General features: G+C 44.7%; 96 protein-coding genes and 2 pseudogenes (1 of these 98 running past the window's edge). 82 read left to right on the forward strand and 16 right to left on the reverse strand.

Annotation, left to right across the window (positions count from 1 at the left end; translation table 11 throughout):
- Positions 1-259: 259 nt before the first annotated feature.
- From ASG89_RS09750 to ASG89_RS09780, 7 genes are all read left to right on the forward strand, one after another.
- Positions 260-760: a phosphatidylglycerophosphatase A gene (locus ASG89_RS09750; protein ID WP_057310398.1), complete on the forward strand. Its 501-nt coding sequence runs from the start codon at positions 260-262 to the stop codon at positions 758-760.
- A gap of 170 nt (positions 761-930) precedes the next feature.
- Positions 931-1,119, forward strand: a complete 189-nt coding sequence (locus tag ASG89_RS09755; protein WP_028554922.1) for a hypothetical protein — start codon at positions 931-933, stop codon at positions 1,117-1,119.
- A 66-nt stretch (positions 1,120-1,185) separates the two neighbouring features.
- Positions 1,186-2,052 carry an acetyl-CoA carboxylase, carboxyltransferase subunit beta gene (gene accD / locus ASG89_RS09760; RefSeq protein ID WP_057310399.1) on the forward strand — a complete coding sequence of 289 codons (867 nt, stop codon included), beginning with the start codon at positions 1,186-1,188 and terminating at the stop codon, positions 2,050-2,052.
- Complete coding sequence (locus ASG89_RS09765; protein WP_057310400.1) at positions 2,042-3,022, forward strand: acetyl-CoA carboxylase carboxyltransferase subunit alpha; 981 nt, start codon at positions 2,042-2,044, stop codon at positions 3,020-3,022. The genes accD and ASG89_RS09765 overlap by 11 nt, the downstream gene beginning before the upstream one ends.
- A complete protein-coding gene (pyk, locus tag ASG89_RS09770) occupies positions 3,015-4,769 on the forward strand; it encodes a pyruvate kinase (protein ID WP_057310401.1) in 1,755 nt (584 codons plus the stop codon). Before ASG89_RS09765 ends, pyk begins: the two co-directional genes overlap by 8 nt.
- A 346-nt stretch (positions 4,770-5,115) precedes the next feature.
- Positions 5,116-5,559 carry an acyl-CoA thioesterase gene (locus tag ASG89_RS09775; protein ID WP_057310402.1) on the forward strand — a complete coding sequence of 148 codons (444 nt, stop codon included), beginning with the start codon at positions 5,116-5,118 and terminating at the stop codon, positions 5,557-5,559.
- Between the two features lie 4 nt (positions 5,560-5,563).
- On the forward strand, positions 5,564-5,959 hold the full coding sequence (locus tag ASG89_RS09780) for an FxsA family protein (RefSeq protein WP_057310403.1): 396 nt from the start codon (positions 5,564-5,566) through the stop codon (positions 5,957-5,959).
- 33 nt (positions 5,960-5,992) lie between these two features.
- On the opposite strand, the gene ytvI is transcribed toward ASG89_RS09780, so the two are convergent.
- On the reverse strand, positions 5,993-7,078 hold the full coding sequence (gene ytvI / locus ASG89_RS09785; protein WP_235549687.1) for a sporulation integral membrane protein YtvI: 1,086 nt from the start codon (positions 7,076-7,078) through the stop codon (positions 5,993-5,995).
- Positions 7,079-7,315: 237 nt separating this feature from the next.
- On the opposite strand from ytvI, the gene ASG89_RS09790 reads away from it, so the two are divergent.
- Positions 7,316-9,448 carry an RNA degradosome polyphosphate kinase gene (locus tag ASG89_RS09790; protein ID WP_082592948.1) on the forward strand — a complete coding sequence of 711 codons (2,133 nt, stop codon included), beginning with the start codon at positions 7,316-7,318 and terminating at the stop codon, positions 9,446-9,448.
- Here ASG89_RS09790 and ASG89_RS09795 read toward each other — a convergent pair.
- The gene (locus tag ASG89_RS09795; protein WP_057310405.1) at positions 9,414-10,952 is read right to left on the reverse strand and encodes a Ppx/GppA phosphatase family protein; all 1,539 of its coding nucleotides are present in this window, start codon (positions 10,950-10,952) and stop codon (positions 9,414-9,416) included. The genes ASG89_RS09790 and ASG89_RS09795 overlap by 35 nt on opposite strands.
- Positions 10,953-11,250: 298 nt before the next feature.
- Between ASG89_RS09795 and citZ the strand changes: the two genes are divergently transcribed.
- The 4 genes from citZ to ASG89_RS09815 all read left to right on the forward strand — a co-directional run bounded on the left by citZ (position 11,251) and on the right by ASG89_RS09815 (position 15,518).
- Entirely contained in the window at positions 11,251-12,363 is a 1,113-nt protein-coding gene (gene citZ, locus ASG89_RS09800) for a citrate synthase (RefSeq protein WP_057310406.1), read from the forward strand.
- A 158-nt stretch (positions 12,364-12,521) separates the two neighbouring features.
- Entirely contained in the window at positions 12,522-13,820 is a 1,299-nt protein-coding gene (gene icd / locus ASG89_RS09805; protein ID WP_057310407.1) for an NADP-dependent isocitrate dehydrogenase, read from the forward strand.
- A gap of 51 nt (positions 13,821-13,871) precedes the next feature.
- Positions 13,872-14,813: a malate dehydrogenase gene (gene mdh, locus ASG89_RS09810; protein ID WP_057310408.1), complete on the forward strand. Its 942-nt coding sequence runs from the start codon at positions 13,872-13,874 to the stop codon at positions 14,811-14,813.
- 264 nt (positions 14,814-15,077) lie between these two features.
- Positions 15,078-15,518, forward strand: a complete 441-nt coding sequence (locus ASG89_RS09815; RefSeq protein ID WP_057310409.1) for a hypothetical protein — start codon at positions 15,078-15,080, stop codon at positions 15,516-15,518.
- A 444-nt stretch (positions 15,519-15,962) separates the two neighbouring features.
- Here the strand turns inward: ASG89_RS09815 and yfbR are convergent, their stop codons facing one another.
- Both yfbR and ASG89_RS09825 read right to left on the reverse strand, forming a co-directional pair.
- Entirely contained in the window at positions 15,963-16,559 is a 597-nt protein-coding gene (gene yfbR, locus ASG89_RS09820) for a 5'-deoxynucleotidase (RefSeq protein WP_057310410.1), read from the reverse strand.
- Between the two features lie 54 nt (positions 16,560-16,613).
- Positions 16,614-17,753 carry a polysaccharide deacetylase family protein gene (locus ASG89_RS09825; RefSeq protein WP_063867807.1) on the reverse strand — a complete coding sequence of 380 codons (1,140 nt, stop codon included), beginning with the start codon at positions 17,751-17,753 and terminating at the stop codon, positions 16,614-16,616.
- Positions 17,754-17,870: 117 nt separating this feature from the next.
- On the opposite strand from ASG89_RS09825, the gene ASG89_RS09830 reads away from it, so the two are divergent.
- The 4 genes from ASG89_RS09830 to ASG89_RS09845 all read left to right on the forward strand — a co-directional run bounded on the left by ASG89_RS09830 (position 17,871) and on the right by ASG89_RS09845 (position 23,588).
- Complete coding sequence (locus ASG89_RS09830) at positions 17,871-19,421, forward strand: fumarate hydratase (protein ID WP_057310411.1); 1,551 nt, start codon at positions 17,871-17,873, stop codon at positions 19,419-19,421.
- Positions 19,422-19,553: 132 nt separating this feature from the next.
- Positions 19,554-21,350 (forward strand): two-component system histidine kinase PnpS, encoded by a 1,797-nt coding sequence (gene pnpS / locus ASG89_RS09835; RefSeq protein ID WP_057310412.1) that lies wholly within the window; start codon positions 19,554-19,556, stop codon positions 21,348-21,350.
- Positions 21,351-21,469: 119 nt separating this feature from the next.
- Positions 21,470-22,186, forward strand: a complete 717-nt coding sequence (locus tag ASG89_RS09840) for a response regulator transcription factor (RefSeq protein WP_057310413.1) — start codon at positions 21,470-21,472, stop codon at positions 22,184-22,186.
- A gap of 319 nt (positions 22,187-22,505) precedes the next feature.
- Positions 22,506-23,588 carry a Gfo/Idh/MocA family protein gene (locus tag ASG89_RS09845; RefSeq protein WP_057310414.1) on the forward strand — a complete coding sequence of 361 codons (1,083 nt, stop codon included), beginning with the start codon at positions 22,506-22,508 and terminating at the stop codon, positions 23,586-23,588.
- Between the two features lie 70 nt (positions 23,589-23,658).
- On the opposite strand, the gene ASG89_RS09850 is transcribed toward ASG89_RS09845, so the two are convergent.
- Positions 23,659-24,537, reverse strand: coding sequence for a helix-turn-helix domain-containing protein (locus tag ASG89_RS09850; RefSeq protein ID WP_057310415.1), 879 nt, complete (start codon positions 24,535-24,537; stop codon positions 23,659-23,661).
- Between the two features lie 195 nt (positions 24,538-24,732).
- Here ASG89_RS09850 and ASG89_RS09855 point away from each other — a divergent pair, with 195 nt between their 5' ends.
- A complete protein-coding gene (locus tag ASG89_RS09855) occupies positions 24,733-25,575 on the forward strand; it encodes a phytanoyl-CoA dioxygenase family protein (RefSeq protein WP_057310416.1) in 843 nt (280 codons plus the stop codon).
- Positions 25,576-25,716: 141 nt separating this feature from the next.
- Here the strand turns inward: ASG89_RS09855 and ASG89_RS09860 are convergent, their stop codons facing one another.
- Positions 25,717-27,531 (reverse strand): family 43 glycosylhydrolase, encoded by a 1,815-nt coding sequence (locus tag ASG89_RS09860; protein ID WP_057310417.1) that lies wholly within the window; start codon positions 27,529-27,531, stop codon positions 25,717-25,719.
- Between the two features lie 158 nt (positions 27,532-27,689).
- On the reverse strand, positions 27,690-28,466 hold the full coding sequence (locus ASG89_RS09865; RefSeq protein WP_057310418.1) for a helix-turn-helix domain-containing protein: 777 nt from the start codon (positions 28,464-28,466) through the stop codon (positions 27,690-27,692).
- 194 nt (positions 28,467-28,660) lie between these two features.
- Here ASG89_RS09865 and ASG89_RS09870 point away from each other — a divergent pair, with 194 nt between their 5' ends.
- From ASG89_RS09870 to ASG89_RS09910, 9 genes are all read left to right on the forward strand, one after another.
- Positions 28,661-31,054, forward strand: a complete 2,394-nt coding sequence (locus ASG89_RS09870; protein ID WP_057310419.1) for an alpha-L-arabinofuranosidase C-terminal domain-containing protein — start codon at positions 28,661-28,663, stop codon at positions 31,052-31,054.
- A gap of 18 nt (positions 31,055-31,072) precedes the next feature.
- Entirely contained in the window at positions 31,073-32,035 is a 963-nt protein-coding gene (locus tag ASG89_RS09875) for a family 43 glycosylhydrolase (RefSeq protein ID WP_082592949.1), read from the forward strand.
- Positions 32,022-32,240, forward strand: a complete 219-nt coding sequence (locus tag ASG89_RS37580) for a hypothetical protein (RefSeq protein WP_057310420.1) — start codon at positions 32,022-32,024, stop codon at positions 32,238-32,240. The genes ASG89_RS09875 and ASG89_RS37580 overlap by 14 nt, the downstream gene beginning before the upstream one ends.
- A 100-nt stretch (positions 32,241-32,340) precedes the next feature.
- Positions 32,341-34,629 (forward strand): glycosyl hydrolase family 95 catalytic domain-containing protein, encoded by a 2,289-nt coding sequence (locus ASG89_RS09885; RefSeq protein WP_235549689.1) that lies wholly within the window; start codon positions 32,341-32,343, stop codon positions 34,627-34,629.
- A gap of 112 nt (positions 34,630-34,741) precedes the next feature.
- The gene (locus ASG89_RS09890; RefSeq protein WP_057310421.1) at positions 34,742-37,075 is read left to right on the forward strand and encodes a helix-turn-helix domain-containing protein; all 2,334 of its coding nucleotides are present in this window, start codon (positions 34,742-34,744) and stop codon (positions 37,073-37,075) included.
- A gap of 209 nt (positions 37,076-37,284) precedes the next feature.
- Complete coding sequence (locus ASG89_RS09895; protein ID WP_057310422.1) at positions 37,285-38,256, forward strand: ABC transporter permease; 972 nt, start codon at positions 37,285-37,287, stop codon at positions 38,254-38,256.
- A 15-nt stretch (positions 38,257-38,271) separates the two neighbouring features.
- Positions 38,272-39,153, forward strand: a complete 882-nt coding sequence (locus tag ASG89_RS09900; RefSeq protein ID WP_057310423.1) for a carbohydrate ABC transporter permease — start codon at positions 38,272-38,274, stop codon at positions 39,151-39,153.
- A gap of 73 nt (positions 39,154-39,226) precedes the next feature.
- Positions 39,227-40,813 carry an extracellular solute-binding protein gene (locus ASG89_RS09905; protein WP_057310424.1) on the forward strand — a complete coding sequence of 529 codons (1,587 nt, stop codon included), beginning with the start codon at positions 39,227-39,229 and terminating at the stop codon, positions 40,811-40,813.
- A gap of 87 nt (positions 40,814-40,900) precedes the next feature.
- Positions 40,901-42,490, forward strand: a complete 1,590-nt coding sequence (locus ASG89_RS09910; RefSeq protein ID WP_057310425.1) for a glycoside hydrolase 43 family protein — start codon at positions 40,901-40,903, stop codon at positions 42,488-42,490.
- Positions 42,491-42,589: 99 nt separating this feature from the next.
- Here ASG89_RS09910 and ASG89_RS09915 read toward each other — a convergent pair whose 3' ends face one another.
- Complete coding sequence (locus tag ASG89_RS09915) at positions 42,590-42,952, reverse strand: winged helix-turn-helix transcriptional regulator (protein WP_057310426.1); 363 nt, start codon at positions 42,950-42,952, stop codon at positions 42,590-42,592.
- Between the two features lie 121 nt (positions 42,953-43,073).
- On the opposite strand from ASG89_RS09915, the gene ASG89_RS09920 reads away from it, so the two are divergent.
- The 7 genes from ASG89_RS09920 (at position 43,074) to ASG89_RS09940 (ending at position 46,783) form a co-directional block, all read left to right on the forward strand.
- The gene (locus ASG89_RS09920) at positions 43,074-43,730 is read left to right on the forward strand and encodes an ABC transporter permease (RefSeq protein ID WP_057310427.1); all 657 of its coding nucleotides are present in this window, start codon (positions 43,074-43,076) and stop codon (positions 43,728-43,730) included.
- Positions 43,731-43,739: 9 nt separating this feature from the next.
- The gene (locus ASG89_RS09925) at positions 43,740-44,357 is read left to right on the forward strand and encodes a glycine betaine ABC transporter substrate-binding protein (protein ID WP_082592951.1); all 618 of its coding nucleotides are present in this window, start codon (positions 43,740-43,742) and stop codon (positions 44,355-44,357) included.
- Positions 44,338-44,571 (forward strand): hypothetical protein, encoded by a 234-nt coding sequence (locus ASG89_RS37120; protein WP_200963452.1) that lies wholly within the window; start codon positions 44,338-44,340, stop codon positions 44,569-44,571. The genes ASG89_RS09925 and ASG89_RS37120 overlap by 20 nt, the downstream gene beginning before the upstream one ends.
- Positions 44,546-44,953, forward strand: a complete 408-nt coding sequence (locus ASG89_RS09930; RefSeq protein ID WP_235549690.1) for an ABC transporter permease — start codon at positions 44,546-44,548, stop codon at positions 44,951-44,953. Before ASG89_RS37120 ends, ASG89_RS09930 begins: the two co-directional genes overlap by 26 nt.
- A 33-nt stretch (positions 44,954-44,986) precedes the next feature.
- Positions 44,987-45,346, forward strand: coding sequence for an alcohol dehydrogenase catalytic domain-containing protein (locus ASG89_RS37125; RefSeq protein ID WP_200963456.1), 360 nt, complete (start codon positions 44,987-44,989; stop codon positions 45,344-45,346).
- Positions 45,347-45,408: 62 nt separating this feature from the next.
- The gene (locus ASG89_RS37130) at positions 45,409-45,903 is read left to right on the forward strand and encodes a zinc-binding dehydrogenase (RefSeq protein ID WP_200963458.1); all 495 of its coding nucleotides are present in this window, start codon (positions 45,409-45,411) and stop codon (positions 45,901-45,903) included.
- Between the two features lie 37 nt (positions 45,904-45,940).
- Entirely contained in the window at positions 45,941-46,783 is an 843-nt protein-coding gene (locus tag ASG89_RS09940; protein ID WP_057310428.1) for an SPL family radical SAM protein, read from the forward strand.
- 67 nt (positions 46,784-46,850) lie between these two features.
- Here ASG89_RS09940 and ASG89_RS09945 read toward each other — a convergent pair whose 3' ends face one another.
- Positions 46,851-47,402 (reverse strand): helix-turn-helix domain-containing protein, encoded by a 552-nt coding sequence (locus ASG89_RS09945; protein WP_057310429.1) that lies wholly within the window; start codon positions 47,400-47,402, stop codon positions 46,851-46,853.
- A gap of 147 nt (positions 47,403-47,549) precedes the next feature.
- Here ASG89_RS09945 and ASG89_RS09950 point away from each other — a divergent pair, with 147 nt between their 5' ends.
- From ASG89_RS09950 to ASG89_RS09970, 5 genes are all read left to right on the forward strand, one after another.
- Positions 47,550-47,954 carry a DoxX family protein gene (locus tag ASG89_RS09950; protein ID WP_057310430.1) on the forward strand — a complete coding sequence of 135 codons (405 nt, stop codon included), beginning with the start codon at positions 47,550-47,552 and terminating at the stop codon, positions 47,952-47,954.
- Positions 47,955-47,976: 22 nt separating this feature from the next.
- Positions 47,977-48,636, forward strand: a complete 660-nt coding sequence (locus tag ASG89_RS09955) for an alpha/beta hydrolase (RefSeq protein WP_057310431.1) — start codon at positions 47,977-47,979, stop codon at positions 48,634-48,636.
- Between the two features lie 8 nt (positions 48,637-48,644).
- Positions 48,645-49,415 carry a DODA-type extradiol aromatic ring-opening family dioxygenase gene (locus ASG89_RS09960; RefSeq protein ID WP_057310432.1) on the forward strand — a complete coding sequence of 257 codons (771 nt, stop codon included), beginning with the start codon at positions 48,645-48,647 and terminating at the stop codon, positions 49,413-49,415.
- Between the two features lie 52 nt (positions 49,416-49,467).
- Positions 49,468-50,796, forward strand: a complete 1,329-nt coding sequence (locus tag ASG89_RS09965; protein ID WP_235549691.1) for a hypothetical protein — start codon at positions 49,468-49,470, stop codon at positions 50,794-50,796.
- 61 nt (positions 50,797-50,857) lie between these two features.
- Complete coding sequence (locus tag ASG89_RS09970) at positions 50,858-51,619, forward strand: GTP cyclohydrolase II (protein WP_057310434.1); 762 nt, start codon at positions 50,858-50,860, stop codon at positions 51,617-51,619.
- Between the two features lie 87 nt (positions 51,620-51,706).
- Here the strand turns inward: ASG89_RS09970 and ASG89_RS09975 are convergent, their stop codons facing one another.
- From ASG89_RS09975 to ASG89_RS09985, 3 genes are read right to left on the reverse strand one after another with little or no spacing between them, the layout of a single operon-like run.
- The gene (locus tag ASG89_RS09975) at positions 51,707-52,687 is read right to left on the reverse strand and encodes a sugar ABC transporter substrate-binding protein (RefSeq protein WP_057310435.1); all 981 of its coding nucleotides are present in this window, start codon (positions 52,685-52,687) and stop codon (positions 51,707-51,709) included.
- A complete protein-coding gene (locus ASG89_RS09980) occupies positions 52,674-54,320 on the reverse strand; it encodes a response regulator (protein ID WP_057310436.1) in 1,647 nt (548 codons plus the stop codon). The genes ASG89_RS09975 and ASG89_RS09980 overlap by 14 nt, the downstream gene beginning before the upstream one ends.
- 6 nt (positions 54,321-54,326) lie before the next feature.
- Positions 54,327-56,147 carry a sensor histidine kinase gene (locus ASG89_RS09985; protein ID WP_235549692.1) on the reverse strand — a complete coding sequence of 607 codons (1,821 nt, stop codon included), beginning with the start codon at positions 56,145-56,147 and terminating at the stop codon, positions 54,327-54,329.
- Between the two features lie 237 nt (positions 56,148-56,384).
- Here ASG89_RS09985 and ASG89_RS09990 point away from each other — a divergent pair, with 237 nt between their 5' ends.
- The 8 genes and pseudogenes from ASG89_RS09990 to ASG89_RS37590 all read left to right on the forward strand — a co-directional run.
- Positions 56,385-57,422: an ABC transporter substrate-binding protein gene (locus ASG89_RS09990; RefSeq protein WP_057310438.1), complete on the forward strand. Its 1,038-nt coding sequence runs from the start codon at positions 56,385-56,387 to the stop codon at positions 57,420-57,422.
- An 84-nt stretch (positions 57,423-57,506) separates the two neighbouring features.
- The gene (locus tag ASG89_RS09995; protein ID WP_057310439.1) at positions 57,507-59,015 is read left to right on the forward strand and encodes a sugar ABC transporter ATP-binding protein; all 1,509 of its coding nucleotides are present in this window, start codon (positions 57,507-57,509) and stop codon (positions 59,013-59,015) included.
- 5 nt (positions 59,016-59,020) lie between these two features.
- Positions 59,021-60,046 (forward strand): ABC transporter permease, encoded by a 1,026-nt coding sequence (locus ASG89_RS10000; RefSeq protein WP_057310440.1) that lies wholly within the window; start codon positions 59,021-59,023, stop codon positions 60,044-60,046.
- Positions 60,039-61,001: a galactofuranose ABC transporter, permease protein YjfF gene (gene yjfF / locus ASG89_RS10005; RefSeq protein ID WP_057310441.1), complete on the forward strand. Its 963-nt coding sequence runs from the start codon at positions 60,039-60,041 to the stop codon at positions 60,999-61,001. Before ASG89_RS10000 ends, yjfF begins: the two co-directional genes overlap by 8 nt.
- 257 nt (positions 61,002-61,258) lie before the next feature.
- Positions 61,259-62,674, forward strand: coding sequence for an RNA-guided endonuclease InsQ/TnpB family protein (locus ASG89_RS10010; protein WP_057310442.1), 1,416 nt, complete (start codon positions 61,259-61,261; stop codon positions 62,672-62,674).
- A gap of 51 nt (positions 62,675-62,725) precedes the next feature.
- The gene (locus ASG89_RS37585) at positions 62,726-62,911 is read left to right on the forward strand and encodes a hypothetical protein (protein ID WP_157276590.1); all 186 of its coding nucleotides are present in this window, start codon (positions 62,726-62,728) and stop codon (positions 62,909-62,911) included.
- Between the two features lie 21 nt (positions 62,912-62,932).
- Positions 62,933-63,961, forward strand: coding sequence for an ABC transporter substrate-binding protein (locus ASG89_RS10015; RefSeq protein WP_057310443.1), 1,029 nt, complete (start codon positions 62,933-62,935; stop codon positions 63,959-63,961).
- 21 nt (positions 63,962-63,982) lie between these two features.
- Positions 63,983-64,120 (forward strand): annotated as a pseudogene (locus ASG89_RS37590) (AbfB domain-containing protein); the annotation flags it as partial.
- A gap of 101 nt (positions 64,121-64,221) precedes the next feature.
- On the opposite strand, the gene ASG89_RS10020 reads toward ASG89_RS37590, so the two are convergent.
- Positions 64,222-65,316, reverse strand: coding sequence for a GntR family transcriptional regulator (locus ASG89_RS10020; RefSeq protein WP_057310444.1), 1,095 nt, complete (start codon positions 65,314-65,316; stop codon positions 64,222-64,224).
- A 387-nt stretch (positions 65,317-65,703) separates the two neighbouring features.
- Here ASG89_RS10020 and ASG89_RS10025 point away from each other — a divergent pair, with 387 nt between their 5' ends.
- From ASG89_RS10025 to ASG89_RS10090, 14 genes are all read left to right on the forward strand, one after another.
- The gene (locus ASG89_RS10025; RefSeq protein ID WP_057310445.1) at positions 65,704-67,320 is read left to right on the forward strand and encodes a xylulokinase; all 1,617 of its coding nucleotides are present in this window, start codon (positions 65,704-65,706) and stop codon (positions 67,318-67,320) included.
- 2 nt (positions 67,321-67,322) lie between these two features.
- Positions 67,323-68,018 carry an L-ribulose-5-phosphate 4-epimerase gene (locus ASG89_RS10030; protein ID WP_057310446.1) on the forward strand — a complete coding sequence of 232 codons (696 nt, stop codon included), beginning with the start codon at positions 67,323-67,325 and terminating at the stop codon, positions 68,016-68,018.
- A 49-nt stretch (positions 68,019-68,067) separates the two neighbouring features.
- Positions 68,068-69,492 (forward strand): L-arabinose isomerase, encoded by a 1,425-nt coding sequence (gene araA / locus ASG89_RS10035; RefSeq protein WP_057310447.1) that lies wholly within the window; start codon positions 68,068-68,070, stop codon positions 69,490-69,492.
- 325 nt (positions 69,493-69,817) lie between these two features.
- Positions 69,818-71,524, forward strand: coding sequence for a sensor histidine kinase (locus ASG89_RS10040; RefSeq protein WP_235549693.1), 1,707 nt, complete (start codon positions 69,818-69,820; stop codon positions 71,522-71,524).
- Positions 71,517-72,605, forward strand: coding sequence for a response regulator (locus tag ASG89_RS10045; RefSeq protein ID WP_057310449.1), 1,089 nt, complete (start codon positions 71,517-71,519; stop codon positions 72,603-72,605). Before ASG89_RS10040 ends, ASG89_RS10045 begins: the two co-directional genes overlap by 8 nt.
- A 122-nt stretch (positions 72,606-72,727) precedes the next feature.
- Positions 72,728-74,038 carry an ABC transporter substrate-binding protein gene (locus tag ASG89_RS10050; RefSeq protein WP_057310450.1) on the forward strand — a complete coding sequence of 437 codons (1,311 nt, stop codon included), beginning with the start codon at positions 72,728-72,730 and terminating at the stop codon, positions 74,036-74,038.
- 36 nt (positions 74,039-74,074) lie between these two features.
- The gene (locus ASG89_RS10055) at positions 74,075-74,959 is read left to right on the forward strand and encodes a carbohydrate ABC transporter permease (protein ID WP_057310722.1); all 885 of its coding nucleotides are present in this window, start codon (positions 74,075-74,077) and stop codon (positions 74,957-74,959) included.
- Positions 74,956-75,816, forward strand: coding sequence for a carbohydrate ABC transporter permease (locus tag ASG89_RS10060; protein ID WP_057310451.1), 861 nt, complete (start codon positions 74,956-74,958; stop codon positions 75,814-75,816). Before ASG89_RS10055 ends, ASG89_RS10060 begins: the two co-directional genes overlap by 4 nt.
- 35 nt (positions 75,817-75,851) lie before the next feature.
- A complete protein-coding gene (locus ASG89_RS10065; protein ID WP_057310452.1) occupies positions 75,852-77,528 on the forward strand; it encodes a cellulase family glycosylhydrolase in 1,677 nt (558 codons plus the stop codon).
- A 150-nt stretch (positions 77,529-77,678) separates the two neighbouring features.
- Complete coding sequence (glgB, locus tag ASG89_RS10070; RefSeq protein WP_057310453.1) at positions 77,679-79,583, forward strand: 1,4-alpha-glucan branching protein GlgB; 1,905 nt, start codon at positions 77,679-77,681, stop codon at positions 79,581-79,583.
- 7 nt (positions 79,584-79,590) lie between these two features.
- Positions 79,591-80,772 (forward strand): glucose-1-phosphate adenylyltransferase, encoded by a 1,182-nt coding sequence (locus ASG89_RS10075; protein WP_057310724.1) that lies wholly within the window; start codon positions 79,591-79,593, stop codon positions 80,770-80,772.
- Positions 80,773-80,787: 15 nt separating this feature from the next.
- Positions 80,788-81,915, forward strand: a complete 1,128-nt coding sequence (gene glgD / locus ASG89_RS10080) for a glucose-1-phosphate adenylyltransferase subunit GlgD (RefSeq protein ID WP_082592953.1) — start codon at positions 80,788-80,790, stop codon at positions 81,913-81,915.
- A 36-nt stretch (positions 81,916-81,951) separates the two neighbouring features.
- Positions 81,952-82,767, forward strand: coding sequence for a PPK2 family polyphosphate kinase (locus ASG89_RS10085; RefSeq protein WP_057310455.1), 816 nt, complete (start codon positions 81,952-81,954; stop codon positions 82,765-82,767).
- Between the two features lie 28 nt (positions 82,768-82,795).
- Positions 82,796-83,338: a DUF1003 domain-containing protein gene (locus ASG89_RS10090; protein WP_235549694.1), complete on the forward strand. Its 543-nt coding sequence runs from the start codon at positions 82,796-82,798 to the stop codon at positions 83,336-83,338.
- 72 nt (positions 83,339-83,410) lie between these two features.
- On the opposite strand, the gene ASG89_RS10095 is transcribed toward ASG89_RS10090, so the two are convergent.
- A complete protein-coding gene (locus ASG89_RS10095; protein ID WP_057310456.1) occupies positions 83,411-84,331 on the reverse strand; it encodes an HD-GYP domain-containing protein in 921 nt (306 codons plus the stop codon).
- A 359-nt stretch (positions 84,332-84,690) separates the two neighbouring features.
- Here ASG89_RS10095 and ASG89_RS10100 point away from each other — a divergent pair, with 359 nt between their 5' ends.
- The 14 genes and pseudogenes from ASG89_RS10100 to ASG89_RS10160 all read left to right on the forward strand — a co-directional run bounded on the left by ASG89_RS10100 (position 84,691) and on the right by ASG89_RS10160 (position 103,148).
- Positions 84,691-85,395 carry an extracellular solute-binding protein gene (locus tag ASG89_RS10100; protein WP_057310457.1) on the forward strand — a complete coding sequence of 235 codons (705 nt, stop codon included), beginning with the start codon at positions 84,691-84,693 and terminating at the stop codon, positions 85,393-85,395.
- A gap of 143 nt (positions 85,396-85,538) precedes the next feature.
- Positions 85,539-85,892, forward strand: a complete 354-nt coding sequence (locus ASG89_RS10105) for an extracellular solute-binding protein (RefSeq protein WP_414813256.1) — start codon at positions 85,539-85,541, stop codon at positions 85,890-85,892.
- A 96-nt stretch (positions 85,893-85,988) separates the two neighbouring features.
- Entirely contained in the window at positions 85,989-86,273 is a 285-nt protein-coding gene (locus tag ASG89_RS10110; protein ID WP_057310459.1) for a hypothetical protein, read from the forward strand.
- Positions 86,274-87,396: 1,123 nt separating this feature from the next.
- Positions 87,397-87,795 (forward strand): annotated as a pseudogene (locus ASG89_RS38615) (hypothetical protein); the annotation flags it as partial.
- A gap of 583 nt (positions 87,796-88,378) precedes the next feature.
- Entirely contained in the window at positions 88,379-88,534 is a 156-nt protein-coding gene (locus tag ASG89_RS38620; RefSeq protein WP_082592954.1) for a helix-turn-helix domain-containing protein, read from the forward strand.
- A gap of 54 nt (positions 88,535-88,588) precedes the next feature.
- A complete protein-coding gene (locus ASG89_RS10120; protein ID WP_235549695.1) occupies positions 88,589-89,677 on the forward strand; it encodes a zinc-dependent alcohol dehydrogenase in 1,089 nt (362 codons plus the stop codon).
- Positions 89,678-89,810: 133 nt separating this feature from the next.
- Positions 89,811-90,689, forward strand: a complete 879-nt coding sequence (locus ASG89_RS10125) for an AraC family transcriptional regulator (RefSeq protein ID WP_057310461.1) — start codon at positions 89,811-89,813, stop codon at positions 90,687-90,689.
- 150 nt (positions 90,690-90,839) lie between these two features.
- Positions 90,840-95,855, forward strand: coding sequence for a cohesin domain-containing protein (locus tag ASG89_RS10130; RefSeq protein ID WP_057310462.1), 5,016 nt, complete (start codon positions 90,840-90,842; stop codon positions 95,853-95,855).
- Between the two features lie 271 nt (positions 95,856-96,126).
- On the forward strand, positions 96,127-96,603 hold the full coding sequence (locus tag ASG89_RS10135; protein ID WP_057310463.1) for an S-layer homology domain-containing protein: 477 nt from the start codon (positions 96,127-96,129) through the stop codon (positions 96,601-96,603).
- A gap of 65 nt (positions 96,604-96,668) precedes the next feature.
- A complete protein-coding gene (locus ASG89_RS10140; RefSeq protein ID WP_057310464.1) occupies positions 96,669-97,763 on the forward strand; it encodes a response regulator in 1,095 nt (364 codons plus the stop codon).
- Positions 97,760-99,538, forward strand: coding sequence for a sensor histidine kinase (locus ASG89_RS10145; RefSeq protein ID WP_057310465.1), 1,779 nt, complete (start codon positions 97,760-97,762; stop codon positions 99,536-99,538). Before ASG89_RS10140 ends, ASG89_RS10145 begins: the two co-directional genes overlap by 4 nt.
- Before the next feature lie 99 nt (positions 99,539-99,637).
- Entirely contained in the window at positions 99,638-100,606 is a 969-nt protein-coding gene (locus ASG89_RS10150; protein WP_057310466.1) for an ABC transporter permease, read from the forward strand.
- Between the two features lie 42 nt (positions 100,607-100,648).
- Positions 100,649-101,509: a carbohydrate ABC transporter permease gene (locus tag ASG89_RS10155; protein ID WP_063867817.1), complete on the forward strand. Its 861-nt coding sequence runs from the start codon at positions 100,649-100,651 to the stop codon at positions 101,507-101,509.
- 25 nt (positions 101,510-101,534) lie between these two features.
- Positions 101,535-103,148 carry an extracellular solute-binding protein gene (locus ASG89_RS10160; protein WP_057310468.1) on the forward strand — a complete coding sequence of 538 codons (1,614 nt, stop codon included), beginning with the start codon at positions 101,535-101,537 and terminating at the stop codon, positions 103,146-103,148.
- Between the two features lie 225 nt (positions 103,149-103,373).
- Here the strand turns inward: ASG89_RS10160 and ASG89_RS10165 are convergent, their stop codons facing one another.
- The gene (locus tag ASG89_RS10165; protein WP_057310469.1) at positions 103,374-104,447 is read right to left on the reverse strand and encodes an amidohydrolase family protein; all 1,074 of its coding nucleotides are present in this window, start codon (positions 104,445-104,447) and stop codon (positions 103,374-103,376) included.
- A gap of 17 nt (positions 104,448-104,464) precedes the next feature.
- On the reverse strand, positions 104,465-104,818 hold the full coding sequence (locus tag ASG89_RS10170; RefSeq protein WP_057310470.1) for a Rieske (2Fe-2S) protein: 354 nt from the start codon (positions 104,816-104,818) through the stop codon (positions 104,465-104,467).
- A 121-nt stretch (positions 104,819-104,939) separates the two neighbouring features.
- On the opposite strand from ASG89_RS10170, the gene ASG89_RS10175 reads away from it, so the two are divergent.
- The 8 genes from ASG89_RS10175 to ASG89_RS10210 form a co-directional block, all read left to right on the forward strand.
- Positions 104,940-105,737 carry a helix-turn-helix domain-containing protein gene (locus ASG89_RS10175; RefSeq protein WP_057310471.1) on the forward strand — a complete coding sequence of 266 codons (798 nt, stop codon included), beginning with the start codon at positions 104,940-104,942 and terminating at the stop codon, positions 105,735-105,737.
- Positions 105,734-107,470 (forward strand): sensor histidine kinase, encoded by a 1,737-nt coding sequence (locus tag ASG89_RS10180; RefSeq protein ID WP_057310472.1) that lies wholly within the window; start codon positions 105,734-105,736, stop codon positions 107,468-107,470. The genes ASG89_RS10175 and ASG89_RS10180 overlap by 4 nt, the downstream gene beginning before the upstream one ends.
- The gene (locus ASG89_RS10185; RefSeq protein WP_057310473.1) at positions 107,467-109,068 is read left to right on the forward strand and encodes a response regulator; all 1,602 of its coding nucleotides are present in this window, start codon (positions 107,467-107,469) and stop codon (positions 109,066-109,068) included. The genes ASG89_RS10180 and ASG89_RS10185 overlap by 4 nt, the downstream gene beginning before the upstream one ends.
- Before the next feature lie 195 nt (positions 109,069-109,263).
- Entirely contained in the window at positions 109,264-110,214 is a 951-nt protein-coding gene (locus ASG89_RS10190) for an ABC transporter permease (RefSeq protein ID WP_082592955.1), read from the forward strand.
- 20 nt (positions 110,215-110,234) lie between these two features.
- Positions 110,235-111,101: a carbohydrate ABC transporter permease gene (locus tag ASG89_RS10195; protein ID WP_057310474.1), complete on the forward strand. Its 867-nt coding sequence runs from the start codon at positions 110,235-110,237 to the stop codon at positions 111,099-111,101.
- Between the two features lie 60 nt (positions 111,102-111,161).
- Complete coding sequence (locus ASG89_RS10200; RefSeq protein ID WP_057310475.1) at positions 111,162-112,667, forward strand: extracellular solute-binding protein; 1,506 nt, start codon at positions 111,162-111,164, stop codon at positions 112,665-112,667.
- A gap of 21 nt (positions 112,668-112,688) precedes the next feature.
- On the forward strand, positions 112,689-113,438 hold the full coding sequence (locus tag ASG89_RS10205; RefSeq protein WP_057310476.1) for a LamG domain-containing protein: 750 nt from the start codon (positions 112,689-112,691) through the stop codon (positions 113,436-113,438).
- A 184-nt stretch (positions 113,439-113,622) separates the two neighbouring features.
- Positions 113,623-115,343 carry the 5' portion of a sensor histidine kinase gene (locus ASG89_RS10210; protein WP_057310477.1) on the forward strand. 37 nt of this gene lie beyond the right edge of the window, so 1,721 of the gene's 1,758 nt are visible here — the first part of the coding sequence; it begins with the start codon at positions 113,623-113,625; the stop codon falls past the right edge of the window.

The following is a 115,343-nucleotide window of genomic DNA, read 5'->3' on the forward strand; positions in this document are numbered from 1 at the left end:
GAGCGCCGCTCCGGCGGGGCACTGCCCTATCGCACAATTTTTGTGCGCAAGCRAGCGCCGCTCCGGCGGGGCACTKCYCTAKCGCACAATTTTTGTGCGCAAGCGAGCGCCGCTCCGGCGGGGCACTGCCTAGCGCACAATTTAGGTAAATCCTTGCTTTACTCTTGTCGTTCTTGTGGTAAAAATAGCTTCCTCCGCATATGAATAGAAACCCGGCCTTTCTATTCATATAAGCATCCCATTGCTAGGAGGAGGATTTATGACTGAACAACACATGATCCAGCTGCTTCAGAAACGCGGTGTGTCCGTGGATCAGGTCTCAGAAATTGTATACAAGCTGCAGAAGCCGTATAATGATCAACTCACAATTGAAGAATGTGTAGACAGTGTTATGGCCGTACTTTCCAAACGAGAAGTGCAATATACCCTTTATACAGGGATTGCACTGGATGAATTAGCTGAGAAGAAAATGCTGCCAGAACCGCTGCAATCGATTCTTGAAGTGGATGAACCTCTCTACGGGGTAGACGAAACGTTAGCTCTTGGGATTGTTCATGTTTATGGGATGATTGGATTAACCAGCTTCGGCTATTTGGATAAGGAAAAAATAGGAATCATTCGCGCTTTGAACGATGATCGCAGCGCTGTACATGTTTTTCTAGATGACTTGGTTTGTGGATTAGCGGCAGCGGCCTCAGCCAGAATCGCTCACCAAAATGAGCATGCGCCTGATTATAGCTCTAAACAACGTCTGGACTAATACCAAATAGTTCAGGCTTTACTTTTTTCAAGAATGTGCTCTGTTGCGGGCAAAAGTGAAATTATGCTATCATTATTGCATTGTGTGTTCCTATGGGTATAAAGGATGTTATTATCGTCATAGCTTAGTTGCCTTAGTGGTTGTAGTTGCACGTCATAGGAGGTTTATTCATGTGGACGGTGATCTATATAGCTCCTACTGCGAAAATTGCAGAGCGGATTAAACAGAGGCTGACGGAAGAAGGCTTTCTGGTTCAAGTACGAGGCATCTCTTTATCCAAAAATCAGTTTGAAATTGTTGTTCCCGAAGGGGAGCTGGAAGAAGTACAAGAAGTGCTCAATTCTATTTTACATAGATAGTTAAAGTAGAACTAAGAATCGTGGCTTGTCAGGGAATATAGATCATAGCCAAGTAGAGGTGGAAATGTGCTAAAGGATTTATTTCAAAAGCGAAAATATGCAACGATTCCTTCCGAGAGAACGAAAAGGGAGATTCCTGAGGGTTTAATGAATAAATGTCCGAAGTGTGGCACGATTCAAACAAGCAAAGAGCTTGAGAAGAATCTAAAAGTGTGTACGTCTTGCGGTTATCATTATCGTTTAAGCGCATCCGAACGAATCCAACTAACGCTCGATGAAGGTCAATTTGTAGAATTTGATGCGGATATGATCTCCGAAGATCCATTGCAGTTTCCTGATTATGTCGAGAAATTGGACAAAGCCAAGAACACAACGAAGCTTCAGGATGCGATTATGACGGGTCAAGGAACAATTGGCGGATATCCGGTTGTCGTTGCTGCGATGAGCTTTGATTTTATGGGAGGCTCGCTAGGTTCCGTTGTTGGTGAGAAAATGACGAGAGCCGTCGAAATTGCGATTGAGAAAAAGCTTCCGATTCTCATTTATTCCACATCTGGTGGCGCTCGTATGCAAGAAAGTATTCTTAGCCTTATGCAAATGGCCAAAACAAGTGCAGCATTGTCCAAGCTTAGCGAGGATGGCGGATTATTCATATCTATTATTACCGATCCGACGTTCGGCGGGGTTTCGGCGAGCTTTGCGATGTTAGGTGATATTATTATAGCAGAGCCGGCAGCTTCATTTGGTTTTACGGGCCGCCGTGTTATCGAGCAAACGATTAAGCAGAAGCTTCCGGATAATTTCCAAACATCTGAATTCAATCTCGAGCATGGTCAGCTCGACAAGGTCGTCTGCCGCAAGGATATGAGACCGACGTTAATTAAGCTGCTCGACATGCACGGTACGAAGGAGGAGGCGACTTATGGCGGGTGAAATGCCGTTTGAACAGCCACTGGCGGAATTGAAAAGCAAAATTGCCGAGCTGCGTAAATTTGGGGCAGAGAAGCAGATCGACTTTTCAGAAGAAATTCGCCGTTTGGAAGAAAGATATGCACAATTAGAGGAAGAACTGTATACAACGATGACGTCTGCGGAGAAAATGCAATTAGCACGTCATCCGCAAAGACCGACGACGATCGATTATATTAACACGATTTTTACGGATTTCATCGAGTTTCATGGTGACCGATTATATGGTGATGATCTTGCCATCGTTGGTGGACTGGCCAAACTAAACGGGGTACCCGTGACGGTTGTTGGTCACCAAAAAGGGAAAGATACGAAGGACAATATCGCACGCAATTTCGGATGTCCTCACCCAGAAGGGTTCCGTAAAGCGCTGCGTTTGATGCGTCAAGCTAACAAGTTTAAGCGTCCCATTGTGACATTTATTGATACCAAAGGGGCATTCCCTGGGAATGCTGCGGAAGAACGCGGTCAAGGAGAAGCGATTGCCAGAAACTTGCTGGAAATGGCCTCTTTTCGTGTGCCGATCATCTGTATCGTTATCGGAGAGGGCGGCAGTGGCGGCGCTCTTGCATTAGGTTTAGGCAATAAGGTGTTAATGTTGGAGAACGCGATCTATTCAGTTATTAGTCCCGAAGGCGCGGCTTCGATTCTTTATAAAGATGCTTCTAAAGCATTACACGCGGCAGAAGCTATGAAAATAACGGCAGATCACATCCTTGAACTCGGTGTCATCGATGGGATCATACCGGAACCCAAGGGCGGCGCTCACCGGGATTTAGCAACACAAGCCGAACATATTAAATCAGCGATCTGGGAACAGCTTCAGCAACTGCTAAGTTTAAACGAACAGGAGCTGCTCGAGGACCGTTACCGCAAATTTAGAGATATCGGTCGCTTCACATTCACTCAGGAGGGTAACAGTAACCATGCGTAAAACGAAAATTGTCTGTACGATTGGACCAGCAAGCGAATCACAAGAAAATCTTAAGAAACTTCTAGAAGCGGGCATGAACGTAGCTCGTCTTAACTTCTCCCACGGAGATTTTGAAGAGCACGGTGCACGTATCCGCAACCTTCGCGCTGCATCCGCCGAGACAGGTAAAATAGCAGCTATTTTGCTAGATACCAAAGGACCGGAAATTCGTACAGGTAAGCTAAAAGAAGAGCCAATCGAGCTTGTTCAGGACAAGCATATTATTTTGACAACCGAAGAAATTCTTGGGGATACAGACCGCATCTCCGTTACGTACGCAGATCTGCCGCGTGACGTTAAAGTCGGATCGACAATTCTAATCGATGATGGCTTGATCGGTCTTACGGTTGTTGATATTCGTGGAACAGAGATCGAGTGCCGAATCGTCAATGGCGGAACGATCAAAAGTAAAAAAGGTGTTAACGTACCAGGCGTGAAAATCAGTCTGCCAGGTATCACAGAAAAAGATGCGAATGATATTGTGTTCGGTATCGAACAAGGTGTAGATTTCATCGCAGCTTCTTTCGTGCGTAAAGCAAGTGATGTTATGGAAATTCGTGAATTGTTGGAGCGTCACAACGCTTCGCATATCCAAATCATCTCCAAAATCGAAAACCAAGAAGGTGTTGACAACCTTGACGAAATTCTTGAAGTTTCCGATGGTTTGATGGTTGCTCGTGGAGATCTTGGAGTTGAGATTCCAGCTGAGGACGTGCCCGTTGTTCAAAAGCAAATGATCAAAAAGTGTAACATCGTTGGTAAACCGGTTATTACGGCTACAATGATGCTCGATTCCATGCAACGTAACCCGCGTCCTACACGTGCAGAAGCAAGTGACGTAGCGAATGCGGTATTCGACGGAACGGATGCTGTGATGTTGTCCGGTGAAACAGCTGCTGGGAAATACCCAGTTGAATCCGTTGAAACGATGGCTCGTATTGCTGAGCGTGCAGAAGCGGCTTTGGAATATAAAGAAATTTTCCTTCGTCAAGCGCAAGCACAACAAGTAACGGTAACTGAAGCGATCTCGCAAGCGGTAGCGAACTCGGCACTAGAGCTAGGTGCGAAAGCGATTCTGACGGCAACAGAAAGTGGTTACACAGCGCGTATGGTATCCAAATACCGTCCGAAATCACCAATTATCGCTGTTACACCAAGTGAGCAAGTGATTCGTCGTTTATCCCTGGTTTGGGGTGTAATTCCAGTAATGGGCGTAGAAGCGAAAACAACGGACGAGCTATTCAACCTTGCAGTTGACAGCTCCATCAAAACAGGACTTGTTTCCCTCGGCGATATCGTTGTCATCACTGCAGGCGTACCAGTTGGCCGCTCTGGAACAACGAACCTGATCAAGGTTCATCACGTTGGCGAGATGATTGCCAAAGGAACAGGGATCGGGATGCAAACAGCGACAGGTACTGTCGTAACGGCACGCACGCCTGAAGAAGCTCTTGCGAAAATGGTAGACGGAGCTGTGCTTGTAACAGTTTCCACAGATAAAGAGTACATGCCGGCTGTTCAGAGAGCATCTGCATTGATTACCGAAGTGGGCGGCATCACGTCTCACGCGGCAGTCGTTGCACTTAGCCTTGGGATTCCAGTCATCGTAGGTGTGGAGAACGCAGTTGAACTAATTAAAGACGGTACAGAAGTTTCCATTTACCCAGAAGTAGGCGTCATCTACTCGGGTCAAGCGAGCGTTCTGTAAGAGATAACAGAGAGTGAAGCGAGAGAGATCTTGCTTCACTCTTTTTTGCGTTGTTCTGCTTCATCTCCATGCCGATCCCTCGTCACTATACGCCTAAAATTTGCTCAACAAACAACTATGTAAAATCCATTTAATGTGTTATTGGCGGCGGAGAAAGGTTTGGGTGCGGCAGCAGAGGTGGAGGTAGAGACATAAGTTGAGCTTGAGCTTTAGGTTTAGGTTGAAAAGTAGCAGAAGTAGCAGCACTAGCAGCAGTCGTGTGGGGCTTGGCTTGACCACAGCATGAAGGATATACACCTTACCTATGGTATAATGGACTCACCAAGTTATAGCGGGAGGAAACACCATGACTCAGGAACGGTGGCATCAACAACAGCTGCGCGTGCGTTATCAGGAGACGGATCAAATGGGGGTCGTGTACCATGCCAATTATTTGACTTGGTTCGAAATCGGTCGTACAGAGCTTATACGATCCTTAGGTTACCCCTATCGTAAAATAGAGGAAATGGGACTCTTGCTTCCCGTTACAGAAGCGGATCTCAAGTTCAAAAAACCAGCACGATACGACGACGTAATTGGCATTTACACACGGGTGTTACAAGCAGGTGGCGTTCGATTGCAATTTGCCTATGAAATACGCAGAATAAACGACGATCTCACCGAAGAATTACTGGTAACTGGAACATCCCATCATGTTTGGGTGAATCCTTCTTGGAGGCCAGTACGTATAGAGAAGGAAGCGCCAGAATTATGGCAGCTGATTACGAAGTATACTGATGAAGGGGGCTAAACATATGTTCCGTCTAATAATCGCTATTTTGATTCTTGTACCAGCCATAGAAATAACCATGTTGATCATGCTCGGACATCTAGTCGGAGGTTGGATGACCTTCCTGTTAATTATAGCGAGCGGATTCTTGGGGGCGTACTTTACGAAGCGCGAGGGGCGCAAGGTGATGGAGTATGCGAAGTTCGAGTGGTCGCAAGGTCAGCTGCCAGCGCAGCAAATCCTCGATGGGATTTGTATTTTCCTTGGAGGGATTTTGCTCATTACACCCGGATTCATTACGGATATTCTTGGATTCCTACTCGTCTTTCCTTACACAAGACCGATTTTCAAAGTCTTCCTACTAGCGATCATTCGCAGACAAATCGGCAAAGGCAACATGCACATTATCAATCGCAGATAAGCAAATAGTTAAACTAAAGGCTCGGTCATCCTCCTACTCAGGAGGTGCCGAGCCTTTGTGTATGTAAGCTGCAATATCATGAAAGATTCTCGCCCTGTAGAAGGCGGTGATGAGAATAAGGGAGACAGGACCAACGATAAGTCCCAATAGCCCGAATAGTTTTAACCCTACGAACATCGCAATAAGTGTAGCAAGTGGATCTAAGCCGACAGAGGAGGCTAATACTTTTGGCTCCATAATTTGCCGCGCGATCACAATTACCCCATACAGGACACTGAGCCCAATACCGAGCACGATATTACCTTGAGCGAAGAAAACATAGAGGATCCATGGCACCATCACTGCGCCTGTTCCTAAATACGGCATCAGGTCAGCTAAACCAGTTAATAAGCCAATAGTGATCGCATAATCAACTCGGAGAACGAGCAAGCCGATGATCACCACAAGTGCTGTAAGTGAAACGAGAATCAATTGAGCTCTTAAATAGCCGAACAAGGCTTTCTGCAAATCTGTTCGGATCAATTTGGTCGTTTTAACAATCATGTCGGAGAAGATGCCTTTATAACGTTTGATAAGCCCATACCAGTCCTTGCTGATGAAGAAGGTGGCCAGCATAACAATGATCGTGATCGTTGCGATATTAGGCAGAGAGGTCAGGAAAGCTTTGAGTGCGGCAAAAATATAGGTGATGACCAATTTACTAACGTCCGCAATAGAACCTGCTGTAGAGGAGAGATTAGTGTTAACCGTCTCCTGATATTTCGGATTATTTTCAAAAAAATCATTTACACGTTCAATCCATTGCTGGAAGGTGACCGAATTAATGAACACATTAAATTCCTCGACCCAACGGTTGATCTGAAGTTGAATCGTATCCGCAAGGGAGCCAAGTTCCACAACAATATTAGCTACAAGCAAGGTGATAATCGTAACCATCGCACCTAAGAATAAAAGCATGGATAACGAGACAGACAACCACCTGGGTAGCTTTAATTTGAATTGAAAGAAATTAACAAGCGGATTGAGCATTAGAGCGATAATCCAACCAAAAATAAAAGGATATATGAGCGGGATAATATAGTAAAAGGCAATGGCAACTACGCATATAATTATGGCCACCCATATGCCCCTGAAAATCTGGTGAACCAGTCGCGGATTTAGGATACCCATGGTAGGAATCACTCCTTGTTTCAAGTCTTTTATATTGTAACATGAACATGGATAAATACGGAAATATCATGATCTTTACAAAATCTTAATATATTGAAATAGGGCAGATTGGATTGTCGCCCCCCTAAGACGCATAGTACAATGGAGATATTAGATTACTAAAAATGGTAAAATACTGGAGGATTTATGAGTATTGCGCGCGAACCAGAACTGAAGGATGTTAAAGAACTCAAAGAAGTTAAAGAGATTTCAACCAAGTACTTAAATCGTGATTTGAGCTGGATCGAGTTCAATTGGCGTGTGCTTGAAGAAGCGCAAGATGCGAGTACACCACTGCTAGAGCGTGTGAAATTTCTGTCGATCGTATCGAGCAACCTCGATGAATTCATGAGCGTTCGTGTCGCAGGACTCAAGGATCAGATTAAAGCTGGCTATACCAAAAAGGATTTCACCGGTTACACACCGGCAGGACTCATCAAACGTATAATGAAGCGCACGGCGAAAATGGTGAATGAGCAGTACAAGACGTATCGAGAAGTGACTCGGCACTTGGTAAAGGAAGGCATCGTTTTCACGGAATATGAAGATCTGAATACGTCTCAGAAGAAAGCCATGGATGCGTATTACCATGATATTATTTTTCCCGTGCTCACACCAATGGCTGTCGATCAGAGCCGCCCGTTCCCACTAGTACATAACCAATCCTTGTATTTGGCTGTGTTGCTTGTGCGTGAGGGAGAGGATCTGGATGAGGAACCTTTCTTCGCCATTGTTCAAATTCCTAGTAACTTATCTCGCTGTATTCCTGTTCCTACCCGTTCCAATAGCAAGAAGACCGAGTTTATTCTACTTGAAGAGTTAATTGAGCATCATATTCAGTCCCTTTTCAGTGGTTACATACCTATTTCTGTGCATGGCTTCCGAGTGACGCGAAATGCGGATCTAACGCTCAATGAAGAAGGAGCGGAGGATTTACTGGAAGAGATCGAAAAGGAGCTTAGGCGCAGACGTTGGGGCTCTCCTGTGAGGCTCGAGGTCCAAGAGGGGATCCATCCCTACGCGCTAGCGCAATTACAGGATGAATTTGAGATAGAGGAACAAATATTTGAAATTGATGGCCCCTTGGACATCACCTATTTTATGAAACTGGCCAATACATTGAATGGGTTCGATAATCTTCGATATCCACGCATTGTTGCCAAATATCCCGTTGAGTTTGAAGACACAGCTGATTCGGAAGACTTTTTCAATATTCTTAAGATGAAAGATGTTCTCGTTCATCATCCGTATGAGACATTTGACGCGGTCACGGACTTTATTGTCCATGCCGCTTATGATCCGAACGTATTGGCCATCAAGATGACCTTATATAGGGCGAGTGGCAAATCACCGATTATTCAGGCTTTGGCTAGGGCGGCAGAGTCTGGCAAACAAGTAACAGTGGTTGTCGAGTTGAAGGCGAGGTTCGATGAAGAGCGGAATATTGCTTGGGCGAGAATGCTTGAGAAATCAGGTTGTCACGTGGTATACGGGCTTGTCGGACTCAAAACACATGCCAAGATCACACTTGTCGTTCGTCAGGAAGAGCATACGCTTCGACGTTATGTTCATGTCGGAACAGGCAACTACAATGATAGCACAGCGCGGCTGTATACGGATGTTGGTTTGTTCACGTCGAACAGTGTGATTGGCGAAGATGCTTCAGCGCTTTTTAACGAAATTACAGGCTATTCGGCACCTCATGATTGGCAATCCTTTGCTGTTGCGCCAACAGACTTGAAAGATAAGTTGTTCGAGCTCATCGCACGTGAATCAGCGCATGCTAGAGCAGGTCGGCCAGCTCGGATTATTGCGAAAATGAATTCCTTATCGAATCAAGAAATGGTGGATGCGTTATACGCGGCGTCCCAAGCTGGTGTGAAGATCGAACTCATCATTCGAGGCGTATGCTGTTTAAGGCCCGGTGTGCCTGGTCTAAGTGAGAATATTACTGTTCGGAGTATTGTAGATCGATTCCTAGAACATTCGCGAATTTACTATTTCGAAAATGGGGGGCATGTCGATGTCTATCTGTCTTCGGCAGATTGGATGACACGCAATTTAACTCGGAGAATTGAGTTGATGTGCCCAGTCTTGGACCGAGAAATGAAGAAGATGATGATCCAAATTCTTAACGTGACACTTCATGATAACGTCAAAGCGAGAGAGCTCATGTCCAATGGCATGTATACGCGCATAAAAAATGAACTGACCCCATATCGGAGCCAATTCGAGGCGATGCGAATTACTTCATGGAAAAAACTTCGGCTTGATTCGTAAGCTTGAGGCCCCAGATTTTATCGAAATCTTTGGTGAATGTGTTAATCTCCTTAAGTTCTATAAAAGGGGTGTGACTACAAAGCAGGTTGAGACTCATCGCGTTCCCTTTGCACTGAATGTGTAAGGTTTGAATTGGCTGTGTCTCGCTAACATCCATGGAGATGGCCAGCTTAAGGATCGCGCCTAGCCTGATAATTAAGGTTACATCGGATTCCAGTAACAGGTCCTTGTAGACATGAGCCTGCTGTTGGGTCCGATTTTTTGTTTTGAATGTGGCAATGAGAGAAGCGATAACAATTTCTCGGTGGCTAAGGCCGTCAATATGTGCTTCTTGTATCATATATTCCGTGTGTTTCAGGTACTGATAGTAATGGACGCTCACACCAATTCGGTGCAGTAGAGCAGCAGTGTGCAGCAACAGCCTGCCGCGTGCTTCTATATCTGTCGATGGCGCTAGCACATCGTACAATTGCATCGCAAAGGCATCGATATGCCGGACATGTGTGAGGGCTGCATTCGGGTGCAGCGTCAATATATTCTGAATGCTTGCCTCCAACACGTTAGCTTTCACGGGTTGCTTCGGATTATAAGTTTCAAAGAATAGGCCATCGCGCAAGCCAGATCCGCTGATGACACAAGATGAGGATTTCGCAGCTTCGAAGATCGTCTCTAGAATAAGGAGGCCAGGCAGCATAATATCGGCTCGTTCTTTGGCAAGGCCATCAATCTTCTTCCTTTTCTCAATAGGCAATGCAGATAAAAGCATCGAGAATTCCTGAAGCTCACCTGGCTTCATGACGTAATTATGGGCGAGCTGGAGCGGGTATTTATTTCGCTTTCGGCTCATTTTTCCAAGTGTCCGGATTGTTCCGCCTAGTCCGACCATTGGAAGATAGGGTGAATTCATTATCCATGGCTGAGAAGCTATGGCCTCTTGTACCATTTTGCGAATATCAGCCATCTCTTGATCAGTTAGATTAGTGCCCTTCATGAATTGACGTGTGGTATTCACAGCTCCGAAAGGAAAAGAGACACTTTGGACTAACTCCCGATCCTTTACTAAAGAAACTTCCGTGCTTCCGCCACCAATATCAATAATCATGCCATCGCGGAAATCCATGGAGTTTATGACGCCTAAATAACCGTACCTAGCCTCCTCAAAGCCGCTAAGAACCTCAATTTTGAGTCCCGTATGTTCTTCTAGCACACATACGATTTCTGTCGTGTTAACAGCGTTCCGAACAGCGGCGGTTGCAACTGCTCGAATATTTGTAACAAATTGAGACTGGCATAACCTGGCATAGTGGGTTAAGATAGGAACGATTGAAATAATATCTGTGTTATGTAACTTGCCATCAGCACCCATGCGTTCGCTCAGTCTTGCGGAATCTTTATGCTCGCTCACGACGCGATAAGCTCCATGGGCATTTATTTCATAAATGACAAGACGGATGGAGTTGGATCCGATATCGATGATGCCAATCCTAGTTGCATGGTTACTCATTGTGTCGCTCCTTTTAGCTCAATTCACGGATTCATTCCTTACATTGTAGCAATCTCACACGAGGTCTACAAATTTTTCCGCGCGCACTGCATAATTCGAGGAAATTAACAAAAACTTGTATCGTGTGTTTGGAACCAGTGAAGCAAAATGGTGTGAAAAACTCCGCCAAAAAGAAATCTTATGATAGTGATAATGAACTTCTATGACCTCTTTTGTTCACTTACCAAGTAAAATACTTTATTATTAAGAGTAGAAAACAGCAATATTATGCTAATAGAGTAGCTAAGGAGAGATTCCCATGTCTGCAACCAAAGGTTTAGAAGGAATTGTAGCCACAACCTCGTCGATCAGCTCCATTGTAGATGGTGTGCTTACGTATCGCGGGATTGATATTGATGACCTCGCAGAAAATGCGACTTTTGAAGAAGTTATTTATTTACTTTGGTTCGGTAAATTGCCTACTCAAGCTGAGCTTGAGAAATTGCAAAGCGACCTGAACGCATACAGCCAAGTACCGGACGCGATTATTGATCTTATTCGTGCATTCCCGAAAGATGTGAATTCCATGGCTGCGCTTCGTACAGCAGTTTCTGCACTTGCTCTGTATGATGCCGAAGCAAATGATTCAAGTTCAGAATCCAATGTGCGTAAAGCAATCAAATTGCAAGCGCAAATTCCGGCTATTATCGCGGCTTTCGCACGTATTCGTGAAGGCAAAGAGCCAGTAGCATCCCCAGGATATTCTTCTGTAGCTGCTAACTTCTTGTTCCAACTGACGGGTAACGAGCCAGATAAAGTTGCCATCGAAGCGTTGGACAAAGCATTAGTACTGCATGCTGACCACGAGTTGAATGCATCGACATTCGCTGCGCGTGTAACTGTTGCAACACTGACAGATATCTACTCCGGCATTACTTCCGCAATCGGCACACTCAAAGGACCTCTTCACGGTGGTGCTAACGAAGCGGTAATGGTTATGCTTGAAGAGATCGGTACTGTTGAGAACGTTGTTCCTTACATTAACGGTAAATTAGAGCGCAAGGACAAAATCATGGGCTTTGGTCACCGCGTATACAAAAACGGCGATCCTCGTGCAAAGCACTTGCAAAAAATGTCTTATGAGCTTGGCAAATTGACGGGCAACCTGAAATGGTATGAAATGTCCATTAAAGCAGACGAGTTGGTAACAGGTCTTAAAGGTTTGAAGCCTAACGTAGACTTCTACTCGGCATCTGTATACACGACGCTAGAAATCCCGCGTGACTTGTTTACGCCAATCTTCGCGATCAGCCGTACTTCCGGTTGGGCAGCTCATATTCTTGAGCAATACGAGAACAACCGCTTGATCCGTCCTCGCGCAGAGTACACAGGTCCAGTTAACCAAAAATATGTCCCAATTGGCCAACGCTAATTGTTATTTCATTAAGCTCAAGGTGCGGGCGTTCGGTACTGTGCCCCAGGTATCTGGGGGAGTGCTGTAATACCCGTCACTTTTTGTGTGCCTTGCTATGCACAGCATATAATAGATAAGAAATCATTTTCATACAAATTTGAGGAGGAACTATTCACATGCCACAATTCGAAACTTACGAGCTACCAACAGAAGGACAAAAAATCACAATCGAAAACGGTGTACTTCAAGTCCCTAACAACCCAATTATCCCTTTCATCGAGGGTGACGGTACAGGTCCTGACATCTGGGCAGCTTCCGTACGCGTGCTAGATGCAGCAGTTGAGAAAGCATACAAAGGCGAGAAGAAAATCGCTTGGTACGAAGTATTCGCTGGTGAGAAAGCATTCAACAAATTCAACAGCTGGTTGCCGAACGATACATTGACAGCTATGCGCGAATACATCGTGTCCATCAAAGGACCTCTTACTACACCGATCGGTGGCGGTATCCGTTCCCTGAACGTGGCACTTCGCCAAGAACTTGATCTTTACGTATGTTCCCGTCCAGTTCGTTACTTCAATGGCGTTCCATCCCCAGTTAAACGTCCTGAGTTGGTTGACATGGTTATTTTCCGTGAAAACACAGAAGATATTTACGCTGGTATTGAGTGGGAAGCTGGTTCCGAAGCGGTTAAGAAAGTGATCTCCTTCTTGCAAAATGAAATGGGCGTTAACAAAATCCGTTTCCCTGAAACTTCAGGTATCGGTGTTAAGCCAGTATCTTCCGAAGGTACAGAGCGTTTGGTTCGCGCAGCTATCGAGTACGCAATCAAACATGGCCGCAAAACGTTAACATTGGTTCACAAAGGTAACATCATGAAGTTCACAGAAGGCGCGTTCAAAAACTGGGGTTATGAATTGGCTGAGCGTGAATATGCTGATAAAACATTTACATGGGCACAATACGATCGTATCAAAGAAGCAGAAGGTGCTGAAGCTGCAAACAAAGCACAAAAAGATGCTGAAGCTGCTGGCAAAATCATCGTAAAAGATGCGATTGCTGACATCGCGCTTCAACAAGTATTGACGCGTCCTACTGATTTCGACGTTATCGCTACTTTGAACTTGAACGGTGACTACCTATCTGATGCACTAGCTGCACAAGTTGGCGGTATTGGTATCGCTCCAGGAGCTAACATCAACTACTTGACTGGTCACGCAATCTTCGAAGCAACTCACGGTACAGCTCCTAAATACGCTGGTCTTGATGTTGTTAACCCAGGTTCCGTAATCCTTTCCGGCGTTATGTTGCTTGAGCACCTTGGTTGGTTGGAAGCAGCTCAATTGATTTACAAAGGTTTGGAAACATCCATCAACAACAAAACAGTTACTTATGACTTCGCACGTTTGATGGAAGGCGCGAAAGAAATTAAGTGCTCCGAGTTCGCGAACGAAATCATCAAAAACATGGCTTAATTCGTACCTATAGTTGAGTTAGACAAAAGATTATGAGGAGGTATATTTTAAATGGCTATTCGTCGTAATAAAATTACCGTTGTTGGCGCGGGTTTCACAGGTGCTACTACTGCTCTTATGCTAGCTCAAAAAGAACTTGGTGACGTTGTTCTACTCGATATTCCGCAATTAGAAAACCCTACAAAGGGCAAGGCGCTTGACATGCTTGAGGCAGGTCCTGTGCAAGGCTATGACGCTCAAATCACAGGTACATCCAGTTATGCGGATGCAGCTGGTTCTGACATTGTCATCATCACGGCAGGGATTGCTCGAAAACCGGGAATGAGCCGCGACGATCTTGTTAACACAAATGCGGGTATCGTGAAATCCGTGTGTGAGAACGTGAAGGAAGTTGCTCCTGATTCCATCGTGATCATTTTGAGTAACCCTGTTGATGCGATGACTTACGTCGCTTACCAGGCGCTTGGTTTCCCGAAAAATCGCGTTATCGGTCAATCCGGTGTACTTGATACAGCCCGTTATCTAACGTTTATCTCGCAAGAGTTGAACGTATCCGTTGAGGATGTGAAGGGGGTTGTTATCGGTGGACACGGTGATGACATGGTACCACTCGTACGCTACACCTACGCTGGCGGCGTTCCTATTGAGAAGCTGATATCAGCTGATCGCATCGAAGCCATCGTTCAACGTACGCGTACTGGCGGAGGCGAAATCGTTAACCTGCTTGGTAACGGTAGTGCATATTACGCACCAGCGGCTTCTCTTGTGCAGATGACGGAAGCTATCCTGAAAGATAAGAAGCGAATCATTCCTACTATTGCGCTGCTTGAAGGCGAGTACGGATATAATAACCTGTTCATGGGTGTTCTGACGGTTCTGGGTGCTAACGGCATCGAGAAAATTATGGATATTGAATTGACAGAAGCTGAGAAATCGGCTTTGGACAAAACAGCTGAATCCGTACGTAATGTCATTAAAGTTGTAGCGGGATAATTGATAAGGGCCAGTCTCCTAGGATAGGGGGCTGGCCTTATTTGTAGTTATGCCCATAAATGTAATAGTGTCGCAAGATCCCTCTATGTCAATGATCAATGGCATTTCAAGAGAAATGAAGGGTTGTTTTCTGCTTATTTAGTCACAGTTTTATGGAGATATGGTGAATTTGTATGAATTTTGACATCGCTTTCTTGTTACCCACATTCCGATTCTGTATACTAAAAGAGAACGATTCTAATTAAAATTGCGGAGGTCGACTTAATGCCAGAATCAGTGCAACATGTTATGCTTTTTTTACACGTAATTAGTGCTTTATTGCTTGGATCTTATGTTGTTTTCCCTTTCATTGTAGGACGAGCTGCTAGCTTATCCGGCGCAGGACAAGAAAGCTTCATGGGACTATTGTCTACGATCAACCGTATTGGTCAGTTTGCTTTGATCGTTACCTTCATCTCTGGAGGAGCGATGGTCAGCGAAGGTAATTTCTCTGGCTTGTGGATGGCGCTTGCTATCATTTTACTCGTAATTGTTGGGGCAGTTACAGGAATGATCGGTGGCCGCATCAAGAAATTGAGAGCGAACAGTGCAGCAGGTATCAATACAGCAGCGGATGCTGCGAAAATTAAAACATTCAGCTGGATCGCTTCCATAGCGGTTATTCTAGCTATTGTGATTATGACAAATCCTCAAATTTTGGCATAGTCGATAGGCTAAAAGATACACAAAGAACCTCTGATTTCGCATGGATCTTGCGAAATCAGAGGTTCTTTGTTGAATGTGTAGAGTAGGGGGGGTATAGCTACTTGGTCGAAGAATGCAGGGATTCTTCGTCAATGAACACTCCACTCTTGGCCAAGTAGATGGATTTTATACAGTTAATTTCCGGGGAAACGATGGAATTTGTGAAATAGATGGATTTTGTACATCTATTCTTAGGCTTATCGGCTAAATGGACGCTTATCGACAAAATTAACTAGATGAAATCCATCTAAATCAGATATTTAGGTATAAATCGAGATATTAGCTGGAGATTTTCCAGTTATTTTGTTTGGTTAGGTTAGTTTAGGTTTGGTTATCTTGGGCTATCTTGGGTTAACTTTGGTAAGGTTAGGTAAAGTAAAGTTAAGTAAGGTAAGGTGAACTCACTTAGCTCGGATCTGCGATATCTAAAGTGATTTCGTCGAGTGTTTTCTCGAACGAGGCACTCATGTGCTCCAAGAAGTAATCGACTTCTGGCATATTCATCTTCTTCAAGCTTTCGAGGACTTGCTGTTTCGCCACGACGAACTCTCGGTTTCCGGTGGAAAGCTCAGTTAGACATTTGATATAAGCCTCGATCAAATCAGCAGCCTTCACCCAGCGATAAAGCTCAGGGTCAGGATCTTGAATGAGGCCGCGATAGATATTGCTAATCGCAGGTGGGATCGTGCCGATCAGCCGTTCGACGGCAACGTCTTCGATCTCGCGGAAATTCCGCAGAATTTGCTCGTTGTTGTGTTTCACGGGTTGCGGGATGTCACCCGTCAGCACTTCGGAGGCATCGTGGAACAAAGCGATGGAGACAACGCGGTCGGTGGGTACATTCCCACCATAGACTTCGTTGGAGATCGTGCACAGCATATGCGCAATCGAAGCTACGTAGAAGGAATGCTCAGCTACGTTCTCGCGGCGCATGTTCCACATGAGGCTCCAGCGGTCGATATATTTGAGACGATATAAGTAAGCAAAAAAGTGATGATTCATGGGTTGAACTCCTCTTCATGTTCGGATGTGCGGGAGGCTAGCTCCCGCCAAGGGCTACTTCACGCTCGGCGCCACCCGCACAGCCACCTTACCGGTGGCCGGGGTGTAAACGAGTGGCTGCCCGATCAGCGCTTGCAGATCGTCAAGCGCGATCGTGATCAGCCCGTGCTCGCGCAGCACGGGCTGCCGCAGCCGGACGCGCGTGCCGTCGCCACGCGTCGCGGTCTTGGCATTCACCCCTAGGGTGAATGCCCCATCACCGAGGCGGAGGCGAAGCTCTCCGCCATCCACCCCAGCGCTGCCGCCGAGCTGTGCGGCAGCAGCTGCCGCGTCTACGCGCAGTGGAGCGCTGCCCGGCTGCGCCGTAACCCGGCGCTGGATCGAGCGGTGCAGCAGCTCCGGCGTGATGTTCGGGCTGCCCGCGTTGATCCGGGGGATCAACATGTGATCGGCGCGTCGCGTCGCCATCTCAGGCGAGATCGTGAAGGCGTAGCGGATGCCCGCCTTCTTCATTTGTTCCGTCGCCGCAGGAGATGTGATGCCGAACGGGTAGGCCATCGTGTCGAGCGGCTTTTCTGTTAGCGGAGCAAGCTTGCCGATGCAGACTTGCGCATCTGAGAACACACGCTGCTGGTAAGCATCTGCACTCTCACCATCTAGCCTCCCAACAAGCGCTGCTTCCCCGCTTGGAAGCTTATTGTGGAGACTATCCGTGTGGCAGCCGATGTCGATGAAATTTGTCGCATGCGTCATATCACTGACCTGCTCATTGGACATCGACGGTATGTAAGAGGCCAAGGGGGTAGCCAAATCCTTCGTGATGACGAAGTTGACAGCGGGTATGCGCAAGCTTTTCAGAATGGGATAAGCCCCTGTGTAGAAGCTTTGATACCCATCATCAAAAGTGACCAGCACTGCGTTGGAGGGAACCGTTGCGCCTGCCATGTACATCTTAAACTCATCTAATGAAATAAAATGATAGCCTTTGCTAAGCAGGGATGTTAACTGATTTTGAAATAGGGCACTCGTGATGGTACTTGAGCTCGTATCTGTGTCATGGATGTGATGATACATCAGGACGGCAACCTGATCTTGGTAGTAAATGGTCTCGGATCGTTCAGCCTGCAAGGGGGTTAGCAAAAGCGTAAGCCCAAGTAGACTAACGAGAACAGAAATCGCAATCCTTTTATACATGTCAGCGAATCTCCTTGTTTTGCTCACAAGAACCATCGAACTGTTCCTATGAGGTATGGTATAATGGTTTATATTCTTTACGATTATGCGGGTAATTGAGAGGAGCTAGAAAGTGTTATGCAACATTTTTATCAAAGCGTTTATGATTTAATTGTAGAAACATCCACGAATCTTCCTGGTGATGTTCGTCGTGCGGTACAAGCTGCACAAATAAAAGAGGACAACGGCACGCGTTCTGCATTGTCGCTATCTCGAATTGCCGATAACATTCATATGGCTGAAACGAATGTATCCCCGATTTGTCAGGATACAGGAATGCCAACGTTTATTATACACTGTCCAGTTGGGGCAAACCAAATTGTTATGAAGAAACATATTCTTGAAGCGGTTGCGAATGCGACGAAAGCTTCCAAACTTCGGACGAATTCCGTAGATTCACTTACGGGTGCTAATAGCGGGGATAACCTCGGACCTGGAACACCAGTCATCCACTTCGAGCAATGGGAACGTAATGATGTGGAAGTGAAGCTCATTCTCAAAGGCGGCGGCTGCGAGAACAAAAATATTCAATACAGCCTGCCAGCTGAATTGGAAGGTGTAGGTAAAGCAGGTCGTGACCTCGACGGGATTCGCAAGTGCGTGATGCACGCGGTGTATCAAGCGCAAGGCCAAGGTTGCAGCGCAGGTTTTATCGGTGTTGGCATCGGCGGCGATCGGACAAGCGGCTACGAGCTGGCGAAGCATCAATTGTTCCGCCATGTAGATGATGTAAACCCACATCCGGACCTTCGTAAAGTTGAAGAGTACGTGATGGAGCATGCGAACACGCTAGGGATTGGTACGATGGGCTTTGGCGGGCAAGTCACTTTGCTTGGTTGTAAAGTAGGTGTGATGAACCGTTTGCCAGCAAGCTTCTTCGTTTCTGTGGCATATAACTGTTGGGCGTTCCGTCGCCAAGGTGTGATTCTGAATGCGGAGACGGGCGAAATCAACGGCTGGTCGTATCCAAGAGGTGTTGAAGTGTCCTTCCAGGAGGCTTTTGAAGCGAGTGCGGAAGAAGCTAGAAACACGCCACAAGAAGAGCGTCGTGAGATCGTATTGACGACTCCGATTTCGGAAGAACAAATTCGCAGCTTGAAGGTCGGTGATGTCGTCGTTATTAATGGAACGATGCACACTGGACGTGATGCTTTGCACAAATATTTGATGGATCACGATGCTCCAATCGATCTGAATGGCGCAGCGATCTATCATTGCGGCCCAGTTATGGCCAAAGATGATGCTGGTGAGTGGCATGTGAAGGCGGCTGGACCGACAACGAGTATTCGTGAGGAGCCTTACCAAGGCGATATTATTAAAAAGTTCGGAATTCGCGCTGTCATTGGTAAAGGCGGTATGGGGCCGAAAACGTTAGCTGCATTGAAAGATCACGGCGGTGTGTACTTGAATGCTATCGGTGGTGCTGCACAGTACTATGCACAATGCTTCAAAAAGGTTGAGGGTGTGGATTATCTGGAATTCGGTATTCCAGAAGCGATGTGGCATTTGGAAACAGAAGGCTTCGCGGCGATTGTGACGATGGATTCACATGGCAACAGTCTACATGCAGATGTAGAGAAGAATTCATTAGAAAAACTAGCAGCTCTGAAAGAGCCCGTATTCAAATAATCTGCTCGTGATCACCTTTACAAAAAAAATACTGGAATAGCAATAGAAATTAGGGTTACTATTTAGAGTAGCCCTTTTTCTATATGTTATAGACGACATCGGCACACAACCCTGTTGGAGGTTCATGCATCCATGACGAAATTTCGTGCAAAGTTAACCCTGATTTTAATCTTATTAATTGGATGCTCGATGTTGGTTGCCGGTATTTTCATGGCAAAGGTTCTCGAGAGTTCGCATGTGAATTCATTACAAGAAAATATGGAGCGAGAGCTTCACGTGATTGCTTCGAGTGGTGTATGGGATTATCAAGGGACGGAAGCTGAATTATATAAGTACTATACGGCCCAAGCCCACCGGCTCAAAGACGCGACTACGGAGAGATTGACGTATATACGTGGGGATGGCAAGGTACTCGGTGACTCTGATCAATTGCCTGAGCAGATGGATAACCATCTAACAAGACCAGAAATCACGGCAGCAGCGAAGGATGGCATCGGTTATACGACACGGTATAGTGACACGCTGAAGGAGAACATGCTATATGCGGCTATTCCGGTTAAAAATGAAGCGAAGCATACAATTGGATATTTACGTATTTCATTGAGCTTAGCCCAAGTTGATGACTCCATTCGTAGTCTCTGGTATTTCCTTATTTCAGGACTTGCGATCCTCTTTGTTATTGCAGGTATTGTCAGCTATCGCATTGCCAAAGGGATAACACGCCCGATTGAGCGAATGACCAAGGTCGCACAGCAAATCACGAATTTGAATTATGAATCTCGAGTCCCCGCTTACCGTAATGATGAGGTGGGGCAGCTTGGGCAAGCGATTAATCGGATGTCCGAAAGCTTGCAAGGGCAAATGGCGCGCATCCAAGAAAATGAACGCAGACTGCAAGGCGTCATGGAAAATATGATGAGCGGCATCATGATGATTGACCGTGAAGAGCGGATTATGCTGCTCAACCCTTCGGCTGAAGCTATTCTGGGCTTTTCATCCCAAGAGTTATTAGGGAAGAAATATAATGAAGCGAAGCAACAATATGATTTCACGAAGATGATTCAAGAATGCATTGAGCTTCAGGAACCGATTTCGGATGAGATGATGTTCTATTACCCGGCTGAACGTATTCTAGATATTCACTTAAGTCCTATCGCTCATGAGGATGAGGAATGGTCAGGCGTGCTTATTGTCCTACACGATATCACGGCGGTTCGCAGATTAGAACGAATGCGCAGTGAGTTCGTGGCGAATGTGTCCCATGAGCTGAAAACACCGATTGCGGCAGTGAAAGGCTTTGCGGAGACGTTGCTGGCAGGCGCGTTGAATGATAAGGAGACGGCAGTGTCGTTTCTGCAAATTATTTTTGATGAGAGTGAACGGTTGAACCGATTAATTGGGGATATTCTGGAGCTTTCGAAGATTGAATCGAAGCGGATTCCGATGAATTTCTCTCCTGTTTATTTGCCTGAATTCGTAGAAAGATCACTTAGTGTATTGCGGAAAGAAGCCGAGAAGAAGCATATCGAGCTCAGCATGACGGTTGAGGATGACATGTATATTGAAGCGGATGAGGATCGATTGCGACAAATCATCATTAATTTGCTGTCCAATGGAATTGCCTATACACAAGATGGCGGAAAAGTCAGGCTTCGTGTAGAACCCTTGGATATCAATGTTGACGGAGATTATGAGCGACTGCGAATCATTGTTTCGGATACGGGGATGGGGATACCGAAAAAGGATTTGCCGCGTATTTTTGAACGGTTCTACCGCGTAGATAAAGCGCGATCCCGAAGCTCAGGCGGAACAGGGCTGGGGTTATCCATCGTTAAGCATCTAGTGGAAATGCATAAAGGGACGATTCGCGTTGAAAGTGAAGTTGGGGTTGGCACGAAGTTTATTATTGAACTACCTGTGATTCATTAAAAATTGGAAAATATATTTGCGGATTTACACCGTGATGACGAAGGCTTTACAATGCCTTTACATTTGTGTGATACACTGGGGTTGTGCAATGTTAATAAACTGTAAATGCGGGGGATCCCATGGCACAAAAGATACTTGTAATTGAAGATGAGCCGACATTGGCTCGATTGTTATCTTATAATCTTTCGCAGGAAGCCTATGAGACGAAAGTGATTGATCATGGTGGAGATGGTCTGCAGGAGGCATTACAGCAGTCGTATGATTTGATTATCTTGGATATTATGCTGCCGGGGCTAAGTGGCTTTGAGGTGTTGGCTAAGCTTAGGCAGAAAGGAAATCGAACGCCTGTCATTATCCTGACGGCTCGTAATGCAGAAGATGAAGTCGTACAAGGCTTGAAGCATGGGGCCGATGATTATATTACGAAGCCATTTGGAGTGGCCGAACTGCTTGCGCGTGTGGCGGCTGTCTTGCGACGTACGCAATCGGATGAAGCCGCTGCGGATATGGCCAAATCGAATGAGAAAGTCATTCAGGCTGGTGAGCTTTACATTTATCCTGAGAAATATGAAGTTGTGCTAGGTGGCGAGTCGATTCCGTTGCGGCCTAAGGAGTTTGAGGTTCTGCTGTATCTGGTTCAGCGACCAGGTGTCGTTGTTACGCGAGATGATCTCATGAATATCGTGTGGGGCTTCGACTATATTGGGGGCCAGCGTACGGTTGATGTGCATGTGAGTTCATTGCGCAAGAAGCTGGAAATGAATCAGCAATCGGTTCAGATTGATTCGATACGCGGCGTTGGGTACAAGCTCGTGGCCACGATGATTAAAAAGTAAGTCGCATGGATGCTGATTAGTCAGTAGCCGTGCTTTTTTTTATTTAGGGGGCTAGCTGTATTTTTTCCAGTTAAGTACTGTGGCAGGGATTGTTTGACATAGTTACTTTGCAACTCCAACAATTTCAGCAACCTTCTCAGCAACCTTCCCCATCAATTGGAGCAAACATTCGAGCGTTTAATTATTGAGATAACACAATTGCATACAATCACCGCAAAATCGGGAATTTTATTAACGGTGGTATTGGGTATAATTAGTCTGTACATACGAGTACTGTCACTTAGAAGAATTTGCAAGATCATTATAGAGGAGGAACATCATGTCAACGACGTATCGGATCGCGATTATTGGGTGTGGAGGGATTGCTAATGGCAAACACATGCCTAGTCTAAGCAAATTGGACAATGTAGAAATGGTAGCATTCTGCGATATCATTTCGGAGAAAGCGCAGGAAGCTGCTGCGAAGTACGGTAAGGGAGAAGCTCGCGTTTATGAAGATTATCGTGAGGTATTGAAAGATAGCTCTATCGATATCGTACATGTGTGTACGCCGAATGATTCCCACGCGGAAATTACGATTGCTGCTTTGGAAGCTGGTAAGCATGTGATGTCTGAGAAGCCGATGGCGAAAACAGCAGAGGATGCGAGACGTATGGTTGAAGCAGCGAAACGTACTGGCAAAAAGCTAACTGTCGGCTACAATAACCGCTTCCGTGGTGATAGCCAACATTTACATAAGCTTTGCTCTGAAGGTGAGCTTGGCGAAATTTACTTCGCGAAGGCACATGCGATTCGCCGCCGCGCAGTACCTACTTGGGGTGTGTTCCTCGATGAAGAGAAACAAGGCGGAGGCCCGTTGATCGATATCGGTACGCATGCATTGGATTTGACAATGTGGATGATGAATAACTACGAGCCAGCGGTTGTATTGGGAACTTCTTATCACAAGCTTTCTGGGCGCGAAAACGCAGCGAATGCTTGGGGTCCTTGGGATCCGGCCAAGTTCACGGTGGAAGATTCCGCATTTGGCATGATTACGATGAAAAATGGTGCAACGATTATTCTTGAATCAAGCTGGGCATTGAACACGCTTGAAGTTGATGAAGCAAAATGTTCGCTTTCCGGAACGGAAGGTGGCGCTGATATGAAAAACGGCCTTCGCATTAACGGCGAGAAGCACAGTCGATTGTTCACGACAGAAGTGGAATTGAAGGCGGGCGGCGTTGCTTTTTACGATGGAAAGGCAGAAGTTGCCTCAGATCTAGAAATGAGATTATGGATTGAGGCGATAGAGAACGATACAGATCCAGTTGTAACGCCAGAGCAAGCTTGCGTGGTATCTGAGATTTTGGAAGCCATTTATGAGTCTGCGAAAACAGGTAAAGCTGTTTACTTCGACTAGTCTACTAGCACCCTATTCTATTTCCTGGGAAATAGTTAATGACATGAAAAATCCCTTCTTCCGATAGCGATTATCGGTTGGAGGGATTTTTTGTTGTTTTGCGATGCTCGCCGGGCGTTGTGCCAGTGCGTTGTTTGAATATTTTAGAAAAATGATGCAAATCAGCAAAGCCACAATAGTCGGAGATGGATTCCAGACTGAGCTCTGTATTGGTAAGTAATTCCTTGGCATGATGAATGCGCATCTGTAGTAAGTATTGGTGCGGAGAAGTGCCGTAACGTTGCTTGAAGAGGAAGCTGAACCTAGAAACAGATAGATTAGCACGATTCGCCATGTCCTGAACTGAAAGGGGATCACTTAAATGATTCGAAATATAGGAGGTGATCCAGTTTAAGGATGGAGCTAGTGAAGGGACATCGCGTTGATACGGTTCCAAAATAGAAAGGGAAATGTCTATCATGAGCTGTTGTGTTCTCAATTGGGTAAGTGGATTAGGCACATGGACAAGCTCAATAGTCTGTAAGAGTTTTTGTTTTAAAAGGGTAGGATTCTGCGGCTGAAGCTGTACGGGAACTTTGATGCCGAATAGCTCATGCATCGTAGGCTGCATAAAATGGCTGTACGCGGATAAATCGATTTGCCCTGGTCGTGTGGGAAAGCTGTCTTCTCGATCAGGATTATAGGCGATATCAAAATGTACATAAGGTGTGATCGTGCTCGTCAGACCCTCCAAGGTAAGCAGGCTGCCTGGTTGGACGAGACAGAATTGACCTGGGTAAAACAAATACTTCTGATGATCGACCCAGAAACAGCAGGTGCCTTCTTGGATGTATACCAATAAATAATCAAGAAGTCTTCGCTCTGGGTAATTCCAAGGCTTTCGGACAGCAAAGTCTGACTCCCTGATATAGGGGACAATAGGCTGTGATTTCAACAATTCTTGTAGCATGGATGATCCTCTCTTTCTGTTGCTGATCAGGATGCCTTGCTGACATCGATTCAGGCATCCACCTCTTATTGTAGTGCAAGATGACATATCTAATCCAGTTGTTTTTGACAAATCAATAACCTGGTTTGACAAAGAATATATGGATATTGGGTCGTATAATAAAGCTATAAATAGACAAATTGAGGTGCATAGCGCATGAGTAATCAAGAAGCGAATCGAATCCATGAACTACCTACAATTGACGACAGCTATGAGTTATCACAAGAGCAAACAGCGTGCTACCAGCGGGATGGTCATATCGTTCTTCGAGAGGTGGCAAGTGACGCTGAGATTAATGCTTATGAGCCAATCATTACGAACTGGGTGAAATCTTTAAATAACCAAGATAAACCACTGGATCAGCGAGATACGTACGGAAAGGCGTTTATTCAGATTTCAAATTTGTGGGAGCATAGTGAAGAAATCCGCCGTTTTGTGTTTGCAAAGCGCTTTGCCAAAATTGCCGCTGATTTAATGGGCGTTGACGGCGTGCGCATGTATCATGATCAAGCCTTGTATAAGGAGCCGCATGGTGGTCATACGCCTTGGCATCAAGATCAAATTTACTGGCCGCTGGATACAGACAAAACGATTACGATGTGGATGCCGCTTGTCCCGATCTCTGAGGCGGTAGGTTCGATGACGTTTGCATCCGAATCTCAACATATGGGCTACATTAATAAGATGGTCATCTCCGATGAATCTCATCGTACGTTGGCAGGTTATATCGAGGGGAAAGGCTTTGAGACGAAGTCTCACGGCGCGATGGCCGCGGGAGATGCTACGTTCCATGCTGGATGGACGCTGCACAGCGCACCTGGGAATCCGACGGACACGATGCGTAAAGTCATGACGGTCATTTATTATGCCGATGGATTGCGTATTGCGGAGCCGGATAGTAAAGCGCGTGAGAGTGATTTAAAAAGATGGTTTCCGGGCAAACAACCGGGGGATCTCGCAGCTTCTGACTTAAATCCGTTATTGTATAGCCGAAAATAAAGAGAAGATCGCCGTCCCACTGTACGCAGTGAGAACGGCGATCTTTTTAGTGTACATATACAGCAAGGAGAGAAGCGGTAGCGCTGTGCTGGCTGACTGGCTGATTTGTTTACCGTTCATCCTTATTAATTCGTATTGGTTCTACAGCTGTACCGGCTGCATAAGACCGTCTTCGCCGAATGTTAGCGGGTCTATACACACTTCGCGGTGGAAGCCTTTGCCTTGTGTGAATCGGGATAGCGGTGTAACAAACCGATGGTAGGCAATCCAGTACTGATCGGTGCCAGGCTCTTGGAGAATCGAATGATGTGCGGTGCCGAGCATATCTTTTTCTTTATTTTTGACTAGAACCGGGTATCGATAAGTGACGGGGCCGTACAAGTGCTCCGCGGTGCCATAATTCACGTGGTAATCTTCACTGCCAGTATCATCACATGACCAGGTGAAGTGATATAGCCCTCCACGCTTGAGAACAGTCACGGCTTCTCGGAAGTCGTGCAGACCAGCCACACTTCTCATCGTGTCCTCGGCGACACTGACCATATCATCACCGAGTCGAACGATGGTAGGATTTCCGTTTCCGAACAACAAGTAAGCGGTGCCGTCGTCCTCTATATAAATGGAGGGGTCAATGGTCAGGGACATGGGGATCCCCAAACGCTTCATTTGTTCCATCGAAATAAGAGACTCAGGCTGTGCGCGAAACGGGCCCACTGGCGTCTCGGCAACTGCAACACCAATAGAGTGGCTTCCGCTTTCTGTTTTTCCGCAGAAGTAATAATAATAGTTGCCGTCCCTGAAGGCGATGGCAGGTGCCCAAGCGGAACCGACGCTCCACGGGACATCCTCTGTCGCAAGATCCAAAATCACACCTTCATCCTGCCAATTCTTCAGGTCTGCCGAGGAAAACGCACGAAATTGCGTGCCTGACCAACCATCGAAGCCATCTGTTGTAGGATATAGGTAATATCGGTCGCCAAACTTCACAAGATCCGGGTCCGCGAATTGTCCGGGCAATACCTGATGACCGTCTCCGAATGCCGCAAGAAGACGGCTGCACTCTTCAAAAGTAATCGGCATGACTCCGCCATGACGTTTTTTGGATGTACCGAGGTTGAACTCCCCGTCCTGCAGAACCCGGAATTCACCGCTATCCAAATCGGAGGTCAGAAGGGGAAGATAACCTTTACCTTCCGCAAAGCGGTCCACAATGAGGCACCATTCATCCCGGTCGTTAAACTTAAATATTTGAGGCCCCTCTACGCCTAGCATTTCTTCTAAAGCAGGAGCATTCAGACCCGTAAAAGATTCCTTATCTAGCGAGCTGCCTTTTTCAACCCGGATATTCTTCGTCGTTTCATCCTTAGAATATCGGTAATAGCACCCGTTATAGGCAATGATTGTCGTATCGATGATGTGGTTTTCACGTTCGATGTACTTTTCGGTCGCCGTGAAACTGCGGAAATCCTTGGTGCGCGCACTGAAGATTTTTTGTTTCCTATCTTCCTCCTGCAGTTCCTGCGTTGCGGAGGCCCAGAATACAAGAAAATCGCCGGAGGCTTCGTCATAAATGGCTTCCGGTGCCCAAACACAGCCAGCTCCAGGCACTCCAACTGTAACGGACCAAGGGGATGTCCAACGCACAAGGTCGGTGGATTCCCAGACAATGATATCGCGACTTCCATCATTGACGGCAGAACTCCATCCTTTCCCATTTGCAATACGGAGATCCGTGGCGATCAGGTAAAATTTGTTCTCCTTGGGTGACCGTACGATAAAGGGGTCCCGCACGCCTTTCTCCCCCAACTCGGAACACAGTACTGGCTGACCCGCGTTCAGGTCCTTCCAGTGCAAACCGTCATCGCTATAGGAAAAATAGACTTGTTCACCGTTCGGCTGTTCTCCGATAAAATGAACCAAAAGATAGCCTGCATATCGATTATTATGTACTGACAATTGGAACACTCCTTAATGCGATTTTTCCTGAGATCGGAAGGGTTATAGTACAGTATAGGTGACTTCAATGAGCGGAGCAATAAACTATCGTGGTAGTTAACTGACTTATCGTCTAAAAAAAGAAGGTAGACTGGATAGTCTACCTTCTGAGAAACCTATTATTTGCGTTTATATTGACTGGGTGTAACACCGACAAATTTCTTAAACTGTCGCATAAAATGGGTGTCGTTCTCGTACCCGCACATTCTCGAAATCAGATTTATAGATGTGTTGCTATTCGTAAGAAGGTATTTGGCATATTCCAGCCTAGCGTTAATGAGATCCATGATGATGGAGCAACCGAACAATTCTTTATAAATATGTTGAAAATAAGATTTACTTAAATTTACGCTGGAAGCGAGCTTATCTACGGTATAGATAGAATTAGGTGAGCTATATAATTGGTTGCGCAGTTTGGTGAACGGAAGCAGATACTGGCTCTTATTTTCATGGACGGCAGACTGGTTTCGCAAGTTGACGAGCTTCATAAAGAATGATTGAAGTTCGCAGTCTAAGATCCTCTCTTTCAAAGGAGAATTCTGTCTAACAAGATTACTCATATCCATAATACATTTGGAGATTAACAGCGTATCATCAGCCTGTACTGGCGTGTCCAACGGAAAGTCAATTTCGGTAAGGAACGACTCCATCCCATGACCGGAACAATGAAACCAATCATTAATAAACGGCTTTTCTAAATGTCCGTAGAGGTGCGGAGTATGAGGTTTCATTAAAATATAGGTGTTCTTCTGGGTCGTATGTAATTTGCCATGAATAACAATCTCTGTGCTGCTCTTAAACAACACAAATGCGTAATCACCGGATCCATTCGGCCTATCAATAACGATGCCATTTTCATGAATGAAGCTATAACCACAAGTAATTAGTTGTATCATCGTTTATCACCACAAGATCATTGATCAGCTTTTATTTGTATTTGTTCTTAAAATATAAGTATGTTTAAGGATTTCAAAAATAATTATAGCACAATAAATCAGTTTTTGGTTGTGATAGTTTATTGTTCTGACCTATACGGCAGGCTATAGTATTACTTACAGTAGGTTTCTTATTGAAAGGATGATTACTAGTTATGTCAGAAGTCCAAGGCACATTACGAGTTCACACCCAAAGGAAAGGCGCGCTTACAGGAGATTTGTTCGGCATATTTTTTGAGGATCTGAATCATGCTGCTGACGGAGGGCTCTACGCTGAGCTAGTTCATAATAGATCATTCGAATTTGACCCCATCGATCGGAAAGATTATCATGCTTTGACAGCATGGGAGAAGGTGGAGCGAGGTGGCGGCAGTGCTGATCTGAAGGTAGAAGATACCTATCCTCTTCATCCAAGAAACAAGCATTATGCTTCGATTGAGGTCTTGTCCGAGGGGGCAGGAGTTGGCCTCATGAACCTGGGCTTCAATAGCGGGGTTTCGGTTCGGCAAGGGGAAAGCTACGTGTTTTCGATGTATGCGAGGAGAGACATCGACTCCGATGTACCGGTTTCCATCTCGATTGAAGATAATGATGGCACTATGTATGCAGAAACGCTCATTGCAGTGAATGCAACCGAATGGACCAAATACGAGGCAAGGCTGACTGCGCGAGCAACAAGTCACAACGGTCGGTTGGTCATTCTCACGAAAGGTAAAGGAAAGCTCTACCTGGATATGGTCTCTTTATTCCCGGAGAAAACATTCAATCATCGTTCCAACGGTCTGCGTGCGGATATCGCTGCCTTGCTGGCGGATATGAAGCCCAAATTCATGCGGTTTCCAGGAGGATGTCTCGTGCATGACGGTTCCTTGAATCCAGAGGATAGGAACTCCATGTACCGCTGGAAGAATACAATTGGCGACCTTGTTCAAAGGCCAGCAAGAAGGAACAACTGGCAATACAATCAAACCTTGGGGTTAGGTTATTATGAATATTTTCTGTTTTGCGAAGATATTGGAGCGAAGCCTATTCCAGTGCTGCCTGGCGGGTATGACCCACACCATCATCGGATTGTTCCGATTGAGGAACTAGGTCCGTGGATTGACGATGCACTTGATTTAATTGAGTTTGCCTGCGGTGATGTTTCCTCAGTTTGGGGTGCCATTCGAGCAGAGTTAGGTCATCCAGAACCCTTTGGTCTGGCATACATCGCGATAGGCAACGAAGAGGTAGGTGAGCCTTTCTTTGAACGATATGCTTATTTCCATCGTGCAATTAAGGAAAAGTACCCCGAGATGAAGATTATTAATTCGAGTGGGCCATTTGCCGCTGGCGGTGAATATGAACGAGGATGGGAATCAGCCAGAGAACATGGCTCCGACCTCGTTGACGAGCATTATTATCAGTCGCCTGAATGGTTCCTAGCCAACTACCATCGCTATGATGATTTTAAATCGGATGATCCTAAGGTGTTCCTGGGGGAATATGCTTCGATTGGCAATACCTACTACAACGCGTTGGTGGAAGCGGCTTTTATGACAGGTCTGGAGAAGAATGCGCATGCGGTAGGCTTGGCCTGCTATGCTCCAACACTTTGTAACGTAGACTATGTAAACTGGAAGCCGGATATGATCTGGTTTAACAATCATGAAGTGTTCGGAACGCCTAATTATTATGTACAGAAGTTATTTATGATTCATCAAGGGGATCAATTGCTTCAGACAGAGGCAATCGGTCTTCCATTACCTGAAGGGATAACAGATAAACCGATTGAGGGAAACATCACCTTTAAAGCCAATCGTTCTTCCTTTCTTATTACAGAAATGAAGTTGCTTAACAAACTGACGGGGGAAATGAAAATGCTCCATGATCTAAACAATGAGATTGCAGATCCGGCATTCCATGCGGAGTTGCCGTCAGAGTTGGACTTGGGGCTAACGCAGTGGAGTAACTTCACATTAACTTGCAAAGCTGTTCGAACTGGTGGAGACAGAGGGTTGATCATCAATTTTGGTAAAATAGATGATCATACTCACTTATCGTGGGAAATTGGAGGGTGGCAGAATCAGGATTCCTTAATCGGCTCAAAAGTAGCGGGCAGGAACTCAATTTTAACCCAAAGCATGTTTGCGGTTGAGTCGAACAAAGAATACACTCTGACATTGGAAGTAGTGGGCAGGAAGATACGAGCATTTATCGATGGTGATCTGATTAACAAAACGGAAGATAAGTTACCGCTGATTGAACCACTTTATTATTCGTCTACAGTTGAGTTAGCAACGGGAGATATTATTTTGAAAGTAGTGAATGTAAGAGACCAGAGCACGAATGTAGAAGTCGTGTTGGATGAATTTCCTAGTAACTCCGTCGCGGGGGAAATATTTGAAATGGCCGGCTATTTGCTTTCCGATGAGAATAGCTTTGAAGAGCCATTGAAGGTCTCGCCGAAGCATACAACTTTCGATGGCTGGGGCAGCAGCTTTCAATATGAGTTTCCGAAGCAATCGATTACGGTATTCCGTTTCAAAACAAATGATGATCGGGGTTAATGTAGGAGGGATGTTGAAATGAAAATGGATAAAAGCAATCACTTAGAACAGAGTAGTTATCCTAGTCCGTTCATTCTATATCGTGCAGACCCTTATATATGGAAGCACACGGACGGCTACTATTATTTTACAGGATCTGTTCCTGAATATGATAGGATCGTATTGAGAAGAGCTGAAAGGATCGTCGATCTCCCCACTGCAGAAGAGACTGTCATTTGGTATAAGCATGAGACTGGAGAAATGGGCAATCATATATGGGCACCAGAGCTTCACTTCATTGATGGCGCTTGGTATATATACTTCGCCGCTGGAGCGGCGGAAGATAAGTGGGCCATTCGGCAGTATGTGCTGGAATGCAAAGAGGCGAACCCCATAACGGGTGTTTGGTTGGAAAAAGGGAAAATTGAGATGAATTTTGAAAGTTTTACACTTGATGCGACAACTTTTGAGCACCAAGGTAAAAGATATTTGGTTTGGGCGCAGTATGCAGCGGAGAATTCCAACTTGTATATAGCGGAAATGAGCAATCCTTGGACAATTTCCGGGCAGCAAGTGCTGCTGTCATCGCCAACTTATGAGTGGGAAAGGCAATTATACAATGTGAATGAAGGACCTTCTATTCTTAAAAGGCATGGCAGAATCTTTCTATATTATTCCGCCAGCGCAACGGATGAGCGCTATTGTATGGGCCTGCTTACGGCTGAGGACACAAGCAATTTGCTAGATCCATATTCTTGGGAAAAGTGTGCAGAGCCTGTTTTTGTCAGCAATGAAGCTGCAAGCGAATATGGGCCGGGCCACAATAGCTTTACGGTTACGGAAGATGGTATGGATGACATTCTCGTCTATCATTCACGACCTTACAAAGGGTTACAAGGCAGTGCACTCACAGATCCGAATCGGCATACACGAGTTCAGAAATTGTTCTGGAATGAGGATGGAACTCCTAATTTGATGGTGCCGGGTTATGCCCAGACATAAGGGATATTGGAGAAATAAAGGAACACGAACCCAATTTGCTGCAGCGAAAGCTTGGAACGTCGCCGAATTGTCGATTGGAGGATGTGATTTCATAAGAAAGACAAGCTCTTTACCCAACAGGGAGGGCTTGTTTTTGTTTATTTCTTATGCGGAGCAAGACGCCACATTAAACTTGTTTCAACTCGAACTTGTCATGGTTTTCTAAATAAAGAACGATGAATCGTAATAATCAACGATTGAGGATTGCAGCTGATGCTGCTTATACTAAGGGAATCAGTAATCAATCATTTATTATGGAGATGAACATGGATAATCTTATATGGTTTAAGCAGCCTGCCAAAAATTGGAATGAAGCTATTCCTATTGGTAATGGTCGAATTGGGGCAATGATTTTCGGAGATCCTTTGAAAGAAAGAATTCAAATAAACGAAGATTCTATTTGGTACGGGGGACCCCAAGACCGGAATAATCCGGATGCGTTAAAACATCTGTCAGTCATTCGAGGCTTGCTCTTTGAAGGTAAACTGAAGGAAGCGCATCAATTGGCCGAAACCGCATTTTCTGGTACGCCAAGCAGCCAAAGGCATTATATGCCAGCAGGTGATTTGCTGATAACTGCGGACGCGGAAGGTGAAGTGACGCAATATACCAGACATTTGGATATGGAGCGTGGGGTTGCAGTTACGTCATATATGCAGCATGGTTATCATTATAAACGTGAAGCATTTGCCAGTTACTCAGACGGCCTCCTTGTTATTCGGTTGGAAACGGAGTGCCCAGAGGGAATGTCGCTGCATGTTCGCTTCGATAGGAAAAAGGGGAAATATGTAGATTATACGGGCAAACGAGGAAATAACAGTCTTGTAATGCTAAATAGCTGTTATGGCACGGGTGGCAGTGACTATGCTGTTATGGTACAAGCACATGCGGATAAAGGAGCGTTGAAAACCATCGGCGAGCATTTGGTTGTAGAAGGCGCTGGAAGCGTGGAATTCAGAGTTACTGTGGCTACAACGTTTCGTTATACAAATACAGAGCAAGCTTGTCAGCAGATGTTGGATCTCGTTTCGTCTCTATCCTACATGGAATTGTTGGCTCGCCATACTGCCGATCATAGTCAGTTGTTCCAACGAGTTGCTCTACACTTACAGTATGAGGATATGGATATGGAATCCGCACTTTCTACACCTGAACGATTGGAGCGAATGAAGCAAGGCCATGATGACTTGGGACTAATCGGTTTGTATTTTCAGTTTGGCAGATATTTGCTGATTGCCAGCAGCAGGCAAGGCAGCCTGCCTGCGAACCTTCAAGGAATTTGGAATGACGAAATGCTTCCCCCCTGGGACAGCAAGTTTACCATTAACATCAATACTCAAATGAATTATTGGCACGCAGAAATATGCAATCTGTCAGAATGCCATGTTCCTTTGTTCGACCTGATTGAGCGAATGAGAGAACCGGGCAGAAAGACCGCTTCGGTCATGTATGGTTGTCGTGGCTTTGTGGCTCATCACAATACGGACATTTGGGCTGATACCGCCCCACAGGATATTTATCCCCCATCAACGTATTGGACGCTGGGTGCGGCCTGGTTATGTCTGCATTTATGGGATCACTATTTGTTTACACAGGACAGATCCTTCTTAGCTCAGGCTTATGAAACAATGAAAGAGGCAGCGCTATTTTTTGTCGATTTTCTCACGAAATCGCCGGAAGGTGTGTTGGTGACGGCTCCTTCCGTATCGCCAGAAAATCGGTATATACTGCCAGGAGGGGAAACGGGAACACTGTGCTATGGACCTGCAATGGATGCTCAAATTTTGACGGAGCTGTTCGAAGGTTGTATCGCTGCAGCCCAAGTACTTAGCGTGGACGAATCATTTCGTCATGAGCTCAAGATCATCATGAATCGGATGCCCGAAACCCGCATTGGCAGATTCGGTCAAATTCAAGAGTGGCTCGAAGATTATGAGGAAGATGAACCAGGTCATCGGCATATTTCCCATCTATTCGCCTTACATCCCGGGACGAAAATAAGTCCGAACACAACACCTGAGCTTGCCGCCGCTGCCAAAGTAACGTTAGAGCGAAGACTTCATAATGGCGGGGGACACACAGGCTGGAGTCGTGCCTGGATTATAAATTTCTGGGCAAGGCTTCTGGATGGAGACGAAGCCTATCATCATATCGAGGAGCTGTTGCGGCACTCAACCCTGCCTAACCTGTTTGATAATCACCCTCCTTTTCAAATCGACGGCAATTTTGGGGGGACAGCCGGTATCGCTGAGATGCTGTTGCAAAGCCATCGTGGCGAACTGCATCTGCTGCCTGCGCTTCCTTCCCGCTGGAAGCAAGGTTTCGTTCGTGGCTTACGGGCTAGAGGCGGGTATGAGGTCGATATCGAATGGAAGGAAGGGAAGCTTAAGAAAGCATCAATTACAGCGGATATTGAAGGAAGCTGCCCTATACGCCTCAACTCGGTTAAACAGTTGAATATTACGGATTCAAAAGGAAACTTAGTTGCCTACCAACTTGATGGGAATATCATTGTCGTTCACATGCAGCCAAAGCAAACGATCTTTATCGATTGAATAACCTATGCGCCTTCACGGGAGAGTGAGAAATCCACTCTCCTTTCTTTTCCTTTAGGTATCGGTTGCAGTCCGCTGTATAATGGAATCTAAGAGAGAAGAGGTTCTGCCGATGTTACCTAAAAGTTTAGCTTTTTTTCGCCAACACAGTATTTTCGTTAAATGGCTGCTCATATTGAATGTTGTTATTTTGATTTCGATTGTTACAGTGGGCGGCATTTCTTATTTGACTTCATCATCGCTGCTTATCGAAGTATCTGAACACTCGAGCAGTGTTTATTTGGAGCAGGCTAGGGATAACACAGATAAAGAAATCTTAGTGCTGGAAAGCATGATGCAGCAAATTGCCTTGCAACCGAATACACGTCGGGCGATATATCAATCCTCCACTGGAGAAACCAATAATGAACCGCTTTATGCGGAATTGGTAAAATATCTTAGCAGTGTGAAACTTTCGAATCCGTTAGTTGCTAACCTTTGGCTAGATCCTACGAGAGAGCCCTTCACGATTAGCAACGATGCTAAATATGAGAAGAATTTTTTTTACAACAGCATAGTCCCCTTTCAACCTAATAGCAATGAGTTTAAACAAAACCGCAGTCAGTTTGGCGTCTCCTATTTAGGGACGGTGACGGTTAACGATAAGCCGCAACTGCTGTTCGGTAGGCCGGCTCCCATTGAAGAGACGGTTTTTCGAGGTGTCATTTATACAAGTGTGGATGTTTCTGCGTTTTTAAACGGAATCAATAGCTCTAAGCTTGGAGACGATACAGGTGTTTTTGTAACGGATTCTTTGGGGAATATTGTGCTAAAGAACAATCGGTTCAAGGAAACCAATGATGAGAAACTAGGGGAAATACTGAAAACAACAATAAACACAATGAATGACAAACAGCAAAATCCTGGCGCCCTTCATATTCATATTGCTAATGGGATGGAGTATCTTGTCGTATACACTTCGTCTAATGTGAATGACTGGCGCTATATAAGTATGGTACCGATTACGACCATTACCGAGAAATCCCGTCGAATTCAAAGTATTACGCTTGTTGCTGTTCTAATTTGTCTAGCCTGCGGCCTTATCGTATCCTACATGCTGACGAGGAGAATTTACGAACCGATCAACCGCATTATTCAATATATCAATGTGGTCGGCGTTGGTGGCAGAATAAGTCCGAATCGTAACAACAAGCAGAATGAATTAGTTTTCATCAATCAATTGATCGATACGGTACATCACCGTTATGAAAGTCTTAAGAATACCTTTGAAAAACAGGTGCCGGCACTCCGCCAAAAATTCTTGAACGACCTGATTGAAGGCAGAGCCCACTCGGCGAATTGGGAGGAAACGACGACTTCCATTCAGCTAGAATTGCCATTCCCAGCCTTTCAACTCATCGTTTTTGAGACCACGGATTTCTCTCTTGACCAAATTGTTAGCAGCGGCGAGACGATCATGGAAGCTTTTGATGAGGCTTTCATAAGATTTGCAGCAATCGGTTTATCGATTCATTATGTACCCAAACATAACAATATGATTGTGGTTATCGTGAATATGGACATGGAGACGAGCGATCCCGAGAAAATATTTGAGTTTGCTCATCACGTGAATGCTACTTTTGAAAGGCTGTATAACAAAAAGTTCACAGTAGGCATCGGAAGAGCATACGACACCTATCCCAATATTCCGCATTCCTACTTGGAAGCTTTGCGTGCGCTGCGTTATAAAATTGTAAAAGGTCAAGGTGAAATCATATTTGTAGACGAGGTGCCTGTCAATCCACAAACCATCTTGAACTATTCCTTGGACATGGAGAAACAGTTGATTAATCAACTGAAAACGTCTGACATTACTGAGTCTCGTAAATCACTTGATCGCATTCTATCGAGTAATCTCAGTACGGAGTCATCCTCGCCCGAGCTCATTCAACAATTGTTTAGAGCACTGGCCGGGACTGCTGTACGTACGATTTACGAGATCGGAGCAACCATGGAGCAGGTGCTTGGTTCAGACTCCAGATTATATTCCGATATCGATAACAGCGATACGGTGGATGCGAAACGGCAAGTATTAATTCAAGCATTTGAAGCTATTCAACACTATATTCAAGATCGTACAGAGAATCAATATGAGAAGTTGTTAGCCAATATTCGCGAATATGTCGAGCAACATTATCATGAGGAATTATCGCTTCCCCAGCTAGGGAACGAGCTTAAGATGTCACCGACTTATCTCAGCAGTAAGTTTAAAGAAATAACAGGAGTGAAGTTTGTGGATTTCGTGAATATTCGCAGAATCGAACAGGCGAAAATGGTTTTGAAAAGTACGGAAGAGCCCGTACATGAAATTGCGGAAAAAGTTGGCTTCGTTAATGCAAACACATTCATTAAAGTATTTAAGAAACATGAAGGAGTAACGCCAGGTCAATATCGTTCTTTACCTTAATCGTACCACGGATATTACCGGTTCCTGCCATAGCAGGGGCCGGTTTTTTCGTATAAACGCAAAATCTAAGGATTGATCCTAAAAAAAGACGATCCTTCCTGATTTTAGAACGATGCTGTGAAAGAATGATCGATTTACGGAAGAGGAGGGCAGAGGACATAATAGGGGCATGAGCTGGAACATTGAATTCGGCTAGAAAGGGGATGCCTATGAACATCGAGAATGCCGCAGTTGATGTCGCGAAATCAAGACCTAAAGTAAGCGGAATAAGCAGAAAGAAATTAAAGAAACGTCTGCTGAACGAGTATCACCTCTATTTGATGTTTATACCTGTCCTTGTGTATTATGCTCTCTTCAAATATGTGCCGATGCTGGGAGCCATTGTATTATCTTTTCTTGATTACGATATTTTTAAAGGGTTCGCGAACAGCCACTTCGTGGGGGTAAAGCATTTCGTCGCGTTTTTTGAATCTGTTTATTTTCTTAGGTTGTTGAAAAACACGTTATTGCTTAACCTAATGAATTTATTATTTGTGTTCCCTGCGCCTATTGTGTTCGCGCTTCTCATTAACGAGGTCCGCAGCCGTGTAGTGAAAAGAACTGTGCAAACGGTTAGCTACCTGCCCCATTTTGTCTCTACGGTTATCGTGGCCAGCATGGCCGTTACGTTCTTATCGCCTAGTGTGGGGATGTTTAACAATATGATCGCATCGTTTGGAATGGAGCGAATTCATTTCTTAATGAAGCCGGAATACTTCAAATGGATCTACACAAGCATAGATAGCTGGCAAACAATTGGTTGGTCCGCCATTTTATATTTTGCAGCATTGACTGGCATCAACAGCGAATTGTACGAAGCTGCGATGGTCGATGGAGCAAGCCGGTGGAAGCAGACGATTCATATTACGATTCCTGGCATTGCTTCGACGATCATCATCTTGCTGCTCCTTAAGATAGGCCATATGCTCGAGGTCGGATATGAGCTGATTCTACTTCTGTATAATCCGACTACGTACGCTACAGCAGATGTAATTAATACTTATGTATACCGTAAAGGAATCATCGATTCCAGTTACAGCTTTGCTAGTGCCATCGGACTATTCCAATCGATTATTGGGCTGATCTTGATCGTTTCGGCAAATCGTCTCGCCAGGAAGTACTCTGAAACTAGCATGTGGTAAGGGAGGATACAGTTCATGCCAAATCAACGCTTAACCGTGGGGAGAGTAAGTTTCAATATCATAAATGCAGGCATCATGATCGCTGTCGTCGTATTGACGCTGTACCCTTTTCTAAATATTTTAGCATCCTCTTTAAGTGAGCCCATCTATATCCAGCAGGGGAAAATTACGATATTCCCAAAAGGTTTTAACTGGAAGGCTTATCAACTTGTATTTGAATTTCCGATGCTGGGAAGATCCTATCTCAATACGGTCGTGTACACGATTACGGGAACACTGGTTAGCATCACTTTGACAGTGTTAGCCGCTTACCCATTATCAAGGAGAAATATGTGGGGTAGAAAAGCATTTACAACCGTTATTCTTCTGCCAATGTTATTCTCAGGCGGCATTATTCCAGCGTTCCTTGTCGTCAATGCTCTCGGCATGAGGGATTCCATATGGGCCATTATTATTCCAGGTGCCGTAACTTCCTTTTATGTTTTCATCATGCGCACTTTTTTCGAAGCGATTCCACAAGAACTGGAGGAAGCGGCAAGAATTGATGGATGCTCGCATATCCAAATTTTGCTGAGAATTGTACTTCCCCTTTCATTGCCTTCTTTGGCGACAATTGCACTCTTTTATGCGGTTGCGCAGTGGAACAGCTTCTTTCCAGCTATGCTTTATCTAAGCTCCAAATCGATGCAGCCTATTCAGTTGCTCCTGCGCGACATTGTCATTATGAATGATACGGATTCAGTACTGGGAGGAACGGATGCTACGGAGCGGGCGCTAAGGGGAGAAACCGTGAAATATGCAACGATTATGGCTGCAACTCTGCCTATTTTGGTGGTATATCCTTTCGTTCAGAAATATTTCGTACAAGGTGCAATGGTAGGATCGGTTAAAGGGTAACACATTCTCATTGTGGTCACAGGCATTGGCCTTTGATAGATAAATGATATACATTTAATAAGGAGGGTTTTCAATGTCAATTAGAACGAAGAAAAGAACATGGATGGTACCTGCCGCACTTTCCATGACAGCCTTAATAGGAATACTCGCAGGCTGCTCGGGTGAAAAAGAAGCCGCAGGAAGTAGTTCAACGCAGCCGAGCGAGAGTTCGGCGGTCACACCGAATAAACCGGTCACGGTCCGATTTATGGTGCAAAACGATCCCGGAGCTCCGATGAACAATGATATGCCGTGGGTAAAGGAATTTACGAAGCATACAGGTGTGCAGTTTGACTGGATAGCTGGACCTGAAAATGCTGATCAATACAAAGAGAAATTTAATCTCACCATCGCTTCAGGGGATGTTCCCGACCTTATGGAAAGTCCAGGAGATATGCTGAACAAAGGTGGTGAGGCAGGGACTTTTTTATCGATTGATAAATATTTGGATAAAATGCCTAATCTCAAGAAGCTACTGGATAGCAATCCTGCTTATGCCCGTGCTCTAAAGACAGACGGTGGTAAAATTTATTATCTTCCGCACTTCTTGGCCGTTAAAACCAATAACACCTTCTTGCTACGTCAAGATTGGCTCGATAAGCTAAGCTTGAAGCAGCCTCAAACGATGGATGAGATGTATAACGTTTTGAAAGCGTTTAAGGAACAAGATCCCAATGGAAACGGTAAAGCAGATGAGATTCCTTTCACTACAAGAAATAAAAAGGCAGGCTTGAATGGATTTATCGAACCTTTCGGTGTTTCGTTGGATGAAGATTTTATTGTTGAAAACGGCAAGGTAGGTTTCACATATACGAATCCAAAGTTAAAAAGTGCCCTTGCCTATTTAAACAAGCTGTATAAAGAGAAACTGATTGATAACGAGTATGGCACTAATGATACAAAAATTTGGGATCAGCGGCTGTCCACGCAAGTATCAGGAATGACTTGGGATGTTTTTGCTCGTCAGGATTATTTCAATAAATCTATTCAACAAGTTAATAAAGACGTAAATATGTCGATCATCAATCCGCTCAAAAGTGCCGACGGTAAGCAATATACAAAGAATCAGCAGCTTCCTATTGCAACAACAGGGATTGCTATCAGTGCAAAATCGAAGAATATCGATCAGCTCATTAAATGGGCAGATTGGTTCTACAGCCAGGAAGGACAGCTCTCATATAACTTCGGAATTGAAGGAGATACGTATACGATGGTGAATGGACAGCCTCAGTATACAGATAAGGTTGTCAAAGATCCGAAGCTGGCCGCTGGAAGTGTGATCAAAGCGTTAGGTCGCTTGCACTTCGTATCCAAATTGGATATTCGGTACGAGAACGCTTCACAATCCGCGGATGTTGTTAAGAAAAGGGATGATGCTGCCAAATTCGTAACAGATCGATTCCCAAAAGAGTACCTGTCCTACACGCCGGAAGAACGGGAAATCATCAACGCCAAATATACCGAAATCAGTACGTTTAAGGATGAAATGTTCGACAAGTTCATTTATGGCAACGAGCCTATCGATAAATTCGACGATTTTGTCGCCAAAATTAATAAAATGGGACTGGATGACGTTACGAAAGTGCAGCAAGCGGCTTATGACCGTTATTTGAAACGCTAAGCAAGGCTGGTTAGTGAAGTGAGCTCAACGCGACTTGGGTTCACCTCACTTTCTTTTAGAAGTTCGATGCTGAAAGGGGATAAACGAATGAATAATACGGATAACAGCACATTGAAGCTGGAGCCATGGGTATCCGATCAGGGGGACGGAACCTTCTTTAATCCCGTTCTTTACGCAGACTATTCCGATCCCGATGTGATTTGCGTTGGTCAGGATTTCTATATGACGGCTTCAAGTTTCGGCCATATCCCTGGGTTACCGATTCTTCACTCCAAAGATCTTATTAATTGGCGGCTTATTAACCATGTGATTAAACGTATGGACCTTCCTGATTACGAATTGCCTCAGCACGGGAAGGGGGTCTGGGCACCGAGTATTAGATATCACGACGGTAAATATTGGGTATTTTACGGAGACCCTGATGTTGGTATTTTCATGAGTACAACGGATGACCCGGCAGGAGAATGGTCGACACCTCATTTGGTTCAAGCCGGTAAAGGGCTGATCGACACGTGTCCATTCTGGGACGATGACGGCCAAGCATACTTGGTGCATGCCTTTGCGGGCAGCCGCGCCGGGATTAAGCATAAGCTCAGAATATGCAGGATGTCTCCCGACGGTAAGCGGCTTTTAGATGAAGGAACGATTGTGTACGATAACCCTGATAAGCACCCCACATTGGAAGGGCCAAAAATGTATAAGAGAAACGGTACTTATTATATTTTTGCGCCTGCGGGTGGTGTTGAAACGGGTTGGCAAACTGTGTTTAGGTCAAAGAACGTGTTCGGTCCATATGAAGAGCGTGTTGTACTTCATCAAGGGAACACTTCCGTTAATGGGCCGCATCAAGGTGGTTGGGTGGAATTGGAATCTGGTGAATCTTGGTTTATGCATTTCCAAGATCGCGATGCCTACGGTCGAATCATGCACCTACAGCCGGTGGAGTGGGTTGAAGATTGGCCATTGATGGGGAAGGATATCAATAAGGATGGTATTGGAGAGCCAGGGCTTCAATGGAACAAGCCGGATGTTGGGAAACAGTTTCCGATTGAGGTGCCAGTTAGCTCGGATGAGTTTGATAAAAGCCAATTAGGACTGCAATGGCAATGGCAGGCTAATCCGTTGCAACGATGGTATTCACTGGAAGAAAGGCCAGGCTCATTGAGATTGTTTGCCGAAGCTTTGCCTGCCGGTACTCCTAGTTTGTACCATGCGCCACATTTGCTGCTGCAGAAATTTCCGGCTCCTGCGTTTGTAGCTACTGTTAAGCTGGATGCCAGTGGACTGAAGAGTGGGGAACGCGCAGGGCTAATTGTCTTTGGGTATCAATATATGTATATCGGGATTCATCGAACAGTGTACTCAGACTCTGCGGGTGATTGGTTTGAGCTTGTGGCAATGACTGGCGATGCCAATGGGGAACGTCAACTATGGACGAAACAAATAAATACGTATTCATTGTATCTGCAAGTTCTGGTTGAAGATGGCGGATACTGTTCCTTCAAGTATAGCGATGATGGAGATGAATTCCAACTGATGGACACCCCGCGTGTTCAAGCATCAAAAGGACATTGGGTTGGCGCAAAATGTGGTCTGTTCGCCGCTAGATTGGATAATGGTAAAAGTAAAGGATATATTGATGCAGAATGGTTTAGAGTCTCCTCATATCCAGAATAAAGTTCCAGTTCGAATCATTGTTTAAAAAAGAAGAACGTCCCCAACTTGACCCATCCTTCTCAGGACGGTCGAGTCGGGGACGTTTTATTTGCGATCCAATTAAACAAGGTCCACCTCTTTCGTTAGCTCGGTTTCTTCTTTTATGACTTTTTGATAATTTAACCCCCAGACTTCCATAACACCAATTATGGGTCGTAATGAATTTCCCAAATCACTTAACTGATACTCCACTCTCGGTGGTACTTCAGCAAAAACCTCCCGGATGATCACTCCGTCTTCTTCCATTGAACGCAAATTTTGCGTTAATACCTTTTGACTAAGCTCAGGCAGCCCTTTGCGCAATTCACCAAATCGCTTAGCTCCTGTCAGCAAGTCTCTTAGAATGAGTAATTTCCATTTGTTTCCGATTAACCCGACCGTTGTAGCCACGGGGCAATGTGGAAGTTCTTTTTTTGAAATCATTATGTATACCCTCCATTAGTTACTTAAAGGTTCCTATATGATAAAAAGGTGCCTACTTTCCAAATGACTCTATAGAATTTATTATAAATCCATCGCAATCATATGGAAAGGGGGGAACCATTTGAGCAGTAACTTATGGATTAAATTTATGGACTATTTTACAAATAACACAAATGATTATCTGATTTCTTTTAAAGAGCATATAGAGATTAGTTTAATCGCCTTATTGTTCTCTACATTAATTGGGATTTATAGCGGATATGTTTGTGCCCAACATAAAAAATACGAAAGGTGGATCGTATCGGTATTTCAGATCCTTCGCATTGTTCCAAGTTTGGCTATTCTTTTGCTATTGATCCCAATCATGGGAACAGGCATTAAACCAGCTTTGATAGCGCTCATATTACTCGCGATTCCGCCTATTCTTATGACTACAGTTACGGGTTTGGAAGGCGTTTCTCCATTCTTACTTGAAGCTGCTTATGGAGTTGGTATGTCGGAGAGGCAAATTTTGTGGAAAGTTAAGTTCCCTTTAGCCGCGCCAACCATAGTGACTGGAATCAAAACAGCAATGATTGAAATCATAGCAAGTGCAACTTTGGCTGCCAAGATCGGTGCAGGTGGACTTGGAGGTATTATATTTACGGGCCTGGGACTTAATCGAATGGATTTACTATTGATTGGTGGGATTTCGGTTGCAGTTCTCTCTATTGCAGCTGGCCTATTTATCGGGCTGGCAGAAAGATCTATGTTCAAATATAAATGTATTAGAAAGTAGGAGAAAGTAATGAAAATCGGGATAAAAACATTTGCTGCAGCCGCAGCAGTACTGGTACTCACAATGACGCTGATTGCATGTGGCAATAAGAGCGCTGATTCAAATACAAGTAATAGCACAACGATTCGTGTCGGGACAAAAGATTTTACTGAGAATTTGATTGTTGGAGAATTGTACGCATTAGCTTTGGAAGATGTCGGATATCAGGTTAAACGAGTTCCTAATATTGCTGGTTCCGTCATTCATACATCGCTAGTAAACAATGAAATTGATTTGTATCCCGAATATACGGGAACGGGGCTAACTATTTTAAAGATGAGTTTGATGACTAATCCTGATGAAGGTTATACAACAGTGAAGGCTGAGTATGAAAAACAATTTCAAGTTACTTGGCTGAATTACTCACAAGCTAATGATGGGGCAGGACTTGTTATCCGGACAGATGTTTCGAAAAAGCTTGGCATTACCACGATTTCGGACCTACAAAAACATGCAAGTGAACTTAGATTCGCATCACAAGGTGAAGTTGACCAACGAGAAGATGGAATCCCTGCTTTAGAAAAAGTGTACGAGAAAGAAAGCAAGAGCGTTTCTGGGAGGGGTTCGTTTGATCGATTATGCAGTTAATCATTTTGATAAATTAGGCATCGCTTTACTGGAGCATTTGGAGATGTTAGTTGTAACGATACTCATTTCAATCGTTCTTTCTTCAATTTTCACGATTGCTGCCATGTCCTCGAAAATCTTATCGTACGTGCTAATTCCAATTATTCTCGGTGATTTATTCGATCCCGAGTCTGGCGCTTTTAGCTTTATTGATTCCAGTTACAGGCTTAGGTAAAGTAACAGCTATCACGGCTTTAGTCATGTACAACCAATATATATTGCTTCGCAATTTTATCGCAGGACTTAATGAAGTTGAACCCTCGATCATAGAAGCGGCAATCGGCATCGGGATGACGAAGTGGCAAGTTCTTTATCAAGTGAGACTGCCGCTGTCTAAGCGAGCACTCTTTACCGGCTTACGACTTGCTGTTGTATCTACAATTGGTATAGCAACGATCGCAGCATTCATCAACGCAGGCGGGCTAGGCAATATTTTATATGATGGACTTCGAACGATGAATATATACAAGATACTTTGGGGGAGTTTGTTGTCCGCGGGGTTAGCGGTCGGTGCTAATGTGTTATTAATTCGTATTGAAAAATGGTTTGATATTTAGATGGATGGGTTGTTTGTGAGGAGAGATTGCGGTATGAAAGCAGTTGTGTTGGAAAAACCAGGTGCACCTGAGGATTTAGTGGTCCGAGAAGTGCCAATTCCTGAAGTGAAGCCAGGTTGGGTTCTGGTTAAAATTAAAGCATTTGGTATTAACCGATCAGAGATGTATACGAGACAAGGACATTCCCCATCCGTAAAACTTCCTCGAATTATTGGGATTGAGTGTGTGGGTGAAATTGAAGCTCCCTCTGATAGCCATTATCAAAAGGGGCAGCGTGTTGTCTCGCTAATGGGTGGGCTGGGGCGTGAATTTGATGGCAGTTATGCGGAGTATGCGCTTATACCTTCCAATCAAGTCTATCCCATAGAGAATGATATGGAAATGCTTCTTTAAAGTTAATTAAAGGTGAAACGCTACTAATCTGTGGCGGCACTAGTTCCGTAGGGCTGGCGGCATTGCAACTGGCCAAAAGTGTTGGGGCAACTGTCATATCGACGACCAGAAACAAAGGCAAAGCAGAATATCTTCGGCAGATGGGCTCGGATTACGTGCTGCTGGATGACCAACATATAAGCGAACAGCTATTTGCCATAGCTCCGAGCGGAGTAAATAAAGTATTAGAGCTAGTAGGTACGGTTACACTGAAACAATCTTTGACTTTTGTTTCGGAAGACGGCATTCTATGTATGTCGGGAATATTAGGGAACGAGTGGGAAATGGATAACTTTGAACCGCTGGTTGATATTCCAGCAGGGGTTTATTTTACGACCTTTACGAGTGAAACCATTAAAGAAGATTTGCTTATGGAGCTGTTTAATCACATCGAGAAGCATGATATACAAGTTCCTATTGCCCAAGTATTCACCCTAAATCAAATTCATGAGGCCCATCTTCTAATGGAGAGAAATGACGCTAACGGAAAGATTGTTGTTACGAATCTCCATGTATGACAGATCTGATCTTAATAAGAGGCGGTTGTAGCCCCGAATGCCAATTGATATAGAAGAGATTCTATCGAAGAAAGTCCTTAGCGAAGCGAAAGGCTATTTAGATATAGGGTTTACCCATTCCTTGAATCCCTATAGCGGTTGTGTATTTTCATGTAAGTACTGTTACGTGAGAGAAATGCCGATCCAAAAGTTCAAAGAGATTCCCTGGGGAGAATGGGTAGACATTAAAACAAATGCGGCTGAAAATTACCGAAATGAAATGACGAAGCTTCGTCGAAAAAACAAAACGGTCAATATTTTTATGTCTTCGGCAACCGATCCTTACCAACCGATTGAACGAAAGGCTGCTGTTACACGACGAGTACTAGAAGAAATGATTGAAAACCCGCCAGATTTACTCCAAATTCAGACAAGAAGCCCACTCATTACAAGGGATCTTGATTTACTAGTCATTTTGAAAGAAAAATGTCATGTACTTGTATCGATGACGATTGAAACGGATCGAGAAGATATGAAACGAATTTTTGCTCCCTATGCGCCAGGAATCAAATTGCGATTAAAAGCGCTAAGAGAACTACATGATGCCGGTATTTCAAGCCAAGCTTCTATTTCTCCTGTTTTACCGTTTACGCCTGATTTCCCTAAAATTTTGGAGGGGATTGCTGATCGAATATGGATCGATACACTGCATATCGGGGATGGTTCGATGGGGAAACGTTCAGAACGATTAGGAATGCCTCGCTTATTCGAAGAACACGAACTATCCAAATGGTATCAAAAAGATATCCATATCAAGGTTGAAAAGTACTTCAAGAAATTTTTCCCTAGTGAAATGATACGTGTTTCTAAAAACGAAGCTTTTCCAATTAGCAAGATGTGATTGTAAAAAAAGACATCCTCAACTTGGCCGCATGGCTCAGTTGAAGTTGTCTTTTTAGTTTACACTTTTAGATAAGGTCTAGTCCGCTGTCACTTTCTGTATAGATCGATATCAGCACGATTGCCGTATCTTCCCCTATATTTTTTACCACATGGGGGGTGCATGCGTTCCAACTGAACGAATCACCCTCTCCGAATTCAGCCCCATCCTCTCCCTGCTCTGCGTATATGCTTCCTTTAACGACCACATGAACCTCCTCACCTTCATGAGCGTGAGGTACGTCTCCTGTTGAGGCTCCTGGCGGGAACTCTACCAGCATCATTCTAACGTTCTTCGTAGAGCTAAGATGTTCCACCTTCAGTTTCTCGGAACCGCTTGTTGTGGTTCTTCGGTCATTCTTTCGAACAATATTCATTCTATCTTCTTTCTTAAGGAGCAAATAAGCTAATGGCACCTTCAAAGCCTGTGCTATATGTTCCAACGTTGCTATAGAGGGGGACGTTTTATTCGTTTCAACCTGACTCATGAAGCCTTGGGACAAGCCGGTTTCTTCGCAAATTTGAGCGATGGTAATATTTTTTCTCTTCCGAATCGCTCGTATCGTGGAGCCGATATCCATCCTTATGCACCCCTTAAATATTAGTAATAGGAATTATAATTTCATATTAACAATTTATATATTGACAAGTCAATGCGTTTTGATTTAAATTAGTTATATAAAATTTATTTCATTATTACTAATATTTCGTGGGGAGAGGGAATAGGAATGACAAAAACAGCAGTTATTTCAATTATTATGCGTGTGGTGATGGGAATCATATTTATGATGCATGGAATCAATAAGTTTCAAATGGGACTCAGCAATGTTGAGGCGTGGTTCAGTTCTATCGGTGTACCGGGATTTTTGGCTTATTTCGTAGCAATACTTGAACTAGTCGGCGGTATTATGCTGATTGTGGGACTGTTTACTCGATATGTATCAGGATTGATAGTAATTATGTTATTCGGTGCAATTGTAACAACGAAGCTTTCGGCAGGACTTATGGGAGATGGGCAAATAGCTGGTTATGAGTTGGATCTTGGATTTATGTTGGTTTTGTTGTATCTAGTTGTTGCTGAGCAGTCGACTCTCTCAGTCGACCGTCTTATTATGAACAAACGCAGAGCATAACTTACGAGTAAGGGGGATTATGATGAATCCGTTTTATCAATATGATGTTCATTTACCGGTCAATATGGATCCTGACAAGAAATATCCAGTCGTCTTTACTCTGCATGGCAAAGGGTCCAATGAAAATAATATGTTCAGTTTGGTCGCTCCGTTGGCAGATGATTTCATTATAATAGGTATCCGCGGCAATCTACTTCTTGGCTCGGGTTATCAGTATTATGATTTGAAAAGCCTAGGCAATCCCATCCGTGAGATGTTTGATGAAGCCGCTAAACAACTCGAAGCTTTCATTTATTATGCGACGGAAAAGTATCCAATCGATCCAAGCAAACGGTATTTGCTGGGCTTTAGCCAAGGCGCAATCCTCTCGATGACACTAGCACTTATCATGGGTGATGGGCTGAAGGGAATTGTTTCGCTGAACGGGTACGTTCCTGAATTCGTGAAGACGGAGTATCCGCTCCGAAGTGTGAAGGACGTATCCGTATTTATTTCACATGGCGAATATGATTCCATATTCCCTGTTCGGATCGGTCACGAGTCGGCGGCGTATTTCAAGGATAAGACACAGCGTTTAACATTTAAATTATACCCAACTGACCACGGAGTATCTGAAGAGAACCAGTTTGATTTTCTGAGCTGGCTTAAGCAGGATGCTGGTTTGATTATAATAAAGGAGTGAGAAGCGATATGATGCCTTCCTATTTTTTCGCGCATGGCGCCCCGTCGATCGTACTTGAGGATAACGAATACACACAACTGTTGAAGAGTTTTAAGGACAATACACCTAGACCGAAAGCAATCGTACTCTTTAGCGCTCACTGGGAAGAAACTGTACAGACGGTCAGCGCTGCTGAAACGTATGATACCATCTATGATTTTGGCGGGTTTCAAGATGAACTTTATACGATGACCTACCCGGCCAAGAGTGATCGAGCACTAAGTGAGCATGTTCGAGCGCTATTTGAAAAGCAAGGCATTCAGAGTGTTCTGAATGAGAGTAGAGGACTTGACCACGGAGCTTGGGCGGTTTTGAAGCTGCTGTATCCGGAGGCCGATATCCCGGTAGTCGCACTATCCGTGAATCGTCACCTGAGCAACGAGCAGCAGTACCGGATCGGCAAAGCGTTGGGGGAGCTTAGGGAACAAGATGTTCTCATTATCGGAAGCGGAGGAACCGTTCATAATTTAAGAAGATTGAATTGGCAGTCCCAAGGAAACGACGATTGGGCTGAGAAGTTCGACAACTGGCTTCAGAATAAGATTGAGTCATGGGATACAGAGGCGCTATTTCAATATTATGATCTGGCTCCAAATGCTCGAGAGGCTGTGCCAACGAATGAACACTTTATTCCGCTGTTTCTTGCAATGGGATCCGGAGACTCCAATCGTCAAGCGAAGCTGCTTCACCGCTGCTACCAATACGGCAACCTAAGCTTAAGCTGCTGGCAGTTTAACTAATGAAAAGAGGGCGGATCGGATGAAATCCGCAAGTAAAGCGGCAATAGAGAGGATGCTTATATTCTCTATTGCCGCGGTTTATATTGTACAGCAGCTGACGCAATTGGAGATGCTAACTCCTGTGCTAGGAGGCCTTGTCTTCTTGGCAATCGCCATATTGTTGCCGAATCTGAAGGGAGTAACCTTCTGGCTTACAGTATCCTTTATGGTTGCCGGGACAGTTCTCATGTTGCTTCAAAAAGTGGAGGCTTCCGTATGGTTCGTGTCAGCGGGAATCAATGTGACGATCGTAACGCTATTTCTATTCGCGCCATTGTTCGGACTTCCGGTCCGGATTCCCGAATATGTCGAAGCTCTGAAGCATTTCTACGAAGAAAACTTTCGCAGCAAAGCAGCTTTATTCATAGGAACGCAGTTTTTTACACAAATTATGGGTGTGTTTATTAACGTCGGTTCGATCCCTGTCGTCTATCAAATGATTTTTGTAAAGCCGCAACCCGGTATGTCCCGAATGCTTGCCAATGCGTTAAACAGGGGATTTGCGGGGGCGATTCTATGGTCGCCGTATTTCGCTGCGATGACGCTCGTGACAACGGCGCTTGAATTGCCTTGGTCGTCCGTTCTTCCTTATATGCTCGGATTAGCTTTCCTAAGTCTTGTGGTGAGCTTGGCGGTCGATTTCCGGGAACTGCGGAGGGCTGAAACTGTCCAAACACAACAGGAGTCGACTCCGAGGCTAGGGAGTTTGGTTTTTCCGATAGGGCTTGGTATATACTTAATATCCGCAATAATCACTATATTGATTTTGGAACGGTTAGTCGAATTGCCGATGGTTATATTAATTTGTATGGCTGCGGTATTATTTCCGCTAATTTGGTGCATGGCTAAAGGGGCGATGACCGTATACAGGCAAGGTTTGAAGAATCATGTTACCGTCACGCTACCCGCCTTGCAGAAGGAAATTACACTATTTTTGGCTGCCGGTTTTTTTAGCGGTTCAATTGGTGCAACCAAGTTTGGAGCCTCGGTTCCGGCAATGCTCGAGCATATACCACTGTCGGTAACTATAACATTCTCGCTATTCACAGTGCTACTCATAGGGGGATCATCGTTAATTGGTCTTCACCCGATCGTGCCGGTAACCATTCTTGCAGGCGGCATTGATCCGGCAAGCGTACAGATCAGTCCTTTGTATTTCGCAGTGTTATTGTTGGGAAGTTGGAGCTTATCCAACCCCATATCACCAGCCTCGGCTGTGAATAATTTGCTAGCTGGTCTATTTAAGAAGCCGGTGTTTGAAGTGGTCGTGCCCAATTACAAATTTGCTTGCTGTATGGCAATCGTGCTAATCATTTATGTGATGGTTGTATTAGCGGATTAAGAAAGACAGATGATAGGATGTGTCGGAAATCCCATACGCAGTTTGAAAAGGAGAAGTATTCATGCCTGATGTACAAAGTTTTGATCCTAAAGTGATTTCGCTTTTACAAGAGAAAATAAAACTGATCAAAACCGACGAAGGGGCGGTATATCTTGTTGGACCTATTAAGCTGCCAGTTAACTTATTTGGGGAGATTATCCAGTTTAATTGGTACTGCTGGCTCAATTGCAATGAAGTAACGGAAGACTTTGAGCGTATTGTCGCCAAATTATCTTCTGCTAATTTAGCGGAATATCAACAATCGAGTGTTCTTGTCCATGGGGATTTTGAACAGGCAGATCATGCCTTGATTCGGTTTCACTCCATTTGTCATACCGGAGATATATTTGGCAGCAAGCGATGTGACTGCGGATATCAGCTCCATCAGTCGTTGAAACATATTGCCGATCATGGAAGCGGCGCGTTATTTTATCTGGCGAATCATGAAGGACGAGGAATTGGGCTCTTCAGCAAAGCGCTTGCCTATATTCTGCAAGAAAATGGATATGATACGGTGGATGCGAATCTTCAACTTGGTTTTGTGGATGATTCACGAGATTATAGCGACGCGATCAAGGTATTAAAAGCACTTCGAACAAAGCCAGTCACACTGATGACAAACAATCCTAAGAAATTAGACGCCCTGAGTAAGGCAGGTCTAGATGTAGAGGATCGAGTGCAGCTTTGGGGAGATGTCTCCGAGTATAACGAGAAATATTTGAAAACGAAAATCGAGCGATCCGGGCATTTTAACGAAAATGAAGGCTGTTGCAATAATGACTAACGACGAAATTAGAGCCACCCGAAATCATCCGGGTGGCTCCTTTGTAATTATTTCAGTATTGTGAATTATTCTGATTAGGGAGATCTACTAATATTCATTAGCCACATCACTTTGCTTTATTTCTTCAAACCCCGTATCTACCCAATTCGATGAAGAAACATTTCTAGAAGCAGCAAGTAATTGTTCGATAATCCGATCCCCCCAATGCTGCTCATTCTCAGAGATGGCCGCGTTGATTTGACCATTGATTAAGGCTTCTTTGACATCAGGTGTCATGCCAAAAGTTAAGGCATATCGTTTCAAGCCTTGGGCTTTCCAAACGAGGATAGCATTTGAACTGGAAATTATATCCAGAGGAACGAGCGCGTCAAAGTGAGGATGTGCATCGATCATAGATTCCAGATCAATAATGGCTTTTTCATTATCTCCAAGATGATATTTAATATCGAGAATTTGTATTTCGGTATGTTCATCCAAATATTGCATGATCCCCTCGAGGCGACGTTTCAGCTGAGGAGACTGTGATAAACTCCCCTCAATGATAATCATTCCTTTTCCTTTCAGATAGCGATCAATGATCTGCCCCATAAGAATTCCCTCTTTAAGGGCATCTGTACCAATAAAGGAATACCTTCTACTGTTGGGTACATCGGATTCGAAACAAATAACGGGAATACCAGCTTGTGCAGCCTTATCTATGTAGGGGGCTAACGAGATAGGATCGATTGGATCTATGGCAATGCCATTTACCTTTTGCGCAATCATGGTCTCCATCATTCTGATTTGCTGTTCCAGATTAATTTCGTCAGGTGCTTTGAAGATGAGTTGAAGGGCATGAGGTTTGCTTGCATTTTCAATTGAATCTGTCATCATTTCATAGAAGGGATGGGCCATTGGGTAAATGATTCCAAACGTAAGTTGGCTAGCACGTCTATCGTTCGTAATCGTTGGCTCAGGCTTGTTGGTATGAGTAAAAGAATCTTGTGGAACTGAAGGCGTAGACCCCATGCATCCCGTTAAAAGAAGTGACAGCATACATGTGAGTGCCAGCCATTTAATCAGCCGCATGAGGCGTGTCTCCCTTCAGTATGTCGAGTGCTTCCTCAGCTGTTCCATTTTTCCTAAATTCTTTGGGGGTCATACCGGTCAATCGTTTAAACAGATTAGAAAAATAATGTGGATCATTATACCCCACTAAGAACGCAATTTCATAGGATTTGGCAGAAGTGCTTTTAAGCAGTTCCATCGCTTTTCGAATCCGTATTTGTGTTAGAAATTCAATGAACGTTTGCCCTGTTTCTTGGCTAAATACGCGGCTCAAGTAGTTCGTACTTAAGTTTACATATTCAGCAGCATCTTGTAAGGAAAAGTTATCTTTATCGAAATTCGCTTGCATGAATTCTTTGACTTTTACAATCATATCACCATATTTGTCAAATATACGAGCTCGCCAAGTCCAAAATTGTTCAATCAATTTAACGAGATAGGTGCAAGCTTCTTCCCAATTGCGAATCGCTCCTATCATCTGTTGGAAGTGTTGGAGAGACTTATCTGGCTCGGGTAGATGGCGGTACATATCTTTATTTGAACGGAAAGCTTCAATCGTCACATCATTTAACATATAAAAACCAATAGACGATGTTTGCCAATCAATGTCGACAATGGCTGCGGCATATGCTGAGACAAAGGCTTCTAGTTTGCTGTGAGACCCTATTTTTAAGAAATCCATGAATGCCCCTCGATCAAGAAAGAGAGTCGGATCTAACGTTTCTGACTTCAATTCACTGAGTACATTTCGATTTTGACGAGATAATCTGCGCCAATGCGCATCTTCCATCGCATCAAGAAAGGAGAGATGTACATTCTGGAGACGATCCTGCACACTGCCTATTCCGATAGAGATCGGGGTTGAAAGAGCTTCTTCAGAAATTGCTTTTTGCAAGTCATGGAATTGTTGGAGTTCTTGCTTCAAACACGCTAAGGTATCGCCTTTAATGATCCAAACGCTTTCAGAGCGGCTGCGCTGGAACATGAGTTGCGTATAGTTTTCCTTCAGATGCAGGCACTTTTGCAATAGCAAGCGCTCATGTTCTTGCAAGGCCATCATGTCTTCATGTTTGTAAGACTCTGTATCTCGTAGATCTAGTACGGTCACGACATAATAAGATGAAATAATCGTCAACTGAATGGAGGCACTGTGATGCATCACTTCGGAAGTTGTCATAAATCCGCTGCACAAATCATTTAATAACTTGTCTTGTGTTACTGTACTCTCCGCATTTTCTTTTTCTTTCAACAGGAGAAGTTGGGCTTTGATTTCCCGTTCTTTATCAATTTCATCACTGACTTTGCGGATAACCTTAACGAGCTCAGTGGGACTAATCGGTTTCAAACAGTATTCTTGCACGCCAATCTGCATAGCAGTTCGAGCGTATTCAAACTCGGCATGTCCGCTGATGATGATGATTTTCATATCAGGAAATTGTTTGCGCATAATGCTGCTAAGCTCAAGCCCATTCATAAAAGGCATGAGAATATCCGTAATTAATATGTCTGGCTGAACGCGTTCTATGATAGGTAGAGCTACTTCACCATCGGAAGCATCCCCACTGAAAATAAACCCTTCTTTCTCCCATTCAATACAGTCCCGAATCGTCTCTCTAATTAATATTTCGTCATCAACAAGGACTATTTTTTTCATCTACGATCAACCCCACTCACATGGTATTCGAATGGTAACTTTAGTGCCTTCGCCTTCCGTGCTTTCTACCTGAACACCTGATGATTCTCCGTAATATAACCGAATTCGTCGGTGAACATTGTGTAATCCGAATCCACCTGATACTTCATTTCCCGTTTCTTGCGGGGTGTGAGGATTCATTAAATCGTTTCGCAACTGGTTAAGCCGATCTTCTGTAATTCCCTTTCCATTATCTTCAACCACAATAATGAATGTATTCTCATCATCAATTCTAGCAGTTACTCGAATCAGCCCTCTACCACGTTTGTTTTTGAGTCCATGATAGAGCGCATTTTCAACAATGGGCTGTAAAGTCATTTTAAGAATAAGTAGCGAATGTAGACTTGCATCAATTTCGATTTGATATTCCAAAATATCACGATACCGCATCTGTTGGATCGTTAAATAACTTTGAAGATGCTCAATTTCCTTATCAAATGTGATCCAATCCTTTCCTTTGCTTAAACTAATTCGGAATAGTTTGGATAAGGCCATAACCATCTGGACAACTTGATCCTTTTTCTCCGATTGTGCCAGCCAAAGAATGGAATCTAACGTATTATATAAAAAATGCGGATTAATCTGCGCCTGCAAAGCTCGGAGTTCTGATTTCTTGATTTCCTGTTGTTCTTTAATACTCTGGTCAAGCAACATGCGAATTTTTCCGATCATCACGTTAAAACTGTTCCCTAAATCAGCAATTTCATCGGTACCGGTAAGAACAACCTTCGCTTCAAGAAAACCGGAGGCAGCGAGCTGCATTTTATTCTTTAAGATGCGAACGGGTCTTGTCAGACGATTAGAGACGAATAGATGCAAGGAAATAGCAAATATGATGCTGAGCAACACGCTTATGATGATGAGTTGCCTTATGGAGTTCGCTTCTTCTACAATTTCCTGCAGCGGTACGACCCCTACGATATGCCATCCTGTGGATGATGACGGAGAAGTTACGATAAATTGTGGCTTTCCATCCGTATTATCAACATATTCTTTGTTATTGCTTTCAATAATAGATGAAATGTTTTTGAACTGCGGCCACTTTGTGGAGTAAGTCGCTTTCGATGGGATGAAAATCGCATTACCTTTGCTATCAGCAACATAGAAAAAACCGCTTTTCCCAATACTCACATTATCGCAAAATTGTTTCACAATACTGTCGTCAACATCAATTATGATGAAGCCAATGACTTCATGGGTGACACGCTGTTTGACAGTGGACACGATAGATATAATACGATGATTTTGGTATTGGAAACCATCCAGCGGTTCTAAGGAAGATGGGTCATCTGGGGGGATGTTCAGGATCGCCTCCGGATGTTGAATTAGATACTCGAAATGCGGATTCCGCAATGAATCTCGGTTTAGTTGAAACACACCTTTCCTCTCACTAATTCCTCGGCCATATAAATTAATCATCGTTATATTAAGAACGCTGTCATATTGATAGGTTTGTCTATAGGAAGACATCGTTTGTAAGATCTCTCGCGCATCAACATTTAAATCTGTTTGTGAAAATAAAAAGCGCAGCACATTCGGATTTTTCTCTAATTCCAGAAGCTTTTTCGTATCGGTAAAAACATTATCAATGTTTGTTGCTAATTGGGAGGCAAGCATCATTGTTGCAGATTTACTGTTCGTAAATACGGTATTGTACGATTTATTATAGGAAACTAATCCTACGATGATTAAAGGAAGACAGGTTAGGATGACGAACATCGTTAGCAACTTGGCACGAAGGCTGGATGTTATTTTCCGATAGATGCCCATAATATAATAGCCTTTCATTGATTCTGATTTGTGGAATCTTATCCAAATTATGAATCAATCAATATGAAAACGCAATCATCAGACATAAAACTACACTTTCTAAATAAAAAAGTGAAGGTTTTGATAGTTTCCATCCAAAAGTGAATAAGAATTTATAAGAATAGTCAATGAAACTCCGTATACCCTAGCATGGCGCGTATCCTATACTTTGGTTACACCGAAGCAAACAGGTGAACAAAAGGGAGGAAACAACAAATGAAATCTAAAAAGACACTAGGGGTAGTTTTGTTAGCTACAGCAATGATGATGATTACAGCAGGTTGTGGCAGTTCCACGAAGACAGCAGCAAGCCCAGGAGCAGCGGCGACAGCAACTCCAGCTGCATCAGCAGCGGCGGCTACGCCTAAAGCTAATAAAACGATTACGCTAGGTTTTGCTCAAGTAGGTGCGGAAAGCGGCTGGCGTTCAGCGAATACGAAATCTATCCAAGATTCTGCCAAAGCAGCAGGAATTGAATTGAAATTCTCCGATGCACAACAAAAGCAAGAAAATCAAATTAAAGCTATTCGTACCTATATCCAACAGAAAGTAGATGTCATCTCCTTCTCGCCAGTTGTAGAATCCGGATGGGATACGGTATTGAAAGAAGCGAAGGATGCTGGCATTCCCGTTATCTTAACGGATCGTTCAGTAGATTCGAAGGATACTTCCCTATACAGAACTTTCATTGGTTCCGATTTCGTTGAAGAAGGTCGCAGTGCAGGTAAATGGCTAGTAGATAAATATAAAGACGCGAAAGATGTTGTTAATATCGTAGAACTACAAGGTACAACAGGTTCTGCACCTGCGAATGACCGTAAAGCTGGCTTTGGCGAAATTATTAAATCGAACCCTAACCTGAAAATTATTGCTTCCCAAACGGGTGATTTCACACGTGCCAAAGGGAAAGAAGTTATGCAATCTTTCTTGAAAGCGAATAAGAACATCAACGTTCTGTATGCACATAACGACGATATGGCGCTCGGAGCAATCCAAGCAATTGAAGAAGCGGGACTTAAACCAGGTAAAGATATCATCATTATTTCTGTTGATGGTGTGAAAGACGGCTTTGTTGCAGCAAGCGAAGGCAAAATTAATTTCATCGTAGAATGTAATCCATTGCTTGGCGGCCAATTGATGCAAGCTGTCAATGATGTTCTAGCTGGTAAAGAAATTCCGAAACGTATTGTTACCAAAGAAGGCGTATTCACATCGGAAGATGCCAAACGTGAATTGCCAAATCGTCAGTACTAGTATCACCCTATAAAAATAGAGCAAAGCTGCTCCATCTACCTCGTGTGGGGCAGCTTTAGCTTTGTAAAGGAGAGGAGTGGCCGTATGAATCAACATGGGCCGGTGTTGCAGATGACCGGAATTCATAAGCAGTTTCCGGGTGTAAAAGCATTAACCAACGTAAATTTCAGGTTGTTCCCTGGAGAAGTTCACGCATTGATGGGTGAAAATGGAGCTGGCAAATCTACTTTGATTAAAGTTCTTACAGGTGTCCATTCAATCGATCAAGGGCGTGTTGAGTTAGACAATCTAGCAATTAAAATCCATAGCCCGCTTGACGCGCAGAATTCAGGCATTAGTACGGTATATCAAGAGGTTAATTTATGCGCGAATCTGTCGGTCGCTGAGAATATTTATATTGGACGTGAACCTCGTCGCTTCGGACGAATTTTATGGAAAGAAATGAATCAGAATGCCAGAGAGTTGCTTAAGAAAAGAATGAATCTTGAAATCGATGTGACACAACCGTTGCAAGCATTTTCAGTGGCCGTTCAACAACTAGTAGCGATTGCAAGAGCTTTGAGTATATCTGCAAAAGTGTTAATACTTGACGAGCCGACCTCTAGTTTGGATAGGGGAGAGGTTGTGCAGTTATTTTCTGTCATGACGAGATTGAAAAATGAAGGACTTGCCATTCTCTTCGTCACTCATTTCTTAGATCAAGTTTATGATATTTCGGATCGAATAACCATACTCCGGAATGGAGAGTTTATAGGGGAATATCTGGCTAAAGAACTTCCTCGTATAGAACTAGTTTCAAAGATGATTGGGAAAGATCTGGATGTACTTGAAGAACTGCCGAAAGGTGAAGCCGAACATCATAAGAAGAAAGAGGTCTTGATTGAGGCCACTCAGATTGGAAAAAAAGGATCTATCGAACCTGTGGATCTTATCATTCATAAAGGGGAAATTGTCGGTTTGGCTGGATTGCTGGGCTCAGGTAGAACCGAATTGGCCAGGTTATTCTTTGCAGCGGATAAGGCTGATTCTGGTGATGTGACAATCGCCGCTTCCTCCGAAGCGATTAATTCTCCAAGGCAGGCGATTGATCAAGGTATCGCTTTTTGTTCGGAGAATCGTAAATTAGAAGGTATTATTGATGATCTAACGGTGCGTGAGAATATTATATTGGCGCTTCAAGCGTCTCAAGGTTGGTTTAAAACGATCTCGAGAAAGCGTCAAGATGACATGGCGAATGATTATATACGCGCGCTAAATATTAATCCATCGAATCCTGAACATCTGATTAAAAATTTAAGCGGCGGCAACCAACAAAAGGTTCTGCTTGCTCGTTGTTTGCTAACGGATCCAAATTTATTAATTCTGGATGAACCGACTAGAGGAATTGATATTGGAGCTAAGGCTGAGATTCAGAGACTAGTTCTATCATTAGCTCAAAAAGGGATGTCGGTCCTCTTTATTTCATCTGAATTAGAAGAAGTCTTACGCGTAAGTCATCGTATTGTCGTCTTACGTGATCGGCACAAGGTCCAAGAAATGGTCGGCAATGAAATTACACAGAAAAATGTCATGAAGGCAATTGCGGGGGGTTGATGAACATGGTAAAGCATCATTTGTTTTGGCCATTAACTTTTTTGTGTGCATTACTTGTATTTAACTTACTGTATTCTCCCGATTTCTTTTCCATAAAAATACGGGAAGGACACTTATATGGCAGCGTAATTGATATTTTGAACTTTGGTTCTCCTTTAATTATTGTTTCTATCGGCATGACACTGGTCATTGCGGCAACCAAAGGGGTTGATCTCTCCGTTGGTTCTGTTGTCGCAATTTCAGGAGCCATCGCATGTATGAATATTAGCAATGGGGATGGCAGCTTACTAAATGTCATCGTTTCGGTGGGGATCGCGTTAATTATCTCTGTAGTTTTGGGGATTTGGAATGGATTCTTAGTCGCCAATATCGGGATGCAGCCAATTATCGCTACATTGATCTTAATGGTATCGGGGCGCGGCGTGTCTCAATTAATTACGAGTGGGCAAATTATTACCATTTCCAATTCCAACTATAAGTTTATTGGCGCAGGATCTCTAGCCACATTGCCGTTTTCTATTTTTATCGTGGCGATCGTATTTCTAATTGCTTATCTATTAACTAGAAAAACAGCTCTCGGATTATTCATTGAATCCGTTGGTTGCAAGCCTACGGCTAGTAAGCTTGCAGGTGTGAAATCGAAGACGATCATGTTCTTCGTCTACATGTTCTGTGGTTTATGTGCGGGAGTCGCAGGACTGATATTAAGTTCCAATGTCTCCAGTGCGGATGGAAATAATGCGGGCTTGTGGTATGAACTTGATGCGATCTTAGCTGTCGTCATTGGAGGTACTTCGCTAACAGGCGGACGGTTTTACTTAGCAGGAACACTTGTGGGCGCGCTGATCATTCAGACGCTGACAACGACGATTTACATGATTGGCGTACCGCCGGAAGTGACTTTGGTCGTCAAAGCATTCGTCGTATTGATCGTTTGCTTAATTCAATCGGAATCCTTCCGTAAATCCATTGCATTCAGATGGAAAACCCGTCATTATCCAGCAGAGAGGGAGGTTAAGCAACATGTTTAAGAAACAGCATATCCCCATCATGGTGACGATTGGCTTATTTATGCTCATGTTTGCGATCGGTTCATTCCGATACACGGGATTCTTTTCCTTACAAGTTTTGATGAATCTTCTGATTGATAATGCCTTTCTACTGATCGTGGCTGTCGGTATGACATTCGTAATCATTTCAGGGGGAATCGACTTATCGGTTGGGTCCGTGATTGCATTTACAACGATGGTTTCGGCTAGTTTAGTTCATGCGGGTTGGCCGCCTGGCTTAGTCATTCCACTGGTATTGGTAATTGGATCGTTGTTTGGTTGGGGAATGGGAGCTATTATTCATTATTTCAAAATCGAACCGTTCATTGTAACGTTGTCTGGGATGTTCCTTGCTAGGGGATTGTGTTACCTCATAAGTATTAACACGATCACCATTGATAATTCTTTCTATACCAGTGTAGCTCAAACGAAGATTCGTTTGCCTGGTGGCAATTTTGTATCCATTAGCGTCATTATCGCCTTACTTGTTGTATTCTTAGGCTTCTACATTGCACATTACACACGCTTTGGAAGAACGACGTATGCTTTAGGTGGAAGTGAGCAATCTTCCCTATTGATGGGGCTGCCTGTCGGACGTACCAAAATGTTAATCTATGCGTTTAGCGGATTCTGTTCAGCTCTTGCTGGTGTAGTTTTTACCTTCTATATGCTTTCTGGCTATGGCTTGCATGCGATGGGGATGGAATTAGATGCGATTGCAGCTGTCGTCATCGGTGGTACGCTGCTTACGGGCGGCGTAGGCTATATCGTTGGAACCTTCTTTGGCGTTATGATTCAAGGTGTGATCCAAACCATTATTAGTTTTGAAGGCACACTAAGCTCGTGGTGGACGAAGATCATAATTGGCATTCTATTGTTTATGTTTATCATTTTGCAGCGGTTGCTTAGCCAGCGAAGATGGATGCAACGTAGGTAGTTGAAAGTAAGGGCATTAGTTGACACACTTTGTCGAGTAGTGCCCTTTTTTTAGTTATAGGAGATCGGCTAGTTGTACAAAGGTACACGGACAGTCTATCAATTCCGCCGAGAGGACTCCCACTTCTACAAGTGGCGAGGTGAATCCGCGACTTCCTGAGTGCCCCCCTAAATGTTCTTCCTTTTCCAATTCATATGCGGTAAAATGATATTACAGAACATTTGTTCTAATTATCTATTTGGACTGGAAGTGAAGTCATGTCAGAGCCAAAGTCAGTTTACAGAACTCACCAAGTATGGATCAAACCCGGGCATCGGTTGTATCCGTACCTGGAGCAGGTGTATCAAGATGCCAAGAACCTCTACAATACGACTAACTTTTATATACGACAAGTGTTCACCGCTTTTAGGCAGAATCAACCACTACAGCCATTACAGCAACAAGTGATGGACCTACTTCAGACGAACATTGGCGCCATGAATGAACGACTGAGTGAGAAGAACCGTTCCTTTCCGTTTCAATTACCATCGCAAGAGAGTCCTTTTGTCAATTACCGCTTTCTGGACGCCTTATTCAAAGTGATGGCACAAGTCGACTATCGAACGCTCCCTATGCAGAGCAGTCAAGGGGTCATGCAGGTTGTATTTCAGAACTGGAAGTCCTTCTTCGCGAGTATAAAGGACTATCGTAACCATCCAGAGAAGTATAGCGGAAAGCCACGTATTCCGGGCTACGTTCGCAGTCAAGCAAAAGAAGTGGTTTTCACGAATCAAGATTGTGTGATCAAGGAACGGAAATATCTTAAACTTCCGAAAACGCGGATGCAGCTTAACATCGGGAAGCTGGGTTATACCGATGGACAGTTGAAGCAAGTGCGTGTTGTTCCAAGATATGGACAATACGTGGTGGAAATGGTCTTTGCACGTCGGATTGAGGAGAGAGAAGCAGAGAAAGAACATGTACTAGCGATCGACCTTGGCGTTGACAATCTTGCAACCATCGTCACCACGACCGGTTCCAAACCGGTTTTGTTGAAGGGCAAGGTAGTTAAAGCCATCAATCAGTATTACAACAAGATGAAGGCTCGTTATACAAGTATTCTTCGGCAAGGTAAGGAGCCGCATGAAGGCGTACGTACTTCCCACCGTTTAGAACGATTGCATCTGAAGCGCCATCGCAAGCTCAAAGACTTGTTCCACAAGGCGAGTTATCATATCATCAAGCTGGCTGCAGAGCAAAACATCGGCACAATCGTCATCGGGCATAACGACGGGTGGAAGCAATCGTCTGATATCGGGCGGCGAAACAATCAGTCTTACTGTCATATCCCTCATCAGATGCTCGTTTCGATGATTCAATATAAAGCCGCTGAACAGGGAATAGCCGTCATCTTGACAGAAGAAGCCTACACCTCGAAAGCCAGTTTCTTGGAACATGATCCATTGCCGCGATACAATCAAGAGGGTACTTGGACCTTCTCAGGCAAACGGATTCATCGTGGACTGTATAAGAGTGCGAAGGGTTTAATCCATGCCGATGTCAATGGCGCAGCCAACATTATGCGAAAAGTATTCCCAAAAGCATCTGTCAAGGAAGCTAATGGGATAGAGGGGTTGGATGGTACAAAAACTATCAATGTGTCAACTCCACTGGTGTTAAGCATCCTGAAATAAGTAAGGTTGATACACTAGAAACCCCCACTTCAACCTTATAGTTAAAGGTAAGTGGCGGGCGTATTCATATTTGAAGTATCTGCTGTATCGCAAGAATCATCTGCTTCGACGGAACAAGTAGCCTCACTCTGTTCAACGCAGTTAACGATCGGAGAGCAGCTTTTGGAGCTTTCTGCGAAGCTGAACCAACTATCTGGACAATTGGAGAGACAGATGTCACATTTTCAAACGGAATGAATCAGAAGGGTGTCGAACGGTATGAAAACAAAATTACTGTTAACCAAACTAGTGATAACTGTGTGCGTTTGTGTACTTTTCTCAGGCTGTGAAAGTACTCCTGAACCCAAGCCGACTAACAATGGGAAAGCAGAACGTCAAGAGATGTCGGGAACAGTTGTGGAGCGTAAGGAACCAGTTCTTGGCTTTTCACAATTAGGTTCAGAAAGTGAATGGCGTATTGCGAATACCTCGTCGATCACGGAATCCGCCAATCAATCCGATATTCAATTAATCCTTCAAAATGCGGACCAATCGCAAGAAAAGCAAATTGAGGCCATTCGTGAATTTGTTAGACAGAAGGTGGATGTCATTGCGATTGCACCTGTTGTGGAAACGGGATGGGAGCCCATTCTAAGGGATGTTAAGCAGGCTGGGATTCCCGTTATCATTGTAGATCGCTTCGTAGCTATCTCGGATCCGTCTCTCTATGTGACTCATATTGGATCTGATTTCTATGAAGAGGGGCGTAAAGCTGGCAAATATTTATTAGACAAATTCGGCAAAACAGATAAGCCCATCGGCATGGTGGAATTAAAAGGGACAGAGGGTTCAACGCCATCCATTGCGCGTGGTAAAGGGTTTCGTGATGTTATTTCAGATCGAGCGCCTTTTCAATTCCTCGATAGTGCTTATGCCGATTTTACGTTAACCAAAGGTAAAGAAGTGATGAAAAGGTTCCTGAAAGAGAGAGGAAGGGATATTCGGGTTTTATATTCACATAATGATGACATGACATTAGGGGCGTTAGAAGCAATTGAAGAGTATGGCCTAATTCCAGGTCAAGATATTGTTGTCATCACCGTAGATGGCACGCGAAAAGCACTGGAGAAGCTGAATGAGGGCAAGATCAATTTGGTGGTCGAATGCAACCCGCTGCTGGGTCCTAATCTCATTCAAGCGGCCAAAGAAATTTCGAAAGGAAGCTCGCTGCCGAAACGGATCGTGACGCCTGAGAATGTGTTTACACAGGTAACTGCAGCAAGTGAGCTTGCGACGAGAAGTTATTAGGCGAATAGCAACAGCGGTCTAAAGGATGCAACTTGGAGCTCATTCCAATCTAACAACTTTCCAACCCGATATATCAGACATTTCAACTATGAGTTGAAGCTTGATCCGATTAGCACGGACATGGAAAAGCAGGATGCGACATTTAAAATTGTGAATTAACAAACTGGATGGAAATATGTCTAGCAGGCTCCTTCGGGAGCCTTTTTCTCATAAGCAATAACTTAATATATGCCACGTTCAACTTATCGCAACATGGAATCTCAGCTAGGTTTAACTTGGATCTCTTTTACAGTCTCACCCTCAATTAATACAGGTTGGTAATAGGTTGAGGTGGGCAAGTCTTTTTTGCCTTGCAAATTTTTAATAACCCAGTCCGCTGCGTCGCGTCCCATTTGTTCTTGGGGGTGTGTCAGCGTCGTTAGTTTGATATTTGCGTTTTTGGCGATATATGAATTGTCCTGTCCAATGACGGATAGCTCATCTGGAATGGAGATCTCCAGCCTTCTGCAGACATGTACAACTTCCAACCCGACCTCGTCGTTGTAACACACAAGCGCAGTCAGTCCATCCCGATTGTCATTCAGAAACCCCTCCAAGTTGGCGGACAGAAGTGATTTCGTCGCCGTATCGAAAGAAAGCACATGCTCGGAGTGGAACCTTAATTTGGCTTCCCCAAGTGCCTTGATATATCCCTTCATTCTGTACTTCCCTTGTAAATCATCCATTTTCGCGATAATGCCAATCTGCGTATGTCCTTTGGCAATCAGTTCCTTGGTTGCGAGGTAGCTAGACTGCACATCATCCAGGCAGAAAAAAGGAACTTCTAACTCTTCATAATAGGCATTGATCATGGCGAACGGAACCTCTTGCTCCCTAAATGCCAAGTAGTAAGCGATATTGGGGTTGTATTCATTGCTTCTGGTAGGCTCAATAATTAGTCCATCCACGCCGTAGGAAAGCATCATTTCCAATGCCTTTTTTTCCTGAGCGATATCATTATTTGTGCTGGCTAAGAGCAATGAATAGTTATCTTCATTTAATCGGCTTTCAATGCCGCGGATGATGGAGGGGAAGATGTAATCCGAAATATAGGTCGTGATGACGCCGATCGTTTTTTTCGTTTCTCTCCCTGATCGAGATCGGTACTGGCTGCTAACGTATGTGCCTGATCCCCTCTCGCTTCTCAGGAACCCCTCGTTCGATAACTCCAGAATAGCTTTTCGAACCGTCTGCCGGCTAACGTTGTAGCTGTCCTGCAAAGCGGATTCCGAAGGAATTTGCTCACTAGCTTTGTATGTTCCCGATAAGATATTACTTTTTATATCATCAATGATTACTTGATACTTTGGCTTCACGCAATCCACTTCTTTCCTTGTTGTAAGTAAAGTTGTACGTACACATTTTAGCATGAATTGTTTGGAATGCAAATGCAGACGATGCAAAAGATGATTGCAGCGCCTTTCTTTATTTTTATAGCGTAAAATCAATGGTACAAGTTGCATGCGTGTTCTATTTAGAAAGGCATTAGATGTGCTGACTGGAGAATGTATGGTAACTAATGTAGGTATAACTATTTGATTATATTGACAAATGTACGTACAGAAAATATACTGAGGTTGATAGTACAGGATTTTCCGGTTGTCTCATCTCGTCGATGACCGGTTCGATTGGAAGCAGCTTTTATACGAGAATCGAAGTCGTTTGGGTGTATCACCGCGAATAGAGAGGGGATTTATGTGATTATGAATCATGTAGACTTGAAAGAAGCGATAACCAAGGGAGAAACTTCGCTGGGTATCGAATTAGGATCTACGCGGATCAAAGCGGTGCTGATCGATCGTCAATTCGAGACCATCGCATCGGGAAGTTATGAGTGGGAAAATCTGTTGAAAGACGGATATTGGACATACAACCAGGAGGATATTATTACAGGTCTCCAAACCGCGTATCGCGAAATGAAGCAGCAAGTGGAACAGAATTACGGAGTCACCCTCCAGACTGTGGGTTCGATCGGATTTTCCGCTATGATGCACGGATATATGGCATTCGACAGCAAGGGTGAGCTGCTGGTGCCGTTTCGGACTTGGCGCAACGCAACTACCGGCGCTGCTGCAAGGGAACTAACGGACTTATTCCAATTCAATATTCCTGAGCGTTGGAGCATCGCCCATTTGTACCAAGCGATATTAAACCAAGAGGAGCATGTGCCTCGCATTGATTTCGTGACGACGCTGGCTGGTTACATTCACTGGCTGCTGACTGGCAATAAAGTCATTGGAATCGGAGATGCCTCCGGCATTTTCCCCATTGATGAAGCAACCCATAACTACCATCCATCCATGGTTAAGCAATTCGATGAACGAAACGCAGCCAAAGGCTTTCCGTGGAAGCTTGAGGATCTTCTTCCTAAAGTATGTCTATCCGGCGAGCAAGCCGGTGAACTAACAGAGGCGGGAGCCAAGCTTCTTGACCCAGCCCGTGATCTGCAGCCAGGCATTCCACTATGTCCTCCGGAAGGCGATGCCGGGACAGGTATGGTGGCGACGAATAGCGTGAAGAAGCGTACGGGCAACATCTCCGTAGGAACTTCCGTGTTTGCGATGATTGTACTAGAGAGGGAACTAGCCAAGGTTTACCCGGAAATCGACATGGTGACGACGCCGGATGGCAGCCCGGTCGGCATGGTGCATGCCAACAACTGCTCCAGCGATCTCAACGCCTGGGTAGGAATGTTCCGTGAGTTCTCCGAAGCCATGGGATTCAATGTGGATTCCGGGAAATTGTTCAGCGTGCTGCTCAACAAGGCGCTCGAAGCCGACCCGGATGGCGGCGGTTTGCTTAGCTACGGCTATCTCTCGGGCGAAAATATTACGGGCATCGATAAAGGCAGGCCGTTGTTCGTTCGTTCGCCGGAAAGCAACTTCAATTTGGCGAATTTCATGCGTACACATCTATTCGCGGCTTTCGGAGCCCTCAAGCTCGGAATGGATATTTTGACGGAAAACGAACAAGTAGCCATCGACAGTATTTTGGCTCATGGCGGCCTCTTCAAGACCCCTTTCGTCGGACAAAAAGTCTTAGCTGCTGCGCTGAATGTACCGATCTCGGTTATGTCCACGGCTGGTGAAGGCGGGGCATGGGGCATGGCGCTTCTGGCCTCTTACCTGATTAACAAGGATCAGGATGAAAGCTTGGAGAGCTTCCTCGAAGAGAAAGTATTCAAAGATGTCGAAGGACAGGAAATTACTCCGGATGCGAAGGATGTTAGCGGGTTCGAAGCATTCATCCAACGCTACCGGGCAGGGCTGGCCATCGAACAGGCCGCTGTAGACCATCTGGTAGAGAACGGGAGGAACTAACGTTGTTAGAACAGCTGAAAGAAGAAGTATATCAAGCGAATCTGGACTTGCCGAAGCACGGACTCGTGAAATTCACTTGGGGTAATGCGAGCGCCGTCGATCGGGAAAGCGGTCTGTTCGTCATTAAACCCAGCGGAGTCAGCTACGATAAGATGAAGCCGAGCGACATGGTCGTTGTGGATCTCGACGGCCGTGTGGTCGAAGGAGAGCTTAGACCTTCCTCGGATACCGCGACTCACGCCGTCTTGTACAAACATTATCCGCAAATCGGCGGCATCGTCCATACCCACTCTACTTGGGCAACGATCTGGGCACAAGCAGGACTGGATGTACCGGTCATGGGTACGACGCATGCGGACACCTTCTACGGCACCGTCCCTTGTGCGCGCTTTTTGACCCAAGAAGAGGTTGACCGTGGTTATGAAGCCGAGACGGGTCACGTCATCATCGAGACATTCGAGAAGCTCGGACTGGATGTTATGGCAATTCCGGCCGTCCTGCTCCAAGGACATGCGCCGTTCACTTGGGGGAAAGATGTGAAGTCAGCAGTTGTGAACAGCGTCGTGCTGGAGGAAGTGTGCAAAATGAATTTGTACGCGCGACAACTAAATAACTTTGCCAAAGAACTGCCGCAAGGCATTCTGGATAAGCACTATCTCCGGAAACATGGGAAAGATGCCTACTACGGGCAGAAGTAATGGTATTAGGCATTATTCATTATAAAATTGAGAAAAGAGGATGATCAGGATGTCAGCAACAGCTCCTAAACAGTTTTGGTTTGTCGTAGGTTCGCAGCATTTGTACGGGGAAGAAGCTCTGGCTGAAGTTAAAGCTCATGCACAGACGATGACGGATGCATTGAATAATAGCGGTGTGCTACCTTATCCGCTTGTCTTGCAGGACCTGGCTATCAGTGCGGATAAAATTACAAACATCATGAAAGAGGTCAACTATCGCGACGAAGTGGCGGGTGTCATTACGTGGATGCATACATTCTCACCTGCGAAAATGTGGATTCGCGGTACGAAATTGCTGCAGAAGCCGCTACTTCATTTGGCAACCCAGTTTAATGAAAGCATTCCTTGGGCCACGATCGACATGGACTTCATGAACCTGAACCAGGCCGCGCATGGCGACCGCGAATACGGCTTCATCAATGCCCGTCTGAAGAAACAAAATAAAATCATAGTAGGCTACTGGGAACGTGCGGAAGTGAAGCAGCAGATTGCGGATTGGATGGACGTAGCGGTTGCCTATAACGAAAGTTTCAACATCAAAGTCGCCCGTTTTGGCGACAACATGCGCAACGTTGGTGTAACGGACGGGGATAAGGTTGAAGCTCAGATTCAGTTCGGATGGACCGTGGACTACTACGGCATCGGCGACCTCGTGCAATACGTGAATGCCGTGACCGAGCAGGAAATTGACGATCTAATGGGCGAATATGCGGAACTCTACGAATTCGATTATGGGACGAACAGCAAAGAGTCTTGGGAAGCCAGCGTCAGAGTTCAAGCGAGCTATGAAATCGCTATGAAACGTTTCTTCGATGAGAGAGGTTACAATGCTTTCACCACGAACTTCGAGGATCTGCATGGGATGAAGCAGTTACCAGGGCTTGCCGTTCAACGTCTGATGGCGCAAGGATACGGTTTTGCCGGCGAGGGCGACTGGAAGACGGCCGCAATCGATCGCTTGTTGAAGGTGATGAGCCGTAACCAAAACACGGGCTTTATGGAGGATTACACGTATGAGATGGCGATCGGTCAGGAATCCATTCTTCAATCCCATATGCTCGAGGTAGATCCAACTTTGGCAAGCAACCAACCGAAAATCATCGTTTCCCCACTCGGGATCGGTGGTAAAGAAGATCCGGCGCGTCTGGTATTCGACGGTAAAGCTGGCGAAGGTGTCGTCGTATCTATGGCTGATTTCGGTACACATTATAAACTGTTAATCAACGAGATTTCTGCATTCGAGCCGACCGTTCCAGCTCCTAATCTTCCCGTGGCTCGAGTTCTATGGAACGTGAAGCCGAACTTCCAGGATGGGGTAAAAGCTTGGATCGAGAATGGTGGAGGCCACCATACTGTCGTTTCCTTGAACCTGACGACAGACCAAATCGTGACCTACGCGAAGCTGGTTAACTTAGAATACGTCGTCATTAAGTAATTCATAATTAAGGCAAGAAGTAGGCACACCTGATGGCGTATCCCGTACGAAAAGGAATAGCTGGTCAGGGGCACGTTGCAAACTTCCTTGTGCAAAATATAAAAACCGTTTCTTAGGTAAATGGCTGATTCCATTTACCAAGAAATGGTTTTTTGGTTTTCAACGACGTTAGAGGATTAACGGTATCTCACACGAATTGTTTCTTATATGATGAGTTAGCGGCTTTTGGAATAGGAAGTGAAATGAGGGGATACTTCTGAAAAGAAAAATAGGAATCCGTTTTAGATTGATGGTTTTGATGATTTGTTTAACTACATTACCTGTTGTGACTGTAACCTGGCTAGCTAGCAACAATACACGGCATTCCGTGGAACAGGAAATGATTAGTGCCAATAACTCACGTATGGAATGGGCTAATCAATATCTGAATGAGCTTATTGAGCAGATGAACATATTATTTTATACCGTTCAGATCAATTCCGAATTAATGGGGAATCTTCAACAAGTAGCGAATCCAATTTTAAATGTACAATATCTAACGCAAAAATATGTGGGTGATACCCTAACCTCATTATTACATTCCAATTCCCGTAAAATTGATGATTTTACGCTTTATATTCATGAAAACAAACAGGCCTTATCCGTAAGTTATGTCGGCCGTTTAATTTCGTTTATGGATATCCGAACTGGACCATGGAGCCGAATGCTGGAGACACCGACTAATATTTATTTTAAGCAGGAACCAAATGGGGTTTATGCGTTTCACAGTATGAATCGGTTTGAAGACCGTAAGCTGTTGGGTGGTCTCTCCGTTAAGATCAACCGCAAGGTTTGGGATGAGGTCGGCAGTATTCTTGGATCTGAGCCGGACAGCTCCATTCTCTTAAGTAACGATGAAGGGGAATTATTATCAGGGTCTAAGAATGAACAGGCGCTAGGAGATATTCCTAGTCTATTAAAAAGTCTTGCGGTTCCTGATAGTGGTCTTGGTATTCACAAAACGAATAAGTATTATTTCTTTATGCAGAAAGTTAGCAATGGTAAATTAACACTGATAAAAGCCATTCCGCTCGAAACGATAAATCGCAGCGCCCAAGCAACGATTAATGCTGGTATTGTTACTGGAAGCTTATTTGTCGCTGCCTCGATCATTCTCTCTATCCTGTTTTCACTTCGAATTAGTAAGCCGATTATTAGTCTAGCACGAACCATGAGAAGAGCGGAAATACAAAGCTTTGAATTGAAATCTGTCAAAAACAGTGATGAACTTGGCCTGTTAGAGCATGGCTACAACTCCATGATGCAACGCATCAAAGAGTTAATTGAAGTAGAATACCAAGGGAAAATAGACATTAAGACTGCGCAACTGAGGACGCTACAAGCTCAAATCAATCCGCATTTTCTCAACAACACCCTTCATCTAATCGGGGGGATGGCGTTAGAGAAGGATGCGCCTGAGATATATCGAGTTACACGGGTGATCGGAGATTTATTAAGATATTCAATCAGTACGGGTAGTGATTTGGTTACGTTTAGAGATGAGCTCAAGCATATGCAGAACTATATTTTTATTCAGGAGCAGCGGTTTACTGGGCGATGTCAAGTAGTGGTTGAGAAAGATGATTTGCCTTCGGAGAGCCGGCTTCCCAAATTTACACTTCAGCCTATCGTCGAAAATGCATTTGAACATGGACTGCATAAAAAAGAAGGCAGCTGGCTCGTTGAGGTAAGAATTAAACGAATCCGTAATCAAATTCTAATTGCTGTTCAAGATGATGGCGTAGGTTTAGATGAAGAGAAGCTTGGACTAATCCGAATTGGATTACGTTCTGGCAATGAAAATAATTCAAAATTCTCTGAAGATGAGCAAAACGGAATAAGAAAAGGTATTGGTTTGAAAAATGTCGATGCTCGGTTGAAGCTGCATTTTGGCGAACGATATGGTATACGTATTTTTAGCAAGTTTGGGAAGGGAACGATCGTATTATTCGTACTGCCGGTACTGGAAAAGGAGGAGCATGAAGATGTATAAAGTAATGATTGTGGACGATGAGCCTTGGTCAAGAAAAGTTATCAAGCAGCTTGGAGAATGGGACAAACTCCAATTAACGATAATAGGCGAGGCAGAGGACGGAACACAAGGATTGCGGATGGTTGCCGAACTAGCTCCTGATATCGTGGTAACAGATATGAGAATGCCGGGTATTGATGGCGTTGAACTCTTAAAGGCGCTGAATGATAAACATCCTTTGCTTAAGATCATTGTGATGAGTGGATATGATGATTTTGTTTATTTAAAACAAGCTATTCGATCCCAAGCGAAGGAGTACTTATTAAAACCGGTGGATCCAGAAGAGCTGAATGCTGCCCTTGCTCAATGTGTTCGTGAACTGCAGCAAGCCAAGCAAATTTCAGAAGTATCTTGGAAAACACCGCTCGTATTTGCCGATGCGGCTTCACTCGAGAAGTATTTGGAATATCGTCAACTGATCTACGGTTATTTGTTGGATTTAAACGCATCTGGGGTCATTCAAACGTTGAAATCATTAGAGGCATTTATAGAGCCGATGCAGGCTGAACAATTCGATGGCAGTGTGCTGAATAAAATCGGTCATGACTTTACCTTAATGCTCGAAGAGTTTGTTTCGACAAGTGAGCTGGCATGGAACCATATCATAGCCCAATTGGAACAACAGCCGTCCGATCAAATGGGTTGGAATTCTGTGATAGAGACCATTGGACAGATTGAACGCATGTATAATCAGGTGATTGCTTTACTCTTAGAGGCACGGAAAAATAGGAATAAGCTGGATTTGCGAGAAGTGACCGCGTACATCAATAGACATTATAACGAATCGATTACTTTGGAGTCACTCGCCGCTTATTTTTATATAAGCAAAGAGCACTTAAGTCGGTCATTCAAAACATTCACCGGAGAAACGATTACCGATTATATTCATCTCAAACGCATGGAAAAAGCCAAAGAACTCATTGTCGATCATAAGTTATCTATTAAGCATACTGCTGAAATGACAGGGTATCCTGACCTTGCCTATTTCTACAGAGTGTTTAAAAAGCATTATGGCTTTGCCCCAGGAGAATTGCGTAAATAATTGGATTGTTAATTGGAGTCACATCAATATTGTGCAATAAAAGATGTTAATATCCTGAAATGAATATAGAAAACGCTTCCACTATACTGAAGGAGTAGTTAAATCAGAGGGGGGAACGATCCATGAAGAGAACACTTAATATGAGTATTATCCTAAGCTTGATATTAGCTGCAGGATGCAGTACTAGCACAAATAAAACAAATACAGACGCTAGTAGTGCAGCACCTGCAAGCGCACCAGTCAGTACAAAGGCGACTGCAACTCCGAAAAAAGTAGAACTCAATGTATTTATGAGCTATCCCCAGTATAAAGAACAATTTGAAAAATACTTCGAGCAATTTAAAGCAAAAGAATTGGCGGAGAAAAATGTAGATGTCACGATTAAAACGGAAATGCCTAATTCGGATCAAGCCAAGCAGATCTTACAAACTCGTCTAGCATCGAATGACGCGCCTGATTTATTTACCATTCATGCAAATGATATTCCGGCTTATTACAAAGCAGGTTACCTAAGCGATTTATCTAATCAAGCAGCCATTAAAAGCTTGTATGAACCCGTAAAGAAAACCGTTACGATCGATGGTAAAATCGTCGTGCTGCCTTTTGAAAGCACAACATGGGGATACCTGTACAATAAAAAAATATTCAAGGACTTGGGCATTACACCTCCAAACACATTGGATGAAATGAAAGCTGTTATCGCAAAAATAACTGCAGCGAATATTGCACCATTTGAACTGGCTTTTCAAGAGTCATGGGTTCCACAACTTATGACTGCGCAATCGCTTGGTGGTATTGTTTCCTCGAAGCATCCGGATTGGATTGAAAAGATGAGTACGGGTCAGGCTTCATATAATGACGTAGCAGCTATTTTTGATATTATCGATCTCATTAATGCTAACGGCACGAAAAAGCCTTTCGAGGTTGGTAATGAAGCTGGTGCTGCTGAGTTTGCCAATGGAAAATCCGCTATGTGGGTGCAAGGCCCTTGGAATGCGGATGCCATTCTGAAAGTTAATCCAAGCTTTGAAATGGGCGTTGCAGCACTACCTGTAAGCAATGATTCCAAAGATACCATGATTAATCTTTCAACCTCTACTTCCTTAGCTGTATCGCCTACAACTAAAAACAAAGAAGTAGCACTTGATTTACTGAACTATATGCTGGATGAGAAAGATTCTTCCGCGCTATTTAAACAATTGAAGTTCAATCCCATCTCAACCGTTCATAAATTTGAAGTGAATCCGTGGGTTAAGGAATCCTCCGCATATGTAGAAAATGGGAAAGCGTATCAGGATTTGAAGCTGCCAAACGGTGTTACAGACGAGCAAGCTAAATTATTGCAAAGCTATTATGCAAAAAATATTACTAAAGAGCAATTTATTAAAACAATGGATAAAACATGGGCAGCAGCAGTTAAAGCTGCTAAGTAAAGCTGAGTAACGGTTAACTAGGAGTGATACAAAATGATGATTACAAGGAATAGTAAACAAAATATCATCCTGTTAGCCTTCGTCTTCCCCGCAATACTATTCTATTCCGTTTTTGTACTCGCCCCCTCTTTTGGGGGGATCTGGTACAGCTTGACGGATTGGAATGGGCTCAATCCCACCTATAATATGGTGGGATTGAACAACTATATCGAAGCGCTCACAGATGATCCATACTTTCTGGATGCCATTTGGTTTACACTCAAATACGTTATTTTCATGGTTGTATTATCCAATTTTTTGGCTATCCTGTTGGCAGTATTAATCGAATCACAACAACGAAGTAAGGTTTGGTTTCGGACGATCTTCTTTATGCCGAATATGATTAGCTTAATTATCGGCGGGTTTATGTGGATGTTTATTTTCACTAAGGTTTTACCCTATATAGCTGAACATACGTTCTTTCACTTTTTAGACCAATCGTGGATTGGGGATCCTCGATTCTCATTTTATACACTCTTGATTCTTTCCCTCTGGAGTGGAGTAGGATATTTAATGGTTATATATATTGCAGCACTTCAAGGAGTGCCGCAACAGCTGAAAGAAGCCGCTGCTATAGATGGGGCGAATGCGATGCAAACATTTCGAAATGTTACGCTACCCATGATATATCCGGCTTTGACCATTGGTCTTTTCGTGACTTTAAACGGTTCTTTTAAAGTATTTGATGCGGTTTTTGCTTTGACTGGCGGTGGCCCGGGGCGGGCTACACAGGTTATCGCGCTTAATATTTATGAGGAAGCATTTAGTCTGAGTAGTCGATATGGTTATGCCAGCGCTAAGGCAATGATTCTGTTCTTGATTGTCTTTATCATCACGCTCATTCAATTGTGGATCATGAAAAGAAAAGAGGTGGAGGCATGAGTAGTCAAGATGCACGTGTTGGACTTAGCCTAATAAGTCGTCGTGTTGGCTCATCTCTTATTTTTCTCTTCCTGCTCATCGGAACGGTTGTGATGTTATTTCCAATCTATATGGGGTTATTAAATTCTGTGAAGACGCAAAGCGAGATGCTGACGAATATTCTTTCCTTTCCTGCAGATTTTCAATTTTCCAATTATGCGAGCGCCTTTGAAAAAATACATTTTGTAAGAAGCTTATCGAATACGATCCAAATTGCTGTTGTTGGTTTATTTGGGATTATTGGTTGTGCATCGTTGGCTGGATATAAGCTGTCCCGAACGAAAGGGAAATTGAGTGCTTTTTTGTTTGGTCTTTTTATTCTTTCGATGTTAATCCCTTTTCACTCGGTCATGATCACCCTCGTGAAAATATCTAGAGAACTACACATCCAAGGTTCTATTTATGGACTTGGCATCATCTATATCGGGTTAGGTGTGTCCATGGCTATTTTTCTATATCATGGTTTTGTGAAATCCATCCCTCGAGATTTGGATGAAGCTGCCGTTATCGACGGCTGTGGAGAGTATAAATTGTTCTTTACTGTGATTTTTCCGCTACTTCTACCCGTCACAGCTACCATTGCGATCTTAAATTTACTATGGATATGGAATGATTTTCTGTTGCCATTGTTAATATTGACCGATTCGGATCGATATACGCTGCTCTTATCAACGAATATGTTATTTGGTGAATACAGCAATGACTGGTCCAATATTTTAGCTGCCTTATTGCTGGCTATGCTGCCTGTCATTATCTTTTATCTATTTCTGCAGAAATATATTCTTAATGGGATTGCTGAAGGAGCGATCAAAGGATAAGGCCATCAATTGGATTGGAGAGGGGGAAACTTATTGTGACAACAAGTGTGCATGAAGTAACTGGGTTTATAAAGGCCAAAGGCAAAAAGCTGATAAACGGTGAAGGACAGGAGATTCTACTTCGCGGCGTTGGATTTGGCAGCTGGATGCTTCCGGAAGGGTACATGTGGCTATTTCCTGATCAAGGGGATCGACCAAGACGAATCGAACAGATGATTAAGGATTTGATTGGCGACGAGAAGGCTGAGCAATTCTGGGAAATTTATTATCATCGATATACCTCCGAGTCGGATATTAGGCAAATCGCTGCAGATGGTTACAATTCTGTACGTGTACCAATCCTTGCCAGGTTTTTGATAGAGGATAGTGATGGCGAGGTTGTTCGCTATAATCAAGCTCATTTGAAGATCATGGACAACGTCATCGATTGGTGTCGTGAGCATAGACTTTATGTGATTCTTGATCTGCACGGTGCTACAGGAGGACAGACAGGAACGAATATCGATGATTCCGAGTCCGATAAACCTGAGTTGTTTATGAACGAACGGAATCAAGAGATCACAGTCGCGTTATGGCGAATGCTGGCTGAGCGTTATAAAGATGAGTGGATTGTAGCAGGTTATGATCTTTTGAACGAGCCGTTGCCAGAATGGTTTTCAGCCTATAATGATCAAGTAATGCCACTTTATAAGAAAATTACGAAAGCTATTCGTGAAGTCGATGATCGTCATATGATCATTTTGGAAGGTGTGCACTGGGCCACAGATTGGTCGATTTTTAATGAAAAGTTTGACGATAATCTTATGCTTCAATTTCATAAATACTGGAACAACCCGGATACAGAGAGTATTCAGATTTATCTGGATAAGCGTGAAGAATGGAACGTGCCGATCTTTATGGGCGAAGGCGGCGAGAACAATAAGGAATGGTATGCAGGTGCATTTCGATTATTTGAGGATCATGACATCTCGTGGAATTTTTGGACTTGGAAAAAAATGAATAAAAACAATTCGCCATGTTCTGTGATCCAGCCAGCGGGCTGGCAGCAGTTGATTGACTACTTAGAGGGCGGAGTTAAACCAGATGAAGCATCGGCCGAGCACATTTTATGGGAATACCTGCACAACATTTCTTTTGAGCAATGTTTGTATCAAAAAGCTGTAACGGATTCGCTATTCCGCAGACCTTCGACGCGTATTCCCGCTATTTTCTATGGGTACAGGGGAGAAGGGATTAGCTTCGGGACCAAGAATCGTAGGGATGCAAACATTGGATTTCGGATGAATGACAGAACAGATATCCGCTTTATAGAAGGATCTAAAACAACACCTAACTTTCAACATGGCAAAGGGGAACTTTGGCAAGCGGATGAACGATTATGTGTGCAGTTAATTGCAGAAGATTGGTTTGCTTATGAATTCACTGTTGGTCATGATTCTAAAGCCCCGCATTATACCGTTGATTTGCGTGCTTTAGCACCTATGGAGAGAGCGCAGATAGCTGTTAAAGTCGATGATAAAGTAATTGAAATGGTAGATGTTGTTGGGAAAACATGGCGTACGCTGCGTTTGAAAGACGAATTCCAGCTAAGTCCTGGATTACATCGCATTGTACTTACATCCATGGCAAACATAGTACGTATTGAATGGCTCGAAGTTATACCGGTAAATGAGGTGAATCTGGTGAATTTCAGGCAGGAAACGTCCAGTTAACGTCTAGACGCGTCAAAAGAAGACATTCCAAAAACACGAGCCAAATTGGCATCGTGTTTTTTGTGCGGGCAAGAATTTATACGTTTGCTGTTTCAATCGACCTGGATGTGTGTAATTAGAATTAAATTCAACACGCGGGGAGGAAATGGCATGACAACGATCGCCTCGAAATCAAACACGGACGCTTTCTATTTGCTGCATGAGGGCACACAGTATCAAAGCTATCAATTTCTAGGAGCGCATTTGGAAGAGCGCGATGGCTGTAAAGGAGTTAATTTCGCTGTGTGGGCGCCGAATGCCAAGCAGGTGAACGTTTCCGGCAGCTTTAACGGTTGGGATGGCACCCATCATGCAATGACCATGCAGGAAGGCATCTGGACACTGTTCATACCCGAGCTTGAAGAAGGCACTTTATACAAGTATGAAATCGTGACGATGGACGGGGATCGTTATCTGAAGGCGGATCCATATGCGTTTCAGTCAGAGGTTCGACCAGAGACTGCTTCCATTATTGCTTCGCTTGAAAATTATGAATGGCAGGATGAAGACTGGTTGCAGAATAACACGTCGCAACAATGTTTGCAGCAGCCGCTTCTCATCTATGAGGTGCATTTAGGCAGTTGGAAGCGCAAGGAGGACGGCGGCTTTTACAGTTATGTGGAATTAGCAGATGAACTCATTGATTATGTTTACGAGCGGGGTTATACCCATATTGAGTTAATGCCCTTGGCAGAACATCCGCTTGACTCATCGTGGGGATATCAGGTAACCGGTTACTTTTCCGTGACAAGCCGTTATGGATCACCGAAGGACTTTATGTACTTTGTTGATTGTTGTCATCAAAAGGGAATAGGCGTGATTATGGACTGGGTTCCTGCTCATTTTTGCAGGGATGCGCAAGGCTTAGCTCGATTCGATGGGTTACCCCTCTATGAGAATGCGGATAGTCGCAGAGGTGAGAATCCGACTTGGGGAACGTATATTTTTGATTATGGTAAGCCGGAAGTTGTTAGTTTTTTAATTTCGAATGCGCTGTTCTGGATGGATATGTATCATGTGGATGGACTAAGAGTCGATGCCGTCTATAGTCTGTTATCGTTGAATTTTAATCGAGCAGAAGATGAATGCATTCGGAACGAACAGGGTGGAGAGGAAAATCTGGAAGGAATTGCGTTCCTGCAGAAATTAAATGCAGTCGTATTCTCCAGGTATCCGAGTGCGCTCATGATTGCAGAAGACTCCAGCTCGTATTCGGGTATAACTACACCGGTTGAGTACGGTGGACTAGGGTTTAATTACAAATGGAATTTAACCTATACCTGGGATACGCTGGAATATATGAAGAAAAATCAGAGCGAACGCAGCGGACAGGAAGATCGATTAACTCGGTCGCTGCTGGGAGTTAGGAACGAGAATTATGTCTTGCCTTTTTCTCATGATGAAATGGTCTATCCGACCAAATCCCTGCTAGGTAAAATGTCAGGTGAAGACAATTGGCAGCGTTTTGCTAATCTGCGCGTGCTTTATACTTATACAATGGGACATCCAGGTAAAAAGCTGATTTTTATGGGCAATGAATTCGGTCAAATGGACGACTGGGATGCAGCGGGCTCCTTGGCATGGGGGTTGTTGCGGAGTGAGGAGCATCAGAAATTTGCGGAATTTGTGAAACAGATGAATCATTTTTACATAAAAGAAAAAGCATTGTGGGAACTAGATTTCGAGACAAACAGTTTCACCTCCATGGTTGCGGATGATAAAGAGGATGGTTTGGTGACGCTCTTTCGAAAATCGAAGACGAACAATGAACAGCTTATTATCATTAGCAATTTTAAGCCTGAAATGCATGAGGGATATCGCCTTGGGGTCATGGAGCCTGGGCGTTATCAGGAGGTTTTCAACAGCGATAAGTTGGAATTCGGCGGATCAGGAATAACCAATGAGAACATGTTGGAAACCGAGGAATGGCCTTGTCAGGATTATCCTCAAAGTATTGCGGTTAACATACCGCCACTTGCTGCGATTATCATCAAATATACCACTACGGAAGGATGAGATGAGTGTGAAGAAACAGGAGTGCGTAGCTATGCTGTTAGCAGGCGGTGAAGGGAGTAGACTTCATCCGTTGACGAAAAATATCGCAAAGCCTGCTGTCCATTTTGGTGGGAAATATCGAATAATTGACTTTTCATTGAGCAATTGCCGCCATTCAGGCATTGAAACGGTAGGCGTGTTGACGCAGTACAAACCGGCTGTTCTTCATGCTCATATCGGAAGTGGGGAAGCGTGGGGGATGAAGAATGAGAGAGGAGGGATCTCTCTATTAGAAAGACAAGTGGGTGCACCTAATGCGTACTCAGGGACAGCGGATGCCATTTATCAGAATTTGGCTTTTCTCCGGGAACAGAATCCAAGCTATGTCTTAATTATTTCGAGCGACCATATCTACAGCATGGATTACCGAGCGATGCTTGAACATCATAAGGCTTCAGGCGCGGATGTTACCATATCTGTTACGCCTGTGAAATGGGAGGAAGCGAGTCGTTTTGGCATTATGAGCACGGATGAAGAACACCGAGTCACAGCTTTTGTAGAGAAACCGCTGAAGCCGGATAGTAATCTCGCTTCCATGGGTGTGTATTTGTTCAACTGGGATATTCTTAGGTCATCTTTGGAAAAAGATGCAGAACATCAGGCTTCAAGCCATGATTTTGGAGGAAATATTATTCCAGGGTTGCTGGCTGAAGGTGCCCACGTATCGGCTTATCCGTTTCAAGGATATTGGAAGGATGTCGGTACGATTCAAAGCCTGTGGGAATCCCATATGGATCTACTGGGATATACGCCTAAGTTACAATTGGAACAGGAAACTTGGCCTATACTGACCCGAACAAGGGAACTCCCGCAAGCTCACGTTTCCTTGACGGCTAGAGTAAATAATGCGGTAATCGGGGACGGATCGACGATATATGGGAATATCAGTCATTCCGTGATATTCGATAACGTACGTGTTGGGGAAAATAGCAGAGTACTCAATAGTGTCATCATGCCAGGTGTGCAAATTGGAAGGAATGCGCTCATAAGTAATGCCATTATCGGAGAAGGCGCTATTATTAAAGATGGTGCTGTTGTTGGCCAGCTAGATGGCTTTGAGATTACAACAATTGCGGAGAGAACAACGGTGAGACGCCATTATCCAGCTGTTATTCCGGCCAAGCTAACTAATCAGGTGTATTTCGGGTAATCGAAGGAGGAGTGTATGATGATGAAGGACGTTCTTGGGATGATCAATTTGATGAATGAACAAGATGACTTATCTACGCTTACACGCAATCGATGTGTGGGTGCCGTGCCTTTTGCCGGTCGGTATCGGATGGTCGACTTTGCGCTCTCCAATATGAGCAATTCGGGTATTCAGAAGGTAATGCTTTTGTCGACGGACAAGGCGGACTCCCTGCTCGAACATGTAGGTGACGGGCATCATTGGGGCTTAGATACGACTGCGGAAGGCGGAGTAACGGTTCTCCCTCATTGCCAATTCGCCAAGGATTTGCGAGGGGATTTATTTCATCTATACAGTCATATTGATTTTCTGAAAAATTGTCCCGAAACGTATATGCTGCTTGCGCCTAGCAGTGTGATCTACCATATGAATTTTGCAAAAATGGTCGATTACCATCTCAGCAACGATGCTGATATTACAATTCTCTATAAGCATTTAACAGAGATGGATCGACATGCACATATTGGACATGCCTATAGCTTAGAAATGAACGATCAGGGCAGAGTCATTCGTGTCACGCCAACCTACCATGCGTTACCAAGCTTAAACCCGCAAAGTATTGATTTGGATACAATGGTAATCAAACGGAGTTTGCTCATTGAGTTGATCGAAAAGAGTATGAGGGATGGCAGAGATACGTACTTGAAAGAAGTCATCTGGCGTCACTTAGCGGATATTTATGTCCAAGGATATGCCAGTCATGGGTATGTGGCTATTATGGACTCGATCGATAGTTACTACGCGCACAGTATGCATCTCCTGCAACCACAGGGATGGCATGAATTTATGGTTAACCATGAATCCGTTTATACAAGGCAAGAAGAAGAGCTGGAAACGGCTTGTCATGATCAAGCATTAATTCGTAACTCATTCATCGCTCATGGTTGCAACATTGAAGGCTATGTGGAAAATAGCATTTTGTTTCCTGGTGTGAAGGTGAATCGAGGCGTTAGTATCAAAAATAGTATCGTGATGCATCAGTGCGCCATCGAAGCGAATGCCTATTTGGATCACGTTATTCTAGACAAACAAGTTGTTGTGGAACAAGGTGCTATATTACGCGGCCAGTTCGCTCACCCCATAGTGGCAGAAAAAATGGTGTGATTTCAGCCCATGGCAACCATGTAGAGGAGGTCAAGTATGCTTAGCAGCCATTTCCGATGGGAACACGGTAAAAAAGTACAATTAGCGAGCATCGATCCGAATGATACCAATGCTCATCAGGACAGAGAAGAAATCGAGCCGAATATGGCGTGTTTGAAGGAACGATTGGAAGTTCTTCAAAATATGCTTTATGCAGCAAAGCAGCAGTCTGTTCTATTCGTCATTCAAGGCATGGATTGCAGCGGCAAAGATGGTGTTGTGAAGCATGCGCTTGGATGTCTGCATCCGCAAGGGTTTCAAGTAACGAGTTTCCGAACTCCTACAGAAGAAGAGGCATCCCATGATTTTTTGTGGCGTGCACACAAGGCAACGCCTGCCAAAGGCATGATTGGAGCTTTCATTCGGTCCTACTATGAAGATGTGCTGATCACCCGCGTGCATCGATTAATTGACGATTCGGAAGCGAAACAACGGTTCAAGCATATCAATCGTTTTGAGAAACTGCTGGAGAGCAGCGGTGTGAAAATAGTTAAGATTTTCTTGCATATCTCGCAAGATTTCCAGCTTGCCAAGCTTAGGAATCGACTCAAGGATCCAACAAAGCGTTGGAAATTCGATAAGAATGACCTGGTTGAACGTGAATCTTGGGAGGAATATCAAGCGGCATATGAGGATTTAATTAAACAGTGCAGTTCGGATTCAGCACCTTGGTATATTGTCCCTGCCAACCATCGATGGTATCGGGATTGGGCAGTTCTGCAAATCGCCGTGTCTGCGTTAGAAAGTATGGAATTAACGTATCCGGAATCGGTTCAGGAGTTGGATGACATGCTCCTTACCACCTTGGAGTAAGATTGGCTTAAGGAAGAAGGGACAAGGAATGGAAAAAGAGATAGGAAAAGAAATGGAAGGAACTCAAGCGGCAGGTGATTTCACATCGGAGAAGTTGTTTCATGAATTAGATAATGACCCTAGCTTTAAACTGGACAATGACCAATTAGAACGCATAGCTTCCATCGTAAATGCGTATAAAGGGAACATTAAATCCCATTTAATTGAGCAGCAGGAGAAGAAGGCTTCCTGGGCTGATCGGCTTGCTGATGACATTGCCAGGTTCGGCGGAAGTTGGGCGTTTATCTTGCTATTCAGTTTGTTCTTAGTCGTTTGGATGTCGATTAATTTCTTGAGCTTCGCCTTCGATAAACCCCCGTTCATCCTGCTTAATCTTATTCTCTCTTGTATTTCAGCCTTTCAAGCGCCAGTCATTCTCATGAGTCAGAATCGACAAGCTTCCAAAGATAAACAGGAGGCGATCCTTGACTTTGCTATCAATTACCGTGCAGAGCAAGAAAATATGGAGCTTAAGGTCCTGCTGGATAGGTTGGATCAAAGGCTGGAAAGAATCGAGCAACAGGGGCGGTAGGTAATGTTACTTTGCCCTAGTAACTGAAAACTTTATTTCGACCGCTTTAAGCTTGATAAAGAGCTTGGTCAGTTAAGTTGCTTGTTCTTTTTTGAGAATAACTAAAAAAGCATCTACGACTGTTGGATCGAATTGGGTTCCTTTGTTTTTGATAAATTCCTGATAAACATATTCGATTTCCATATGATCGCGATAGGCCCGTTTGGAAGTCATGGCATCGTAAGAATCTGCAACAGATAAAATACGAGCAGCTAACGGTATTTCTTGAGCGCTTAAGCCTTCAGGATAACCTTTTCCATCGTATCTCTCGTGATGATAAAGCACCATGTCCAGAACGCCTTGAGTTCCCTGGAACGAAGAGATATGTTTAATAGTTTCATAGCCGATAACAGGGTGACGTTTAATTGTCGTATACTCCTCATCGGTTAAGCATCCCGACTTTGTTAAAACGTTTTCCGGTATACCGATTTTCCCAATGTCGTGAAGCAATCCACCAATATAAATGTTATCGCATTGTTTGCTAGAAAGCTTCATTTCTTTAGCAATCAACGTCGCATATTTAGCTACATTTTCAGAATGTGTTGCCGTATATTTATCCCGGGAATCCAACGATTTCGATAAGGCTACGATGATGTCCAATGATGCCTTTTTCTTTTTTTGATATAAATTCTCCATATTGTAGGAGATATAAGTCATGAGGGCATAGACGATCCAAAGCGATATTAGAATTGCCGAGGGGAACATTTTATACTGTATAAATAATCGTAATAAGACAACGAGCGTAGAAATCGCCAATACAATGATAAATGGTCGATTCGAAAATCCAATACCTAAGAAAATGACAGCAAGAAGATAGAGGGAATAGATATCAACGCCAGGTAAAATAAATAGATTAATAATTGGCATAATCAAAAGCATGCCGAAGAATGCATAGCGAAAAATAGCTGTGTTACTTAGCCAATAAGCTAATTTCTCCTGAAACTTTTTTACCATTAGCTCACACCTCTAGTTAGTTTACATCTTCAGTCGTCCCTACGACTGAATTACCCGTTTTTACCGATTCATGTAATATTTCATATATCCTTTAGGTTTTAATTAGAAATGTGTTAAGAATTTGTTTAATCTCACAAAAATGAGAGAAGATTGCCAATCACCTAGCCAGAAACAAAAAAGCACATTGTCATCTATAAATGTAATCGCTTTCGTGAAAAAATGAGGTTACATAACCAATCGAACAAATCGTTGCCTGATGCGTTGCGAATCGTAGTGCAGGTTTTGTGAAAAGGAAGTCTGCGATCGTAGGCGGTTATGGCTTATAATAAAAAACAAGACAAAGGGGGAGATGGCCATTAATGAAAACCAACTCAACTAAGCGAGCTACCGCTTTGCTATGTATGGTTTCGTTGGCAGTAGCTCTCGCAACGGCCTGCAGCAGCACAGGAACCAAAAATCCTTCAACTCGCAGTGATCAGGGTAGTCAGGTATCTGATGCGCCAGTGACTCTTTCGCTCATACAGCCTGATGGAGGCCGAGTTTGGCGAGATGACAACCCAGTTACCAAAGAAATTGAGAAAAAGACTCGCGTGAAGCTGAACGTGAATATGCTGCCCAATAACGATTTCAATAGCAAGTACAACGCGCTTGCCGCATCAGGTGAGATTCCGGATATGAGCAGGTTGGGCTCATTCGACTACCAGAAGTTTGTGGATCAAGGCTTGTTCCTGGACGTGACTCCTTACTTAGAACAATACGCTCCTAACCTGAAGAAGAATCTGAAGACAGAGCTGTGGGAGTTGACGAAGCACAAAGGTAAACAGTACGTTATTCCTTATGAGAATGCGGCAGGCAAAGAGGTTCCGGTAGTCCGTAAGGATTGGCTGGAGGTATTGAATATGACAATGCCCACCAATTTAGATGAATTCGAGCAAATGGTGAAAGCGTTTACCTTCAACGATCCTGACAAGAGCGGTAAGAATGATACGTTCGGCATTGGCAACGCTAACACTTACGCGGAAAGCTTTATGCCGATTTTCGGGGCATTTGGCATCTCGCCGTGAATGTTTGCCAACAGTGTGCCCATGAATAGTTATTTAAAGGAAAACAAGATTTACCCAGTTGCTATTTCTCCAGAATATAAGACTGCGTTAAGCTATATCAAAAACCTGTGGGACGCCAGGGTAATCGATCCTGAGATGTTACGATCAAGTCGGATCAGGCGATGCAAAAGGTGGCTCAAGGGAAAATTGGCTATTTTAGTGCCTGGTGGTCCATCGCCCCGCAAACGTTAGGGCAACAGCTCAAAATGAAGGAAATTGTACCGAATGCGTACTGGGAGCCGGTCTTTCCTGGCATTAAGGGGCCAGAAGGAAAAAGTGGCATGCTGTCTTTTGGCAATTTAGGCGGAGTGATCGCCATTTCATCCAAAACCAAAAATCCGGAAGCCGTCCTAAGTTTTCTCGATTATATGTCCACGGACGAGGGCTGGGAGCTTAGTCACTATGGGATCAAGGGTGATCACTACCGGGAAATTACCGAGGCGCGAACGCAGTCGTGACAGAAGGCGTTCGACGAGAGATGGCTGGACCCGCTGGGCCAGATTATTTCTAGACAAGAACTAGTAGAACAAGTAAGCAACTCATCTAAAGATCCAGTGCAAATTGAAAATAACCGCTTCATAGAGTCGGCAGCGAAATACACCTTGTACCAGGATATTTTCTATGGGATCCCGCTGACTGATGAACAGAACTCGTACGGCTCAGATGTAGCCAAATACGAAGAGGAGATGTTTATCAAGTTTGTTACTGGTAAGGAGCCGTTGTCCAAATGGGACGAATATGTGGCTACATGGAAGAAGAAGGGCGGCAAAGCCTTGCTTGACTCCAAAATAAAAACATATAACGAACTGAGATCGGGCAATGTGAGCCCAGGTATCTAATGTGGGAGCAGCGATTTCTGGGGGAGCGCTGTATTATTCGTCCTCGTCTCTACTTTGGAGGGATGCCATCCAGAACAGCAGCAACACGCTGCAACTGCTCAAGAATGGGCAGGAAATCGTGCTGGCTGAAGTCGACAAGGCCATGGAAACGGTATTCTTAGATTCATCTTTTCTTCATTATATGGATTATTATGAGCAATCCGATATCTACATGCAGCTTCAGTTGAGGCAGCGCCTCGAGAATGTCGTTTTATCCAGTGACTATATTCACTCCGTTTCTATTTACTACACCAACTCGCAGTTAATTCTGTCCTCGGTTCAGGGGGCTGTGCCGCTCAGCGGTTTTCAGGATAAGGATTTCATCCGTTCCATGGCAGAACAGACGCCGAGCAAATCGCTCGTCCGCACGAGATACTTGCCGGGAATTTCTGCAGCTAAGGAAGAAACGGTCATCTCCATGGTAAAAACCTTGCCTATCATACATGCGGGGACGCCGTCTGCGTATGTGGTGATCAACATCAAGGGTAATTATTTGGCGCAGATTATGCAGTCTTTAAATACGAACCCTGATGTCCAATTGATTGTAACCGATAAGGAAGGGCATGTTCTTTCGCAGAAAACAGAAGAAGGGATTTCCGATGTCGGGGAACTTGTCAGCGACTTGGATATTTCACAATTAAACGGTTCATCAGGTAGCCTGCTGACCAAAGTGCGCGGGATAGACACGCTGGTTTGCTATGTGACATCCGTAACGAGCGGCTGGGTGTACACGTACATGATTCCGAAGTCCGTGGTGACTCACAGTCTCCACTTGTGGAGCCGGATGACGGTTGTAATCAGTGTGATAGCAGTGCTGCTCAGCCTAATCGGCTCGTTGTTGTTGTCCAAAAGAATCGTCAACCCGATGAATCGGCTGTTGATTATGATGCGCGGCACGGATCAGAAATCCTATGATAGGAAATCTGAACATGCCAAGGAGATCGTTCAGATTGAGCGCAACGTCAGCCGGTTAATGGATCAGAATCGGGATCTAACGAGCCTGCTGAAGGATTATGAGGTTCAGAGTCGGAACAAATTTTTGCAGCGGCTGGTTTGTGGAGATGAAAAGATTTCGTTACAAACGATGGACCGTCTGGCTTATTATGGTCTGAGCCTGCCGGAAAGAGGGGCATTCGTTGTCGTGCTAGTCTCTATGGACGAGTACACCAAGTTCGTCCAGAAAATGCATGAGTCTGAGCGGAATTCACGGCTCTTGCAGTTGTCCGAAGGACTACATGAGGAGGCCTTCGTTAAGCAGGCATATCAAGGTTATTTGGTGGAGACAGAGCCGAATGAAATGGTGCTGGTACTCCATTTAGACAAAGAAGAGAGCGCATCGGAGATGCTGCCCGATAGCCTGCGCACCTGGCTGCGTCAGCTATTGGTGCTTCTGTGCAAGGATTCTACGATGACCTTTACAATTGGTGTAAGTGCTTTGCACACGACGATTGAAGAGCTAAGTGATTGCTACCAGGAAGCCGGCTCGGCGCTGCGGCAGAAGCTCGTATATGGTGGCAATACAGTTATTTATTATGAAGCTGTCCGGCCGGAAACAGGAATTGTCATGTATCCGTTAGGTCTTGAAAAGCAATTACTGACACACTTCAAAACGGGGAACCGGGAAGGGGTCGTCTCTGGTTTACAAGAATTTGACTCCCATATGATTGAGCATCACGCCAGACAAATCGAGGTGGTCAGACATTATTTCCTGCAGTTGTTTTCTTCATCACTTCGATGTGTCTATGAAATTGACGCCAAACTCGGCTTTCAGCCGGTCATACAGCAGTTGAGGCATACCGATCTGTTAGAAATGGAAACGATGCAGAGCATGGTTGGTTACATGCAGGCGCTGTACGAGCTTGTGCTTGATCAGCTGGAGCAGAAACGATCTCTGAAGAATCAGGAATTGGCAGATGGGATTACAGCTTATATCGATGCACATCTTGCAGATGATTTAACGATCGAACGGTTAAGTGAAATTTTTGCGATTAGTACTTCGCATATGCGCAAAATCTATAAGGATAAAACTGGTATGACAATTAAGGACAGAGTATCGGAGCGCCGACTTGCGGCAGCCAGAACACGACCCACGACTGAAAATCCAGGAGATTGCGGATCAGGTAGGTTACTTGACGGTTCAATCGTTTACGAAAGCATTTAAAATGGAAACGGGTAAGACGCCAGGTGAATACCGTGCAGAGTTGTTACGGGTCAATGCGTAGGACACACAAGAACACGGAACTCTAACGGGATTTCGTGTTTTTTGATAAAAAATCATGGTTTACGTCAAAGACGCTCAAAGTAAAAACATTTATATTGAAAATGAGATCAATATAAAGGAGCGTATCAATGCGATGATTAACAAAAAAGTAATGTTCCAAAGTCCATGGCAGGTTGAAACGGTGGAAGAAAACTTCACTAGGCAGATTGGCGAAGAGGAGGTGCTGGTTAAGAAGCTGTATACCTTAATCAGCCCGGGAACTGAACTAGCCATGTTGTCGGGGAACGAGGCTTGGTTCCAGATGCCTGGCATTCCAGGATATGCAGCCGTAAGCGAGATCGTGGAAGTGGGGGCAGACGTGACGGGGTTTGCATCCGGTGATGTTGTTTTTCATTATGGGAGCCACTCCAAGTATGAGGTTGTTTCAATAAGGGGGACCTTTCTTAAAGTTCCAGAGAATCTAGATTTGAAATGGGTACCATTTACTCGTATGGCAACCGTCGCAACGACGGCGATACGTGTTTCGAATATTGAATTTGGGGATTATGTTAGTGTTACGGGGCTTGGACTAATCGGAAATATGGCTGCTCAGCTGGCGCAGGCTCAGGGCGCAACTGTGATTGGTATTGATTTATCTGTGGAACGACTTCGAATAGCCGAGCAGTGTGGTGTGATCTATGGGGTGAATGGTGGACAAGACAGTGTGAAAGAACAAATCACCGATATCACCCATGGAAAAGGAGTTTCTACCCATATTGAAGCTACGGGTGTCCCGCAAGTAGCGATCCAGAGTCTTCCCTATATCGCCAAATTAGGCGAAATTATATTCTTAGGCAGTCCTCGTGGTGAATATAACACGGATGTGACGGATGTGCTAAATTACTGCCATCTGTATAACAGGGGTTGTATTACCTTCAAAGGAGCGCATGAGTGGCGTTATCCGATTGAACCTAACGAATTTGTCAAACATTCGTTGGTCAGAAACTCGAACATTATATTCGAGCTGATGAAACAGAAACGGTTGCAAATCGAACCTTTAATCAGTCATGTGCTGAAGCCAGAGGAAGCCAAGACAGCTTATGAGGGTCTGCGATTGAATAAGGATCAGTATAGCGGTGTGTTATTTGACTGGAGCGAGTTGTGAGTCCTAAGAGGAACCGCAATGGAAATCGCCTCAAAATCAATGGTTCCAAAGGTTCTTTACGGTGGGATATGGAAAATATGAATACCCTTCAGTTATACTTGGACAATGATGTATTTCCTCAGGAGGGAAGTATATGGAGACTTGGATGAACAGCTTAACGCCTTTTGTCAGAGTGGTCAAAATTCATAAATCCTTCTCTCTGGCGGGTGAATGGATGGATTATGACCATGTGTATACCTATATCGAACAAGGGGAAGCTGAGTTTTTTTTGGACGGAGTCAAATATCAGGTGAAGGAAGGCGATATCCTCCTCATGCCTCCCTTCATGGCGCATATCATTCGCTCTACGTCAGAGGTGCCTCTAATCCAATATATCGTTCATTTTGATTTGTATTATGACGAAGAACGAAGCTCTTGGAAGGACCAAGTGATTACGGAAGAGCGAAAAGCGATGACAGCAAAAGAGATGCAGTTCGCATCTACAAGCCCAATTTCCCACCTGCCCTTGCCGGACCAGATCGAGTTCAAGAAAAGATTTCTGATCATGCAGAAAGAGTTCTTGGATAGGAGATCGGGTTATTCGTTGATCCTTAAAGGGATTTGTTTGGAATTGTTAGTCCTGTTTATGAAGGGACAAGTGGGTCATCACGAGAGAGAAGGAAAGATGACGAAGGGTTGGGTGTTTATTGAAAACACCATCACATTCATTAATGAACGCTATTGGGACCCTGAACTGGATAATCATACGATAAGTAAACATGTCGGAATATCGACCAATCATTTATCGTTTTTATTTAAAGAGCAGCTTGGCATTACGATTCATAAATATTTGACACATATTCGCATCGAGCAGTCGAAACTACGAATAATTGATGGGACGCAAACCTTAACCGCTATTGCTGAGATGGTGGGCTTTTCAAGCATTTATTTATTCAGCCGATCATTCAAGGCGACGGTTGGCGTTATGCCCAGCCAGTTTATGGCGATGAATTCCGATATTGGCAAGCGTTGAAATAGTCCGTCCTTTTGTCATAGATATCTTACTTCTGTCCTGTTGTGGACGCATCCATCCATTTCTTAGAATAAGATCATACCCATAAGAGCTGAGGTGACTGAAGTCTTATTACTGGTGTGATCATAATCAATGGAGGTGTGTTTGGAAATGTTGAAGAGGATGACAAGGGTACGGGAAAGTCGTGTTGTTAAAAAGGTCATTGCCCTCATCATGATTGCTACGCTGCTTATCAGCATCGTGCCGATCGGAATGACAGCCGCTTATGCAGCTACGGGTGATGTACTGGGCGCTGAAGAGATTGGCGTGATCATCGATGATCAAGATTCTGCTGTCACGTACACGGGGCTTGCTGCACCGCCAAGCGGGGCGAACTTCATTCAAGGAGCAAGTGGAACCTATCAAAACAGATTTACTTATGCCAATTTGAACAAGGCTGCGCCTCAAAGCATGACATTTGCACCTCAATTTCCACAGGATGGCATGTATGCCTTCTATGTAAGGAAACCCGCTACAACTCGCTGGTATGCGGGCAACGTTCCTTATACGATTACACATGCTGCAGGCGAGCATATCATTAACAACCCGAGTTCGGGTGATGGGACAGATGCATGGGTGCCATATGGCGTATATCCGTTCCGAAGCGGGCAGAAGTACCCCATTATAGCGGGTGGAACCGGGTATCAATATTTTCCGCCTGTGGCGCCTGCAGCGAATGGTTCGATTTCGATAGCGATTGACGGCATCAAGTTTGTCAAAGTTGGAGAATTGCCAGACCAAGCCGGGTTGGATGCCATCCAAGTCGCGCGCGATGCCGATATGACTGCTTCCATGAACCAATGGGCAGTTGATCTGGAAAAAGTGAATTACGAAGCAACAGGCACGATTGCTGCTAGTACGACAGTAGGTTCGAACGTGTATGAACAGGTTCTTCGATTGAAGACGGGGAGTACGAGTAACCCCGATGTTCAAATTACCGCAGTAGCTCCTGTTGACGGTACATATTTGAAAGTGGTGGACGGCAATCTCCTACTCAAAGCTAAGAATTTAACAACTTCGGATGTAAATGAAAACGCTGTCATTAAACTCAGTATGGGGAATGCATCGGCGACAATTAACCTCGTGGTAACGATTACGCCAAGTCCAGTCACGAACGTTGGAAATGAAGACAATTTCACGGATACACCGACCTGGTACCGCGATTATGCGCCTGGTATATTCAATCCGAATGAGGGGACGATTGAGCTTCGGGTGCGTCTGGATAAACCCTATGAAGAATTCGGAAACACGTGGGACTTCCTGTTTAAATTAATTCCGGAACAAAGCGGTCCTGGAAACACGTTGATTCAGGCTCATATTCCGCCACCGAGTAAGAAGCCTACCGGTACGAATGCGGTGTATGAACAACCGCTTACCTTCTTTGTGAGAAACGGTGAAGGAACCAATGGCGCTTATGCGTATGCGCAGCCGAATCAGCTCAGCTATCAAGTCGGTCAGCCCTTCAATCTGGCATTTTCTTGGAAAATGGGAACTGGCGGGTATGCCGCCATTTATAAAGATGGTGTTGAAATTACACCTCCAACGCCTATAACTGCAGCAGCGGTTTTGGAGAAGTTCATGCCCTACGAATTCATGGTAGAACGAAGCAGTCCGTTCAATGTCAGTCAGGTTAAGATTTCGACCAAAGCGCTAAGTGCAAGTGACCTGGAGCAGACTGCTCAGATTTTTAGCCGAGGAACGGATACAGCACTTCTTGCTGACATTACATATGGTCAAGACATTCAATCCCACAAATTTATTACACCATGGCATAACTCATCTAAATATAGAGTAGTGAAGCCCGCATTCCGCAATGAGAAACAGGTTTACTATACAGGCGAAGATGCAGTCTATCCAGTTATGACGGTTAATTATGGAGATAGCAACAAAGCCTACAACGTAAGCATTAAAGCAACAGATCCCTATGGGAAAGTAGAGTTTACCGAGAATCATACTGTGCTAGTAGCTGGAGGGGGTACGTATGGCATTGAGGAACTGCCACTTCCGGTGTTGAAGAATAAGGTAGGCTTCTGGTATTTGGAAACAACGATGAGTTCAAGCGACTCTGCACCTATCATCTATAAGAGTGGGATATCGAAAGTACCCGTCGATGAAGCGGGCGTAGCTGACGGTAAATATGCCAATTATTATGGGCAGCACGCGAATTATGACTATGATATGTCCGCATGGACCAAAATTCATACGAGCGCAACGCGCGGTTGGGAAGGTGCGTTACAGTTCTTATGGTATGCTGTTGAGCCAACCAAAGGCAATTTCGTTTGGGACAAAAGCGATGCCTATGTCGAGAAGGCACAAGAAGCGGGAATGGATATCCTCGCAGTGCTGGGTTATCCTTCCGATTGGGCCTCTAGCAGACCAGCCGAACAGGATATTCCGGCAGGCTTAAACGAACTTATCTACCGAGCGGAGCGTTGGGTACCTAAGGATATTAAGTATACGAATGGGACTCCAGGAACTGGTGAGGATTGGTCCAGCTATGTCTATCAGACGATGAAGCGCTACGCCGGTAAGGTGAAGTATTGGGAGGTCATCAACGAGGTGAATTTTCACCCTACTTCGAATCCCAAGACGATCGCAGCTGCCTTCTCAGGTACGAACGAAGAGTATATTTTGATGCAAAAAAGAGCTTATGAACAAGCACAGCGGGTGAAGTCCGAATATAAGCTGGCAACGGGTCAAGACCTTGAGCTCTACGTAACAACAAGCGGATTTGCAACCCCAGACCCGGCTGCGGATCGTCAGTTGGCGGTTAATATGCTCAAGGGGGATAACGTTAACTATTACGATATTTACAATGTGCATGGGTATGTCGGAACACAAGGAATATCGGATATTCTTACCGCTTATGGGCAAGCCAAAACGACTCACCCGAATCTGCAGCTGTGGCAGTCGGAGGTGTACCCACTTAATAGCAACCATACTCCATGGCGCATTTATGACACTGTGTGGAACTACATGGATTTCTTGGGGGCAGGTACAGCCAAATATTTCAACATGGGGACTCCGGCCGAGGATACGTTCGTTACACGGCATTCCCAGTCGCCTACAGAAATGTATCAGACGCTGGCGACGCTGCAGCATCATATTCGTAAAGCTGACGAATATAAAGGTTCTTATACTAGCTTTGAAGGCGCTAATTTCCTGAAAGTCAATCATTATCTGAAGCGTACGGATGGCAAATATCTAAGTGTACTATCAGCAGATGACCTATTGTTATATGTAACTGTCGCCAACGCTGAGCAAATCGTTAGCGCGCAGGACGCCTACGGAAATACCGTTCCGGTTACGGACTATGATGGAACCAAGCGTTTACTGAAAAAGAACAGCTTGTTCATCGTCAGTCAAGCCCCGTTGCAAATTACGAAAGTCGCGGGAGATGTTCCGCTTGCGACAGTGAAAAACGGGGACTTTGAACGCGTAAGCGGAGACCCGGCAGGCGGCCCGTCAGCTGTGATATTGCCGGATTGGACGATGGGCTGGAACAGAGGTGTTTATGGAACAAATGCCTATGTGAATAAGACTTCTCCGTTTGCAGGACAGAACGCGGCTGAATTTAATTCGGTGGGAGCTCCGAATAATCGAACGTTCATGTACCAGCAAGTATCGATCAACCAACCTGGGACGTATGTGCTCTCCGCACAAATCAAGAAGCTGGAAGGCAGCGATGTACAACCAGAGTTGAACATTTGGGACGGGGCTAACGATCATCAGCTTGCGTCTGTGACGTTAACGAATCAGTATGTCAATTACAGCCAAACTTATGAAGTTAACGAGCCCATAGACTTGGTCCTCAATGTAGGTATCCTTTCAGGAGTAGGTAAAGCTGTGTTTGATAACATTAGCTTTGAGCTGGTGCCAGAGAATGTCGCAATCACCATGGATAATTCGGATCCTACTGGTGTAACCCTCTTGGGCCAATGGGAAACCCGACCGAATGCAGATGCAAATAAAGGTGATTTTGCTTTAAATACTAAGAAAGACGGAGCATCCAGCGTGAGCTTTAAGCCAGTCATTCCATTCGATGGTATGTATGATGTTTATGTATGGCAGCATATAACGACTGGAACGCAAAATGCTCCTTTTACCATCCATCATGCGAACGGTTCCGAAACAGTCTCTGTGAATCAATCGCAAAATGGGAAGAGTTGGTTTAAAATAGGCAGCTACCCTTTTCATAAAGGGGAGTCAGGCAGCGTTGTTGTTAAAAATGCCTATACACTAGGTAACTTTATCCTGGCCGATGGCGTTCGCTTTACGCGTACAGGTCCCATACCGATTCCCAATCTGGACTTGAACAATAAGCTGACAGGTCCGGCTACTGTAGATGGAGGACAAAGCTTCAAGGTCACGTACAGTCTGGACAGTGTGACGGACAGCGTATATGCGCTGGATGCGACCGTAACCTACGACTCGACCAAGCTGGATTTCATTTCTGCTGTGTCTTTGAAGGAAGGTTTCGATATTGTATCGACGAAAACCTCAGTTGCGGGCCAAGTCCGCATCATTGCTTCAAGCCTAGACGTCGCTAAAGCCATCAAGGCGAACGGTGATGTATTGGAATTGACCTTTGCATCCAAAGCAAATGGAACGAACGGCGGTGTAGATCTTCATGCAGCTTCCATTGCCGTTGTCGGTGCTGGACTTGAAAGCGCGCTGGCTTCCTTCAAGCTTACGGTCAATGTTCAATATGCGAATAAAAGCAACTTAACTGCAGCGATTGTTACCGCAGAGGCACTTTACAATGCTTCCGTGGAGGGAACGCTGATTGGACAGTATCCGGTAGGCTCCAGAACGACTCTCCAATCGGCGATTAATGCAGCGAAGGCCGTAGAGACTGACACTGCCGTGACCCAGGCACAGATCGACGCGGCAACGAGCGCACTTGTTGGGGCTGTAGACGCTTTTAAACTGACTGTGAATAAGCGGAAGCCTGAGGATTTGAATGGTGACAATCGGATTAGCGTCAGCGACCTGTACTGGGTTTTGATCCATTATGGCAAAACATCAGCAAGCCCAGATTGGTCGACTGTTCAATTATTCGATGTCAATCAGGATCTGAAGATTGATTATCTCGATATGGCCGCAATTGCTATGAAAATGGAATAGCTATCCAGACTTCGGGAGATGGGTATGAGAATACCCAATCTCCCGAATCTTTAATTCCATAAACAATGCGAGACGTCCTCGAAGGACGGAGTAGCCGGTTTGCTTTACGCTAACTGGTGCACCAGTCGACTTCTCCGTTTCGATCCTATATACTTCCGGACAAGTAACAGAGATACACGACTATGATAACGCGTTTGCCGCTCGCACTTTACCGGCTGGGCAACTAGATCCAGCCAAATCAGCAGCTGTTCTATTTCGTTCAGATTGCACGATGGCTCCGGTTCCAACCTTATTCGTCAAGCAACTGGATGGCTCCTATACAGCACTGATCCAACGTATGGGCAATAGTACGTACGGGCTTATTACGGGGAGCCGAACATTTCCAGACTTGAGCGGTCACTGGTCCAGACTTGACATCGAAGCCATGGCAGGCCGCTTGCTTGTGAATGGGGATTGGGAGGGGAGATTCCGTCCGGATGATGCCATAACCAGAGCTGAATTTGCCGAGTTGTTAACGGATGGGTTTGCTTTGCCGGAGAAAGATGCCCGTATGACCTTCTTCAGTGATGTAGACCCGTCTGCTTGGTATTCTCCTTCTCTCCGTACGGCGTTGTCCTTTGGCCTGATTGAAGGCTACGACGGAGGACTAATCCGTCCTGATTCATTCGTCTCACGGGAGGAAATTGCCGTCATGCTGGATCGGGCGCTACACTTAACGGAATATAAATTTACCCTACATTGTGATTGAGCAAAACTATCCCAGTAAGATACAATTAAGTGAACACGCTCAAATTGCCAAGGAGGTCTCTGCCTATGTACACAATGATGCTTGTCGACGACGATTATATTTCGAGGGAAGGCCTGCGAGATCTCATCGACTGGGATCGTCTGGGTATCGAGATTACGGGTGAAGCAGAAGACGGGGCGGAGGCGCTGCTTGTTGCACGTGACCTGAGACCAGATATCGTGATTACAGATGTCGTAATGCCAGTGATGGATGGCATCACATTAATAGACAAGTTGAAACATGAACAGCCTGCCGTCATGGTAATCATGATAAGCGCTCATCAAGACATTCAGTATGTGAAGGCTTCAATTAAATTGGATGCGATCGATTATATATTGAAACCGTTTAATCGAGAGGAATTAAAGCAGGTAGTCGCCAAAGTTGTCGCTAAGCTGGATAAAGAAAGAGCGGAGAAGCGATTACAGGAAGACGTTAGCCAGTATTATTCTGGCAGTATTTCATCTACGGGGTTGCCGGTGATTGTGGAGTCCATGGAGAAGATCATAGGATTGTGCAGCACGGGGCAAACAGAAGCATTAACTGCTGAGGTTCAGGAGTTCTTTATTACGATCCGGCAATTGAAAATGGAAAGCATGTTGTTCCTAACGACCATCTGCAGTGAGCTTCTTATTAAAGCAATTCGAAGCGCAGCTACGCATATCGAGTCTGCCATTGCGCAAGAGGTGAAGGAGTCCTTGCACCAGTTCAGAACGATGCAGAGTCCACAACAAATTGAGAATTTTGTGCTTGAGAAGCTAGCTTATTTGGAGTCGGCTACCAATGAGTTGCGAAACAGTAAGTCCCGAAGAGTTATTCGGGATGTGGAGGGCATTATTCATAAGATTTACTATCAGAATCTGACGATTGGGCAGTTGGCGTCGGAAGTATTCATGTCACCTGGACATCTTCAGACGTTATTCAAAAAAGAAACAGGTCACACGATAAATGATTACATCACACATGTACGATTAAAGAAGGCGCAGGAGCTGCTCAAGGACGCCTCTATTAAAATATATGAAGTAGCCAATCAGGTTGGGTACCAGGACACGCATTATTTTACCAAAATATTCAAAAAAGTCGTGGGCGTCAACCCTATGGAATATCGGGAGAAAATGCTATGAGAGTAGTGATTAACAAGCTCAGTGGCGTTTACTATAACATTAACCTGCGGACCAAGCTGGTCATTTCCTATTTAATTTTGATCATTATTCCGGTTATGGTACTGGTCTATTTCTCTTATATTACGATTCATAAATCTGTGGTTGAGCAGACAGGCAAGGCTTATTTGGAAACCTTGAAGCAGGCAGAGAAAAACATCGCCTTCGGTATCGAAACCGCCTACAACATTGCTGATCTAACGCAAAGTAACTATGATATTCAACAAATTCTAAGAACGGTATCTGAACGAGCTTTGACTTCGGGGGAAGTGATTGATTTTTTTAATCTGCTGAGCAAAAACGTGAGCAATTACGTGGGCAAGAGCAATGTGCTCAAGGTTAGCTATTTTATGAAAGGGAACCCAACCTTCGTCTCGGCAAGCCCTAATTTTTTTGGTATAGATCAGCTTCAACTTGAAGCTGGTCTACAGCCACTTTTGGAAGGCAAAATCAAAGAAAAGTGGTTCTATGCAAGCGACGTGGAACATCTAAGCATCGTTCAAGGCGATGAGGTTCTCTTTATTAAAGAAATCAAGGATATCAATCGATTTCAGCATGTCCTTGGCTATGTAATGGTGGAGCTGGATGCCAAATTTATCTGGTCTATTCTGAATGATATTCGACTTCCAGATGGTGCGGAAACACTGGTTATGTCCCCTAGCAAGCGAATTGGACAGGCGCAATTACTGGCAGGGGGCAGCGATGTAAGCGACCTCTTCTTGGAGTCTTTGCCGGAAGATGAGGAAGGGATTGTCAGTTTCGGACCTGCAGAGAGAACCAATTATGCTGTATTCAGCAGAACGAAAGGTCTGGAATGGCAAATTGCACTGCTCATGACAGAGAAGCATCTTGGGATGAACAGCAGGTGGATTCAGAATTTTATGCTAGGCTTGGCCGGGGTAGTCTCGATTATTGCTATCATTACTGCGTTCATCATTTCAGGGAGCATTACCAAAAGGTTGAAAAAGTTGGTGAAGCTCATCAAGCATGCAGAAAAAGGGAACTTTGAGACCGAGGATAATATTCGAGGAAATGATGAATATGCGCGACTGCAGCGCTCTTTTAATAAGATGAGTACGCGAATTAAAGCCCTTATTGAAGAGGTATATCAGGCACAAATTAGCAAGCAAGAGTCAGAAATGAAGCTGCTGTATGCCCAGATTAACCCACACTTCTTGTATAACACCCTAGATATTATTCAATGGAGTGCTTTACGAATCGACGCGAAGGAAATCGCGGAATTGACCGAGTCACTGGCCAAGTTTCTGAGGCTCAGTTTAAACGAAGGCAAGGAGCATATCAGCGTTGCAGAAGAAATTATGGAAGTCAGTAAATATATGCAGATTATTAATTACCGCTATCGGGGAGCCATCCAGTTCATTACGGACGTTGAAGAAGGTCTGGAAGAGAAGATTATGATCAAAATGATTCTGCAACCGCTAGTTGAAAACGCAGTTATTCATGGCATTCGGCCTAAGAAAGGGAAGGCTGGAACAATTGTCGTCCGTGCTTATCGGGAGGACGCCTATATGTATTTAGAGGTCAACGATGATGGCGTTGGGATAACGACAGAGAGGCTTCAGCAACTGTTTGAAACGGAGAGCAGAGGGTATGGCGTGAAGAACGTGCATCAGCGTATACAAGTTTATTATGGTATGGAATGTGGCTTGCAGTTCTACAGCGAACCGGGTGTGGGCTGCCGTGCCGTTGCGAAGCTCAAAATTTCGGGAAGCGTATAATCCGTATTTTTGTCAGTGATATCTTACTTCTGTCCTGTTGTAGCTGATAGGCTTATTTACGTAAAATAAAGCTATAGAACAAGGAGTTGAGGTGATGAAATGGCAAAGATTACACCCTCCCACGCGATTGATTCTCTAGATGCAGGTGTGATCCCCAAGACAAAAAATCGCCTGAAGGCAAGAATCGTGCATAATCTAGATTTATATCTGATTATTTCGATCCCCTTACTGGTGCTTTTGATTTACAGCTATGTCCCGATGCTGGGGATCGTCATCGCATTTAAGAACTATCGGGTATTCGACGGCATACTGGATAGTAAGTGGGTAGGACTGGCGCATTTTCGAACATTGTTGACCGATCCTAAATTTTTTAGTGTGTTGAGCAATACGATGTTGATTAATTTGTTCAAATTTATTTTTCAGTTTCCACTGCCGATTATCTTGGCGCTGCTATTGAATGAAGTTAGGACGGGCTTTGTCAAACGCATGACGCAAACGCTTACTTATCTGCCGCATTTTCTATCATGGGTTGTTATTGCAGGGATCTTTGTGGATATCCTCTCCCCAAGTACAGGTATTATCAATGCCATGCTGAAGGTGTTTAATATCTCGCCGATTTCGTTTCTTGGCGATGATAGTTACTTCCGCAGTGTTCTCGTCGCATCAACGGCTTGGAAGGAAACCGGTTGGAGCGCCATTATTTACTTGGCCGCTTTAACGTCCATCGATCCTGATCTGTACGCCGCGTCCAGCGTTGATGGTGCTGGTAAGCTCAGACAAACGTGGCATATTACGCTCCCAGGCATATCGAGCACGATCGTTTTCATTATTATTCTAAGGGTGTCGACCTTATTGGGCAGCGATACGGAACAGGTGCTTCTCCTGTACAATCCCCTTGTATACAGCGTTGGGGATGTCATCGGAACTTATGTGTACCGCGAAGGGATTCAGAACGGCAGTTACAGCTATACAACCGCAGTAGGCTTGTTTGTATCAGCTATCGGATTTACCTTGATGATTACGGCCAATAAGATAAGTCGCAAGTATTCGAACCGTGGGATATGGTAAATAAGGGGCAGAGAGGAGCAAATAACTTTGTTCGACAAGAGGATGAAGACCGGGGAAAAGGTATTTACGGTTGTTAATTACACATTGTTGATAACAGTAGGTCTCATTTGCGTCCTACCGTTCATCACACTATTAGCGAAGTCGGTCAGTGAAGAAGCTTATGTCGTCAGCGGTCAGGTTAGCTTATGGCCAATGGGCTTTCAGTTAAAAGCGTACGAAGTGTTGTTATCAGGCATTGATTTTCGCACTGCGTTTACGAACAGCTTGTTAGTCGCCGTTGTAGGTACAGCCGTTCAAGTGTTTTTTACAGCCTGTGTCGGGTACGCCATCGCAAAGCGGGATTTGGTAGGCCGTAAGGCCATTAATATTCTTTATGTGTTCACGATGCTGTTCAACGGGGGAATGATCCCTACCTATATGGTCATTAAAAATACCGGATTAATTAATCATCTGTGGGTGCTTGTCATTCCGGGGATGGTGAGCGCTTTCAATCTGATTCTGGTGCGCAATTACTTTGAATCTCTGCCACACAGCCTAGAGGAATCGGCGAGAATTGATGGAGCTGGCAATCTCACCATTTTGTTCCGCATCATGCTTCCGATCTCCAAGCCTTTGCTTGCGACAATCGCTATTTTCAGCGCGGTAGGGATTTGGAACAACTACATGGACCCTTTAATGTATTTAACGAAAAAAGAGGTACAGGTATTGCCTTTATTCTTGCAAAATGTCGTGGCAGCAGCCAATAAGAACGGTTTGGAAAATCCCGAGCAATTGGCCAATATCGCATCCGAGACATTCCGAGCGGCAGCAATTTTCGTTTCTTCGATACCGATTCTGCTCGTATATCCATTCCTACAAAAGTATTTTGTCACAGGCTTGACGCTTGGTGCGGTTAAACAGTAGCTAGTTATTAAAAGGGGGAAGAAATATGCGCAAAACATTAAACAAATGGTCAACGACAACATTGTTAGTTGCACTTGCAGCATCGGTATCTCTTGCAGGTTGCAGCAATGAGGCGGCGCAAGAAGCCAAGGAGACGAAAGAAGCTGCTGCGACCCAGGGACCGAAGCTGAATAAGGCGGCCAAAATCAGGATCGCCGTTCCAGATAATGCAGGTGTCAAGGGCTATGAGCAGGGAGCAAGTGCAAACGATAATCAATTCCTGAACATGATCAAAGAAAAGACAGGGTACACGAATATCGAATGGAATGTTATTCCGGCTGCTAATCAATTGGATACCTACAATTTGATGTTTGCCTCTGGTGATGTATATGATCTGATCTATACGAATGATTTGAATATTTTCAAACGTTTCAGCGCTCAGGGGGCTCTTCTGCCAGTAGACGAGGCCATTAAGCAATACGGCAGCGAGGTTAATAAATTAGTTACGGAGAACGCATGGACGGCTGTATCCCTGGAAGGGAAAAAATACGCCATCCCAGTTCCTCCGTTTCAGAAATTCGAAAACGTCGATCTAGGCTCAGGATTTCTAGCCAGACAAGACTGGATGGATAAGCTAGGACTGAAGGCGCCAAAAAATCTAGATGAACTATATACGTTCTTGAAGACGATGAAAGACAAAGATCCAAACGGCAAGGGAACCATACCGTACGTGGCAGCAGCCGGAAATAACGGGAATCCGCTGGATGGACTGGATGTCATTACCGCAGCTTTCGGAATGTCCGGCATCAATAACCTCGCTGTCCCTTTTATCGTAAAGGATGGTAAGCTGGTTGATGCACAGGATGTGAATCTGAAAGAGTTGCTGACCTACCTGAATAAGCTCTACAAAGAAGGTTTAATTGACAACGAGTACCTATTCAACAAAACACAGCAAGTGACTGAGAAGATGTCGTCGGGGAAAGCAGCCGCCGTGTTTGCAGGCTACTGGGACCCTGCTACTTACCAGGCAGGTTTAAGTAAAACAGATGCCAATGCGAAGTTGGGCTTCTTGCCCACGGTAGAAGGAAAAGATGGGCAAAAAGGATATACTATGCCTGCTCCTGTATCCAACTTCTATATTATTCCTAAAAGCTCAAAGAATGTGAACGAAGCTGTGGATTTACTGAACACCTATTTGAAAGATAAGGATCTGCAGAAGTTTGTGAATTTCGGTAAGGAAGGCGTTCACTATGATATGGTAAATGGTGCGCTGAGTCCGAAGAAGCCTGCTTATGATCAAATCATCTATAAACTGTATTACAGAATGTGGAATACACCGGACATTTGGTTACCTAACGCACTACTTGGCGGGTATGAGCCAGCAATGAAAAGCTTTGCCCAAGCGGGTGCGCAGCTGACTGCCTTCAATATTAACCAATACAGACCGCAGACGGATGCTGAACTTGCCAAAGGCCGAGCGTTGATCGACTTGAGAAATGAGTACGTTGCCAAAATCATCAATGGAGCATTACCACTTACGGCATTGGATGAGTATTTCAAAAAGGCGGACGCGGCTGGCAGACAAGATGTGATCAAAGCGTCTCAGGATTGGTTTAGCAAAGATGGCAAGGCCATTTATGACAAATTGAATAAGAAATAGTATCTGAAAATTAGAGCAGAGCAGTTCACCTCATCGGGGAACTGCTCTTATCAATGTGCGGCTATGTATCTTCCCAAGATGCCCTGGGACCTCTAAGACCAAAACCTCCGTCACCCAGGCGAATAAATGGATTTTCTAAGTTAAATTTTTTATTTTTCCAGTTAATGCGGAAACGAAGAACTCCCCAGCCCCTCATTTTCAGAGGAGTAGGGGAGGTTCGTGCACTCACTTCAACTTGAACAGCTGTCTAGCATTTTCGCTGAATATTTTCCTCTTCTTCTCGAGCGGGAGCCTTTGCAGGATCTTCGTCGGATCGTCGAAATCCCAATGCGGGTAGTCGCTGGAGAAGAGCAGCATATTCTCGGCGTCGAACATGTTGAACATCGCTTCGAGATGTTTGAAGTCATCTGGTTCCTCGATCGGCTGCGTCGTCATGAAGCAGTGGTCGCGCACATATTCGCTAGGCATACGCTTTAGCCATGGGGTGGAGGCGCGTAAAGCTTTGAAGTTCTTGTCCAAACGCCATAGCAAAGGTGGCAGCCAGGTGACGCCGCCCTCGCAAAACACCACTTTAAACCCTGGATACTTCTCAAACACACCTTCGCACACGAAGCTAACCAGGTGTGCCATGAAAGTTTGCGGCAAGCAAGTATGCCACTGCAAATAGTTCGACACATACCCGACTGCAGTCGGGGCGTTGAAGATGCCCGAGCCTTCGGCGCCTGGATGGATGACAAGAGGAAGGCCATTGCGCTCACAAGCTTCGTAGATCGGATGGAAGAAACGTTGGCCGTACGGCATTCGAGAACCTCCAGTCACGCAGACCGCGACGATGTCTGGATGCGGGCCAACTCGGTCTATCTCGCGTGCTGCCTCTAAGGGATCTTGGGTACCGATGCACAGGTAACCTTTGAACTTCGGGCTAATCGGCAGCCATTCGGCGATTAAATAATCATTGTAGGCCCTGCATACGGCTGCAACGTGATCGCTGTCAGCATAACCCGACATGCCAATTAGCGTATCGGAGCAAAGCAACGCGTAATCAAGGTTGAATGGTTCGACCAAGTGCTCGATCATGTAATGTGGATCTGATCCGACAGGAAGCCCGCTAGGTGGATCGGAATCTTTGCGCTTGTTGCCAATTGGTGACGAGTAGGGCAGACCACCTCCAGGTATACCGAACCTCTCGGCATGACTTTTCCACGGCTCATCGAGATAAGGGATTAAGTCATTTCTACTCCGGAATTGATTGTGCACATCACAGTCAATGACAGGCAGTTTCTCATTTTTCGAATTCATGCAGTTTCTCCTCCTTATTAGCCAATCAAGATGCCAATTTGTCCATCTTCTACGACGACGGGGTAGGTGCGTGTGCGTACTTTATCACTGAACAATGATTTGCCTGTCTTGAGATCGAACTCCCATCCATGCCAAGGACAGCGTAATATCTCTTGATCGCGACCATAGATAAATTCATACACTTGAGATTCAAGCGTAGTTCCGCAGACCACTCCTTTGCATAACTCCGCCCCTTGATGCGGGCAATAATTATGCACAGCGTAATAGTCACCTTTCACGTTATAGACCCCGATGGAGCGTTGTTCGATTTGTACGATTTTGAAAGCACCGGAAGGAATTTCTTCAATGGAAGCGACCGGATATATGGCCATAATGTTCAGCCCCCTTAAGCTTTGTTAGATTAATCTTAAGTGAACAGCGTAGAAAAAACTATTGCGGAAACAACTGTTTTTTGTATAATTCTAAGGTATAGATGGGAAGGGGGAACTACAGATGATGGAGCTCGTATCCGTGTTTATTGATGATATGGACGTAGATTGGCAGAAGGAAGAGTCCGCAACCTTAACAGACATGTTGATTCTTGTGACGCACGGGAAAGTGAATTATGTGGTCAATAACGAACCGGTTCATCTGGAAAAAGGTGATTTTCTGTATATCCAGCAGGGTGTGATGCGCTCAGGTATGAATGCGCCAGACGGGCTGCATGTGAAATATTCGTCGCATTTTCATTTGCACGCTGGGAAGTCTGGACAAGAAATGAAAGCGTTCACTAATCTTGAACCCTACAGGAAGGTGAAGGCTCAGCAGTTCGACTACGTCAAACAGCGGTTTAGTACACTTGCACAGCATTGGTTCGGTCAACGGGAGCATGCTGACATCATCTGTACCGGAATCGCCACCGAGCTGTTCGGCTATTTCGTGCAGGAAACTTCGGAAGAGCGATTTGGATTCGCCAAGCTGAGACTTATGCGCGAGGTGCAAGAATATATCTCTGCCCACTACCGTGAGCGAATCCGCATTGAGGAGCTTTCCCGACTCGTAGATCGCGCTCCCAACTATGTCACGCAAACATTCAAGGAAGTGACAGGCATGACACCGATCACCTACTTGCATCACATTCGAGTGCATGCGGCACGTGATTTGATCCTTAACACTAGAATGACAATTGGCGAGATTTCGGAGTATTTGGGATATAGCGATCAGGCACATTTCAACCGTGTGTTTAAAAAAATAATGGGCCATCCGCCATCAGCTGTGCAGCGGGAAGTCCAAAGAGGTGGCCTACGATGAAGCTGTTGAATCGGCTGCATTCGATCCAATTCAAGCTGACACTTACCTTTCTGCTCATCTTGTTGCCGCTCGTTAGCGTCAGTGTTTTCGCTAATAACTATTCCCAGTCGATTCTGGACGATCAGATTGGCGACCGTACGCGAGGAGCGTTACTGACGACTCTTGAGTACGTGGATCAATTGACTAAAAACATGGATCAACAAACATTGCTAATCGCATTGAATTCGTCGATTGTCGATATCTGGAACAATATTGACAACCCACTCAGTCCGGACCATCTGTACGGTCTGCATACAGTACAGCAACAGCTGTCCGCACTTACGAATGTGAATGGTTCTATCAAAGAAGCTTTTATCATCCATGGCGAAAGTGGCAACGGGGTATCCACGACTAGCGGAGGGGTGAGATGGCCAGACGTGAAGCAGGAATTTTGGTTTAAGCAAACGGTGAACTCCAATGGCGGACTCGTCGTACATGTACCGACTGACAAAGTAGGTGGACCATCGGCTTATCTGAATAGCGATATGATCTATTACTCACGGCTTCTCGATGTGCAGAGCAACAGCAAGGAGCCGAACGTGCTCGTGCTTGCGGTGGACAAGTCTTCTTTTCGCAAAATCATTCAACATTTGCAGACATCCGATAATATGAACATCAGGTTGTCTTATAATAACGGCTTCGTGTTAGAGACAAACCCTGGCGCAATGCACGGGAATGGCAATGAGGCCGACGTCATGTCGATCAAAGAGGAGAGCAACTTTTGGTCAATTGAGCTGGAGCAGCCACGCTCGGAATTGTTCAGGCTGACGCATAGGCTGCAACTGTTTACTTATTTGATCATCGTTATCAGTATCATCATGGCGGTGTGGATTGCGTGGCTCGTCTATGTGGAAATTTCCAAGCCCCTGCAGAAGCTGCTGGCAGCTTTCAAGCACTTCAGTGGCGGCAGCCTGAACACACAAATTGTTCATCGCCGGAAAGATAAATTCGGAGCCGTCATGAATGGCTTTAACCGGATGGCGGAAGCACAACGGCTACTGATCGAGGAGGATTATGAGAAGGAGCTCCGGCTCGCCAAATCAGAATTCAGCCTCCTGCAATCGCAGATTAACCCGCATTTTTTATACAATACATTAGATTCGATCTACTCGGTTGCCTTTAAGAATAAAATTCACGAGATAAGCGAAATGGTTATCAATCTTGCTCGATTTTTCCGGGTCAGTCTCGGTAAGGGACGTGAGACGTTTACGTTGGAAGAGACAGTTCAGCACCTGATGTATTATATCCGGGTACAGCAGATTCGTACGGATCATTTTACCGTTCAGATAACGCTGGAGGAATTAACTAAGCCGATTGAAATCTTGAAACTACTTTTGCAGCCTGTCGTGGAGAACGCGATCATACACGGACTGGAGCGAAACTCGTATGGTGGTGAGCTGCGGATTAGCTCGAATTTGGCCGGCGGTTCCCTGTTGATACAAGTTGAGGACACAGGCATGGGGATTCCGCCCGAGAAGATGAATCACCTGCGCAACGAGCTTAGCGCGATTACTAGCCATTCGTACCGGATTTCTAAGAGCAGCCCGCCTGATATGTATTTTGGACTGAAAAATGTTAAATCAAGGCTGAAACTGTATTACGGTGAACAAGCAGATTTGCAAGTGCACAGTGTGGAAAATGAGGGAACTCGAGTCACGATTACGATTCCAATAGGGAAGGACGAAGCGCGATGAAGTTGTTAATTGTGGAAGATGAGCTTTATGTCAGGGAGAGACTTGCTGAGGGGATCGAGTGGACCGAGATGCAGATTGAACTGGCGGCGGCCGTATCCACCGGCAAAGAAGCGATGTCCGTGCTTCAGAATGATCATATTGATATTGTGCTGACAGATATTCGAATGCCGGAGATGGACGGACTGGAGCTGGCGAAGTTGGTCAAAAGGCAGTTCCCGCACATTAAGCTGCTGATTCTGACCGGGCACGACGATTTTGACTATGCTCGAGAGAGCATCGAGCAAGGCGTATTCAAATATTTAATTAAGCCCGCCGAGAATGAGCAGATTGTAGAGGCTGTGCTGGAAGCGAAACGGCTGCGGGAAAAAGAACTAAGCGAAAAGCATAATACGAAGCTGTTGGAAATGAAGTGGAACGAACATCTGCCTCACCTCAAGGAGTTGTTTTATAAAAATTGGTTGAACGGCCGCTATTCCGCCTGGGAAATCGATCGGAGAGGACATGATTTAGCCATTCGACTAGAGAAACGAAAGGCGCTGCCCATTATTTTGGATATGGATCCAATCTCCGAGGGAAACGAGCGCTTTGAGGTGAAGGATCGACAGTTGGTACAGTTTTCACTGTTTACGATCGCCCGGGATGTGCTGGAGAATGAGAACTGCGTTGTCGTGCAGGATGATGATAGCCTGACAGCAGCTATCTTCTTCGTTTCTACGGACGAAGGGGACGAGGCGATGAAGGGGCTAGCGAACGGGCAGGTTCTTGCGCTTCTGGAGACGGTCAAGGATACACTGAAGCTGACCGCAAGCGCAGGTATAGGTACACCAGTGGCTGAAAGCTCCTTGCTGCCCCGTGCTTACAAGATGTGCCGACTTGCGCTGAAGGAGAGGCTTATTCTTGGCAATGGTGTTGCTATTCCATACCGAGACGATACACCAGAGGAGGATTCTTGGGACATGCTGCAAGAGATCGAACGTGAATTTGAGGCGGTGATCGAGGCGGGCAGCCAAGAAGAGCGAAGAGAGGAGATCGTCCGTCGTATTATGGAAACGGGGTTCGCTAGCGGTAAACCGGTTGTGGAAGCACGCGAGGTCTTGTTTCGGATGACATGCTTACTTGCTCGGATTGTGCATGCGCAAGGCTGGACGCTGCGTGGTACGCTGCAAAGCGATTATGAGGACTTCGAGTCGTTCACATCCTTGCTTACCCGTGAGCAAATCGAAAGTTGGCTGAATCGGATGGCCGGTCGGATCAGTATGGCCATCGCACAGAGAAGGCAGTCCAACTCGCAGCGGACTGCACATGAGGTCATGGGTTTTATTCGAGAGCATTTGCATAAGGAAGAGCTAAGTTTGCATTTCGCAGCGGAAAGCTTATACATCAATTATTCGTACTTAAGTCGAATTTTCAAAGAAACGATTGGGGAATCGTTCTCCAGTTATGTGCTGCGGCTTCGGATGGAGCGGGCTAAGGAGTTATTGTGCACAGGAGTCAAGGTGTCCGACGCCTCGGAGCAGGTCGGTTACCGTCATATGAACTACTTCTCGAAGAGTTTCCAGAAGTTCTGGGGCGTTAAACCGAGCGAGGTTAACAAATAAGGGCCAATCCACCGATTGGCTTTTTCTCATAGGTCATAATTTCCAATAAGAAGATATTTCTTGTTGGCTAGTTCAGGAAGTAAAAATAGTTGCAATGAAAGTCGAAGGATTGGGATACGATTTCAAACCGTCAACAGATATAATGAGGGCACAGAAGTTAAAAATCTAGCATCCCAGAGAGGAGAGATCTTAGAAATGAAAACCTCAGTCCCTGCGGCAACATCCCATATGCTGACAAGTAAGCGGGCCAATCGTCATCCTCTGCTTAAGTATTGGGATCTTTATTTAATGGTTCTGCCAGCGCTGGTGTTCCTGCTAGTGTTCAAATACGGACCGATGTACGGAGTCGTGATTGCGTTTAAAGACTACAACATTATTCAAGGGGTATTTGCAAGTAAATGGGTCGGTCTACAGTATTTCCGAGAGTTGTTTATGTTCGACGAGTTTCCAAGAGTGGTGGTTAACACGCTGCTTATCAGCCTGATGAAGCTGGTAATCGGGTTCCCGGCGCCAATTCTGCTCGCACTTTTACTTAATGAGCTTCGTCTGGTTGTATTCAAGCGATGGGTTCAGACGTTTACGTACCTGCCGCATTTCATCTCGTGGGTCGTTATCGGAGGAATCGCTGTCGATTTGTTGTCACCGAGCAGCGGTATTGTGAACAAATTGATTCAAGCATTTGGCGGAGAGCCGATCTTCTTCTTAACGAGTGAGAAGCTGTTTCGCTGGATTCTCGTGTACACCGATGTATGGAAAGAAGCGGGATGGGGCGCTATCATCTACCTCGCTGCGTTGCTAAGCATCAATGAGGAATTATTCCAAGCAGCCACAGTGGACGGTGCGGGACGGCTTCGACAAATCTGGCACATCTCGCTGCCGAGCATTCGCTCAACGATTATTATTCTGCTTCTGCTGCGAATCGGTCACTTACTTGACGCTGGTTTCGAGCAGGTGCTCGTCATGTACAACCCGACGGTATACGAAGTTGCTGATATTATCGACACTTACGTATTCCGAGTGGGATTAGGGACGATGCAGTTCGGACTGACCACAGCAGCGGGGCTGTTTAAATCAGTCATCGGTTGTGTGCTGCTAGTTATTGCCAATACGCTAGCCCGGCGAATGGGTGAGGAAGGAATTTACTAACCTAGAGAGGTGGTGCCTGTGTGATTCGTACTAGAGGAGAAACCGTATTCAGTTACTTTAACGTGTTCATACTTTCACTCATATCGCTGTCGATGATTCTGCCGTTCATACACGTGGCAGCCAAAGCGTTCAGCAGTGAAGCACATGTGTTAGCCAAGGACATCCTGTTATGGCCCAAGGGAATAACGACGATTTCCTTTGAATACGTGCTTTCCAATAAGCAATTTTACTATTCGTTCGGCAACTCGGTTTTTATTGCCATCGTCGGGACAGTAATCAGCATGGCGCTGACCGTACTAGCGGCTTATCCGCTTTCCCGTAAAGGCTTGCCGTACACACGTTTTCTGATGTTGCTGTTCGTCATCACCATGTTCTTCAACGGTGGGCTGATTCCGACGTATCTCGTTGTTAAGCAGGTTGGGCTGCTCAATTCACTATGGTCGCTCATTTTGCCAACTGCGCTGGCACCGTTTAATATGATCTTGATCCGCAACTTCTTCATGGGCGTGCCCGACTCGCTGGAGGAATCTGCCCGAATGGACGGGGCTTCGAACTTACGAATTCTGACCTTGATCTATCTGCCGTTATCTGTACCTGCACTGGCTACCGTCGGTATGTTCTATGCGGTTGGCTACTGGAATGCGTTCTTCCAAGCCATGATGTACATCACTGACCGGCAGTTGATGCCGCTTCAAATGTTTCTCCTTCAACTCGTAACCGATGAGAAGTCAGCTGATCTAGTTGTGAATGATGTATTCCGCGAAGTCACCCCAGAAACGATCCGGGCGGCGGCCATTCTGTGTGCAGTAGTTCCAATTCTATTCGTGTATCCGTTCATTCAACGATATTTCGTCAAAGGGGTTATGTTGGGTGCTGTCAAAGGGTAATGGCCAACCTGCAAGCACACCCGTTATTTTATATAAACACTTTAGGGGAGGTTGTATTCAATGAAAATTCAAAAAGCAGCGCTTATTGGCATGTCATCCGTCCTGCTGGTTGGGCTTGTGGTGGGTTGCAGTGGTAATAATACTGCTCCTGCAAGCACTAGTACGGGGGCGGCAAGTTCAAGTGGAGCGGTCAAAAACAAGGACTTGAAAGTGATGCGTATGTATCATCCTGCCATGGAACAATTCAAGGGCAGTGACACCATCAACGACAACAAACTAGTGAACGTTCTCAAGGAGAAATCCGGGTACAATGTGAAATTCGATTCGCTGCCTAAAGACAATCCCAACCAGAAGATATCGATCATTTTAGCCTCAGGTGATGTACCAGATATCATGTGGATCCCTGGCAAATCCGATTACTTTAAGCTAGCACAGCAGGGTGCATTCGAGCCTCTTGACGAGCTGGTTAAAACAAATATTCCTAATTTATCTTCCTTTCTACCCAAAGAAATTCTCGACGCCTCCAAGCTGGATGGCAAAATGTACGGCATTCCAGTACGTGTTGCCCAAAAGGTTGGCAATGGCCTTCTGGAGCGCTCGGACATTCTGAAAGAGCTCAGTCTGAAAGAACCGACTACGATGGACGAGATGTATACGACACTTAAAACCATCAAAGAGAAAAAGAATTTGGCACCTCTCACGGGGGCAGCTGGAAATCCTGGTGCGTTTATGTCATCCTTCCTGCCTTATGCATCTGCGTTTGGGGTAGGTACCTCGACAGTAACTAAAAATGGCAAGCTAGAATTCTCGTGGCTGCAACCGGAATATAAAGAGTACCTCACGACCATGAAGAAATGGTATTCCGAAGGATTAATCGACCAAGAATTTGCTATCAATAAAGATATTAAGGACAAGATGATTAACGGCACTGCAGCTTTTGGCACTGTGTATTGGGGCGATGCGCTGACGATTGATACATCGATCAAGGAGAAGAAGAACGGTGGGACCCTGCAGTACATCGCACCGGTTAGCGGTAAGAGTGGCTCCTCAGGCTTCCAGGAGGAAGGTATTCCGGGCAACTACATCGTTATTCCGAAGCAAGCTAAGAACAAGGAAGGCGCCGCTGCCTTCATTAATTACATCCTGAATGCAGATACGGACAAATTTTTGACTTACGGAATTGAGGGTCAGGATTACAAGGTAGATAACGGGCAAATCGTGCAGACTCCGGAACAGAGCAACAACATTCCGTGGCGGACATTATACTTCTTCGGTGACAGCGATCCGAGCTTCAATGCGCGTTTGAAAGTGAAGGGATTCCTTCCATATTACGAGCCTTTGCTGAAATTTAAGCAGAATCGTGAAGAAACTTCCTACGCACCTTCGATTGAGGCATACGACACTAAATTTACAGAGCTGCGCAATTATACGGAAGAAAATGCTTTGAAATTTATTATGGGCAAACGCGACCTAGGCGAGTTTGATAAGTTTGTACAGGAGTTTAATGCCAAAGGTGGCAAAGCTGCCATTGACGCGATGAACGACTGGTATAGCAAAAAGAAATAGGGAACTTTGGAGGCTTCATACATGAAGAGGGATATTGAAATCATGCTCAACCATCCGAATTTAGTAACTTTCTGGGACTTTCAAGAAGGCCCTGGAGAAGCGCGCATTTCAAGGGGAGGAAAGCCGTATGCCCTGAAGGAAAGTGGAGGGCCTGTAGCACGAGACCATGAAGGCGTATTCGGTCCATACAGCGCTTTGCTGGAGGAAGGCAAATGGTTTCGAATTCCACGTGAGCAGCTCCAAGAACTGAGCATGCATGGTGAGAATGCGCAGGTGACGGTAGCTGCTTGGGTTAAACGCAGGAGGAAATCCAATAACGAATGCGAATTTATTGCTGGCATTTGGAACGAATCAAATAAGAGGCGCCAGTATGGACTATTCCTGAACTTATCGATTTGGGAGAGCGGACAGCAGGTGTGCGGACATGTTTCATCCTTAGGCGGCCCGACACCTGGGTATCGCTGGTGTATGGATGCATCGATCGGTGCTACGGAGATTCCCCTTGAGGAGTGGCATTTTGTTGCTTTTACTTACGACAGCCAGTATGTACGGTCCTATGTAAACGGAAGTTTGGATGAACGCCCAATCCGTAATCCTTATCATTACCCTGGCGGCCTTTATGATGGAGGGCATGATGGTGCTGATTTTACCGTTGGAGCTGTGGATCGTTCTCAGGAAATCGGCAATTTCTTTGTCGGCAGCATCGGTGGATTAGCTATATTTAACAAAGCGTTATCGAATGAGGAGATGTACCAACTTGCTTGTTTGTAAGTGAAAAAGATGAGGGGTCCCTGAAGCCATGAATGTGGCGGGGGCCCTTTTTGTGCTATCTAAAGGAGTCTAATCCGAAAAAAACTGACTTTCCCAAAGAAACCTGACTTACCGTGTTTACCTATTTCATGTAAGATGAATGTACATAAAGATTATAGTCTTTCATAAAAGAGGGTCATGAAAAATGAAGCTTGTACGAGTAATTTGGGCAAAATTACAACCGAAAAAGATACGTACCCGGTTCCTCGTTGCGATGATTACATTGACGGTTATACCGTTATGTGTACTCGGGTTCGTGTCCTATAATATTGCGAAGGATACCTTAGTCCAGAACCATCAACAGACGAATGAAAACCACTTGAGAACGGCGAGTGAAGTCGCGGATTTACTGCTGCGCAATGTCATAAATATGAATCGTGTCGTTCTTTCTGATACGCAACTGAGAGAACAATTAGTAGAAAGCGGTCGCAGTGGGGCTGCTTCAACCATAGGTGTCCGTACCGTACAACGCTTGGAAAATATCGTGACGAGTAATCTTGTGGATTCGCAATACTTTGATTCTATTTGCTTATTTGATCGGGAATTTCATTCGATTTGTTATGGAAGATCGGAGAGCGCGGGACTCTATGGAACGAATCAAAATCGAATGAATATAGCGAAGACGGAGTGGTATGATCCCGTTATCCAAGCAAGGGGAAAGGAAGTTTTCTTCAGTTACAACGTGCTGGATCCTTTCACATCGAAAGAGTCTTTCTCCAGTGTGAAACTGCTGCGCGACCCCGACAATCTAGATAGTGAGCCTCTTGGTCTACTGGTTACGAATATCAAAAAGAGTATGTTTGAAACCGTTATTCATGAAAGCGATAACAGTTCCTTCTTAGTTATGAATCCGAGCGGTTCTAGTTCGAGCATGGTTTACGTTAAACAATTTGATAGCTTTAACGACATGTCTACAGAAGCAGGTATAACAAATTTGATGGAAAGCCTTGCACATACAGGATACTTGACTACGACATATACGAATCAAACAACAGGTTGGACATTCATGCATATTATTGAAGCCAAAGAGTTGCTAAAGCAATCAAACCGAATTGGCGTAGCAACCGCTATCCTTTCAGCTGTGATCGCCTTCATTTCACTCTTATTTGCCTTTTGGATAGCAAGGTCGATTACGCGCCCCCTCTTACAATTGAAGAAAATGATCTTAGAATGGTCGACAGGTGTACAGAAATGGATTGGAAATTTCGAAGCTGACGAAGTAGGCGCCATTGGTGAAACTTTTAAGCGGATGGCGAATGAGAATGTGCAGTTGGGTGAACGGCTGATTGATTCGCAATTGAAGGAAAGAGAGGCCGAACTTAACACGCTTCAAGCACAAATCAAGCCTCATTTTCTGTATAATACGTTAGATTCGATTTACTGGATGGCGATTATGCATGATACGCCGGATATCGCCCAAATGGCAGATTCTTTATCGGAGAGCTTCCGATTAAGCCTTAATAAAGGGAAGGAAACGATCCCCTTTTTCAAAGAGTTGAAACATATTGAGCACTATATGACCATCCAGAATATCCGATTTAATCATCGCTTTACGTACATAGAAACCGTAGATCCATCGTTGATGGGGATTGATATCTTGAAATTACTTCTTCAACCCTTAGTGGAGAATGCCATTTATCACGGCTTAGAACCGAAGATCGGTTCTGGTACAATTCGACTAACCGCGCAAAGAGAAGGTATGGATGACATTATTTTTACAGTAGAAGATGATGGCGTTGGGGTTGCAGATTTGTCGGTAATCGAGCAAGGCTATGGGTTGCGGAATGTTCGGGAACGTGTGATGTTGTATTATGGCAATCAAAGCTCCTTTACGTTCACAAGTCAGCCTAATGCAGGCACCAAGAT

Origin of the sequence: Paenibacillus sp. Soil766 (assembly GCF_001428105.1) — a bacterium.
Lineage (GTDB): Bacteria > Bacillota > Bacilli > Paenibacillales > NBRC-103111 > Paenibacillus_E.

What these genes read in the sequence shown, in the direction of transcription:
- ASG89_RS09750 (WP_057310398.1), top strand. Translation starts at nt 260, where the DNA reads ATGACTGAACAACACATGATCCAGCTGCTTCAGAAACGCGGTGTGTCC.
- ASG89_RS09755 (WP_028554922.1), top strand. Translation starts at nt 931, where the DNA reads ATGTGGACGGTGATCTATATAGCTCCTACTGCGAAAATTGCAGAGCGG.
- ASG89_RS09765 (WP_057310400.1), top strand. Translation starts at nt 2,042, where the DNA reads ATGGCGGGTGAAATGCCGTTTGAACAGCCACTGGCGGAATTGAAAAGC.
- pyk (WP_057310401.1), top strand. Translation starts at nt 3,015, where the DNA reads ATGCGTAAAACGAAAATTGTCTGTACGATTGGACCAGCAAGCGAATCA.
- ASG89_RS09775 (WP_057310402.1), top strand. Translation starts at nt 5,116, where the DNA reads ATGACTCAGGAACGGTGGCATCAACAACAGCTGCGCGTGCGTTATCAG.
- ASG89_RS09780 (WP_057310403.1), top strand. Translation starts at nt 5,564, where the DNA reads ATGTTCCGTCTAATAATCGCTATTTTGATTCTTGTACCAGCCATAGAA.
- ASG89_RS09790 (WP_082592948.1), top strand. Translation starts at nt 7,316, where the DNA reads ATGAGTATTGCGCGCGAACCAGAACTGAAGGATGTTAAAGAACTCAAA.
- ASG89_RS09795 (WP_057310405.1), bottom strand. Translation starts at nt 10,952, where the DNA reads ATGAGTAACCATGCAACTAGGATTGGCATCATCGATATCGGATCCAAC.
- citZ (WP_057310406.1), top strand. Translation starts at nt 11,251, where the DNA reads ATGTCTGCAACCAAAGGTTTAGAAGGAATTGTAGCCACAACCTCGTCG.
- icd (WP_057310407.1), top strand. Translation starts at nt 12,522, where the DNA reads ATGCCACAATTCGAAACTTACGAGCTACCAACAGAAGGACAAAAAATC.
- mdh (WP_057310408.1), top strand. Translation starts at nt 13,872, where the DNA reads ATGGCTATTCGTCGTAATAAAATTACCGTTGTTGGCGCGGGTTTCACA.
- ASG89_RS09815 (WP_057310409.1), top strand. Translation starts at nt 15,078, where the DNA reads ATGCCAGAATCAGTGCAACATGTTATGCTTTTTTTACACGTAATTAGT.
- yfbR (WP_057310410.1), bottom strand. Translation starts at nt 16,559, where the DNA reads ATGAATCATCACTTTTTTGCTTACTTATATCGTCTCAAATATATCGAC.
- ASG89_RS09825 (WP_063867807.1), bottom strand. Translation starts at nt 17,753, where the DNA reads ATGTATAAAAGGATTGCGATTTCTGTTCTCGTTAGTCTACTTGGGCTT.
- ASG89_RS09830 (WP_057310411.1), top strand. Translation starts at nt 17,871, where the DNA reads ATGCAACATTTTTATCAAAGCGTTTATGATTTAATTGTAGAAACATCC.
- pnpS (WP_057310412.1), top strand. Translation starts at nt 19,554, where the DNA reads ATGACGAAATTTCGTGCAAAGTTAACCCTGATTTTAATCTTATTAATT.
- ASG89_RS09840 (WP_057310413.1), top strand. Translation starts at nt 21,470, where the DNA reads ATGGCACAAAAGATACTTGTAATTGAAGATGAGCCGACATTGGCTCGA.
- ASG89_RS09845 (WP_057310414.1), top strand. Translation starts at nt 22,506, where the DNA reads ATGTCAACGACGTATCGGATCGCGATTATTGGGTGTGGAGGGATTGCT.
- ASG89_RS09850 (WP_057310415.1), bottom strand. Translation starts at nt 24,537, where the DNA reads ATGCTACAAGAATTGTTGAAATCACAGCCTATTGTCCCCTATATCAGG.
- ASG89_RS09855 (WP_057310416.1), top strand. Translation starts at nt 24,733, where the DNA reads ATGAGTAATCAAGAAGCGAATCGAATCCATGAACTACCTACAATTGAC.
- ASG89_RS09865 (WP_057310418.1), bottom strand. Translation starts at nt 28,466, where the DNA reads ATGATACAACTAATTACTTGTGGTTATAGCTTCATTCATGAAAATGGC.
- ASG89_RS09870 (WP_057310419.1), top strand. Translation starts at nt 28,661, where the DNA reads ATGTCAGAAGTCCAAGGCACATTACGAGTTCACACCCAAAGGAAAGGC.
- ASG89_RS09875 (WP_082592949.1), top strand. Translation starts at nt 31,073, where the DNA reads ATGAAAATGGATAAAAGCAATCACTTAGAACAGAGTAGTTATCCTAGT.
- ASG89_RS37580 (WP_057310420.1), top strand. Translation starts at nt 32,022, where the DNA reads ATGCCCAGACATAAGGGATATTGGAGAAATAAAGGAACACGAACCCAA.
- ASG89_RS09885 (WP_235549689.1), top strand. Translation starts at nt 32,341, where the DNA reads ATGGATAATCTTATATGGTTTAAGCAGCCTGCCAAAAATTGGAATGAA.
- ASG89_RS09890 (WP_057310421.1), top strand. Translation starts at nt 34,742, where the DNA reads ATGTTACCTAAAAGTTTAGCTTTTTTTCGCCAACACAGTATTTTCGTT.
- ASG89_RS09895 (WP_057310422.1), top strand. Translation starts at nt 37,285, where the DNA reads ATGAACATCGAGAATGCCGCAGTTGATGTCGCGAAATCAAGACCTAAA.
- ASG89_RS09900 (WP_057310423.1), top strand. Translation starts at nt 38,272, where the DNA reads ATGCCAAATCAACGCTTAACCGTGGGGAGAGTAAGTTTCAATATCATA.
- ASG89_RS09905 (WP_057310424.1), top strand. Translation starts at nt 39,227, where the DNA reads ATGTCAATTAGAACGAAGAAAAGAACATGGATGGTACCTGCCGCACTT.
- ASG89_RS09910 (WP_057310425.1), top strand. Translation starts at nt 40,901, where the DNA reads ATGAATAATACGGATAACAGCACATTGAAGCTGGAGCCATGGGTATCC.
- ASG89_RS09915 (WP_057310426.1), bottom strand. Translation starts at nt 42,952, where the DNA reads ATGATTTCAAAAAAAGAACTTCCACATTGCCCCGTGGCTACAACGGTC.
- ASG89_RS09925 (WP_082592951.1), top strand. Translation starts at nt 43,740, where the DNA reads ATGAAAATCGGGATAAAAACATTTGCTGCAGCCGCAGCAGTACTGGTA.
- ASG89_RS37125 (WP_200963456.1), top strand. Translation starts at nt 44,987, where the DNA reads ATGAAAGCAGTTGTGTTGGAAAAACCAGGTGCACCTGAGGATTTAGTG.
- ASG89_RS09940 (WP_057310428.1), top strand. Translation starts at nt 45,941, where the DNA reads ATGCCAATTGATATAGAAGAGATTCTATCGAAGAAAGTCCTTAGCGAA.
- ASG89_RS09945 (WP_057310429.1), bottom strand. Translation starts at nt 47,402, where the DNA reads ATGGATATCGGCTCCACGATACGAGCGATTCGGAAGAGAAAAAATATT.
- ASG89_RS09950 (WP_057310430.1), top strand. Translation starts at nt 47,550, where the DNA reads ATGACAAAAACAGCAGTTATTTCAATTATTATGCGTGTGGTGATGGGA.
- ASG89_RS09955 (WP_057310431.1), top strand. Translation starts at nt 47,977, where the DNA reads ATGAATCCGTTTTATCAATATGATGTTCATTTACCGGTCAATATGGAT.
- ASG89_RS09960 (WP_057310432.1), top strand. Translation starts at nt 48,645, where the DNA reads ATGATGCCTTCCTATTTTTTCGCGCATGGCGCCCCGTCGATCGTACTT.
- ASG89_RS09965 (WP_235549691.1), top strand. Translation starts at nt 49,468, where the DNA reads ATGCTTATATTCTCTATTGCCGCGGTTTATATTGTACAGCAGCTGACG.
- ASG89_RS09970 (WP_057310434.1), top strand. Translation starts at nt 50,858, where the DNA reads ATGCCTGATGTACAAAGTTTTGATCCTAAAGTGATTTCGCTTTTACAA.
- ASG89_RS09975 (WP_057310435.1), bottom strand. Translation starts at nt 52,687, where the DNA reads ATGCGGCTGATTAAATGGCTGGCACTCACATGTATGCTGTCACTTCTT.
- ASG89_RS09980 (WP_057310436.1), bottom strand. Translation starts at nt 54,320, where the DNA reads ATGAAAAAAATAGTCCTTGTTGATGACGAAATATTAATTAGAGAGACG.
- ASG89_RS09985 (WP_235549692.1), bottom strand. Translation starts at nt 56,147, where the DNA reads ATGAAAGGCTATTATATTATGGGCATCTATCGGAAAATAACATCCAGC.
- ASG89_RS09990 (WP_057310438.1), top strand. Translation starts at nt 56,385, where the DNA reads ATGAAATCTAAAAAGACACTAGGGGTAGTTTTGTTAGCTACAGCAATG.
- ASG89_RS09995 (WP_057310439.1), top strand. Translation starts at nt 57,507, where the DNA reads ATGAATCAACATGGGCCGGTGTTGCAGATGACCGGAATTCATAAGCAG.
- ASG89_RS10000 (WP_057310440.1), top strand. Translation starts at nt 59,021, where the DNA reads ATGGTAAAGCATCATTTGTTTTGGCCATTAACTTTTTTGTGTGCATTA.
- yjfF (WP_057310441.1), top strand. Translation starts at nt 60,039, where the DNA reads ATGTTTAAGAAACAGCATATCCCCATCATGGTGACGATTGGCTTATTT.
- ASG89_RS10010 (WP_057310442.1), top strand. Translation starts at nt 61,259, where the DNA reads ATGTCAGAGCCAAAGTCAGTTTACAGAACTCACCAAGTATGGATCAAA.
- ASG89_RS10015 (WP_057310443.1), top strand. Translation starts at nt 62,933, where the DNA reads ATGAAAACAAAATTACTGTTAACCAAACTAGTGATAACTGTGTGCGTT.
- ASG89_RS10025 (WP_057310445.1), top strand. Translation starts at nt 65,704, where the DNA reads ATGAATCATGTAGACTTGAAAGAAGCGATAACCAAGGGAGAAACTTCG.
- araA (WP_057310447.1), top strand. Translation starts at nt 68,068, where the DNA reads ATGTCAGCAACAGCTCCTAAACAGTTTTGGTTTGTCGTAGGTTCGCAG.
- ASG89_RS10045 (WP_057310449.1), top strand. Translation starts at nt 71,517, where the DNA reads ATGTATAAAGTAATGATTGTGGACGATGAGCCTTGGTCAAGAAAAGTT.
- ASG89_RS10050 (WP_057310450.1), top strand. Translation starts at nt 72,728, where the DNA reads ATGAAGAGAACACTTAATATGAGTATTATCCTAAGCTTGATATTAGCT.
- ASG89_RS10055 (WP_057310722.1), top strand. Translation starts at nt 74,075, where the DNA reads ATGATTACAAGGAATAGTAAACAAAATATCATCCTGTTAGCCTTCGTC.
- ASG89_RS10060 (WP_057310451.1), top strand. Translation starts at nt 74,956, where the DNA reads ATGAGTAGTCAAGATGCACGTGTTGGACTTAGCCTAATAAGTCGTCGT.
- glgB (WP_057310453.1), top strand. Translation starts at nt 77,679, where the DNA reads ATGACAACGATCGCCTCGAAATCAAACACGGACGCTTTCTATTTGCTG.
- glgD (WP_082592953.1), top strand. Translation starts at nt 80,788, where the DNA reads ATGATGATGAAGGACGTTCTTGGGATGATCAATTTGATGAATGAACAA.
- ASG89_RS10085 (WP_057310455.1), top strand. Translation starts at nt 81,952, where the DNA reads ATGCTTAGCAGCCATTTCCGATGGGAACACGGTAAAAAAGTACAATTA.
- ASG89_RS10090 (WP_235549694.1), top strand. Translation starts at nt 82,796, where the DNA reads ATGGAAAAAGAGATAGGAAAAGAAATGGAAGGAACTCAAGCGGCAGGT.
- ASG89_RS10095 (WP_057310456.1), bottom strand. Translation starts at nt 84,331, where the DNA reads ATGGTAAAAAAGTTTCAGGAGAAATTAGCTTATTGGCTAAGTAACACA.
- ASG89_RS10100 (WP_057310457.1), top strand. Translation starts at nt 84,691, where the DNA reads ATGAAAACCAACTCAACTAAGCGAGCTACCGCTTTGCTATGTATGGTT.
- ASG89_RS10120 (WP_235549695.1), top strand. Translation starts at nt 88,589, where the DNA reads ATGGTTTACGTCAAAGACGCTCAAAGTAAAAACATTTATATTGAAAAT.
- ASG89_RS10125 (WP_057310461.1), top strand. Translation starts at nt 89,811, where the DNA reads ATGGAGACTTGGATGAACAGCTTAACGCCTTTTGTCAGAGTGGTCAAA.
- ASG89_RS10130 (WP_057310462.1), top strand. Translation starts at nt 90,840, where the DNA reads ATGTTGAAGAGGATGACAAGGGTACGGGAAAGTCGTGTTGTTAAAAAG.
- ASG89_RS10135 (WP_057310463.1), top strand. Translation starts at nt 96,127, where the DNA reads ATGGCTCCGGTTCCAACCTTATTCGTCAAGCAACTGGATGGCTCCTAT.
- ASG89_RS10140 (WP_057310464.1), top strand. Translation starts at nt 96,669, where the DNA reads ATGTACACAATGATGCTTGTCGACGACGATTATATTTCGAGGGAAGGC.
- ASG89_RS10145 (WP_057310465.1), top strand. Translation starts at nt 97,760, where the DNA reads ATGAGAGTAGTGATTAACAAGCTCAGTGGCGTTTACTATAACATTAAC.
- ASG89_RS10150 (WP_057310466.1), top strand. Translation starts at nt 99,638, where the DNA reads ATGGCAAAGATTACACCCTCCCACGCGATTGATTCTCTAGATGCAGGT.
- ASG89_RS10155 (WP_063867817.1), top strand. Translation starts at nt 100,649, where the DNA reads ATGAAGACCGGGGAAAAGGTATTTACGGTTGTTAATTACACATTGTTG.
- ASG89_RS10160 (WP_057310468.1), top strand. Translation starts at nt 101,535, where the DNA reads ATGCGCAAAACATTAAACAAATGGTCAACGACAACATTGTTAGTTGCA.
- ASG89_RS10165 (WP_057310469.1), bottom strand. Translation starts at nt 104,447, where the DNA reads ATGAATTCGAAAAATGAGAAACTGCCTGTCATTGACTGTGATGTGCAC.
- ASG89_RS10170 (WP_057310470.1), bottom strand. Translation starts at nt 104,818, where the DNA reads ATGGCCATATATCCGGTCGCTTCCATTGAAGAAATTCCTTCCGGTGCT.
- ASG89_RS10175 (WP_057310471.1), top strand. Translation starts at nt 104,940, where the DNA reads ATGATGGAGCTCGTATCCGTGTTTATTGATGATATGGACGTAGATTGG.
- ASG89_RS10180 (WP_057310472.1), top strand. Translation starts at nt 105,734, where the DNA reads ATGAAGCTGTTGAATCGGCTGCATTCGATCCAATTCAAGCTGACACTT.
- ASG89_RS10185 (WP_057310473.1), top strand. Translation starts at nt 107,467, where the DNA reads ATGAAGTTGTTAATTGTGGAAGATGAGCTTTATGTCAGGGAGAGACTT.
- ASG89_RS10190 (WP_082592955.1), top strand. Translation starts at nt 109,264, where the DNA reads ATGAAAACCTCAGTCCCTGCGGCAACATCCCATATGCTGACAAGTAAG.
- ASG89_RS10200 (WP_057310475.1), top strand. Translation starts at nt 111,162, where the DNA reads ATGAAAATTCAAAAAGCAGCGCTTATTGGCATGTCATCCGTCCTGCTG.
- ASG89_RS10205 (WP_057310476.1), top strand. Translation starts at nt 112,689, where the DNA reads ATGAAGAGGGATATTGAAATCATGCTCAACCATCCGAATTTAGTAACT.